This is a genomic window from Pseudomonas sp. DF11, from assembly GCF_058148565.1.
The window spans coordinates 335,319-448,813 of sequence record NZ_JBYVYN010000003.1 but is presented as its reverse complement, the minus strand read 5'-3'; the positions used below and the strand labels follow the sequence as shown (position 1 = coordinate 448,813).

The window sequence follows — 113,495 nt, the reverse complement described above, 5'->3', positions numbered from 1 at the left end:
GGCAGAGCCTCTGGCTGGGGCTCAGCGCCCGGGACAACGACCCGGGGCGGTTCCTGGAACGGCTACTTGAAGGGCTCCAGGCGTTTTTCCCGCAACTGGGCGGTCGGGCACTGGGGCTGCTGAAAATGCGCCAGCGCCATCAACCGTTTGCCTTCGAAGAATGGCTCGACGGCCTGCTGGACGAACTGTCCACGCATTTATCGCCCCGCGAACCCTTGCTGCTGGTCCTCGACGACTACCACCTGGCGCAAAGCCAGGTGCTGGATCGCTGTCTGCAGTTTTTCCTCAATCACCTGCCCGACGGCCTGCTGGTGCTCGTCACCAGCCGCCAGCGCCCGGACTGGCATTTGGCGCGTTTGCGCCTGTCCCGGCAACTGCTCGAACTCAACGAGCAGGACCTGCGCCTGACCCATGAAGAAGCCCTGACCCTGCTCCAGCATCACAGCAGTTCGTTGCGCGGTGAGGCGCTGGAAAATCTCATCCAGCGTAGCGAAGGTTGGGTGGCCGGTTTGCGTTTCTGGTTGCTGGCCGCCTCCGAGGCCGGAACCGAAGGCCTGCTACCCCAGGCCTTGCACGGTGGGGAAGGGCTGATTCGCGATTACCTGCTCGAAGAAGTTATCGACTGCCTGCCCGCCGAGGTCCAGGCGTTTCTCTACGACACGGCCCCCCAGGAACGCTTTTGCAGCGAACTGTGCGATGCGGTGCGCGAGGCCCATGACAGCGCCGAAATCCTGCGTTACCTGGCGGCCCACCAGGTGTTCCTGGTACCGCTGGACGAGCACGGCCATTGGTACCGTTACCACCACCTGTTTTCCGACCTGCTGCGCAGTCGTCCCAGCGCGCCGGCCATGGTCCCGGCCGCGACCCTGCACCTGCGGGCCTGTCGCTGGTTCAACGCCCAGGGCCTGATCGACGAAGCCGTGGAACAGGCCTTGCGGGCCGGGCATCTGGATGTGGCGGCGAACCTAGTGCAGAACCTCTCGGAGGAGCAATTGCTGGCCGAACAGAACGTCGGCATGTTGCTGCGCTGGAAAATGGACTTGCCCGACAGCCTGCTCATCAGCACCCCGCGGCTGATCGTGCTCTATAGCTGGGCGTTGGGCCTGGCCTGCCAGCTGGATGCGGCCGAAGAGCTGGCGGCGCACTTGAGTCGTTTCCTGCCGGCCCCCTCGGCCACCGCGCAAAAATCCATGCTCGCCCAGTGGCTGGCTCTGAGCGGGATCGTCGCCCGTGGCCGCGGGGATCGTGAGGCCACCGTACGTTATTGCAGCGAAGCCCTGGAGAGCCTGCCCCATAAACGCTACGGCCAGCGCCTGATGTGCCTGTCCACGCTGTCGAACCTGGCGATTGCCGACGGCGACCTGTGGCGCGCGCGGAACTTGAACCGTGACTCCCTGGAGCTGGCGCAGCGGGTCGGCAACCCACTGTTCGAGGCCCTGGCCCATTACGATCGTGCCCGGGTCTTGCAGGCGCGAGGAGAGATCCTGCGGGCGCTGGATGAGGTGCACCAGGGCCTGCAACGTTTGCACAAACTGTCGCCCCAGCGGCTCTATGCGGTGCGGGCGCGATTGATCATGTACGAAGGTTTCCTGCTGACCTTGCGCATGCAACCCCAGGCCGGCCTTGCGCGGTTGCAGGCGGGCCTCACCGAAGCCCGCGCCTGCCGCGACATCAGCGTGCTGATCGGTCATTGCGTGATCGCGCGTATCGAAGGCTACAGTGGCGAGTTCGCCCGGGCCTTCGCCGAACTGGCTGAAGCCGAGCGCCTGATGCACATCTGGGACGTTCCGCCGATCTACTATTTGGCAATGATCACCCTGGTCAAATGCGAACTGTGGCTGGCCCAGGGGCGCACTGACCTGGCGGAGGCCTGGCTGACCCGTCTGGGCCAGACCTACACGGGCGAGCGAGCCGCCGCGCCACCGGAATTCCACCCGCAACTGCCTTTGCATGTCGAACTGCAGCAGGCGGTGCTGGAGTCCATCCGGGGTCAACCGATGCTCGCCCAAGGGCGGCTCGATGCCTTGCTTGAACACGGTCAGCAAACCGGCCGGCAGATGCTCAGCGTGATGGCGCTCAACCAGAAAGTCGCCTTGCTGCTGAGTGTCGGGCGCGAGCCCGAAGCCCGACGGACCCTGGCCCAGGCTTTCGAAGCCGCCAGCGGCGGCGTGTTGCAGCCTTTCGAATGGTTGTTCGGCGAGCACCGTGAATGGTTGCGCGAACAACTGCTGCACGCACCAATCAGTTCCTTGCGCGATCATCTGCTCGAACGCCTGCCTTCGACAGTGGCCCAGCCTGCCGACCCAACGGCCCCCGTGGAAACCCTCAGCAGTCGCGAGCGGGCGGTGTTGCAACTGATTGCCCAAGGCTGCTCGAACCAGGAGATCAGCGAGCAATTGTTCATCTCGCTGCACACCGTCAAGACTCACGCCAGCCACATCAACAGCAAGCTCGGCGTCGAGCGCCGTACCCAAGCGGTGGCGCGGGCGAAGGCGTTGGGGTTGTTGAGCTGAGCAAGGTTTACTTGTATCGAAGAGCTTTTGTGGCGAGGGGATTTATCCCCGCTGGGGGCGAAGCCCCCTCCTCGGTGTTTCAGGCATAAATCATGTCCGAAGCAATCGGGGACTGCTTCGCAGCCCAGCGGGGATAAATCCCCTCTCCACAAAAAACAGTCAGCGCCAGTAAAGGAATGTTTGATGTTGCCCGTCTACAAAGCCATCCCATCCCCCGTCGGGCAACTGATCCTCGTCGCCCGCCAGACGCGACTGGCGGCCATCCTGTGGGAAAACGAGCGGCTCAATCGGGTGCGCCTCGGGCCGTTGGAGGAGGACACTCAGCATCCGGTCCTCAAGGAAACCGAACGTCAGTTGCTCGAATACTTCGCCGGCCAGCGCCGTCGTTTCGAGCTGGAGCTGGACTTCGCGGGCACTGATTTCCAGATCCGGGTCTGGCAGGCCCTGTTGTCCATTCCCTTCGGAGAAACCCGCAGCTACCGCGACATCGCCATCCGGATCGGCCAACCGACAGCGGTCCGGGCCGTTGGCGCCGCCAATGGCCGCAACCCCATTTCGATCATCGCCCCGTGCCACCGGGTTATCGGCAGCTCCGGCAGCCTCACCGGCTTCGCTGGTGGCCTGGCGGCCAAACAGTTCCTCCTGAGCCTTGAAGGCCAGCAGTCCCTGCAATTGGCGTTCTGAGTTTGGGACGCTCTACCAATCCACTGTGGGAGCGAGCCTGCTCGCGATAGCGGTGGGTCAGTTGCTGATGATGTCGACTGTGCCGCCGTCATCGCGAGCAGGCTCGCTCCCACAGTTGTCCGAGTGTTCTTCAGGGTTGCGGTGGTTTCGGTGGCAACATCCGCGTCGGCGGCTGGCCGTTGGCATTGTGCTGATAGATCTGCGCGGGTTGGCCCTGGTCATTGAAAAACACTTGGCCAATGCCGGCGCTGTTCCACAACCGTTCGCCCGCTTCGGCGTGTTCCGGGGTGTGGGGGACGATGCGCATGCTCCGGCGCTTGGTGAACCAGTTCAGGGGCGAACGAGGCGAGTAGAGCCAGCGGTTCAGGCGATCGAACCATTCCAGCAGCACCGGCGGGAATTCATTCTTGATGCCGCTGCTGGTGATCTGCCAGATGCGCGGGCCACCCTTGCGGTGTGGGATCAGCACTTCGTAGACGAAGGAATAATGCACGTCCCCTGACAGCACCACGTAATTACCGGGTGTGCGCGAGTGGCGGAAAATATTCAGGATCACCTGGGCCGCGCCGCGATGGGCCATCCAGTTTTCCGCATCCACCAGCAGCGGATAACCGCACCAACTGAACACCCGCTGCACGGTTTCGATCAGCTTTACGCCGAAGATCGGTGCCGGTGAGACGATGATCGCTGATGGATGGTCCAACAACTCCTGCTGCAACTCGCTCAAGGCCTCCCAATCCAACAGGCCGGAAGGCTGCTTGAGATTGTTCTCGCTGCGCCAGCGGCGGGTGCGAGTGTCGAGCACCACCAGGGCCGGGGTGCTTGGCAACACGTAGTGCCAGCGCTGGAACCCCAGCAGGGTGTCGATCAACTTGTCCTGTGGTTCGCTGTCGAGGTAGCGGTCCCGGGCAGTCTCGCTCAGGGCCTGGGTTTGCGGGAGCACGTCAGCAAAGGCGTCCGGGTTGTTACCCCAGCCCTGGCAGAGCATGTAGGCGATCAACGCATTGCCGATGATGCGCTTGGAGAACGGATGGCCATAGGCCGTTTCCTCCCACTGTGCGGACAGGTTCCAGTCATCGGTAATGTCGTGGTCATCGAAAATCATCAGGCACGACAAGTGCGCAAACACTCGCGCCACACCACCCAGCCCGGTCTTGAACGCATCGATGCGCTGCTGTTCCAGGTCGTAGCGCTGGCGCCGTTCGACGGTCAACTCGGGCGGCTGCACGGCGATCAGCGTCCAGGGCACCGGCGACCACACCAGCAGGTACATCGCCATGACCTCGGCGAAGGTCACCAGGTGATTGTCGGCGCTGCTGCTGGTGAAAATCGGCTTGCGTGCCCCACCGAAAAATCGCTCGCGCAGGGTTTCGTTGCTTTCCAGTGCCGGTAACAGATCGGCGCGATGGTAATAGCTGGCCGGGTGTCGATAGAGCTTGGCGCTGTCTTGCACCACGGCACCCTCCAGGCGTTCCTCGAACAACCCCAAGCGTTCGATCAGCCCATGAATCGCCCGCAGCATGGGCCCGGCGACATCGTCGGCATAGACTTGGTCACCGCTCATCATCAGCAGGGCCGGGCGTTCTGCCAGGGCTTGCGCCAACAGCCGGTCGACGCAAAGCAGGCCGTCGTTGGCCGGGTAATGGGGTTTGCGGCAGGAGCCGTGGACTAATTGCTCGATGCGCGAGTGCAACATGAAGTTCGGGCATTGTGCGCCTTCATACAACAGATGCGGCGCCCATTCGGAGATGGGGGCGCCGTCCACCAGCAGGTCGTAGTCAATCGCCACGTCCTGGGGCAGGGGAGTGTCGAGCATCACATCGATCAAGTGCACAAACGCTCGCTGCCCCACCGGCACCACGGTGCAGCGCGACGCATCCAGTGCCAGGTCGCCGACACCGTCAATGCGCAGCGTCAACGCCAACGCTTGCGTCCCCACCAGCCACATCACCAGGCGCGCAGGTTCCAGCCGCCGTAACAGCGGGCCGACCAGGACGGGGGGCAGGGGGATAGTGTCGGGAGTGGACGGCAGCATTCGCGGGAAAAAGCTCTGTTCAGGGCGAGGCGGGGATCATAGCGCAATGTGCCGGGTTGCTGGGGACGGTAGGTTCAACGTGCGATGATCCCGCTTCTGTGGCGAGGGGATTTAGCGAAACGTCGCACCGCCCCGCTGGGCTGCGAAGAAGCCCCCCGGCACTTATGCAGGTACATCGCAGTGGCAGATTTTAGGGGCGCTGCGTACCCCAACGGGGATAAATGCCCTCGCCACAGGGGGCATCAAGTATCCCCGGCCTTGGTACGTCATTGGGCCTTGTTGGACGCCTGCGCCGCCTTGATCAAATCCGGCCCGATCTGATTTTCGAACTTGGCCCACACCGGCTTCATCTTGTCGCGCCAGGCATTACGCTCCTGCGGCGTGAGGGCAATGATCTCGGTGGTCTTGGCGTCTAGCACATGCTGTTTGTCCTGCTGGTTGAATCGTTCCGCTTCCTTGTTGGCATAGGCGGTGGATTCGACCACGATCTTGTCCAGTTCGCTGCGGATATCCGGCGGCAGGCCGTTCCAGAAGTCCGACGTGGTGATCAGCATGTAATCGAGGACGCCGTGGTTGGACTCGGTGACATATTTCTGTACTTCATTGAGCTTCTGGTTGTAGAAGTTCGAGTAGGTGTTTTCAGTGCCGTTGACCAAACCGGTGCGCAAACCCTGGTACACCACCGAAAAAATCATCGGTTTGGCGTTGGCGTCCACCGCCTTGAACTGTTCCTCCAGTACCGCGGAGGTCTGTATCCGGAACGTCAGGCCGCGGGCATCCTCGGGCTGGCGCAGGGGCTTGTTGGCCGACAGCTGTTTCATGCCGTTGTGCCAATAGGCCAGGCCGGTGATGTTCTTGCTTTCCATGGATTTGAGCAGCTTCTGGCCTTCGGGGCTCTGTTGAAAACGGTCCACTGCGTTGATGTCGTCAAACAGGAACGGCAAGTCGAACAATTGCACAGTCTTGGTGTACTGATCGAACTTGGCCAGCGACCGCGCAATGATCTGCACCTCTCCAAGGAGCAAGGCTTCCAACTCCTTGTCATCGCCATACAGCGTGGAGTTGGGATACACCTCGACCTTCACCTTACCTGCCAGCCGTTCATCCACCAGCTTCTTGAACATCAACGCGCCCTGGCCCTTGGGCGTTTGTTCGGCCACCACGTGGGAGAATTTGATGACGATCGGCTCAGCGGCCATGGCCGTGCCCCACGCCCCGAAAGCCAGGGTGCAGGCGAGCGCTTTCCACACAGGTTTGAGCATTGCGAAATTCCCTTTGCATTTGTATTTATCGTACGGGCCTCTTCGAAACCCGGCGTACAGCAAACATCGACAAGTCTAGGGGAAAAGCCAGCCGTCGAAGGGGTGACAGATTTTGTGCCCTGCAGTTCCTGCCCAGTTGAAGCTCAAGGCTCCAGCGCCGGCCCCTTCAACTCAATCTGATTACCATCCGGATCGAAACAATAGATCGACCAACCATTTCCCTCCGCGCCATAGCGCATCTGCGCTTTCTCAACGGCCAGGCCGGCTGCGGACAGATGAGCGAGGAGGGCTTGTTCATCGAACGGCTCGATGCGCAGGCAGAAGTGGTCGACATTGTGTCCTTGCTTGCCCGCCGCTGGCCCACCTTCGCGACCAAGCGGCCCGTCGACAGCCACCAGATCGATCATCGAAACACCGGTGCCAAGGTGGACCATTCCAAGATCGTCCCGGCGCTTCTTGAGCTCGCAACCGAGCACCGAGGTATAGAAAGCCAGGCTGCGCTCGATGTCTTTTACGCGCAGGACGATATGGTCGATGCGCTGGATCGTGAAGTTCCTCATACAGGCCTCATGTTCAGTGATGCCGCCAATGGGTTACTTCACCATAGCTGCCCATGCCGGAATGTCATCGCAGAACTTCGTCCCGTGCAAAGCAACCGCCGATCAGGCGATCGTGACGACGGGACATCCAGCATCCGGGGGCAGTGGTCTTGCTAGTTGCGCTTCCAGCACTCGGCAAACCGCGCGCATACCCCGTAACGCTCATCCATCTGCGCCATCCGCTCCAGGTGATGACCTACCGCTTCGCCCGTCACCCCATTCCCGATCCGGAAGTACTCCACCATCATTGCGATGTCCAGATCGATCTCGGCCTTTTCCGGCTTGGCATTGGTGCTTTTCGGCAATGCCCACTGTTCCAGTTGCTCGTCCTTCACCTGCCGCAGGCGCGTCTGGTATTCGTCCTTGAAGCGTTCCAGCGAGCGCGCCTTGTTCTGTGCCATGTCATCGCCAAACGTCTTCAGGTTTTCCCGGTACAGCGCCCAGTAGTCAGGCGGCAGGTCGAAGCCGAGCTTGGCCTTGCGTTCGCTGATCAGCGTGTCCAGTTTCTCTGGCGAATAACTCTCGATTTTTTCCTTGGTCGGATCCGTCTTCACGGTGACGACCAGGCTTTTATCGATGACCCGGTTCATCAGTTCCAGGCGATGGGGCGTGTCCGGGTAAGTCTGGGGGAACAGGGCATTGCGGCCGGCGCAGGCGGGGAAGTCTTTTTTCAGGATCGGGATCGGTGTGCGCACGTCCTTGCCGTCGACTCGTTGCAAGCGTTGCAACTGAGTCAGGCAGAAATTTTTCTCGGACTTGAACGTCACCTCGTATTCGGCATTGGCCTCGGGGGTAAAGTTGAAGCCCTTGCCGCACACGGCATAACCGCTGTTCATGTTGGTGCGCAGGTAAATCTGCTCACCGGGCTTGAGCTTGACCTCCAGGTAGCCCTTGGCATCCTTGGGCGCCGGAACGCTCATCCCCACCCGCCGCGCGGTATCGCTTAGCAGCAGATTGTTGAGGATGCCCGTGGTTTGCCCGTCGCAATGGGCGGCATCGAAATAATCCAGCGTGGCGTTGCTGGTATTGGCGACGAACCGCAACTTGGCGGCGTCCGGCTCGATGGCATCGGGATAACTGCCATTGACGCTGCAACCGCCGAGCAATACAAACAACGCGGACAATGCTAGCAACGGGGCAGGAAAGCGAGGCAGGGCGAGCATGGGTCATCCTTGAAGGATCGATAAGTTGGCGAATGCTACTGAAGTGCCACTATTGCGTCCATCACCGACCTCCTGTGAGAGCGAGCCTGCTCGCGACGTCTCCATTTTTAGCCACCACTAACGCCTGGACTCACCACCCCATGATGAAATGGTTCAAAACCCTCACCCGGACCGATGCCATTGCAACCCTGGCCCTGATCGTCTCCATCGCCTCTGCCTACTTCAGCTACCAGCAATACCAGGACAGCGTCGCCAGCCGCAGAACGCCAATCATCATCCGGGTCGGCGCCGAACACGGCAAAGTGTCGTTCTACAAACCCTTTGCCGATTTCCCATTCGTACTCTTCAAGCAGCGCTACAAAATCATCCTCACCAACAACAGTTTCAACCCGGAAAGTGTCATCGACTGGCGAATATGGGAGCGTAGGGAAGATGGCGGTGGCGAGTATGCCGGTATGAAATCCAAGCTCCTCGACTCGACGGGAACACCGATAACCTTGCCCTTCCTGATCGCCGCGAAAGAAAGCAAAGTGGTCTTCCTGGACGTCGGCCAGAAAGTCACGCCAGAGGCGTGGGCGGCGGTGGGCTCAAGTGTGAGGTTCGATAACGAGATGGACTGGTTCGAGGCCGACCGGATTTTTGCCGATGCAGGCTTCCCGCTGTTCGGGCAACTCACACCCGGGGAGAGCTCCAGGTACCAGGACCTGCAAGTCAACCGCTGGCTGGCCGGGCCGGCCTATCAGGAGTTCCAGTTGAACTTCAGCAAGGCCGATGGCTACGAAGTGGCGGCGCAGTTGTCGTTGAATGTCAGTGATGCTTATCCACAGGGGGAGGCGCAGCGGTAGTTCTTGTATCGAGCTGAGGCCTCTAGATAGCCCTTAAAACAATATTTCCGCACGCTATCAATGTGGCTGATAGTGTGCGAAGAAAATGATGCAAGCGAGACCGAAAGCCTCATGAATAGCCTTGATCATACCCGCATGAGGCCAATCGCTTTTTCCATCAACCGCAAACGCAGTTCCGGCTTGTCTTTCCTGGGCCCGATATCAATCCAACCATGGTGCCTATAAAACCGCACTGCCCTTTGGTTCGTTTCGCTCACAGACAACCTCATCCGTTCACATCCCAGCCCTGCAAAAAAGTCGGTGGCGTAGGCCAGCAGCAACTTCCCGGCACCGCGTGATCGCCACTCTGGGGTGAGGTAGAAAAAGTGGATGTAGCCCACTGCAGGTTCTGCCTTCAGCCGTGACATTTCTATCTGGCCCACGATCTGTGTTTCATCCCAGGCATGGACGATGCTGCCGGGAGTCTCGGTCGCTTTTTCTTGGAGAGATTGAAGGTAGTGCGGCATTCCATCGGGACCGTGAAGCTGTTGTGCGGAGCCAAACGCGCAGAGCAGCATGTCCTCAAAGAAACGCACGCAAACGTCGCTGTCCCGGTCGAGATTGACTGGACGTAAGTGCAGGAAAAAATCGGGTTGAGCGTCGCCGCGCATCATGGTTCGTGACCTCATGCTTCAAGGGGTTGCTACGCTGGTACTGCCAGAATTTGGAACCGGACCAGCGCGGACCCAAAACCATGAAAAAACAAGACATCCTCCAGACCCTGAAAACCCGCTTCGAACAAAACCCCCAGCGCCACCCAGACATTCCATGGGCTTACGTTCAGGCCAGACTGGAAAGCAACCCTAACGCCCTGAAGTCGCTCCAGGCAATGGAAACCACCGGAGGCGAGCCAGACGTGATCGGCCACGACGAGGGAACTGGTGTTATCACCTTCTGCGATTGCGCCAAAGAAAGCCCGACCGGTCGCCGCAGCCTTTGCTACGACCGCGCCGCCCTGGACGCGCGCAAGGAGAACAAACCCAAGGGCAGTGCGGTAGAAATGGCCAAAGAAATGGGTATCGCCCTGCTGACGGAAGACCAGTATCGAGCCCTGCAGAAACTCGGCGAGTTCGATGCCAAGACGTCCAGTTGGTTGGCAACCCCTCCAGAACTTCGCGCGCTCGATGGAGCGATTTTTGGCGACTACCGCTATGGCCGGGTGTTCATCTACCACAACGGCGTGCAGTCGTATTATGCGGCGCGCGGATTTCGTGGCGTGCTGCGTATTTGAGCCAATGAATTGTGGCGAAGGGATTTATTCCCGTTGATCTGCGAAGCCGCCCCAAACCCATCAGCACGGACGCGCCAGGAAAAACAGTTGGCAGGTTTACGACCGCTGCGCAGCCGAGCGTGAGCAAGCTCTGGCCACAATGGTTCGGCATTAGCGAGTGATTCATCAGGTGGTTTACGTCATAGGTGGCTCTGTGTTTTTATACGTGCAGGCACAAGTAGCCTCCCTGCTGCGATGGGAAATACGAAAAATCTAAGTGAACTTACCCACTTATTTAGCCACTGCAAGCAGCATGCTAGTCGAAGCACGTCTTTGATTTGGCTAAAGGAGTGAGCTATGTCCCGTTCAAGTGCTGCTGAGTGTGTCGACGACCTTAAAGGATTGGCTCGAGTCTCGGTCATTGGCGAATACACGTATTGCCAGCGATTGACCCACATCTGCAAAGAGTTCGGTTTCAATAATTTCCATCACTTTCGCAAAGTCTTAGAACATCTCCCCGAAGACCTGATAGGCAATATCAGCACCACGCTGATGCGTCGGTATTGCGAGGTGGCTCAACCCAAGCCAAACGTCGCTTACTATGAATTCCTCTCGATCAACAACGACACTCGGCTAAGGTTTTATAGCCAATGGGCAGGCTGGGACAAATTTGGACAGGAAGTCAGGGTGCCCAGGTCGTTGCATGGCGAGTCGGCTCCCCGTCTACGCAAGTCGCTTAATAAAACCGTCTTTATCGTAGAAACCGATCGCCAGTTAATCGCATGGCGCCATCGCTGGCACGGACTGTGTTACATCTCCGCTGAGCTCTGCAAGGAGCATATGAAAGAAGCTTTTGAGCGAAAAAAAGCAGTCGTGGCAGGTGCCCGCAATGAGGAGTTTCCTCTGCTGGACGACTTTAGCGATAACTATGCGACGTGGTATCCGGTCATAGAGTAACGTCAGCTGGAAAGGGCTCTCAGGAGCCCTTTCTTGTTTTTTCGCACGCAGCAAAAATGCGTCACTCAAAAAACAGGATCTCACACCCCTTGGCTTCAACCATTTCATCAAACACCGGCAACCGCGCCACAAACTCCGTCTCAAACGCCAGGTACCGATCCTGTGCCGCCACATAACGAATATCCGGCTTGATCCGCGGCATGTCCTTGGAGGTCAGTTTCACCACCTCATTGCTGTCCTGATTCCAAAACCACGCCAGCGTCTGTGTGCCAAAGGTATTGGCGCGATAGCTCCATACCCACCAATCCCCATGCCCCCGGGCCACATGCAACTGCCCATGAAACGTGCGCAAGGTGATGACCTGCTTGGGCTGCGTGACGAGCAAGCGCGTGTCCTGGCGCAGTTCACTGCCGAAACCGTCCAGCGTCGCCTTGGTCTTGGCGCCGGTGATGAAGTTGAAGCGCCACGCCAACAGCACCGTCTCCTGATAACCCGAATGTTCAAGGTTCTGCCGCGCCCCTTCGCTGAACAGCAGGATCTCGTCACCCCCCAGGTACGCGGTTGACGCTCGCAGCTTGTAGGCGTCGGCGGGCATTGGTTGGGCGGCGATGGTTTGGTGAGGCAGGTCTTGATGCCAAATCCAGCACTTCGGGCCGTTGTGCTGCATGAACAGCAAGCGGCGAGGGCCGATGGGCAGGATGGTCAGGTCATCGGTGTCCTCGAAAATCATCTCGCTGCTGCCCGCCGTGATCCGCCAGATCCGCGTCAGATGCTCGGGTTCGTAAATGCGCTGACGCTCGAATACCTCGGCATCCACCACCACGCAGGGCTCTTCAAAGCCTGGCCATTGCACGTCGGCAGGTCCGAAATCGGCAATGTCATTGCCCTGACGAATTTCGTATTGGTACCGGTCATCTGCGCTGTGATCCCCATGCTTGACCCGGCGTCGCCACAGCGTTCGCTGGGCATTGGCATCGATGAGCGTCAGGTCAGCGCCATCAACCCCATCGGTTCGATGCTCGAGCATGTCCTGCTCGGCGGGCGGCCATGGGTTGTAATCGATCAGAAAGCACAACCACTGCTCTTCATCCTGCTCGGTAATCGCGGCCCAACCGTTACGGTAGTTGTATTCATGCACATAGGTGGCGCCGGGATAGTCATGGACTTCCTGCAGCCACTTCACCTTGCTGCGCTTGGGCTTGGCCGGTTTGCGTTCGACAGGGGCGGGCTTCTGCGGCTCGATCAAACTCGCGGTGAACCTCGGCTCGCCGCGCTGGCCCTGCCAGCGCTTGGCGAACGCCTCGCGCTGACCGACCGGGACAATCACCGGTCGGTAATCATCGCCACCGGCATCCAGGTTCCACAAGTCATAACCCTGGCCCGCCAACACGGGTGCCAACGCCTCGAAGCAGACCTCGGGCATCTCGTTGGACAGCTCATCCAACAACGCCTCGAACCCCGGGCCGGTAAACACGTCAATGTCGGGATAGTAATGCTGCAACAACCCGAGCAACTCGCCGCCCGGTGTTTTCCAATCGATATGAACCAGCGGGTCAAATGGCGATTGCATCACGGCGTCTTCCTATTGGTTTCTCTGCGCGTCATCTTAGCTGTGCACCATACCCAAAGGACAACCATCACCCTGTGGCTGGCCGGGCACAGACCATTTTGGGAGCGAGCTAGTCCAGTGACTCAAAGCTCTGGAAACTCGGACAAGTAGCAAACCGGCGAACTCCCCTGCGCCCGCGTCTCCACCTCATCCTCCAACCACTGCGCCAACACCACGGCATTATTCTCAACCGTCGACTTGGCCGCATACACCAGCGTCAGCGACCCATCCCGCGCAACATCCACCAGCTTCCACCAATGTTCCGGCCGCCCCGCCAACTCCTTGCGATAAGCCACCTTGAACTGCTCGAACGAAACCGTCCCCGCCTTGAACGCCTTGCGCAGCTCATGAGAAGGACCAACCTCCGGTAGCCACTCGGCAATCGCCAGCGCATCCTTGCGACAATTGCGCGGCCACAAGCGGTCCACCAGGACGCGTACGCCATCTTCGGCGCTCGCTGTTTCATAGGCGCGTTTGCACTGAATCATCAAAAACCTGCCTGTCGAAGGGGAAGCGTTTCAGCATGGGCCGCCAGCGGTGGGGCGGTCAGGGTCATCCAGCGTCTTCAAGTCTTTGCCGGACCTGCCGCTATCGGTATAACGATTCTCACCGATCCATCGATTGGCTTTGCAATCCCTTTGCTTTCCAGCAATTAATTGGCAAACGCACGACAAGAGAGCGTAGCGCATGGACGATGGACCATACGAAAGGCAAGCGGCTATGGCTGCAAGCGCGGCGGCGTCCGAGCCGCCGCATATCCTGCTGATCGACGATGTCCCGGAGGATATCCGTGCGACGCTCGTCCTGCTGAAGGCGCAACCCTGGCGCATTTCCCTGGCCAGCGATGCCCACCAGGGCTATCAGCGGGCATTGGCATTGCGTCCGGACCTGATCGTGCTGGACGTGCACATGCCGCAAATGAACGGTTTCAGCCTGTGCCGGCTTCTGCGCGAGGCACCCTCGACCCGCCACACGCCAATCCTGTTTTTGTCGTCGGCCAACAGCTCGATCGAGCGTCTGGAAGGGCTGACCGTCGGCGGGGTCGATTACATCCCCAAATCCTGCGCCCCCGAGGAAGTGCTGGCGCGCATCAAGATCCACCTGCAATTGACCTGGCGCGCGCTGCCAGCCAATCAGCACAACCCGGCTGACCCGGAGCCGCAAGGCGATGAGGTCGTGATGCGAGCCGCGATGCGCTTGATTGAAGAGCATCTCGATGACATGCCTTCGCTGGTGCAACTGGCGCAAAAAGTCGGCACCCATGAGAAACGCCTCTCGCGGATATTTCGCGAGCACCTGGGCCTGACCGTGTTCGCGTACATTCGCGATGCGCGATTGCGGCGCGGCCAGGCGTTGCTCTCCGAAAGCGCCATGAGCGTGCAGGACGTTGCCGATCTGGTGGGCTTTCGCAATGCCTGCAACTTCACCACCGCCTTCCGCCAGCGCATCGGTATGACCCCCAGCCAGTTTCGCCAGCAAACCCTGGGCGTTGCCGATGCAGAGTCGGCCGGACTCGCCTGATGCGATTTCTACAGGTCCTATTGCTGGCGATGACCCTGTTAACCGCAGGCCTGTTGCGCGCGGCACCCGTGGATATCTGCCGGGCTGAAATGGTGGACCTGATGCCCACCATAAAAATTTTCGAAGACACCCAGGCCAACTTGAGCCTGGAGCAAGTCGCTCAATTGCCCGAAGCGCAATTCAACACCGCAACCGCGAGCTGGCCGACGCAAGGCTATAGCCGCTCGGTCTTCTGGTTGAAAGTGCTGCTCACCAACTCAAGCCCCGTGGCCTGTTCGCGCTTGCTGGTGATCGGGGCGCCGCGCCTGGAGGACATCCGCGTCTACCAACCGGGGCATGATGCCCATGCCGGAGTTGCTCATCCCTTGGCCGAATGGCCGCAGCCGCCGGCGCGTCAGCCGGCATTTCCGGTCACGCTGGCGGCGGGGGAGAGTGCCACTGTGTACGTCCGGGTGGCGAGCAATTTCCAGATGCTGCTGGAGCCGCAGTTGTGGGCCGAACCGGCGTTGCTGCGCAGTCAGCAACGGACTTACCTGAGCGATGGGCTCACCTTGGGCATTGTCCTGCTGGTCGTCCCGTTTGGCCTCATTGTCGGCTGGATTCTCCGCTCTCGACTGCTCACCGTGAATGCGGGGGCGGTGCTGAGCTACATCCTGCTGACCTGCATCTTGAACGGCTACCTGATCTACTGGCCGGCGGCGCTGGGCTGGACACGCGAGCTGTTGGTCTGCACCAGCGCCATCGCATTCATTCTTTTCCTGGCCTACATGCGTGTGCTGCTACAGGTTTCCCGATTGCCCAAAGTCGTTGGCTGGAGCTATTGGATACCTTTGCTGGGCTGTGTCTTCGGCCGACTCTGGTGGCTGAAGGTCGATCCGGTCCAGGGGGCGCAGATAGTCCAGATATCCATGTTGAGTTTCTACGGTGCGCTGTTTGCCACGCTGTTCATGGCCTGGCGCGGGCGGCTCAGCTACAACTGGATGGCCTGGCTGGTACCCGGGTTGCTGCTTGCGCAATTGGCGATGCGGTATTTCTTCCCCCAGGAACAGTTGCTCTGGCAGTCGCCGCAAAGCAAATACAGCTTATCGTCCACCTTACCGGGCGTGGTGTTGCTGGTGTGCACGTTGATCATGGAAGTCGCCCGCAGCCGCAACCGTGAAAAAAACGCCCTGTCCACCCTCGAACAACAACGCCAGGCCGAGCACGAACGCCTGGAAAGCACCGTGGCACTGCGCACCGCGCAGTTGCGAGAATCCCTGGCCGCCCGCAGTGCGTTGATGGCCCGCATCAGCCATGACCTGCGCTCGCCGCTGGTGCGCATCATCGACTACGCGCGCCTGTTGCACGGCGGGCCCAACCGCGACTATCAGGCCACGATCGAGCGCAATGCCCGCCAGCAACTGGAGCTGATCGACGAGATGCTCGAATTCTCCCGTGGCGAGTTGGAGCAGATGCAACTGACCCTCGCCGCAGGCTATTTGTACGGTTTCCTGAAAGAGATCGCAGACGAGGCGGGCTTTCTTGCCGCGCGCCAGGGCAACACGTTCGAAGCGGTGCTGGCGGATGACCTGCCACCGCTGGTGGAAGCCGATTTCAAACGCCTTCGACAGGTCCTCATGAACCTCCTGGCGAACGCGGCAAAATTCACCCGCAACGGCCAGATCCGTTTCGAAGTGAGCGCCTGCCCCGGGGCGGCTCCTGACACCGTGGAACTTCGCTTCAGTGTGATCGACAGCGGAATCGGCATCGACCCGCAAGAGTTCGAACAACTGCTGCAACCGTTCCGTCGCGGTCGCAATGCGCAACGTTATGAAGGCAGCGGGCTGGGTTTGTCCATCGTCACCCAACTGCTGGAGCGCATGGACAGCCGTCTCGAACCCCAGGCCACCGTGCAGGGCAGCCACTTCAGTTTTCGCCTGCAACTGAAATACGCCCAAGAGCACGACCTGGAAAACGGCATCGTCGATAACTACGCCACGCCGTTCGATGGCCAGGGCAAGCATGTCCTGCTGGTGGACGACATCGAGCAGAACAGCGAATGGCTCTACGACTTGCTGGCCGGTTACGGTTTTGACGTGAGCATGGCGGCGAACGGCGAAGACGCCTTGGCCTGCCTGGCACAGCAGTCGGTCGACCTGTTGATCAGCGACCAGATGATGCCCGGCATGGACGGCTGGGAACTGCTGCGCCAGGTGCGCGACCGTTGGCATGATCTGCCGGTGATGCTTTATTCGGCGGTGCCGCCACGCAGGCCGCAGGGCTATCCCAACGATCTGGCCTTCGATGCGGTCGTGCTCAAGCCCGCTGACAGCCGCGAACTGCTGGCGTGCATCAAGGCGCTGGCCTGCCCGGACACGGTGCGTCGCGCATTGGCTCAGGAGCATTAGCATGCCGGGTATGGGTTACCGGCTGCTCTTGCTCGGCGGCCTTTCGATGCTGCCTTGGCTGTCGGCCCAGGCCGAGCAAGAGGCACCCAGCGCCCTCACTCTCGACGCGACCACGGTCACCGCTCGCCGCCGCGAAGAAGACCCGCAGCAGGTGCCGATCCCGATCAACGTCCTCTACGGCGAGCAACTGGACGAGGCCGGCCTGCATCGGCTGCAAGACATCCAACAGCGCGTCCCCGGCCTGGTGGTGTCCGGGCACGACTCTCGCTATGCCGGCTTCGGCCTGCGCGGGTTTGGCGCGACCGCCTACAACGATGGCCTGGAAGGCAGCGTCGGCACCTACGTCGATGGCGTCTACCAGGCGCGCCAGGGCATGGCCTTCACCGAGTTGATGGACATCGAGCGCATCGAAGTCCTGCGCGGGCCGCAAGGCACCTTGTTCGGCAAGAACACTACCGCGGGCGCGTTGAATATCATCACTCGGCAACCGACCTTCCAGCCCGAAGCCAACCTTGAGGCCAGCTACGGCGAGCACGGCTTGCGTGAGTTTCGCGGGACGATTTCCGGGCCGTTGCAGGACGATGTGCTGGCTGGGCGACTGAACATTTTCGACAGTTCCACCGATGGCGCAGTGGAAAACCTGCAAGACGGTACCCGCCTCGGCGACACCGACAGCCAAGGCCTGCGCGGCCAGTTGCTGTGGACGCCGAACACCGACTTCAGCGCCCGCCTGATCGCGGACTATGCCGAGCAAAACGAAGCCGGCAACGTGTTGCTGGTCAATCACTACAGCGAACAAACCCGCAAGCGCGCCAAGTTCCTCGGCTACCCGCTGACCGAGCCCGACCCCTACCAACGCGAAACGCGGATCGACGCGCCGGGTCATCCGCAAACCCTGCAGAACGGTGTCTCACTGGAGCTGAACTGGGATCTCGACGAGGCCATGCGCTTCACCAGCATCACCGCCTACCGCGACTGGGACTATCGCGCCACCCGCGATAGCGACAGCACCGCGCTGTCGGTGATCCAATCCGAAACCGAGCTGGGCCACCGCCAGTTCAGCCAGGAATGGCGCCTGTCCGGCACGGCTGGCACGTCCATCGACTATGTCGCTGGTCTCTACTACCTGCGCCAACAGCTCGACCGCCGGATCGACACCGAATTCGGCAAGGACGCCGCGCCCTGGTTCGTCGGCGATCAACTGGAGCAATTGAAAAAACTCTATGGCATTACCTTCACCGATCCGAGGCAGGTGCCAGCCCTGCTGCTCGACGGCGCCCGGCAACGGTATGACGGTGAACAGAAGGGCGACAGTCGGGCGATTTTCGGCCAGATCTCCTGGCGTCCGATTGAACCGCTGGAACTCACTGGCGGCCTGCGCTACAGCCAGGAGCGCAAGGATGGCTGGATCTCCCGTGACGTCAGCAACCTCGCCCCGCTGACCGGCTTACCACCGGTGTTCCAGGCGGGTGGGCAGTTGCTGCGCGACATCGCCTTGGGTGGCGGTTACTACCGCGAGGATTCGATCGAGGAAGACAATATCTCCAGCCTCGCCAGCGCCAGTTACCGCTTCAGCGATGCGGTGATGGGCTACGTGAGCTGGTCGCGGGGCTACAAGGCCGGCGGCATCAACTTCGACGTGGTCGGCCCGTTCACCGCGCCCACTTTCGAGCCGGAGCGCGCCACGTCGCTGGAACTGGGTATGAAAACGCGGTTCTGGGATGAACGCGCGTTGCTCGACCTCGCTGTCTACCAGACCGACGTCGACAACTACCAGGCGCTCACCTACAGCCCGCCGACATCGCTGTTCGCGCCACCGCTGCGGGACAACCTGATCAACGTCGGCAAAGTCCGCCTGCGCGGCGTCGAACTCGATTCCGCCTGGCAACTCCACCCGCAACTCACCTGGCGCCTGGGCCTGGCCTGGAGCGACGCCCGCTACCGTAGCTTTCCCAACGCACCGTGCCCACCAGAGTCGGGCCAATGGACCTGCGACCTCAGCGGCGACCGTCTCTACAACGCGCCGGAATGGAGCCTCAGCAGCGGCCTCGACCATACCCATCCGCTGCCCTACGGGCTGGAAGCCTACAGCGGCATCGACTACAGCTTTCGCACCGGCTACTCCGGCACCCTCGAAGGCGGCGAAGGCAGCTATCAACCCAGCTACGGCCTCACCAATTTGCGCCTGGGCCTGCGCAGCCAGGACCGTGCCTGGGAAGTGGAAGGCTGGGTACGCAACGTCTTTGACCGTCAGTACATCACCGCCGTGTATTCACTGCTCGGCTCCGGCGACTACGGCGTCATGACCGGCAGCGAACGAACCGTCGGCACCACCGTCAGGCTTCGCTATTGAGGGAAATAAACCGCGTCGGACAAAACGCCAAACGGTTACCGCCGGCCTTTTTCGACAGATACATCGCCTGATCCGCCTTGCTGATCAGCCCATCGACTTCATGGCCATGCTCAGGATAAAACGCCACCCCGATACTCGCGGCAATCTCCACCGTCTGCGCACCAATCAAAATCGGCGCATTCGCCGCCGCCAGCATCCGCTTGAGCAGCGGCTCGCTGTCCTCCACCGCCTGCAAACCCACCAGCCCCGCCACGAATTCATCGCCACCGAGCCGCGCCAACGTATCGCCCTCACGCAACGTCGCATTGATCCGCGCCGCGACAATCTGCAAGACCCGATCCCCCCAGTCATGGCCATAACTGTCGTTCAGCGCCTTGAACCCATCCAGGTCAATGAACGCGATGGCCACCTTCTGCTGATGGATACGCGCCTTGCCCAATGCCTGGCGCATCCGCTCGGCCAGCAGCAAGCGATTGGGCAGTTGCGTGAGCGCGTCATACCGAGCGTCGCGCTCCAGAAGCTGGAGACGCTGTTTCATCTGCGTCATGTCGCTGAACAGCGCCACATAGTGCTGGACGTTGCCGTGACGGTCATGCACGGCACTGATGCTGATCCGCGACGTCATCTCCCGGCCATCCTTGTGGCTGCTTTGAATCTCACCGGACCAATGCCCGTGGAAATCCAGCGCGTTTTTCATCGGCCCGTAAAACGCCGCGAGCCGACGGACCATGCGATGGGAATTCAACTCGCGGCCCTGTATCTCTTCCTGCCCGTAACCGGTGAGCCGGGTGAAGGCCTCGTTCACGGCGATGACCCGGCCGAACGGGTCGACCAGGATGACGCCTTCGCGGGCGTGGCTGAACACGGTGGCGGCCAGTTCTGGGCAGACGGTGTTGAGGCGACGGTCCAGCGTGGCTTCGTCGCGGGTGGTCGGCCAGATTGCGGAGTCGAAGCCTTGCCGCGCCAGATAGCCGGCCAGGGAGGACAGCGCCTTGTGCAGGCGGGTCAGGGCATTCGTGGCGAGCCTGGAGTTGAGGCAATAGCTCCGGATGAAGGTGTGTAGGTTCATGGGGGGGTACACGGTGCTCGGTTGCAGCGGTAGGGGGTGAGTGAAGGGGGCATTATCGAGTTGGGGATGGGTGGGGGTGTTTGCTGGAGCGGATGGGGGCTTTGCGGGAGGGGATGGATTGGAAATTTTTTTTGCGTGGGGATGTAGGAGCGTCAGTCTGGGTTGTCAGCCATTGGGCGAGGGACTCGCCAGCCGGCGAATCGGGCTTTGGATATTGTTGAAATGAGGTAGCAGTTCAGCTGCCACTACACAGGGAAAAGGTCTTGCCTAATAAGGCCTTTTTTAAAAATAAACCAATCCCCTTTGTTTGCTTGCGGGTTTGCTTGCGCTTGCCGGCATACTGGGCGTCGGCGAAGGTCATCTGTTTCATCATCGAAAAGCTCGGCGACGGGTGTCTGGAAATTTTTCCAGTTAGGAAGCCTTTTCAGAAATTCCTTAGGTGCGTTCGGGTTTGTTGAAGAAGTTTACAACGCTATCTGGCAAACAGCGCAATGCCCCCATTGTTAGAGGCATTGCTTATAGCAGATCCAAAATTGTTATATATATTTATGGTTGAACATCTACAGGGGCGTACTGACTGTAGCCACCGTCGAGTGGATCCCTTGCGGTCACATCGTGTCGCCCGCCGTTAGGCGTGGACAATGTCCCTTGAAAGTTACCGTATGGGTCTGCTGTGAGATGGCCATATCGATGATTGGAGTTTGCGTGCTCTATGGAAACTTGACTATTTGGAAGCGCGCCGATGCCGGTCAAAGTGAACTGAAGACTGGCGTTGCTAACGATGCTAGTGATTCGAATGTTGGACATACTATTTACCTTCCATGTCGGGATGAAGAAGCCAGTACTGCCAGTATCTTATAGCGTCTGTATTGTTTAGACCGTAACTGTAAGAGTTGACAGTGGCGACAAACGGTTAGGTGTTTAGAAAGTAAAGCGTGACAAGCGCAGAACGACGAAAAAGGACAGATTTATTTCACCGGTTGAAAATATCCGTCTCATTTGCTCCCGCCCAACGGAGCAGCCCTCGCCGTGGTGGTAACTGGATGTCCATTGATTTCCAGGCGCAACATCCTCTTGTGGGAGCGAGCTTGCTCGCGATAGCGGTGCGTCAGTCAGCGAGCGTTAAAGCGGCGCCGGCTTCCCAGGACAAACCCGCCCCGCGCAACTTAAATCCATTTCACTGGCCAACCTGGTCACCCATCGTCAACAAAACCCGGCCAAACCTGGCGTTGTTGTCCAGCGGCGTAATTGCCAATAACTGATCGAGGCGAATCTCATGGCGGCCGTCCGTAGTTTCGACTTCGAGAAACTCTTCCCGCGTGTGGGCGGTGCGCGTGGTGATGGCACGTGCGGTCAGGCGCTGGCCGTCGCTCAGCTCGATGGCCAGCGTGTAGCCGTACAGGCAGGCGATCTCCAGATAGTCATGCAGGTCGCAGTTCAACGGTTGATAGGTGTCCATCTCATCCCTCGCAACCTTGCAGCTTGAGAATGAAGAAGCCCTGCCTGGCGATAGCCTCGCCTATCTCTGGGTTGCCCGGCTCGACATGGCAGAAGCGGCAGTCGTTCAAGGTGATGTCCTGCTCTTTGATGCCTTGTTCGGCGAGGAAACGTCGCGCGCAGGCTTGGGCGAATTCCAGGTCGTTACGCTCGATCAGCACATCGAAATGCAGGTAGCGCCCGTCTTGGGTGCGTACGTGTGTGTCATAGACTTTGATGGTCATGGTGTTTTCTCGTGGTCAGGGCGGCCAGTGGAGCGACCGGACAGGTTGGCATCCGGTCGCCAGGGCGCCATTTGTGGATCAGAGCAATTGTTTCAGCAGGGTCTGCAGTTGGCTGTTGCGCGCCTCATCGAGCGGGCAAACCGGCAGACGCGGGTCGCCGACTTCCAGGCCGAGGCTGCGCAAACCGGCCTTGATGGTGGCGGGCAAGCCTCCCTTGAGGATGAAATCCAGCAGCGGCAATTGACGATAGAACAACGCCCGGGCCTGGCTCAGGTCGTTGGCCAACACGGCTGAGTACAGGTCGAGGTTGAGCTGCGGGATCAGGTTCGGTGCGGCGGTGCACCAGCCCTTGGCTCCAGCCGCGAAGGCTTCCAGCGCCAGTGGGTTACAGCCGTTGTAGAACGGTACCTGGCCTTCGCCGAGCAGTTGCAGCTTGTGCATGCGCTGAATGTCGCCGGTGCTTTCCTTGACCATGGTGACGTTATCCACGGCGTTGAAAATCCGCAGGATCAGCTCCACCGACATGTCGATGCCGCTGGTGGCAGGGTTGTTGTAAAGCATGATGGGCAGGTCGATGCTGGCGCCGATGGTCTGGTAGTGGGTGAGGATTTCCGCCTCGCTCAGCTTCCAGTAAGAGGCCGGCAACACCATCACCGCATCGGCGCCATGGGTCTGGGCAAAACGCGCGCGGCGTACCGCCTTGGCGGTGGTCAGGTCAGACACGCTGACCACCGTCGGCACGCGGCCGGCGACGCGGGCAATGCTGAACTCGCTGACCTGGTCCCACTCCGCATCGCTCAGGTAGGCACCTTCGCCGGTGCTGCCCAAGGGCGCGATGGCATGGACGCCGCTGTCGATCAGGCGGTCGATGGACTGGCCCAGGGCGTCCAGGTCCAAGCTTTGGCCGTCGGCGGAAAAGGGCGTGATGGTGTAACCGATGATGCCGTGGATGTTGGGGGTAGACATGGCTTCGCTCCTAATGGGTTCAGTTCAGGCAATCGGCGTGTTGGCGCAGGTTCTGCCGGGCGTAGTAGTTGAAGGCGGCGGCGTGACGCTTGGGGCGGGCGATCCAGTCGTGGGCTTCGCGGCCCAGGTGCGGCAGGATCGGTTTCACCTCGCCGGCGGCCATCGCCAGCAGTTGCAGCTTGGCGGCGCGTTCGATCAATTGGGCGATGTTGCAGGCTTCTTCCACGGTCTCGCCGGTCGACAACTGGCCGTGGTGGGAAAGCAGGATGGCGCGCTTGTCACCCAGGGCGCCGGCGATCAATTCGCCTTCCTCGTTGCCCACCGGCACGCCCGGCCAGCCCTCCAGGAACGCGCAGTCCTCGTAGAGCGGGCAGAGGTCCATGTGGGAAATCTGCAACGGCACTTCCAGCATCGACAGCGCGGCGATGTGGGTGGGATGGGTGTGGATGATGCAATTCACATCCGGCCGGGCGCGGTAGACCCAGGTGTGAAAGCGGTTGGCCGGGTTGGGGATGCCGTGGCCCTCCAGCACCTCCAGGTCCTCGTTGATCAACAACAGATTGCCGGCGGTGATCTCGTCGAAACCCAGACCCAGTTGCTGGGTGTAGTAAGTGCCGGGCTGCGGCCCGCGCGCGGTAATCTGCCCGGCCAGGCCGGAGTCGTGGCCGTTTTCGAACAGGATGCGACAGGTCAGGGCCAGCTTTTGTCGTACAGTCCACGTATTATCCGGCAGGGTTTTCTGCATCTGGTTAACGGCATGCTGGACCAACTGGTCCTTGGGTGTCGCCAGGGTCTTGCTCATATCAGCTCTCCCGATTCGTTCTTTGGTTGATCTTGATCCGCGTCATGGAAGCCCGAGAAAAGGTGTGCTCGTGACACAAAAAATACTATATGACACAAAGTGTCATTTGCAATCGAAGATTGTCCGTTTCTTTGGAAATGATGGTTCCCTATGTCCATTCGTTTGAAATTGCTCAGGAAAAAACTCGGCATGACACTGGACGTCCTGGCCGAGAAAACCGGGATGACCAAGAGCTACCTGTCCAAGGTGGAGCGGGGCTTGAGCACTCCCTCCATTGCCACGGCGCTCAAGCTCGCCAAGGCGTTGCACGTGAAAGTCGAGGAATTGTTTTCCGAAGAAAACGTCGCCCTCGACAGCTACAGCCTGGTGCGCAGCGAAGACCGTCAATCGCTGGCGGCGAGCAGTGGCAGCTCTGAATACGCGGTCCTCGCCCACCAGGTGTCCGAGCGCAGCCTGCTGCCCTTCATCCTCTATCCGGCGAGCGAATTCACCGCCCACCACGCGTTCAAGGAACACACCGGAGAGGAATTCCTGTTCGTGCACGAGGGCCAGGTGGAAGTGGACTTCATGAACGAGCGGGTGCTGCTGAACCGTGGCGACGCCTTGCACTTCAATGCGCAGAAGCCCCATCGCCTGCGTTCGGTGGGCGAGGTTCAGGCGCAGTTGTTGGTGGTGGTGCACAGTGATGAAGCGGCGGAGAAGGGCGAGAGTGCTTAGCGGCATCTGAGCACGATGCATTCGCGTAAAAACGACGAACCCGTGGCGAGGGAGCTTGCTCCCGCAGGGCTGTGCAGCAGTCCTTTCTGTGGGCGCCTCGCACTGGAGCGCCAGCCCGGTCAGCGGGATGCCTTCTCCGTGGACCTTCCGGTGGCTTCAAGTGAACACCATTGAGCATCTGCTTGGGCCAGTCGAATTGGCGACCTGTCAGTAACGACCGACAGACGCTGGCAACGAAGGCTCGCCCGCCCACAGCGCCTTGCGCCGTTGCCTACAACTACGCCAGAATCCGCCGGCTTGTTCGCCTGGGGTTGCGTCGGTAGTTTGGGGCCTGTCACTGCTCATCAGTGATCGGGTTTAGCAGCTCGCGGTGAAACAGTTGTGCAAGGCGTCATCCAGTCAGGATTCCCATCCTGTACTTGATGGTGGCTGTGCGCAGGGCGTCCTCGGACGCGCCGGTTTCTTGTTTCCCCGGTCTGCTAACCTGCGTACAGCTGCCTCCCATCGTTTAGCAGCGAGCGGGTGATGGCTCCAACTACAGGAAGCAAGACGATGGCAAAAGATTCGCCGAATCCCCCCAATACGAACGAACACGTCTCCCGGGCTCAGTCTGCCCGCAACAAGAAAATCGATGACGCTGCTACGCGAGCGTTGGATTACTACCTGAAGCCTAAGAGCGAAACGTCTGATAAGTCGGACTCCATTTTTCGGATTGATCCGGGTGTGGATTCTGAGTGTTTGCTTGCGAATCTCAGTGAGAATTTGGCTTCGGCGAATGCCATGATCAGTGATTTGGCGTTTGATCTGGATGGCTCGCGACGGCGTGTTGCGTTGGGGATTTTGCAGGTGATTGAGGTGAGTGAGCTGTTGGCGAATCGGGCGTTGGATATTGTTGAGGTGAGGTAGCGACTCAGTTACAGCGGTGTAAGAAAAAGGTCTTGTCTAACAAGGCCTTTTTCAAAAATGCCCGCGTTCGTCATTCGAGGCAGACGATTTGAATGATGCGGTTATCACCATGAATGGTTGTGTGAGTCCACTCTTCTATGGTCTTTATCTGCTGTGGTGACAGGTCGTAGACAAAGCAAAAATCTTCAGGCTTTGTCCAGCCCATAAGTGCGGCCAACGGGTCCATGTATACGCTTGGGACTTCCACGGTCTGTATTAGCTCTTCGGTAGTCTGGTCAAAAATTTCAACGACGGGCTTCATTTTTCTACTTTCCTTGTCGGATCGGCGGGTTTGGTTTGTTCGCCAGTTATTGGATCGAACTCGCCAAGGTGTTGGCCTTGTTTTGTGTATAGCTCTACAGCGCCATGCTGTGAGTCCCATTCATAAATCTTGCCTTTACGATCCTTCCATCTTCGACGTTTAACGCCACCGCCACGTACAAACGTTTTGGATGGAGCAATCTTGGCTTCTGGAAACGCTGGAAGCAGCGACGGGGGCTTGTAGTACTTATGATCCCCCGGAACATTCAAAACCACATAAACCGGCCGAACCCCCGAATCCGCCGGAAACACCAGAATGAAATCCCTGTACTCCGGCGGATAGATCGGGTCGACGATGATGCTGTCGGCCATCGGCGTCGGCGGATAGATCCAAATGGGTGGCGCCTGCGGCGCCGCTTCCAAGGAGGGGATGCCGAGGGTGTCGGACGGGTTGGTGGCCGGCGTCCAGATCAGTTCGATGCCCTCGCCCAGGTCAGCAATGAACTGGTCGGCTCGTGGGGTGAACTGGACAACGTCGACCATTTCCCAATCACGATTCTGGCCGGTGTAGAAGCCGTAGCCCTTGAGGCTGCCGTCGGCCTGTTGCTCGATGCTCAGGCGCACGCGACTGCGGGCCTGTTTGAGATTGCGTAACTGGTCTTCGCTGTAGAGCGCGCTGTCATCCAGGCTGCTGGGCCAGAGCAGGGCGACGATGCCGGTCAGTAGGGCTGCGCCGACCGTGCCGCCCGCAGCGGCAACCGTGGAAGTTGCCGAACCGCCCAGCGCGAGCCGGCCCAAGTTAACCGGAACCGCGCCCGCGCCAATCCGCTTGAGGGGGATCGTGCCGGATGGGTCGGCGCTCCTGCCGCCGAGCCACATGAGATCGCCGTATTGCTTGACCAGATCTGCCGGGACGTAGCCGTTGGGGTTGCTGTAATTGATGATGCCGTTGGGCAGCTTGCAGCTTTTGGCAAACACACTTCCGGTCACGATGGGCAAAGGCTTCTTATCCACCGTGGCCCAGCGTTCTTGCTCATAGGCCGCCTGCCGGGCAAGCATGGCTTCATAAGCCTGCTGTCGGGCTTCGCGCTCGGCCAGTTCGGTGGCCGTCATGTCCCGATAGGTGACGTAATGCCCGTCGCCGCCGGGTGGGTTTCGAACCTGGGGAATGTCCTTTTTGCGTGTCGCCACGTAGTGAGTCTCGTCCGGTAAAAGCAGGACAGACGCTAACGCGTGAAGAGAGGGGCGCGATGTAGGAGGTTTCTTGAAGTGGTTGTTCCGGTTTCCTCAAAACAGGTAAGGCTGACTATTGAGGGCCGGAACAATCTGAAGCGTCAGCCGGGGCTGTCAGTCATTGGGCGACCGCAACTCGGCAGCCGACGTCGCCTTGCGCCTTTGCCTACAACTACGCCAGAATCCGCCGGCTTGTTCGCCTTGGGTTGCGCCGGTAGCTTGGGACCTGTCACTGCTCATCAGTGATCGGGTTTAGTCGCCCGTCGTTGCTAAGTCGCTCAAGCGTCCATCAGTCAGGAATCCCCATCCCTGCACTCGATGGTGGCTGTGCGCAGGGCGCCCTTGGGCGCGCCGATTCCTTAGCTCGTCGGTCGACTAACCTGCGTACAGCTGCCTCCCAATCGTTTAGTCGCGAGCGGGAAGTAGCCTCAACCAAAGAGAGCTAAGGCTATGGTCAAAATTACACCGAATCCTCCAGTTACAGATGAGCCCACGTCTTGCGCCCAATCGGCTCGCAATAAAAAGCGCGACGACGCGGCCACCCGCGCGTTGGATTATTACCTGAAACCCAAGCCTAAGAGCGAAGCGTCTGACAAGTCCGACTCCATTTTACGGATTGATCCGGCAGTGGATTCTGAGTGTTTGCTTGCGAATCTCAGTGAGAATCTGGCTTCGGCGAATGCCATGATCAGTGATTTGGCGTTTGATCTGGATGGGTCGCGGCGGCGTGTTGCGATGGGGATTTTGCAGGTGATTGAGGTGAGTGAGTTGTTGGCAAATCGGGCTTTGGATATTGTTGAGGTGAGGTAGCCGAGGGGGGCCCTAGAACAAGAAAGGTCTAGCTGGCTGGGCTTTTCTTGTTCGAAGAAAGAAATGGCTACCCAAAAACCTAGTTTTCCTTCCGACGGAACCTCAAGAAATGAGGGGAAAAACGCTGGAGAAAATTCAAGTTGTTCGGTTGAACGCCGATAGGCTTGCGGAAGATTTCACGCGAAGGATCGAGTGTGTTTTACTCAAGAAAAGCTGAAAAAGATCATCTGTATAACCGAATCATCCTGCTTACCGTAGCTTGCTGTGTGCTGCTGTTCCTGGCCACTCTGGCGAAACACTCAGGGACCATTTAGGGGGCAATTCAATGGAGTGCTGTCGAGGCAAAAGGTACCGTGACGCAGCTTGAAAGCAACCCGATGAATGAAAACGGAATAATAATTCATTATCGATATACCGACAGTAATCAACAAGTCCATGAAGATGAGTACCCGGACCAGCGCTATAGCGAACACTAACAGTACGAGGTAGGTGAGGACGTTCCGTTGCTGTACTCACGTTGATTTCCCAGATCAACAGCATAGCCACCGAACTTCACACGTATCGCGCTGGTTTTTTCGTCATGGCGGGTGGGGTAGTGCTGACAGTGGTGTTCCTGTGGTTTTCTTTCAGGACGTTCGGTCGCATTTATCGGATGAAGGAAGAAGACCGCTTCTACTGAAACGGTTTTGATCATGGCGCCTAGAGCCTTATTCATCCCCTGGAATCGGTTTTCCCACCTATGAAAAGTTATTTCTCGCGGCGGGCAGTCCTGGGTGCCGGAGCAGGTGCCGCGACTGGCATGGCCGCTGAGCATCCAGCGTCGGCACGAGTGCATTAACTGGCGCCGGCTCGGTTGTAGGCAGCAAGGCGGCCTACGGCGCGACGGCAGATATATCCCAAGCGATTTTGAACAACATGTAAGTCCACGGTGCCGTTATGGGCAAACTGGTACGTGAAAGTTTTGGAGAGACACATTAAGCAAGGAGAGCTGAGCACATCGCGGCGGAAGGTGAGAGAGCGGACTCCGACGTTGAGTTCATGGAAATGCAATGGGGCTTAGCCTGAAAAACTAAAGCTCCGTGCTTTACCCGGTCATCGGCATCAACGGCTCCGTGAAACGCAATGGCACACCGGTTTGGCATAACTTCAATACCATTTCGGCATTCAACGAAGCACCATCATTGCTTACCCCCTGAGCAGTACGCAATCGATCAGAAACGGCTCAGGTCACGCTGAGGCGCGGCAGCATGCCCACCATAACCTTGCACCTTTCCGCAACGAACAGTAGCAGACTACCTAAGCCCCCTCCGATGCACGGTACTGTATTTATAGCCAGGGTAGACGAAAAGCTAGTAGCGATTTTGGATCCAGCTGTAGTAGCGTTATGCCTCCAGCTCCCTAGGTAGAATTGTTATGGCACTCGTTTCCGATGAGACGCTGAAATACATTTCTAAATCTCCCTCTACCATTCTCGGCAGTATCGAATGGACCACCTTGCATCAGATCGGAGGCACAGTCCCTGCTTTGGGGCATCTGGGACTAAATTTCGCCAATCTTGGCGTGCTTTATGGCCTGGAGGTCATCATGGGTAGCTTTGAAGGTGCATTGATTAAAGAACAAAGCCAGACATTCGCAGTTGTGATTGTCAAACACAACTACACTTCTTCATCCAGCGCGGCAAATCCAGTTCGGGAATCGTTTCAACCGTATTTCCCCGGGGTGCCTATTATTCTCGCATCACAAGATTCCCGGGGAGCGTTCCGGTATCATGGTCGACAAGATTTGGCTAAATTTCTTGCGCGACTTCATCCGTCTCAAATTCCATGGCGCAAATATAGCTACTAATTGCTTTTAAAAAGTAGTAAATGGGGTGAGCCGAATTTGTTCTGCCTTGGTCGAATTCAGTTCGTCTATTTATACTTCTCCCTTTGCACAAAAGATTGTTGTATGCGGTGTAATATAAAATCCAGATCAACTACATTCTAATACCGAGAAGGGATTTCTAGATGTCTAGAACTTTAGTTTACAAATCCTCAAAAAGCTATAATAGCGATGTTGGTAGTGTTGTGCCAATTGCTGTGGAAGAAGATGATGGGGTAGTAAGGCTTGTTTCTCCAGGCGAGTATCCAAACAATAATAGAATATTTATCTCTAAAGAGTACTCAAAGATAGATGAGAACTATGGTGATTACGAGCTTTTTCTTTTAACAACAGTAAATGAAAGTCATGATTCTGAAGGAGTCGATAGTCCTACGAGGTCGCGATTTTATTCAATGGGTTATTATGCAGCCCCATTAGACGCCAATACATATTTACCCATCGTCAATATGGAAATGCCAGATGTAGCCTCGGGTCGTGTCGAACAAGCGCCTCTCTCTGATATTGGGAATAGGTCTTTTTTTATTCTATCTAATTCTATAGTTACTGGCCCGTTTACGGCGCAAGCAGAAGAAGATGGTTGGCTGCTTACACCTTTGATGAGCTTAACTCCTCTAGGGTTAAGTAATTACCACGTCGCACAATTTGAGCTTGATAAGCTTGAGGCAAACAGTCTTGTTATTAGAAGCTCGATGGGAGGCAATGAAAGGATTTATCTTGCCTCATTAAAAAAGGCGAAAGAACTAATCGAGTTTGATAGTCAGGATTACATATCAGACTCTGCGCTTATTCGTTTTTATAGCAAAATGGACTATGGCAAAGGAATATCGACTCTCACAAAATCTGAAGCTGTGAAGTTAACCGGAATAATAGATCAATATAAAAAGAAAAATAAGCAATTAAGTAACGATGGTCGAACCAAACGATTGGAAAGTGTGCTTGATGAATATCTAAAATCCAATGGTGTGGGGGCTGATGTTGTACAGAATTATTTGCACAATACTAAAAATGGTAAGGTTTTCCTTGAGCAGTACGTTGATGATAATCGAGACCTTCTTTTAAAAGAAAAAATGGAGGCGATTGAGAGCGAATTTGCAGCTCGACGTGAAAAAATTGAACGTGAGATAGCTGAGGTTTCAGGTCGTCTGGAGCTGAGAAAGCAAGATTTCGCGAGTTTTGAAGTAGAATTTGAAAAGCGTAAAGCATTATCGCGTGCTCAAGAGCAATCTGAGCTTAGGGATAGAAACAATATTTTAATGGCTGAAATAGAAAGCCACGAAAAGACACTATTGCAACTAAAGGAAGAGGTTGGAGTAGCGAAAACTTTATCTCAGATGATAGAAGAGCAGAAATCGTTAAAGAATAAAAATGATTATCTTAACGAGGATTATTATAAGCTAAAAAATCAAGTTAGCCAGCAGCAGAATTTAATTCGTAGTCCGCAAATTGGTGACAAGCTATTAGAATTTAAGACTTTGCACATGTTGCTGAATGGGATTTCCCCTGACTCTGTCGAAAGCCACGTTAAACCTGTAAATATACCTGCTTTTGCCTTTAATGTTGTTGGGGAAGCTAGAAAAAGTTATATATCTCATTTAAAGTCATCTCTAGACTCTACAGAAGGTCGTCCATTCTCGTATGATGAAATGGCGAATCTTACTTTGTGCACAATTCAATCATTCCTAACAATATTTTCCGGGCCTCCAGGTACAGGTAAAACTTCTAGTGCGCACCGATTTGCTAATGCATTAGGTTTGGTAGCAGAGCAAAAAACATCTTTGGAGACGGATAACTTCCTCAACATACCGGTTGGAAGAGGATGGGTTTCAAGTAGAGATTTACTTGGTTTTTATAATTCGCTCAAAAATAGTTATCAGCCATCTAGAAGCGGGCTCTTTCAATTTCTCAAAGCGTTCAACGATTCATCTGCGGAGCAAAATAGTGAGGAATATCTGAAGTTGGTATTGCTGGATGAGGCTAATCTCTCAAGTGTTGAGCATTATTGGTCCGATTTTTTGGCAATGTGTGATACTTTTGAAATAGGTCAAAAAATAGATTTGGGAATGCCGGGGACTGAAGATCGGTATCTACACATTCCAAGTAGTTTAAGATTTATCGCAACTATTAATAATGACGCAACAGTTGAGTCGCTATCTGAACGGTTGATTAATAGAGCTCCGGTTATTATGTTGGGCCATGGGGCTGATGCGCCTATAGGTCAGATACAGGCTGATCTTTTAAGTGGAGCGGTGCCATTTACTGAACTTAAGGAAGCATTTTATCCTTCTCGTGAAGAGGAAGAGCTGAATTCTCGCGAAACAATTAGGCTTGAGCAGGTTCTTGATCTTTTGACTACGAATAATATCAAGGGCTCTCAGGTCTACGTCAGCAAGCGTAAAATCAACGCAATAACGCGATATTGCTTCGTAGCGAACCAGCTAGGATTCAAAGCAGAGCCACTTGATTTTGCTATCGCTCAACATGTCCTGCCGTCGATCAAAGGGCACGGGCAAGGGATGAGAGAGCGCATGAACAAGCTTGAAGGCAAACTTTCGGAGTTTGATTTCACTATTTCTAAAAAAATCGTACAAACCATAATTGAAACTGGTGATGAATTTTCCGATTCATACTCCTACTTTTAATGAGGCTCCCTAATGCTATCCATTGAAATAATATCAGGTGAGCGTAAGGGTGAAATACTTGAGCTGAGAGAACTCTCTGTCCCGTCTTTAAAAGTAAGCGCAATACGTGAAGATGAGGCACTACGCTTTTTTATAAGGCTTGACGAATTTTATGAAAATCTTAATTTGGTTCTTCATGAAATAGAAACGCCTCATACTCATCGCTATCAAAAGGATAATGGATGGGTCTATGAGTGGTTCCCTAGGGAAGTATATGGGCGAAAAGAAGCTTTTTTTCACAACTATTATGGCCTCGCGGAGCTACAGATTGTATCACGTGATCAGAGCGCCTCTAGTGATCTGGGCTATGCGCTATTCATCGAATTTCATCCAGTCGAGGTTTTTGCAAAGAAAATTAATGCAGATCGAGTTGAAAGAATGCTCGGATTTCTTGCACGTGAAGATGGTAAGGATCTAGCAAGTGCTATCAGAGTTACCCGGATAAGGGCGGGCCATAAAGCTGGTGGTAAAACAGAGGCGTTTTTATTAGAAAGGATTGAGCACAATGTTGCCTTTTTAAAAAGTGTACTGCCGGCAATTATTGCTGCTCCTTTGTCAAGACTACAGCAGTCAACTAGATTAGTTGTGCCAAACAATGAGACTCTTATTGATGAGTCTTCACTCCGATGGATATCGGAAAATCCCGATGGCCTTTACAAGACTTATTCAGTTGATGATGCGGTTTTGAGTTATCAGGGGGAATATTTTTCTGCCAGTAAACTCCTTGAAGCAAAGATAAATAACTCTACTGATATCTATGAGAATCAGATATTGCATGGTTTTTTATATGTGATTATTACTGCTATAGGGAAAATAAGAGAGCGGCTTCTGGTATCTAATCTTCAGGAGCGATCATCAGGTGGGAATTTCAATGGGTACGTATCTTTATTTGCACAAATAAACAAATTTTCGTCATCCATAAATAAAAATAAAGTTGATAAGTGCAATCGGCTTATGGGTGAGATGACTTCGATATATGCCAGGCTTAAAAGAAGTATTCCAGTTAGCAAGCCTTGTCTCGAACCTCCTAGATACACACAAAAATCAAAGTCCAACCTGCTGTATCGACAAGTTTTTGCCAGGTCTATTGCATGGCGTCGCTATGGTGCACCTGACTGGAGTTTTCAAGATGAGTTATTTTCAATTCAGAGCATTCCTAGGCTCTTTGAGTATTATCTTCTGTGTATAATTAAACGTCATCTTGAAGAGAGTGTTGGTGGTAATCAATCATTCAGTGATGCTTCAGCTGTTGATGATATTTTCGTGTATGGTGGAGCAGGTGTAAATATTAATTTAATGTATGAGCCTGATGTTTGGTCAGTTGGCCACGCCTCTGCGGTGGGGAAGGACTTAGTTAACACTGAAGGGTGGACAGTTTATTATGGTCGTGGCGACGCTAAAATTAGCAAGCGTGGCTCGTTTGGGGGGAGAGCTAATAGATGCCCGGATATAATTATTGAGTTAACTGGGCGGGGCGAGGAAAGTAAGTATATAGTTATTGATGCAAAGTATACGGATAATGGTCGGGCTTATCTGACGTACTTGCCCGAGCTAACGATGAAGTATATTCATGGTATACATCGGCAGGGGACGGGTGTTAATCCTACTGTTGCGTTGATTATTGTTAATCCCAGTGAAGATCCAGTTACACGTCACTTTCATCAGCATGATTACAGCATATATGGACAGTATTCGGTGACGCCAGCGCTTCTAGTATCTTCGATTGATGTCTCTGTCGCGCACGAACCTGGGTCAAATTTCAGGAAAGATTTAGCACGGGTTATAGAGATTAATTTTTAGTTCTTGGTGCTATTGTTAGGAATTGGGAAAAGGGACGGGTTTGAAGATTGGTTTATTGCATATGTTCTGTCGTTGGATATCGTTAAGATAACCTCCAGGGCGTAATGACCGGAGCATTAAGCTATTTCATTGTCTGCGCGATCTTTTTTCCTATTTTTTCTCTCAATGGAAAATTTCTACAGGCTAAGAGCCGATTCAAGGCTTCGTTGGAGCTTCACTAGACTCAGCAGAGCTCGGGAGGGGTGAGATCCAATTCTTATGCACGGGCGCACGGGTAGGGAGCTGTATAATCAGTCTCTCCAATTGCTCATTCAGTTGGAGGGCGGCAGCGGGCTCAATTTCATTTTTTTCTGATTCTGAATGATCGGGCTCTGGAATTACTTTAGGTTCACTGAGATAGCCAAATATCGATACACCAACAAACATTACAATTACGGCTCCCATTCCTATCATCGCTGAGTATTTGAAAACTTGCTCAGATTTTTCGGCCGGTGCTGCTACCATCTTGTTGTATTCATCCTGTGGTAGGAAACGGTAGAGTTTTGGTTGCCAGTCCCTTCGAAGTCCGCGCTGTAAACTTATGAAGCTCCACCCAGAGTAGACAATCATCCCGATATACCCAGTCGCTATCAGCATGACCATGCTGATTAACCAAGGATTGATGTCAGTACTCAGTCTCGCGGCCACTAGACCTACGCCTAGAGCCAAGGCCCCTGATACAGCTGTTATTGTTTGTCTTGTTGCGTCTGTGGCTTTCGCGGTTTCTTCGGTAATTGCTTTGCGTAGATCGCCTAAAGACTTAAGAGTGTCTTTAGCTAAATCTGATAGCGACATTTGATACACGATTTTTGCACTTTCCAGCGCTGTTGGTAGGTTGGCTTTTAAGTAATCAGCGGCAGGGCCGTTCTCGCGCCCTGAACGGGCAATTTCCACAGCTAACAGGTTATGTTTTACTTCCGCTTCGCGACTATTTTCATAAACCCAATGAGCTGCTGTTTGCAGGTTTAGAAAAGCATCTATGCCAAATTCTTGTAAAGTAGTTGCAGTAGATTGATGAGGTAGCAAAACTAGCTTCGGCGGTCCCTTGAAAATTAATGAGTGATTTTCTGGGTCGATCTCGTTTGCAAGAGTGTGCACTAATGCATCAAACGCTTTTATACTCCATATTTCATGAAGTGGCTCATCTAAATCAAACTGCGATAAATCTAGAAGAAGCCATGGTCTAATGTCTCCTGGGACGACCTTCGAAGAGCCTGATTCCCTTACCAAAGCCCTAGGAGATTTAGTAGCAGGAAAAATCGGAACTGCCGTAATCGTTTCGTAGGGTGCCCAACCGGTATATATACGAACCTGAGTGAACAGCGGTTTCGAGAGACCAGCGATCCGCCAGTGCTTCGCGTCGTGTCCTTTCTCTAGCCAATGTAAAAGACCAACTGAAGTCAGAATGTCTAGTGTCTCGTCGGGGCAATCTGGCTTCCGAATCGTTACTCGGAATGGCTCGAAATCCTCAACGATATTGCTTGGCTCAGTTGGTGTTTGCTCTTCATCAACTACGGAGTACCCCCAGCCGAGCTCCGAGCAAGTAGCTAATATTTTAAGGGTCGCGTCCACACGCAGATTCGAGACTGTGACAGTCTCATCACTCTCATTGATATGCGCGCTAGCCTGCACAGCGAGTACCTCAAGCTGTTCAGCGAGGATTGTCAGAGACAAGTTTGTCTTCCGTGATTGCCTGAGTATCAATCGTAATCAATTCTCCACCCCTAGCCTTAGGCTCGCGTGTGACTGTCATTCCAGCATCGTCTGGATACAGGACTGTGACACCCTCTGTGGTTCGAATTCGACGCATAGGAGGCCGCCCTAGAATTGTTTGGTCAGAAGGAAACACCACATTCTCAATTCTAGCGGAACGAATTTTTCGGCGAGTTGCATTCTGCAATCTTGTGATTGCCTTTTCATCGGTAGGGTTTCCCGCTGCCAGCAGGACAGCATCAATTATCGCATCTTCGTTGATTTCTTGACGTTGCGCTAAGGCATTTTTGGCCACGGCGAAGGCTCTAGGGACTGTGTCGGGTAAGTCGGCTTTGCAAGAAGTTAAAGTTTCGCGTAAAAGACTAACGACCTTAGTATTAAGTTCTTGATCAGACATGCTGCGGACTACGTCGAGAAAGTTGGCGAAATAATCAACAATCTCAGGCGCTTTTTTCATTCTATCTTTTGCGGATACCAAAGTTTCCGCTACACCATTTACAATCCTCACCAAGGAGGATTTTTGAATGGCTTTTTTATCCGCTACAAATGCGTGAACGATGCGTCGAAGCAGGCCCCCGTCTTCCGCAGAGGCCTGTTCTATAGCCTCGCTGTAGTCATATTTGATCATGCTGTAGAGTTTTGTTCGCTTATCACCACCGGATAACTCAAAGATAAATAACGCTCCGTCGCGGCTGCTATTAACGTGCCACCGAGAAAAGGTAGCAGAGAGACTCTGAGTTCCCCTCTCAAAATTTTCGACTCCTGTGGCAATTTTCTCAAGTTGAGCCTTGGTAGCTGACGTCTCCCTGAAGCTATAGACTGCGTCCGCATCGGTATCGAGTATCCGTGCGATGAAAAACTCTTCATGCTCAACTTGGCGGACGGACTCCGGGGTAAATTCTTCTCCACCGACTACGTGGAGGATCATATTTGTGATCCTCAGGCCAGCCGTCTCTTCATCTGTAAAGAAACCCACCGCTTTCTCCCTTACTCGCAAATATCCCGCTGAACGGACGCGGTCCCTGTCCTAAAACCTTTGCAATTGGGCTACTACTCAGCGCAAGGACAAAAATATTAGTACGTGAAGGGTCAGCATACGGTTGCTCCTTGGCTGTGGCAATTGGCCTTGTATGCATCAGCGTCAGAAAATTGAGATTTCGAAAATGAGAACAGATTTTTTCTGCGGATCCCCTTTCGCTGCTACCGGTCGAGAGCGAGTGGCTAGTGCTGCGTCTAATTAACACGGCACAGCACATAGTGGTAAAAAGGGGGTAGATTACTTATGTGTGTCGTGTCCTATTCAAAGACAATCCCGAAGATAGTCTCTCAGCATGATAGCCGGAGCGTAAAGATCATCCATTTTCTGCACTGCGTTGAAATCCGCAGCTAAACGATGCAGCTCCCGCCCCAACACCGTATCCACTCCACCAATCGGCCCCAACGCTAAATTCAGGCATCGACCGATTTCGCGCTGAATCCCAGCCACATCGCCCCGCCGTATCAACAACCCAAAAACCTCCCGATCACAACTCCCCATCAACGGATCATCCCGCAGAATCGGGCTGTGACCCTCTGTCTCATAAGCCAGCTTGAGGGAGTAAAGAGCGACCGTTTCCAGCAGCAATTCCATGGGGTGAAATCCTTCGTGACTGGGTGAGTAGGGTGGGGTGGAGTTGGGTTGATGGGTTACGTCTTGGCGGTGGCAACTCGGAGTATCGGTGAGGGTGGTGGCTTTTTTATGAGCGCTTTGCGCTCAAGCGGGAGCAAGCTCCCTCGCCACAGGTTCTTCTCCTACCACAGGATCTTCTCTACCACTGTTCTTCCTTTCCCCAGGTTCTTCCTTGCCACAGTTTTTTCCTCACCATGGGTTTGGATATTTGGGGCCGCTTCGCGGCCCAGCGAGGATAAATCCCCTAGCCACAAGAGGGGAATAAATCCCTTCACCACAAAGGGCAGTAGGGATAGACCCCCTCACCACAAAAGCGGGTAGGGGACTGGCTGAGCCCTGCATTACCCGCAGAAAACCACTTTCCTACAGACGAAAAAAAAGACCTTGAATTTCAAGGTCTTTCTTTAAGATGGTGCCCCGAGGGAGACTCGAACTCCCACTCCTTTCGAAAACGGATTTTGAATCCGCCGCGTCTACCAATTCCGCCATCAGGGCTCAATGGCGGCGAAGTATAGAGAGGTGACTACCGTTGGTCAATCACGTTTCATGGTGAATTTTTGATATTTCCGCTAGACTTTCCGGCCCTGCTAGACGAACCCCATCATGCGTGTTGCTGACTTTACCTTCGAACTCCCTGATTCGCTGATCGCTCGCCACCCTCTGGCCGAGCGTCGCGCCAGTCGACTGTTGACCCTGGATGGGGTCAGCGGTGCCATGGCTCACCGTCAATTCACTGATTTGCTTGAGCATTTGCGCCCGGGCGATTTGATGGTGTTCAACAATACCCGGGTGATTCCGGCGCGGTTGTTTGGCCAGAAGGCCTCCGGCGGCAAGCTGGAGATTCTGGTGGAGCGGGTGCTGGACAGTCACCGTGTGCTGGCCCATGTGCGCTCCAGCAAGTCGCCCAAGCCGGGTTCGTCGATCCTCATCGACGGTGGCGGCGAGGCGGTGATGGTGGCGCGGCATGACGCGTTGTTCGAGCTGGAATTTGCCGAAGAGGTGTTGCCGCTGCTCGACCGTGTCGGGCACATGCCGTTGCCTCCTTATATAGACCGCCCGGACGAAGGTTCGGACCGCGAGCGTTATCAGACCGTGTACGCCGAGCGCTTGGGGGCGGTGGCGGCGCCGACGGCGGGGCTGCATTTTGATCAGCCGTTGCTGGAGGCGATTGCCGCCAAGGGCGTGGAGACGGCGTTCGTGACGCTGCACGTCGGTGCCGGGACGTTTCAGCCGGTGCGTGTGGAGCGGATCGAAGACCATCACATGCACAACGAATGGCTGGAAGTGAGCCAGGAAGTGGTCGATGCCGTGGCGGCTTGTCGCGCCCGCGGTGGTCGGGTGGTGGCGGTGGGGACCACCAGCGTGCGCTCCCTGGAAAGCGCTGCCCGCGATGGCGTGCTCAAGCCGTTCAGTGGCGACACCGACATCTTTATCTACCCGGGCCGGCCGTTTCATGTGGTCGATGCCCTGGTCACCAATTTTCATTTGCCCGAATCCACGCTGTTGATGCTGGTTTCGGCGTTCGCCGGTTATCCCGAAGCCATGGCCGCCTACAAGGCCGCCGTCGAGCATGGATACCGCTTTTTCAGCTACGGTGATGCGATGTTCATCACCCGTAATCCCGCGCCACGCGGACCCGAGGAAACAGTATGAGTCGCACCTGTCGCATGTCCTTCGAGTTGCTCGCCACCGATGGCAAGGCTCGTCGCGGTCGTCTGACCTTCCCCCGCGGTACCGTGGAAACCCCCGCGTTCATGCCGGTGGGCACCTACGGCACGGTCAAGGGCATGCTGCCACGGGACATCGTTGCCACGGGTGCGGAGATCATCCTCGGCAACACGTTCCACCTGTGGCTGCGCCCGGGCATGGAAGTGATCAAGGCCCACGGTGACTTGCACGATTTCATGCAGTGGAAAGGCCCGATTCTGACCGACTCCGGCGGCTTCCAGGTGTTCAGCCTCGGCGCGATGCGCAAGATCAAGGAGGAGGGCGTGACCTTCGCTTCTCCGGTGGACGGCGCCAAGGTGTTCATGGGCCCGGAGGAGTCGATGCAGGTCCAGCGTGACCTGGGCTCGGACATCGTGATGATCTTCGACGAATGCACGCCGTACCCGGCCGATGAGGACGTGGCGCGGGTGTCCATGGAGCTGTCGTTGCGCTGGGCCCAGCGTTCGAAGAATGCCCATGCGGACAACACGGCGGCGCTGTTTGGCATCGTTCAGGGTGGCATGCATCAGGATTTGCGCATGCGCTCGCTGGAAGGCCTCGACAAGATCGGCTTCGACGGCCTAGCCATCGGCGGTCTGTCGGTGGGCGAGCCGAAGCACGAAATGATCAAGGTGCTCGATTACCTGCCGGGCCAGATGCCCGCTGACAAACCTCGTTACCTTATGGGCGTTGGCAAACCGGAAGATCTGGTTGAGGGTGTGCGCCGCGGGGTGGACATGTTCGATTGCGTGATGCCAACCCGTAATGCCCGCAATGGGCATCTGTTCATCGACACGGGCGTGCTGAAGATCCGTAACGCGTTCCATCGCCATGATGATTCGCCGCTGGATCCGACCTGCGACTGCTACACGTGCCAGAACTTCTCCCGCGCTTATCTGCATCATTTGGACAAGTGCGGCGAAATGCTGGGTAGCATGTTGAATACCATCCACAATTTGCGCCATTACCAGGTGCTTATGGCTGGTTTGCGCGAGGCTATTCAACAGGGTACATTGGCCGCCTTTGTCGAGGCCTTCTATGCCAAGCGCGGGTTGCCTGTACCGCCCTTGGACTGAGTTTTCCGATCCTAAGATTCAATACTTGCAACTGGAGTGCTAAATGAGCTTTTTTATCTCTAATGCCATGGCTGACGCGGCTGCACCTGCTGCTGCCGGCCCTATGGGCGGCGGTTTCGAGTGGATTTTCCTGGTCGGCTTCCTGGTGATCTTCTACCTGATGATCTGGCGTCCACAGGCCAAGCGTGCCAAAGAGCAGAAGAACCTGCTCAGCAGCCTGCAAAAGGGCGACGAAGTGGTCACCACCGGCGGCATCGCTGGCAAGATCACCAAAGTGGCCGATGACTTCGTGGTTCTGGAAGTGTCCGACACTGTTGAAATGAAGTTCCAGAAGGGCGCTATCGCGGCCACGCTGCCAAAAGGCACGCTGAAAGCGATCTAAGTAACAACTTCTATTCAATCGACGGGGCGCGCAAGGCGCCCCGCGTCATAAGCGGGCGGCGTGATGCTGAACAAATACCCTCTGTGGAAATATGTACTGATCCTGGCGGTGCTGGCGGTCGGTCTGATTTATTCCGCTCCCAATCTATACCCGGATGACCCGGCCATTCAGGTCAGTGGCGCAAGCACTGCGCTGCAGGTCACCCAGGCCGATCTGGACCGTGCGAGCGCTGCGCTCAAGGCGTCCAATATCGAGGTCAAGGCTGCGTCCATCGCCGAAAACGGCAAGGGCGGCCTGTTGCGCCTGGTCAAGGCGGAAGACCAACTGCCAGCCAAGGACGTGGTACGCAAGGCGTTGGGCGACGATTACGTTGTGGCCCTGAACCTGGCCCAGACCACTCCGCAATGGCTGCGCAAGCTTGGCGCCCATCCGATGAAGCTGGGCCTGGACTTGTCCGGCGGTGTGCACTTCCTGCTGGAAGTGGACATGGAAAAAGCCCTCGATGCGCGGATGAAAGTCTACGAAGGCGACGTCAAGAGCCTGTTGCGCAAAGAGCGCGTGCGTTATCGCAGCCTGCCGCAACTCGACGGTGCCATTCAACTGGGCTTCAGCGACACCGATACCCGCGAGCAGGCCCGTGCGCTGATTCGCAAGAACTTCAACGATTTCGACATTGTGCCGGCCGACCTCAATGGTCAGGCGGTGCTGCGTCTGGCGATGACCCCGGCCAAGCTGGCGGAAATCCGCGAATACTCCATCAAGCAGAACTTGACCACGGTGCGTAACCGCGTCAACGAGCTGGGTGTGGCCGAACCGATTGTGCAGCGCCAGGGCGCCAACCGCATCGTGGTCGAGCTGCCGGGCGTGCAGGACACCGCCGAAGCCAAGCGTATCCTCGGCAAGACCGCCAACCTGGAATTCCGCCTGGCCGCTGAGCCGGGTGCTTCCAAGGCCACTTCCGAGAGCTTCGAGTTCCGCGAGGGCAACCGCCCGGCAGCGCAGATCGAGCGTGGCCTGATCATCACCGGTGACCAGGTGACCGACGCCCAGGCGGGCTTCGACGAGCAGGGTCGCCCACAGGTGAACATTCGCCTGGACGGCCATGGCGGTGAGCTGATGAGCCGCGCCACGCGCAGCAACGTCGGGCGCAGCATGGCGGTGATCTTCATCGAGCAGAAGCCGATCACCACCTACACCAAGCAAGTGGTCGACGGTGTCGAGAAAGACGTCGCGGTGCAGGCCTTCAAGGAAGAGAAGAAGATCATCAGCCTGGCGACCATCCAGTCGCCGCTGGGCAGCCAGTTCCGCATCACTGGCCTGAACGGCCAGGGTGAATCCTCGGAGCTGGCCCTGCTGCTGCGTGCCGGTGGTCTGGCCGCGCCGATGTACTTCGCCGAAGAGCGCACCATTGGCCCGAGCCTGGGTGCCGACAACATCACCAAGGGTATCGATGCTTCGCTGTGGGGCATGCTGTTTGTCTCGCTGTTCATCATCGCCATCTACCGCTTCTTCGGCATCATCGCCACCGTCGCGCTGGCGGTGAACATGGTGATGCTGCTGGCGCTGATGTCGCTGCTGGGTGCCACGCTGACCCTGCCGGGTATCGCCGGTATCGTGTTGACCATGGGTATGGCGGTGGACGCCAACGTGCTGATCTTCTCGCGGATACGTGAAGAGATCGCCGCCGGCATGACGATTCAACGGGCAATCAACGAAGGCTTCGGCCGGGCATTCACCGCGATCCTCGACGCCAACCTGACCACGTTGCTGGTGGGCGGGATTCTCTTCGCCATGGGCACCGGCCCGGTCAAGGGCTTCGCAGTGACCATGTCCCTCGGGATCTTTACCTCGATGTTCACAGCCATCATGGTGACCCGCGCAATGGTCAACCTGATCTTTGGCGGTCGTGACTTCAAGAAGTTGTGGATTTAAGGGGCTGCCATGTTACGTACTATCAACTTCATGGGCGTTCGCAACGTTGCGTTCGGCGTCACATTGTTCCTTACCGTGCTGGCGTTGTTCAGCTGGGCCACCAAGGGGCTGAACTACGGCCTGGACTTCACCGGCGGTACGCTCATCGAGCTGACCTACGAGCGTCCGGCCGACGTCACCAAGGTGCGCGAGCAACTGGCGACCTCGGGCTACAGCGATGCCATCGTGCAGAGCTTTGGTGCGACTACCGACCTGCTGGTGCGCATGCCGGGTGAAGACCCGCAACTGGGCCATCAGGTGGCCGAGGCCTTGCAGAAGGCCGGCGGCGATAACCCGGCCCAGGTCAAGCGCGTCGAGTTTGTCGGCCCGCAGGTGGGTGAAGAGCTGCGCGACCAGGGCGGCCTCGGCATGCTGATGGCGCTGGGCGGGATCCTGATCTACCTGGCCTTCCGCTTTCAGTGGAAGTTCGCGGTGGGCGCGATTGTCTCGCTGATCCACGACGTGATCGTGACCGTGGGCATCCTGTCGTTCTTCCAGATCACCTTCGACCTGACGGTGCTGGCGGCGGTTCTGGCGATCATCGGCTACTCGCTCAACGACACCATCGTGGTGTTCGACCGGGTGCGTGAGAACTTCCGTGTGCTGCGCAAGGCCTCGCTGATCGAGAACATAAACATCTCGACCACACAGACCCTGTTGCGGACCATGGCGACGTCGATCTCCACCTTGCTGGCGATTGCCGCGCTGCTGTTCTTTGGTGGTGACAACCTGTTCGGTTTCTCCATCGCACTGTTCATTGGTGTGTTGGCGGGTACTTACTCGTCGATCTACATCGCCAACGTGGTGCTGATCTGGCTGAACCTGAGCTCTGAGGATCTGATTCCTCCTGCGGCCACCGAAACGGAAGTGGACGACCGCCCGTAAGGCTTGTCGCTCCATCCGTCACTGCTGAAAAGGCGCGAGTTGAACTCGCGCCTTTTTTTATGCTCCAAGGCTGGGAGAAGCGCGGATTAATCCGCTTGTGATGGTCAGGAGGTTCAAGTGAACAAATCGATGCTGGTTGGTGCGGTATTGGGTGCTGTCGGTGTAACTGCCGGTGGTGCGGTCGCGACCTACAGCTTGGTAAAAAGTGGCCCTGAGTATGCGCAAGTATTGGCCGTGGAGCCGGTCAAGACCCAAATCAAGACCCCGCGTGAAGTGTGCAAGGACGTCACCGTGACTCGGCAGAAGCCAGTCCAGGACCAACACCAGATCGCCGGCACCGTGATCGGCGCCCTGGCCGGTGGACTGTTGGGTAACCAGGTCGGCGGCGGCACTGGCAAGAAAATCGCCACCGTGGCCGGTGCAGCTGGCGGCGGTTATGCCGGTAACAAGATTCAGGAAGGCATGCAGGAACGCGACACCTACACCACCACCCAGACTCGCTGCAACACGGTCAATGACATCAGCGACAAGGTTGTGGGCTACGACGTTCGCTACATGCTCGACGGCAAAGAAGGCAAAGTCCGCATGGACCGCGACCCGGGCAACCAGATCCCGGTGAACAAGGAAGGCCAACTGATCCTGGGGCAGAACGCACCGGCTCAGTGATCCAACTGCTAAAAAAAAAGCACCCCTCGGGGTGCTTTTTTTATGCCCGGATTTTATGCCGAGCACCCTCTGTCAGGTGTAGTTCATTGTGGCGAGGGGATTTATCCCCGCTGGGGCGCGAAGCGGCCCTAAATGCCAATGACCCGGTATGTCAGGCAGATTGGTTGACCGCTTATGAGAGGGGGGCTGCTACGCAGCCCAGCGGGGATAAATCCCCTCGCCACAAAGGGAGGCGCTTGCCTGGCATGGACAAGTTCTAGCAGGCATAAAAAAAGCACCCCGAAGGGTGCTTTTCTGTAGCCGGTTGCTTAGCGCTTCAGCGAAGCCGGCAAGTGCGGCTGGATAGCTGTCAGCACGGCCTTGAAGCATTTGGTGTTACCGGCAACGATGTGGCCTTTTTCAAGGAAGTCGTGACCGCCGGTGAAGTCGCTCACCAAACCACCAGCTTCCTGGATCAGCAGGGCGCCTGCGGCCATGTCCCACTCGGACAGGCCCGACTCCCAGAATGCATCGAAACGGCCAGCGGCGACATAGGCCAGGTCCAGGCTCGCAGCACCGGCGCGGCGGATGCCGGCGGTCTGGCCGACCAGGGCGCGGAACATGCCCAGGTAGTTGTCCAGGTTGTCCATCTGGTCGTCACGGAACGGGAAGCCGGTGCCCAGCAGGGCGCCGTCCAGGCTGGTGCGGCCGCTGACGCGCAGGCGACGACCATTCAGCTGGGCGCCACGGCCACGGCTGGCGGTGAATTCTTCCTGGCGAACCGGGTCCAGCACAACGGCGTGTTCCAGGCGGCCACGGTATTTGCAGGCGATGCTGACAGCGAAGTGAGGAATGCCGCGCAGGAAGTTGGTGGTGCCGTCCAGCGGATCGATGATCCACAGGTACTCTTCGCCTTCGATGCCAGTACCGGCGTGCATGCCGGTCTCTTCACCGAGGATCGAGTGGTTCGGGTAAGCCTTGCGCAGGGCGTCGACGATTTTTTGCTCGGCGGCGCGATCAACCTCGGACACGTAGTCCTTGGCGTCTTTTTCATCGACCTTGATGGTATCCAGGCGCTCGATGGAGCGGAAGATCAGTTCACTGGCGCTGCGGGCGGCGCGCAGCGCGATATTCAGCATGGGCTGCATGGATGTGTCACCTAAGGTTGTTAAAGAAAGCCGCGCATTCTATCAGAAAGTTTTCCGAGGAGAAGGTTGGTGTTCGCTTTCATAGCTTAACGGTAGGTGCTTATGTAAGATTTGCTCCCTTTATCGTGTTCGTGAGCGCCTCCCTTGTTGCAGAACATTCGTGTCGTCCTGGTCAATACCAGCCATCCGGGTAACATCGGCGGAGCTGCGCGGGCCATGAAGAACATGGGCTTGTCGCGGCTGGTGCTGGTCGAACCACGCCTGTTTCCCCATCACGAGGCCGATGCCCGTGCCTCCGGTGCCGGCGACATCCTCGCCAATGCCCAGGTCGTCGCCACCCTGGAAGACGCCCTGGTGGGGTGCAACCTGGTGCTCGGCACCAGCGCCCGCGATCGCCGCATTCCCTGGCCGCTGCTCGATCCCCGCGAATGCGGGACCAAAGTGGTCGAGGAGGCCGCGCAAGGCTTTGAAATCGCCCTGGTGTTCGGCCGTGAAGACTCCGGCTTGACCAATGACGAGCTGCAGCGATGTCACTTTCACGTGCATATCCCTTCCGACCCCGAGTTCAGTTCCTTGAACCTCGGGGCGGCGGTGCAGGTGTTGAGCTATGAAGTGCGCATGGCCTGGCTGGCGGCTGAAGGGCAGCCCAGCAAGGTCGAAAAAACCGAGGTCACGTCGCCGCGCAGTGAGACACTGGCGACTATGGACGAACTGGAGCGATTCTATGAGCACCTGGAGCAGACCCTGGTGGACATCGAGTTCCTCGACCCGGAAAAGCCGCGACACTTGATGGCGCGCCTGCGTCGGTTGTACGGACGAAGCTCGGTGAGCCGGGCGGAGATGAATATATTGCGCGGCATCCTCACGGAAACCCAGAAGGCGGCCCGTGGCGAGCTGATTAAGCGGAAGAAATAAAATGTTCGAACGTTTGCGTGAAGATATCCAAAGTGTTTTCCATCGTGACCCGGCGGCGCGCAATGCCTTTGAAGTGCTGACCTGCTATCCCGGGATGCACGCGATCTGGATCCATCGCCTTTCCGGCGCCTTGTGGAACATGGGCTGGAAGTGGCTGGCGCGGCTGGTGTCGAACTTCGGTCGCTGGCTGACCGGGATCGAGATCCATCCCGGGGCCAAGGTTGGTCGCCGGTTCTTCATCGACCACGGCATGGGCATCGTCATCGGCGAAACCGCCGAGATCGGCGATGACGTGACCCTGTACCAGGGCGTGACCCTCGGCGGCACCAGCTGGAACAAAGGCAAGCGTCACCCAACGCTGGAAGATGGCGTGGTGGTAGGCGCCGGCGCCAAGGTGCTCGGGCCGTTCACGGTAGGGGCGGGGGCGAAAGTCGGCTCCAACGCCGTGGTCACCAAGGCTGTGCCGCCCGGCGCGACCGTGGTGGGTATTCCGGGGCGGATCATCGTCAAGTCCGATGACGAACAGGATGCCCGGCGCAAGGCCATGGCCGAGAAGATCGGCTTCGACGCCTACGGTGTCGGCGAAGACATGCCTGACCCGGTCGCCCGCGCCATCAACCAGTTGCTCGATCACCTGCAGGCCGTCGATGGACGTCTGGAGGGGATGTGCGGGGCCCTGAAGGAGCTGGGCAGTAATTATTGCGCCAAGGACCTGCCTGAACTGCGCGAGGAAGATTTTGCGTGTGTGAAGGACAAGGATGAGACTCAGGCCAACTGAACCGATGCGCCTGCCTCGCGGGCAAGCCTTGCTCCCACAAAAAATTTGCCCCATAGGAGTCCTGTTTCGCAGGCTTCCTGTGGGAGCAAAGCTTGCTCGCGATGAACGATAACGCGGTATAGCTGGTCGTTAGTCGCCTACCTTTGCTATCATGCGCGCGCTCTTTCGCGGGTAAACCCGAGTAACCCACTAGGTCTTATACTTGACTTAAATACTCGGGAATTGCATACTCGCCCCCATTCCGAACTCCGTGGTAATTGTCCATGCGACTGACTACAAAAGGCCGATACGCCGTGACCGCGATGCTGGATCTGGCATTGCACGCGCAGCACGGGCCGGTGTCCCTGGCCGATATCTCCGAGCGCCAGGGCATTTCCCTGTCTTATCTTGAGCAGCTGTTCGCCAAGCTGCGCCGTAGCAACCTGGTTTCCAGTGTTCGCGGCCCGGGCGGCGGCTACCAGCTGTCGCGCGACATGCAGGGCATTCAGGTCGCCCAGGTGATCGATGCGGTGAACGAATCGGTCGATGCGACCAAATGCCAGGGCCTTGGCGACTGCCATGGCGGCGATACTTGCCTGACCCACCACTTGTGGTGCGATCTCAGCCTGCAGATCCACGAATTTCTGAGCGGTATCAGCTTGGCTGACCTTGTAACTCGCCGTGAGGTGCAAGAAGTAGCCCAGCGTCAGGACCAGCGCCGTTGCAATAGCAAGGCGCCGCACCTGGACAAGATTGAAGCGTCCGCCGTCGAATGACCGCCGCAGAGCAAGCGGAACGCCAGCCAGCCTGATTTAGGAGAGAGTCCATGAAATTGCCGATTTACCTTGATTACTCCGCGACCACCCCGGTTGATCCGCGTGTCGCGCAAAAAATGAGTGAATGCCTGCTGGTCGACGGAAACTTCGGTAACCCGGCGTCCCGTTCCCACGTGTTTGGCTGGAAAGCCGAAGAGTCGGTCGAAAACGCCCGTCGCCAGGTCGCTGACCTGGTCAATGCCGACCCGCGTGAAATCGTCTGGACCTCCGGTGCTACCGAGTCCGACAACCTGGCAATCAAGGGTGTCGCGCACTTCTATCACACCAAGGGCAAGCACCTGATCACCTCCAAGATCGAGCACAAGGCTGTCCTGGACACCATGCGCCAACTGGAGCGTGAAGGTTTCGAAGTCACCTACATCGAACCGGGTGAAGACGGCATCATCACTCCGGCCATGGTGGAAGCCGCGCTGCGCGACGACACCATCCTGGTTTCGATCATGCACGTGAACAACGAAATCGGCACCATCAACGACATCGCGGCCATCGGCGAACTGACCCGCTCCAAGGGCGTTCTGTTCCACGTCGATGCGGCTCAGTCCACCGGCAAGGTCGCGATCGACCTGTCGCAGTTGAAAGTCGACCTGATGTCGTTCTCTGCCCACAAAACCTACGGCCCTAAAGGCATCGGCGCGCTGTACGTCAGCCGCAAGCCGCGTGTTCGCCTCGAAGCGACCATGCACGGCGGCGGTCACGAGCGTGGCATGCGTTCCGGCACCCTGGCGACCCACCAGATCGTCGGCATGGGCGAAGCCTTCCGCGTGGCCAAGGAAGACATGGCTGCCGAGAACGTGCGCATCAAGGCCCTGAGCGACCGCTTCTTCAAGCAGGTCGAGCACCTGGAAGAGCTTTACGTCAACGGCAGCATGATCGCCCGCGTACCGCACAACCTGAACCTGAGCTTCAACTATGTTGAAGGCGAGTCGCTGATCATGGCGCTCAAGGATCTGGCCGTGTCGTCCGGTTCGGCGTGCACCTCGGCATCGCTTGAGCCTTCGTACGTACTGCGCGCCCTGGGCCGTAACGACGAACTGGCCCACAGCTCGATCCGCTTCACCTTCGGCCGTTTCACCACCGAAGAAGAAATCGATTACGCCGCGCAGAAAGTCTGCGAGGCCGTCACCAAGCTGCGCGCTCTGTCGCCGCTGTGGGACATGTACAAAGACGGCGTCGACATTTCGAAAATCGAGTGGGCGGCGCACTGAAGAAGTCGCCACCAGAGCGACTCACTGATGAGGATTGAAGCAAATGGCATATAGCGAAAAGGTCATCGACCACTACGAGAACCCGCGCAACGTCGGCAAGATGGACGCGCAGGACCCTGATGTCGGCACCGGCATGGTCGGCGCCCCGGCGTGCGGCGACGTGATGCGCCTGCAGATCAAGGTCAACGAGCAAGGCATCATCGAAGATGCCAAGTTCAAGACCTATGGCTGCGGTTCTGCCATCGCGTCCAGCTCCCTGGCCACCGAGTGGATGAAGGGCAAGACCCTTGATGAAGCCGAAACCATCAAGAACACCCAGCTGGCTGAAGAACTGGCCCTGCCGCCCGTGAAGATCCACTGCTCGGTACTCGCCGAAGACGCCATCAAGGCCGCCGTTCGCGATTACAAGCAGAAGAAAGGCTTGATCTGATCTGTGCACAGGTAAGGAGTTTCCATGGCTATCCAGATGACAGAAGCGGCAGCTAAGCATGTGCAGCGTTCCCTCGCGGGACGCGGCAAGGGCGAGGGTATCCGCCTGGGTGTTCGCACCACAGGCTGCTCTGGCCTTGCCTATGTGCTGGAATTCGTCGACGAAGTGGGCGAAGACGACCAGGTGTTCGAGAGTCATGGTCAGAAAGTGATCATCGACCCGAAAAGCCTGACGTACCTGGACGGCACCGAGCTGGATTTCGTCAAGGAAGGGTTGAACGAAGGCTTCAAGTTCAACAACCCCAACGTGCGCGGTGAATGTGGCTGCGGCGAAAGCTTCAATATCTGAGGCGGCTTGTGGGTACTCCTTGTCATTTTGCTTTGTTCCAGATGCAGCCTGCGTTCCAGTTGGATCTCGACCAATTGTCCGCGCGTTATCTGGAGTTGGCCCGTGGTGTCCACCCGGACCGCTTTGCTGACGCCTCCGAAGCTGAACAGCGGCGGGCGCTCGAGCAGTCTGCGAACCTCAACGAGGCCTACCAGACGCTCAAGAGCCCTGCCAAGCGCGCGCGTTACCTGCTCGCCATCAGCGGCCATGAGTTGCCCCTGGAAGTCACGGTCCACGATCCCGAGTTTCTTTTGCAGCAGATGCAATGGCGCGAAGAGCTCGAAGACCTGCAGGACAGCGCCGACCTGGCCGGTGTCGCGGTATTCAAGCGCCGCTTGAAAGACGCCCAGCACACATTGAACGAAAGCTTCGCAGCCTGCTGGAACGATGCCGCGCAACGCGAACAGGCCGAACGCCTGATGCGGCGCATGCAGTTCCTCGACAAGCTCACCTATGAAGTGCGCCAGCTCGAAGAGCGCCTCGACGATTAACCCAGTGCCGCTCCGGTCGCACGCCTGATTACAGATAAGTCCTGATTACGATGGCCCTACTGCAGATCGCCGAACCCGGCCAAAGTCCACAACCGCACCAGCGTCGCCTGGCTGTCGGGATCGACTTGGGTACCACCAATTCCCTGGTCGCTGCCTTGCGCAGCGGTCTTTCCGAACCGCTGGCCGATGAGCAGGGGCAGGTAATCCTGCCGTCCGCCGTGCGTTATCACGCCGATCGCGTCGAAGTGGGTGAGTCGGCCAAGCTGGCCGCTGCCACCGATCCGCTGAACACCATTGTCTCGGTCAAGCGCTTGATGGGTCGTGGTCTGTCCGACGTCAAGCAATTGGGCGATCAACTGCCGTACCGCTTCGTTGGCGGCGAATCCCACATGCCGTTCATCGAAACCGTGCAGGGCCCGAAAAGCCCGGTAGAGGTTTCCGCCGATATCCTCAAGGTGTTGCGCCAGCGCGCCGAAGCGGCGTTGGGCGGTGAGCTGGTGGGCGCGGTCATTACCGTCCCGGCCTATTTCGATGACGCCCAGCGCCAAGCCACCAAGGACGCCGCCAAGTTGGCCGGCCTGAACGTGCTGCGCCTGCTCAACGAGCCGACCGCCGCTGCGGTGGCGTACGGCCTCGACCAGCACGCCGAAGGCCTCGTAGCTATCTACGACCTGGGCGGCGGTACCTTCGATATCTCTATTCTGCGCCTGACCGGCGGCGTCTTCGAAGTGCTGGCTACCGGTGGCGACAGCGCCCTGGGCGGCGATGACTTCGACCACGCCATCGCTGGCTGGATCATCGAGCAGGCGGGCCTGTCCGCCGACCTCGATCCGGGCGCCCAGCGTCACTTGCTGCAAACCGCCTGCGCCGCCAAGGAAGCCTTGACCAACGCCGCGACGGTTGAAGTCGTCTACGGCGACTGGAAAGCCACCCTGAGCCGTGAAGCCTTCAATGCCCTGATCGAGCCCATGGTCGCCCGCAGCCTCAAGGCCTGCCGCCGTGCCGTGCGCGATTCCGGCGTGGAGCTGGAAGACGTCAAGGCTGTGGTCATGGTTGGTGGTTCGACCCGCGTGCCTCGGGTTCGCGAAGCCGTTGCCGAGGCCTTTGGACGCCAGCCGCTGACCGAAATCGACCCGGACCAGGTGGTCGCCATCGGCGCCGCGATCCAGGCCGATACTCTCGCCGGTAACAAGCGCGATGGTGGCGAGCTGCTGTTGCTCGACGTGATTCCATTGTCCCTGGGCCTGGAAACCATGGGCGGGCTGATGGAGAAGGTGATTCCACGCAACACCACCATCCCCGTTGCCCGCGCCCAGGACTTCACTACTTATAAAGACGGCCAGTCGGCGATGATGGTCCACGTGCTGCAAGGCGAGCGTGAACTGATCAGCGACTGCCGTTCCCTGGCTCGCTTCGAATTGCGCGGCATTCCGCCGATGGTGGCGGGTGCGGCGAAGATCCGCGTGACCTTCCAGGTCGATGCCGATGGCTTGCTCAATGTCTCCGCTCGCGAACTGGGTTCGGGCGTCGAGGCGAGCATCCAGGTCAAGCCGTCCTACGGCCTGACCGACGGCGAAATCGCCAAGATGCTCAAGGATTCGTTCCAGCATGCCAGCGACGACAAGGTGGCCCGCGTGCTGCGTGAGCAGCAGGTCGACGCCCAGCGCCTGATCGAAGCCGTGCAAGGTGCTCTTGAAGCCGACGGCGAGCGCTTGCTCGACGCCGAAGAGCGCATGGTCATCGAGCTGCAGATGCAGGAACTGTCCGAATTGATCAAGGGCACCGATGGTTATGCCATCGAGCAGCAGACCAAGCGTCTGTCGCAAGTCACCGATGCCTTTGCTGCCCGCCGCCTGGACTCGACGGTCAAAGCCGCCCTGGCGGGGCGCAACCTGAATGAAATCGAGGAGTAACTGATGCCGCAGGTGATTTTTCTGCCCCACGAGAAGTTCTGCCCGGAGGGCATGGTCGTGGAGGCTGAGCCCGGGATTTCCATTCTCGAGCTGGCCCATGAGCATCACATCGAGATGGAAAGTGCCTGTGGTGGCGTCTGTGCATGCACCACCTGCCATTGCATTATTCGCGAGGGCTTCGATTCGCTGGAAGAAGCGGATGAGCTGGAGGAAGATTTCCTCGATAAGGCCTGGGGCCTGGAAGCCCAATCGCGGCTGGGCTGCCAAGCCATCGTCGGTACCGAAGACCTGACCGTCGAAATCCCGAAATATTCGCTTAACCATGCGGCTGAAGCGCCGCACTGATGGTGACACTGTCATGAGCTATGGTTGGAATGATGTACAACGCATCGCAGAAGAACTGGCCGAAGCCAAGCCGGACGTGAATCCGCTGACTGTGAATTTTGTCGATTTGCAGCGCTGGATCATGGAGCTGCCCGATTTCGACAATACCTCTGGCCGTTGTGGCGAGAAGGTCTTGGAAGCGGTCCAGACGCTCTGGATCGAAGAAATCGACTGATCTACCCGGCAGGTTAGGCAATACCCCTGAACCCGCGTATAATTCGCGGGTTTAATTTTTCGCAAATTACCGTTTCTGGAGTTACACCATGGCTGTTCAACGTACTTTCTCCATCATCAAGCCTGACGCCGTTGCTAAAAACGTGATCGGCAAGATCGTTACCCGTTTCGAAGACGCTGGCCTGCGCGTTGTAGCTTCGAAAATGAAGCAACTGTCCAAGGCCGAAGCCGAAGGCTTCTACGCTGAGCACAGCGAGCGCGGTTTCTTCGGTGAGCTGGTTGCCTTCATGACTTCCGGTCCGGTTGTCGTTCAGGTGCTGGAAGGCGAAAACGCCATTGCTCGCAACCGTGAGCTGATGGGCGCTACCAACCCTAAGGAAGCGGCTCCAGGCACCATCCGTGCTGACTTCGCCGAGTCCATCGACGCCAACGCCGTCCACGGTTCGGACTCCGAAGCCGCTGCCGCTCGCGAAATCGCTTACTTTTTCTCCGCTACTGAAGTAACCACTCGCTAAGCCCAGGCTTTTGAGTGAAGGTGAATCCATGACTACATCGAACGGCAAAACCAACCTGTTGGGCCTGACCCAGCCGGAAATGGAGAAATTCTTCGACTCGATCGGGGAGAAGCGTTTCCGTGCCGGCCAAGTGATGAAATGGATTCACCACTTTGGCGTCGACGATTTCGACGCCATGACGAATGTCGGCAAGGCCCTGCGCGAAAAGCTCAAGGCTGTTGCCGAGATTCGTGGCCCCGAAGTGGTCAGCGAGGACATCTCCAGCGACGGCACCCGTAAGTGGGTGGTGCGCGTGGCGTCCGGCAGCTGCGTCGAGACCGTCTACATTCCCCAGGGCAAACGCGGCACCTTGTGCGTTTCGTCCCAGGCAGGCTGTGCCCTGGATTGCAGTTTCTGCTCCACCGGCAAGCAAGGCTTCAACAGCAACCTCACCGCCGCCGAAGTGATCGGCCAGGTGTGGATTGCCAACAAATCCTTTGGCAGCGTCCCGGCGACCGTCGACCGTGCCATCACCAACGTGGTGATGATGGGCATGGGTGAGCCGCTGCTGAATTTCGACAACGTCATCGCCGCCATGCACCTGATGATGGATGACCTGGGCTATGGCATCTCCAAGCGCCGGGTGACCCTGTCCACCTCGGGCGTGGTGCCGATGATCGATGAGCTGGCCAAGCATATCGACGTCTCCCTGGCGTTGTCGCTGCACGCACCCAACGACGCATTGCGTAACCAATTGGTGCCGATCAACAAGAAGTATCCGCTTAAGATGCTGCTGGAGTCGTGCCAGCGCTACATGTCGTCCCTGGGCGAAAAGCGTGTGCTGACCATCGAGTACACCTTGCTCAAGGACGTGAACGACAAGGTTGAACACGCGGTCGAGATGATCGAGTTGCTCAAGAACATCCCGTGCAAGATCAACCTGATCCCGTTCAACCCGTTCCCGCATTCCGGTTACGAGCGTCCGAGCAACAACGCGATTCGTCGCTTCCAGGATCAGCTTCACCACGCTGGCTTCAACGTCACCGTGCGCACCACCCGCGGCGAAGACATCGATGCCGCTTGTGGCCAATTGGTAGGACAGGTGCTGGATCGCACCCGTCGCAGCGAGCGCTACATTGCCGTGCGTGAGTTGAACGCCGCGGACGATGCGGTGCAAAACGCTGCGAACAGTCACTAAGAGAGGAACTCTATGTCCCTGCGCTTCGCGCTCGTTTTGCTGTTGGCCGGCCTTTGTTCCGGTTGTGTCCTGTCGGGTGACTACAACCCGATGAAGACCAGCAAAGGGCGCGACGAGGCGCGTGTGGCTTATGTGCAACTGGGCATTGGTTACTTGCAGCAAGGCATGACCGAACGGGCCAAGGTCCCGCTCAAGAAGGCCCTGGAGCTGGACAGTTCCGACGCCGATGCCAATGCGGCCCTGGCCCTGGTGTTCCAGGCCGAGATGGAGCCGGAACTGGCTGACGAACATTTTCGCAAGGCGCTGTCGGCCCGGCCTCAGGATGCACGGATCCTGAACAACTACGGCAGTTTTCTTTACGAGCAGAAACGCTACAAGGAAGCCTACGAGCGTTTCGAGCAGGCTGCCGCCGACACCCTTTACCCTGAGCGCTCGCGGGTTTTCGAAAACCTCGGCATGACGGCCGCGCAGCTCGGCCAACGCGACCTGGCCCGCCAGCAGTTGGAAAAGGCGTTGCGGCTCAACCGCCAGCAACCGCGGGCGCTGCTGGAAATGGCTGAGTTGTCTTACGAAGACAGGCATTATGTGCCCGCGCGTGACTACTACGAGCGTTTTAGCCTGCTGAGCGAGCAAAATGCACGTAGTCTATTGCTCGGCGTTCGGCTGGCACATGTGTTTGAAGATCGCGACAAGGCTGCAAGTTACGGCCTGCAACTCAAAAGACTCTATCCCGGTACGCCGGAATATCAGCAATACCTGTCGGAGCAATGATGAAAGCGGCGCATCCCGAAGTTGTAGCAGCGACTCGCGTAAATCCCGGTGAGACCCTGCGTCAAGCCCGCGAAAGCAATGGTTGGTCGCTGGCCGAAGTGGCCCTCAAGCTCAATCTCACCGCGGCTTCCCTGGGCAATCTGGAAGCGGGCGCGTTCGACAAGCTGCCGGGGCATACCTTCGCCCGGGGCTATATCCGCGCCTATGCCAAATTGCTCGGCATGGACCAGACCGTGCTGGTCCAGCAATTCGATCAATACACCGGTTCCGATGCCCAGGGCAGCAACGTGCACAGCCTGGGCCGTATCGAGGAGCCGGTTCGCGTATCCCACACCATTTTGCGAATCGTCAGCCTGTTGCTGCTGATCGCGGTGATCGGTGGCGGTTTTGTCTGGTGGCAGGAGCAGACTTCCTTGCGCAACAAGGAGCCGGTCGCCATGAACCCTGAGCACGTCGAGGTCGAGGGTGCCGACGGCACCACTCAGATCCATCCGCTGGACGAGCCGGAAGACCAGGCTGTCGTCGAAGGCCAGACCGAAGGCGAAACCGCCCTGGCGTTGCCGCAGAGCCCGGATGCCGCCGATGCCGAGGCGGGCGCCGAGCCAGCTGTCCCAGCCCCTGCGCCGACGGCACCCACAGCGCCAGCTGCACCGGGCACCGGCAGCGCGCCGATTGCCACGGCACCTGCCGCACCGACCGCGCCAGCGCCAACGACCCACGCCGCTCCAGCCGCGCCAGTCGTCCCGGCAGCGCCAGTGGCTCCGGTGGCACCTGCGGCCGGTGAAGGCCAGGTACAGATTCAGTTTGTCGCCGACTGCTGGACGCAGATCACCGACGGCAACGGCAAGGTGTTGTTCAGTGGCCTCAAGCGCAAGGGCGACAGCACTTCCATCAACGGCAAGCCACCCTTTGCCGTACGCCTGGGTTATGCCCGTGGCGCGCAGGTCAGCTACAACGGCCAGCCGGTCGATGTGGCTCCGTTCACCAGTGGCGAGACCGCTCGCCTGAAGTTGGGTCAATAAGTCATGCACGGCGAATCTCCAATCAAGCGTCGCGAATCCCGAAAGATCTGGGTCGGTAACGTGCCCGTGGGCGGCGATGCGCCTATCGCTGTGCAGAGCATGACCAACAGCGACACCAATGACGTGGCCGCCACGGTCGCGCAGATCAACCGCCTGGAAGCCGCCGGTGTCGACATCGTGCGGGTTTCGGTGCCGGACATGGACGCCGCCGAGGCGTTCGGCAAGATCAAGCAATTGGTCAAGGTCCCCCTGGTGGCCGACATCCACTTCGACTACCGCATCGCCCTGCGCGTGGCCGAGTTGGGCGTCGATTGCCTGCGTATCAACCCGGGCAACATCGGTCGCGAAGACCGTGTCCGTGCCGTGGTGGATGCCGCCCGCGACCGGGGCATTCCGATCCGCATCGGCGTGAACGCCGGTTCCCTGGAAAAAGACCTGCAAAAGAAATACGGCGAACCGACCCCGGCGGCATTGGTAGAGTCGGCCTTGCGTCATGTCGAGCACCTGGAACGCCTGAATTTCCAGGACTTCAAGGTCAGCGTGAAGGCGTCCGACGTGTTCATGGCCGTCGAAGCCTACCGCCTGCTGGCCAAGGAAATCGTCCAGCCGCTGCACCTGGGCATCACCGAAGCCGGTGGGTTGCGTTCGGGCACGGTGAAATCCGCCGTCGGCCTCGGTATGCTGCTCGCCGAAGGGATTGGCGATACCATCCGCATCTCGTTGGCGGCCGACCCGGTCGAGGAAGTGAAAGTCGGCTACGACATTCTCAAGTCCCTGCACCTGCGTTCCCGTGGGATCAACTTCATCGCCTGCCCGAGCTGCTCGCGGCAGAACTTCGATGTGGTCAAGACCATGAACGAGCTGGAAGGGCGCCTCGAAGACCTGCTGGTGCCGCTGGATGTCGCGGTGATCGGTTGCGTGGTCAACGGGCCGGGCGAAGCCAAGGAGGCCCATATCGGCCTGACTGGCGGCACACCGAACCTGATTTACATCGACGGCAAGCCGTCGCAGAAACTGACGAATGACAATCTGGTGGATGAGCTGGAACGGCTGATTCGCCAGAAAGCGGCCGAAAAGGTCGAAGCCGACGCCGCAGTGATTGCGCGTGGTTGAGTCGAACGAATTTAAGGATTACCTGTGAGCAAGTCCCTGCAAGCCATTCGTGGCATGAACGACATCCTGCCCGAGCAGACGCCCCTGTGGCGCTATTTCGAGGGCACCGTGGCGCGTTTGCTGGATAACTACGGTTACCGGCAGATCCGCATGCCGATCGTCGAGTTCACCGAGCTGTTCAAGCGCTCCATCGGCGAAGTGACCGACATCGTCGAAAAAGAGATGTACACCTTCGACGACCGCAACGGCGATTCCCTGACCCTGCGCCCCGAAGGCACGGCGGCTTGCGTGCGTGCGGTGCTCGAACACGGCATCACCGGCGGTGGCCAGGTGCAGAAACTCTGGTACATCGGCCCGATGTTCCGTCACGAGCGTCCGCAGAAAGGCCGTTATCGCCAGTTCCACCAGATTGGTCTCGAGGTGTTCAACCTCGAGGGGCCGGACATCGACGCCGAGCTGATCGTCATGACCTGGCGCCTGTGGGGCGAGCTGGGGCTGCGTGACGCGGTCAAGCTCGAGCTCAACAGCCTGGGCACCAGCGAGTCCCGTGGCCGCTACCGTGAGGCATTGGTGGAGTTTCTTTCCGCCCACCTGGACAAGCTCGACGAAGACAGCCAGCGCCGTCTGAAGACCAATCCGCTGCGCGTGCTCGACACCAAGAATGCCGAGACCCAGGCGGTCCTGGTCGACGCGCCGAAAATGGCCGACTACCTCGACGACGAATCCCGCGCGCACTTCGAGGGGCTGAAGGCACGCCTGGACGCCGTTGGCATTCCGTACGTGATCAACCCCAAGTTGGTTCGCGGCCTGGATTACTACAGCAAGACCGTCTTCGAATGGGTCACCGACAAGCTCGGCGCCCAGGGCACCGTGTGTGCCGGTGGCCGCTACGACGGGCTGGTGGAGCAGATGGGCGGCAAGCCGACCCCGGGCGTGGGTTTTGCCATGGGGATCGAGCGTCTGGTGTTGATGCTCGAAGCCCTGGACAAGGTGCCGCAAGAGCTGTCCCGCCAGGTCGACGTCTACCTGTGCGCCTTTGGCGAGGCCGCCGAACTGGCAGCCCTGGCCTTGAGCGAGCGGATCCGCGACCAGTTGCCCAACCTGCGCCTGCAGATCAACGCTGGCGCCGGCAGCTTCAAGAGCCAATTCAAGAAGGCCGACAAGAGCGGGGCGTTGTACGCACTGATCCTCGGTGACGACGAACTGGCCCAACAAGTGGTAGGTTTCAAACCCCTGCGTGGCCAGGGCGAACAACAAAGCATTGCCTGGGATGCGCTTGCTGCACACCTGGCCACCTGCGTCGTGCAGGGTTGAAGCTGTACAAACAGCCGATTTAGCGATTAAGGAGTATTGGGGTGTCGAGTACCGAAGATGAACAGCTGGCGGATTTGAAGGACTGGTGGACGCGCAACGGCAAGCCGCTGGTCACTGGCGGCCTGTTGGCGCTGGTCATCGTGTTCGGCTGGCAGGCCTACCAGAAATACCAGAGCAGCCAGTCGCAAGGCGCCTCGGTGCTCTACCAGCAATTGCTGGAAACCACCCTGACCCCGGACGGCAAGCCTGACGCGGCCCGCGTGGCCGACCTGGCCGGCAAGCTCAACAACGAATTCGGCGGCACCGCCTACGCGCAATACGGTCGCCTGTTCGTGGCCAAGGTTGCGGTGGACAGCGGCAAGCTGGACGATGCGGCCACCGAGCTCAAAGCTATCGTCGACAAACCGGCCAACCCGACCCTGGGCGAAGTGGCGCGTCAGCGCCTGGCGCAGGTGCTGGCGGCACAGAACAAGGCCGAAGATGCGTTGAAGCTGCTCGACGGCGATGCCGACAAGGCGTTCCTGGCGACCCGCGAAGAACTCAAGGGCGACCTGCTGGTACAGCTGGGGCGTGCCGATGAGGCCTATGCGGCCTACCAAAAAGCCAAGGCTGCGCTGTCGGATGAAGCCGCAGTCGGTGGCCTGCAAATCAAGCTGGACGACCTGGCCAAAGGGGATGCGTGACGTGATCCGTTGGAAACATGCAGCATTGCTGGCCCTGGCCATTCTGGCCGCGGGTTGCAGCAGCAACAGCAAGAAAGAACTGCCTCCGGCCGAACTGACCGACTTCAAAGAAGAAGTTGTGCTGCAGAAGCAGTGGAGCCGTTCCATCGGCGAAGGCCAGGGTGAAACCTACAACATGCTGGTGCCGGCCATCGACGGCGACACCATCTATGCAGGCGACGTCACCGGCGTGGTCATGGCGATGGATCGCAGCAACGGCGACGTCAAATGGAAGAAAGATCTTGAACTGCCCGTTTCCGGCGCCGTTGGCGTGGGTTATGGCCTGGTCATGATCGGCACGCTCAAGGGCGAGATCGTCGCCCTGGACGCGAGCAGCGGTGAAGAGAAATGGCGCGCCCGCGTGACCAGTGAAGTGCTCGCACCGCCGGCCACCAACGGTGACGTGGTCGTGGTCCAGACCCAGGACGACCGCCTGATCGGCCTGGATGCCGCTACCGGTAACCAGCGCTGGTTGTATGACAGCACCCCGGCGGTCCTGACCCTGCGCGGCACCAGTGCGCCAGTCGTCACCAACCGCCTCGCGGTGGCTGGCTTGTCGACCGGTAAAGTGGTCGCCCTGGATATTTCCAACGGCGTGCCGGTCTGGGAACAGCGCGTGGCGATCCCTCAAGGTCGTTCGGAGCTGGAGCGCGTGGTCGACATCGACGGCGGCTTGCTGCTGTCCGGCGGTACGCTGTACGTCGCCAGCTACCAGGGCCGTGTTGCGGCACTGGACCTGGAAAGCGGTCGTCCGCTGTGGCAGCGCGATGCGTCCAGCTACGCGGGTGTCGCCCAAGGCTTTGGCAGCGTCTACGTGAGCCTGTCTTCGGGCACGGTTGAAAGCGTCGATGAGCGTTCCACCACCGCGTTGTGGAGCAATGACTCTCTGGCCCGTCGTCAACTGTCGGCTCCGGAAGTGTTCTCCAGCTACGTCGCTGTGGGTGACCTGGAAGGTTACCTGCACCTGCTCAGCCAGGTAGACGGCCGTTTTGTCGGCCGTGAGCGCATCGACAGCGACGGCCTGCGTGCCCGTCCGCTGGTGGTGGGCAACATGATCTATGTGTATGGCAACAGCGGCAAACTGGAAGCCCTGACCATCAAGTAAGACTATGCTTGGGGCTAATCCCCCAAGCGGCCTTGGTTACAAGGTTTGCAGTGCTTGCACAGACTGCCCCGAGCACCAGCCGCTGCCTCGCAGCGGCTTTTGTATTTTCTGAAATAACGAAGTGGAGAGCCGCATGGTTCCCGTAATCGCCCTGGTGGGCCGACCGAACGTCGGCAAGTCCACCTTGTTCAATCGCCTGACCAGGACTCGCGACGCCATCGTCGGCGACTTGTCCGGTCTGACCCGTGATCGCCAATACGGTGAGGCCAAGTGGCAAGGGCGTACCTATATTCTGGTCGACACCGGCGGCATCTCCGGTGATGAACACGGCATGGACGAAAAAATGGCCGAGCAGTCGCTGCTCGCCATCGAAGAAGCCGATGTGGTGCTGTTCCTGGTAGACGCCAAGGCCGGTTTTACCGCCGCCGACCAGATGATCGCCGAGCATTTGCGCAAGCGTAACAAGCGTTCCTACGTGGTCGCCAACAAGGTCGATAACATCGACCCGGACATGGCCCGCGCCGAGTTCGCCCCGTTGGGCATGGGCCAGGCGATCCCGATCGCCGGCGCCCACGGTCGTGGCATCACCCAGATGCTGGAAATCGCTCTGGAGAGCTTCCCGAAAGACGACGTGGAAGAACCGGAAGAGGGCGAGGAAGAGATCGTTGCCGAAGGCGAGGAAGCCAAGCGCATTCCGGGCCCGAGCGAAAAAGACGGGATCAAGATCGCTATCATCGGCCGCCCGAACGTGGGCAAGTCGACGCTGGTCAACCGCATGCTCGGTGAAGACCGGGTTATCGTCTATGACCAGCCCGGCACCACCCGTGACAGCATCTACATTCCCTTCGAGCGTAACGAAGAGAAGTACACGCTGATCGATACCGCCGGTGTGCGCAAGCGCGGCAAGATCCACGAAGAAGTCGAAAAGTTCTCCGTGGTCAAGACCCTGCAGGCGATCAAAGACGCCAACGTGGTGATCTTCGTGATGGACGCCCGCGAGGGCGTGGTCGATCACGACCTCAACCTGCTGGGCTTTGCCCTGGAGGCCGGTCGTGCGCTGGTCATCGCGATCAACAAGTGGGACGGCATGACGCCGAGCGAGCGGGATTTCGTCAAGGTCGAATTGCAGCGTCGGCTGTTCTTCGTCGACTTCGCCGATATCCACTTCATCTCGGCCCTGCACGGTACCGGCGTGGGCAACCTCTACGCCTCTGTGCAGAACTCGTTCAAGTCGGCGGTCACCCGCTGGCCGACCAACCGCCTGACCCAGATCCTCGAAGACGCCGTTGGCGAGCACGCGCCACCGATGGTCAACAACCGCCGGATCAAGCTGCGCTACGCCCACTTGGGCGGTGCCAACCCGCCGATTATCGTGATTCACGGTAACCAGATCGAGAAGGTGCCCAAGTCGTACGTCCGTTACCTGGAAAATACCTATCGCCGCGTCCTGAAGCTGGTCGGCACGCCGATCCGCATCGAGTTCAAGGGCGGCGAGAACCCGTACGAAGGCAACAAGAACACGCTCACCGACCGCCAGGTCAACAAGAAGCGCCGCTTGATGTCGCACCACAAGAAGGCTGACAAGAAGCGTCGCGACAAGCGCTGATCTGCTGGTCACTATGGGTGCCTTGCCCACAGTGACTGACAACACACAGAATCCTGTGGCGAGGGGATTTATCCCCGCTGGGCTGCGAAGCAGCCCTAAACCGGTAACTCGGGTGGGTCAGGCAGGTTGAATTCACTGCTTTGGGGGTTGCTGCGCAACCCAACGGGGATAAATCCCCTCGCCACAAGGTTTGTGTCTGGCTGGGTATGTAATCGAGTGGGTGCCTGGGGCACCCTTTTTCATGCCCGGCGATTGGGCTATCCTCGAGCTCTCCCGCGCCGCACCTGAGCCGGGTGCAGACCCAGGGAACCCTCGATGATCACCAGCAAGTTGCCGAATGTCGGCATCACGATTTTCACCCAGATGTCCCAGCTCGCGGCGCAGACCGGCGCGCTCAATCTGTCCCAGGGGTTCCCCGATTTCGATGGTCCGCAGGCCCTGCGCGATGCAGTTGGCCGGCATATTGCCCAAGGTCATAACCAATACTCGCCCATGACCGGTTTGCCGGCGCTGCGCCAGCAGATCGCGGCGAAGATCGCCCGCAGTTATGGCGTCAGCGTCGATGCCGATCAGGAAGTGACCGTGACCCCCGGCGCGACCCAGGCGATTTTCTGTGCCATTGCGGCGGTGGTCCACAGCGGCGATGAAGTGATCGTCTTCGACCCTAGTTATGACAGTTACGAGCCTTCCGTACTATTGGCTGGTGGCCGTTGCGTGCACGTGCCATTGGGCCTGGATGACTTCGCCATCGACTTCGAGAAGCTCGGCGCAGCCCTGAGCCCGCGCACGCGCATGATCATTCTCAACTCGCCGCACAACCCCAGCGGCGCCCTGATCAGCCGCGCCGAACTGGACCAATTGGCGGCGCTGATTCGTGATCGCGATATCTACCTGGTCAGCGACGAGGTCTACGAACACCTGGTGTTCGACGACGTCGCCCACGCCAGCGTGCTGGCCCATGAGGAGCTGTACCGCCGCGCCTTCGTGGTCAGTTCGTTCGGCAAGACCTACCACGTCACCGGCTGGAAAACCGGCTACGTGGTGGCGCCAGCGGCCCTGACGGCGGAGCTGCGCAAGGTGCATCAGTACGTCAGCTTCTGCGGCGTGACGCCGTTGCAATACGCCCTGGCCGACTACATGGCCGAACATCCGGAACATGTCGATGAGTTGCCGGATTTCTACCAGGCCAAGCGCGACCTGTTCTGCGATCTGCTGGCGCCGTCGCGGTTCAGCTTCCAGCGGGTGGCCGGCACTTATTTCCAGTTGGTGGATTATTCGCAAATCCGTCCGGACCTGAACGACGTCGACATGGCGGTGTGGATGACCCGCGAGCACGGCGTGGCGACGATTCCAATCTCGGTGTTCTACCAGAACCCACCACAAGGCCAGCGCCTGGTGCGCCTGTGCTTTGCCAAGCGCGAGGAGACGATGCGTGAAGCGGCGGAAAAACTATGCGTGATCTGAGCACATTGCCCGACCTCAATATCGCCTTGGTCCAGACCACCCTGGCCTGGCACGACCGTCGGGCCAACCTGGAGCATTTCGAAGGTCTGCTGGAGCAGGCGCGTGGCGCGGACCTGATCATTCTGCCGGAAATGTTCACCACGGGCTTTTCCATGGAGTCCGAGACCCTGGCGGAAGCGGAGAACGGCCCGACGCGCCAATGGCTCAAGGCCCAGGCGGCGAAGCTGGATGCGGTGATCACCGGCAGTGTGATCATCCAGGCCGCTGACGGCAGCCATCGCAATCGCCTGCTCTGGGCGCGGCCGGACGGTGAGGTGCTGCATTACGACAAGCGCCATCTGTTTCGCATGGCCGGGGAGCACAACCATTACACGCCGGGCGAGCGCCAGGTGCTGTTCGAACTCAAGGGCTGGCGCATTCGTCCGCTGATCTGCTACGACTTGCGTTTCCCGGTCTGGAGCCGCGACGCCGAGGACACCGATCTGCTGCTGTACACCGCCAACTGGCCGGGCGCGCGGCGTCAGCACTGGAATCGACTGCTGCCGGCCAGGGCGATCGAGAACCTGTGCTACGTGGCGGCGGTGAACCGCATCGGCATCGACGGCAAGGGCTTCGCCTACACCGGTGACAGTCAGGTGCTGGACTTTCAGGGCGAGACCCTGCTCAGCGCCGGCGAGGCAGACGGGGTGTTCACGGTGTGCTTGAGCGCGACGGACCTGGCGGCCTATCGCACGCGGTTTCCGGCGAACCTCGATGCCGATACGTTCGAATTCATCTGATTGAAACGTTTCAGTCCTTTAGAAACGCTAGCGTGTGCCGATAACCGGTCAGCCAAGGAGGAGTCCCTATGACCAGTATCAGCGCATCCACCCTCAACCCTTATCTGCAATCGTCCCCTAAGATCTCGATCAAGGGGGCTGCCGAAGAGACAGCAACCACTCCCGCGGTAGTATCGATTGGTGACAGCGACGATAAAGCACCTGCCACCGGCGGCGCACAAAGTGCTGGCGGCAGCGGCAGTGCTGGCGGCCCTAACCAACAGGTCATCGAACAGTTGAAGAAGCAGATCGAGCAGACCGAAAAGCTGTTGGCCCAACAGCAAGCCCAGTTGGCCCGGGTCGAGAACAGTAAGACCAATGAAGAGCAAAAGGCCCAGCAGGCCATGGCCCTCCAGGCCCAGATCATGGGCACCCAGGCGACGTTGATGAGCCTGCGCGGGTCGCTGTTGCAGGCCATGACTGTTTCTGTTGATACCCATGCCTGACATTTTGGTTGTCTGACAGGGCCCTTTCGCGAGCAAGCCCGCTCCCACACAGCATCGATCCAGTGTGGGAGCGGGCTTGCTCGCGAAGAGGCCAGGGCAGTCGGCACAAAATCCCAAGCCAAACAAAAAGGCCCCAGGGTTCACACCCCAGGGCCTTTTGCATTTCAGTTGAACGATCGATCAGGCCGCCTTGGCCTCCGGCTGGCTCAGCGAACGGTTCAGCGCGCTGAACAGGGCCTTGAAGCTGGCGGTGGTGATGTTTTCATCGATCCCCACGCCGTGCACCGCACGCTCGCCGTTGACCCGCAGTTCGATGTACGCCGCCGCCTTGGCATGGGTGCCGGCGCCGATGGCGTGTTCGTTGTAGTCCATGATCTCCACCGGAACCGGCAGGCCGGCCACCAGCGCTTCCAGCGCGCCGTTGCCCTTGCCGCGCCAGTGCAGGTTGGTCTCGCCCTGGCCTTTGCTCGCCACTTCCACTTCCACGGCGCTGTGGCCGTTTTCTTCCTGCAGACGATGGCTGACCAGCGCATACGGGGTGTTGGCTTGCAGGTACTCGCTGTGGAGCAGGGCATGGATCTGCTGGGCGGTCATTTCCAGGCCCAGGCGATCGGTTTCGCGCTGCACCACCTGGCTGAATTCGATCTGCATGCGACGTGGCAGGCTGATGCCGTATTCCTGTTCCAGCAGGTAGGCGATACCGCCCTTGCCGGACTGGCTGTTGACGCGAATCACCGCCTCGTAGCTGCGGCCGATGTCGGCCGGGTCGATCGGCAGGTACGGCACTTCCCACAGGGTGTCCGGTTTCTGCTGGGCAAAACCTTTGCGAATGGCGTCCTGGTGCGAGCCGGAGAACGCGGTGTGAACCAGGTCGCCCACGTACGGATGACGTGGGTGTACCGGGATCTGGTTGCACTCTTCGACGACTTTGCGCACGCCGTCGATGTCGGAGAAGTCCAGCTCAGGGTCGATGCCCTGGGTGTAGAGGTTCAGCGCCACGGTCACCAGGTCGACGTTACCGGTACGTTCGCCGTTACCGAACAGGCAGCCTTCGACACGGTCGGCGCCGGCCATCAGGCCCAGCTCGGTGGCGGCCACGCCGGTGCCACGGTCGTTGTGGGTGTGCAGGCTGATGAGCACGCTGTCACGACGAGAGATGTTGCGGTGGAACCACTCGATCTGGTCGGCGTAGATGTTCGGGGTGGCGACTTCCACGGTGGCGGGCAGGTTGAGGATCACCTTGCGCTCAGGCGTCGGGTTCCACACTTCGATCACCGCGTCGCAGACTTCCTTGGCGAACTCCAGCTCGGTGGCACTGAAGGTTTCTGGCGAATATTCGAACTGCCACTGGGTTTCCGGCTGCTGGGCGGCGTATTTGACGAACAGCTTGGCCGCGTTCACCGCGATTTCCTTCACGCCTTCCTTGTCCTGGTTGAACACGATGCGGCGGAACGACGGGCAGGTGGCGTTATACAAGTGGACGATGGCTTTTTTCGCGCCGCGCAGGGACTCGAAGGTACGGGCGATCAGGTCTTCACGGGCCTGGGTCAGCACCTGGATGGTGGTGTCGTCCGGGATGTGGCCTTCTTCGATGAGAGTGCGCACGAAGTCGAAGTCGGTCTGCGAAGCGGCTGGGAACGACGCTTCGATTTCCTTTACGCCAACGGCCACCAGGGTTTTCCAGAAGCGCAGCTTCTTCACCGCGTCCATCGGCTCGATCAGCGACTGGTTACCGTCGCGCAGGTCGGAGCTGCACCAGATCGGCGCGGCGGTGATGGTCTTCGACGGCCAGGTGCGATCCGGCAGGTTGATGGTCGGGAAGGCGCGGTATTTGGAAGACGGGTCTTTGAGCATGCTCATGGGAAAATCCTTATTGTCGTGGCCGGAAAAAGGCGGCCTGCCGGTGGTTCGAATGGGGTGGCTTCGCAGCCGGGACGAGGTGCCGCGATTCAGCCCGGCAGTCGTGCGCTGACGAGGCACAGGCTGCGGTGCTGGCGAAGCTGGATGAGGGTGTGAGAGGTTTTCATGCCCTCAACCCTAACCGCGTGAGGGGCGGATCGCAAGCAGTCGGAAAAAATTGAGAGAAGTTCTGTTTTTGGAAGGGTTTGCGAGATTTAATCGCTCATATCTCGAATATTTGTCCTGGGAATTGCGTTGATGTTTAGAGCTTGGCAATTCCTGGAGTCGCGGTGATATGGCTGCCGTCATCGCGAGCAGGCTCGCTCCCACAGGGATTTCTGCTGCTCACAAATGTTGTATCCGCAGAGATCTAAATGTGGGAGCGGGCTTGCTCGCGAAGAGGCCAGTAGCCTCACAGCAAAAACTCAGGGCTGAAACGCCCCGATGAAAATCGCCGGATCCACCCGCGCATCGTTCAGGCTGATGTTCCAGTGCATGTGCGGCCCGGTCGCCCGACCGGTGGAACCCACCTTGCCCACCACCGTGCCGCGGGCCAGTTGCTGGCCGACCTTCACGTCGATCTTCGACATGTGGCAGAACATGCTGATGAAGCCTTGGCCATGGTCGACGAATACCGTGTTGCCATTGAAAAAGTAATTGCCGGTGAGGATCACCTTGCCGGCGGCCGGGGTCTTGATCGGCGTGCCAGCGGGCACGGCGAAGTCCAGGCCGGCGTGGGGGTTGCGCTCTTCGCCGTTGAAGAACCGGCGCACGCCGAACTTGCTCGACAGCGGGCCGTTGACCGGTTTGTCCAGCAGCAGGTTGCTGGGGATGTTCGGGCTGAAGCTGCGGTAGGCCTTCAGTTGCACGGCCAGTTCGGCGTCGATGCGCTTGAGATCCGCCGGGTTCGGATTGACCTGGCGTTTGTTCTTCAGGGTGATGTGTTGCTCAGGGTACTTTTTATAGCCGACCACGAACGGTTGGGTGCTGCCGCCACTGCTGATCTGCTGGGTGCCAGGCTGGACCGTCAGCGGGATGCCGACAATCGCCAGCCAGTTGTCCTGTTCCTTGACCACCAGCACCGGTTTGCCTTGGTAACTGGCCTTCGGCGGCGTGGCCGCGCTGCCCAGGTCCACCACGGCCACTCCGCCGGGCACCGGTTTGTTCAACAAGCGGGAGATGTAACTGTCGGCGTGGGCGTTGAAGGTCAGGCACAGCAAGAGCAATGGGGCGAGATATCGCGGCATGAATCAATCCAGTAAAGAAAGGGTGACCGGCGTCAGGTGATTGTCTTCGACCCGCACCAACAGTTCGCCTTCGCCGAGCTTGGCGGTCAGGCGTTGGCCGGTCTGGGTCTGCCCGGCGCTGCGGATCGCATGGCCGCGCTCGTCGAGCAAAATGCTGTAGCCCCGGCCGAGGGTCGCCAGGGGGCTGACGATGTGCAACGTCTGCATCTGGTTGTGCAACTGCACCCGGCGCGTTTTCAGGCCTTCGCGCATGGCCCGGGGCAAGCGCTCGGCCAGGCTGTCGAGGCGCTGGCGCAGCAATGCCAGTTGTCGGCCCGGGTGTTGCCCGGCCAGGCGGGTTTCCAGGCGGATCAGGCGTTCGCGGCGGGTATTGAGGCTGCGCTCGAAGGCTCGGCGCATGCGCATGTCCAGGTCGTCGAGGCGTTGGGCTTGCTGGCGCAGGCGTTCACCGGGATGACGCAGGCGCCGGGTGAGGCCTTCGAGGCGCAGTTGATCGCGCATCAGCCGGTCGCGCATGCGCATCACCAGCCGGCGGTGCAGGCTTTCGACTCGACGCACCAGGTCGCCGGCATCCGGCGCCAGCAGTTCGGCGGCGGCGGATGGGGTCGGGGCGCGCACGTCGGCGACGAAATCGCTGATGGACACGTCGGTTTCATGGCCGACGGCGCTGACGATCGGCGTGACGCAGGCATCCACCGCCCGGGCCACGGCCTCTTCGTTGAAGCACCACAAGTCTTCCAGCGAACCGCCGCCCCGGGCCAGGATCAGCGCATCGAAGCCACGGGCATCGGCCAGTTTCAACGCGCGGACGATTTGCGCGGTGGCTTCGCGGCCTTGCACGGCGGTGGGAATCAAAGTCAGGGAAATTTGCGGCGCGCGGCGGCGGAACACGCTGATGATGTCGCGGATCACCGCGCCGGTGGGCGAACTGATGATGCCGATGCGTTGCGGATGGGCCGGCAGCGGCACCTTGCGCTCGGCACTGAACAGGCCTTCGGCGCTGAGCTTTTCCTTCAGGGCCTCGAAGGCCAGGCGCAGGGCGCCATCGCCGGCCGGCTCCACGGTGTCGAGGATCAGTTGGTAGTCGCCACGGCCCTCGAACAGCGAGACCTTGCCGCGCACCTTCACCGCCAGCCCGTCTTTCAAGGCCTGGCGCACCCGCGCGGCGTTCTGTCGGAACAGCGCGCAACGCACCTGGGCGCCGCTGTCCTTGAGGGTGAAATACACGTGGCCAGAGGCCGGGCGGGCGAGGTTGGAGATCTCGCCTTCGACCCAGATGTTGCTGAACACGTCTTCGAGCAACACCCGCGCGCGGCCGTTGAGCTGGCTGACAGTCAGGACCTCGCGGTCCAGGCCCAGTCGGGCAAAGGGATCTTTAATCATGGGCGGCATGATAAGGGCATTCGCCGATGAATCTCCATGTGTGCAGACAATTAGACCGAGTCGTCTGCATCGCGAGCAGGCTCGCTCCCACACTGGATCTTCGCTGCGACACAGATCCCCTATGGGAGCGAGCCTGCTCGCGATTGCAATGGGTCAGTCACCACAAATGCTGGATGTGTCGCCCTGGATCTGGCTAAAGTCGCCCCCTTCGTCATCAAGGAAGTCGACAATGGATCTTCTGTCATGGTTAGGCCAATGGGCATTCGCGCCAGCGCAATGGCTGGTGATCGGCCTGGCCATCACCCTGGCCTACATCGTGTTCGGCATCGCCGGGTTCGGCACGGCGTTGGTGGCCGCCCCCGTCCTGCTGTTGTTCATGCCACTGTCGAAAATCATCCCATTGCTGGTCTTGCTCGATTTTGTCGCGGCCTTCGGCAACCTGTTGCCATCGCGCCGGGACGTGTCTCGGCCTGAACTGTTACGGTTGCTGCCGTGCATGGCGGTGGGCTGCACCCTAGGGGTGATTTTCCTGCTCAACCTCAAGTCCGATCTGTTGTTACTGTTGATGGGGCTGTTCATCAGCAGTTATGCGATCTATAGCCTGTCGATAAAAACCCGGCCGGCGCAGTTGTCATCGCTGTGGGCGTTCCCGATGGGTACCGTGGGCGGGATGTTCGGCGCATTGTTTGGCAGTGGCGGCTTTTTATATGCCATCTACCTGAACAGCCGCCTGCCGAAGGACGCGGCCCGCGCCACGCAAAGTGCCTTGATCAGTTGCAGCACGGTGGTGCGCTTGAGCCTGTTTATCGTGGCCGGGGTGTATGCCGAGCTACCCTTGTTGGTACTGGCGCTGTGTTTGTTGCCGGCCATGGCGCTGGGGTTGTGGGTAGGGCGCCGCTTGACCATGAAGATGTCGCGAGAGGCGTTCGTGCGGTTGGTCACCTGGCTGGTGCTTGCCAGCGGCCTGGCGTTGATCGTGCGCTACCTGAGTGCTTGACCTGGCCCCGCCAGGGATTAAGCTGCCGGCCTTTGATCAGACCCTGCCAGGGAAACAGCCAGGCCTCGCCATGAACTCGCAAAGCATCATCGTTCCGAAAATTTCCACCCTGCCGGTCCACGAGCCTCGGGCCCGGGCGATCGTGCGCTGGCTGGTGCGCAAGAATATCGTCGAAGAACAGCTGACCACCTGCGGGCGCAGCGGCAATCGCATGGCCCACGCCATCGCCCCTGGTGCCCGCGAAGTGGTCATGCACCCCGAAGCCTTGCCGTTCGGTGAGTCGATCAACGGCCTGGAGATCATCACCAAGCGGTGCATCTATACGCCGGCCAAGGGCTTTCTCGAAGAGGCAGGCTGCGCTGAGTGTCGCAAGGAAATCGGCGAAGCGCTGTTCGAAAGCCTGGAAGACTGGATGCCGGCCCGTACCGACAACTTCACTTGTCCCGAATGTGGCCACGAAGATGACATCAACGGTTTCCTGTTCCTGCAGCCCTGTGGCTTCTCGAACCTGGGGTTCATCTTCAACAACTGGTTGGAGGCGGGGTTCAAGCAGGACTTTCTCGACGAGTTCGCCGATTGGCTCGATCAGCCGGTGAGTTGGGTGAAGGTGGAGTTGTAGATAGGCACACCACAGTGTGCTTTTGTGGCGAGGGGATTTATCCCCGTTGGACTGCGCAGCAGTCCCAAGGCAGTCGACTCAATCTCGCATGCTCTGGGTTTAGGGCCGCTTCGCGCCCCAGCGGGGATAAATCCCCTCGCCACAGGGTTTGGTGTACAACAAGGATTGCTGGTTTTAGCCCGTCAATCACCCCGCCAATAATAGACAGAGTTTTACATTGAGCCAGACGGGGTGCATGAGTATAATGGCGCGCTTCCATTTTCCCGCTCGGGAGCCCCCGCGATGCTGCGTATCAGCCAAGAAGCTCTGACCTTCGACGACATTCTCCTAGTGCCCGGTTATTCCGAAGTACTGCCTAACGAAGTCAGTCTCAAAACCCGTCTCACCCGTGGCATCGAACTGAATATCCCCCTGGTTTCCGCCGCCATGGACACCGTGACCGAAGCCCGTCTGGCCATTGCCATGGCCCAGGAAGGCGGTATCGGTATCATCCACAAGAACATGACCATCGAACAGCAGGCCGCCGAAGTGCGCAAGGTCAAGCGGTTCGAGGCTGGCGTGGTCAAGGATCCGATCACCATCGAGGCTGACGCCACGGTCCGGGATCTGTTCGAACTGACCCGCATGCACAACATCTCCGGCGTGCCGGTGCTGCACGATGGCGACCTGGTCGGCATCGTCACCTCCCGCGACGTGCGTTTCGAGAACCGCCTGGATGCCACCGTCCGCCAAGTGATGACGCCTAAAGAGCGCCTGGTCACGGTCAAGGAAGGCACCAGCAAGGACGAAGTTCGTGAATTGCTGCACAAGCACCGCATCGAGCGCGTGCTGATCGTCGACGACAAATTCGCCCTCAAGGGCATGATGACCGTCAACGACATCGAAAAAGCCAAGGCTTACCCGCTGGCCAGCAAGGACGACCAGGGTCGTCTGCGCGTAGGCGCTGCGGTCGGTACCGGCAAGGACACCGGTGATCGTGTCGCCGCTTTGGTCAACGCCGGCGTCGACGTGGTGGTGGTCGACACCGCCCACGGTCACTCCAAAGGCGTGATCGACCGCGTTCGCTGGGTCAAGCAGAACTTCCCTGACGTGCAGGTGATCGGCGGCAACATCGCCACCGGCGAAGCCGCCAAGGCCCTGGCCGAAGCCGGCGCCGACGCGGTCAAGGTCGGTATCGGCCCAGGCTCGATCTGCACCACCCGCATCGTCGCCGGTGTCGGCGTGCCGCAGATCAGCGCCATCGCCAACGTCGCCGCCGCCCTTGAAGGCACTGGCGTGCCGTTGATCGCCGACGGCGGCATCCGCTTCTCCGGTGACCTGTCCAAGGCCATCGTCGCCGGTGCCTACTGCGTGATGATGGGTTCGATGTTCGCCGGTACCGAAGAAGCGCCGGGCGAGATCGAACTGTTCCAGGGCCGTAGCTACAAGGCTTATCGCGGCATGGGTTCGCTGGGCGCCATGTCCCAGGCCCAGGGTTCTTCCGACCGTTACTTCCAGGACTCCTCCGCGGGTGCCGAGAAGCTGGTGCCGGAAGGCATCGAAGGTCGTGTGCCGTACAAAGGCACCCTGAGCGCCATCATCCATCAACTGATGGGCGGCCTGCGTTCTTCCATGGGCTACACCGGCAGCGCGGACATCGAAGAGATGCGCACCAAGCCGGAATTCGTGCGCATCACCGGCGCCGGTATGGCCGAGTCCCATGTCCACGACGTGCAGATCACCAAGGAAGCGCCGAACTACCGCGTAGGTTAAGGCTTCCAGCAAAACGTTAATCACCGGGGCTGTTCATTCAGCCCCGAGTTGTTTCTGATTCACTACATGAGAATGAGTCATGGCCCTCGACATTCACGCTCACCGCATCCTGATCCTCGACTTCGGTTCCCAATACACCCAGCTGATCGCCCGCCGCGTGCGTGAAATCGGCGTGTACTGCGAATTGCATCCGTTCGACATGGATGACGAAGCGATTCGCGAATTCGCGCCTAAAGGCGTCATCCTCGCTGGCGGCCCCGAGTCCGTGCACGAAGCCGACAGCCCGCGCTGCCCGCAAGCGGTGTTCGACCTGGGCGTGCCGGTCTTCGGTATCTGCTATGGCATGCAAACCATGGCTGAACAACTGGGCGGCAAGGTCGAAGGTTCCGACCTGCGTGAGTTCGGTTATGCCCGCGTTGACGTGGTCGGCAAGAGCCGCCTGCTGGACGGCATCGAGGACCACATCGACGCCGACGGCCTGTTCGGTCTCGATGTATGGATGAGCCACGGTGACAAGGTCACCAAGATGCCGGAAGACTTCCACATCCTGGCCAGCACCCCGAGCTGCCCGATCGCCGGCATGTTCAACGATGATCGCCGTTACTACGGTGTACAGTTCCACCCGGAAGTGACCCACACCAAGCAGGGCGGCCGCATCCTGTCGCGCTTCATCCTCGACATCTGTGGGTGCGAAGCCCTGTGGACTCCGTCGAAGATCGCTGAAGACGCCATCGCCCAGGTGCGCGCCCAGGTTGGTACCGACAACGTGCTGCTGGGCCTGTCCGGCGGTGTGGACTCTTCGGTGGTTGCCGCATTGCTGCACAAGGCCATTGGCGACCAACTGACCTGCGTCTTCGTCGACAACGGCCTGCTGCGCCTGCACGAAGGCGAGCAAGTGATGGCCATGTTCGCCGAGAACATGGGCGTCAAGGTGATCCGCGCCAACGCCGAAGAGCAGTTCCTGAACAACCTGGCCGGCGAGTCCGACCCGGAGAAGAAGCGCAAGATCATCGGCCGCACCTTCATCGACGTATTCGATGCTGAATCCTGCAAGCTGGACAACATCAAGTACCTGGCCCAGGGCACCATCTACCCCGACGTGATCGAGTCGGCCGGTGCCAAGAGCGGCAAGGCCCACGTGATCAAGTCCCACCACAACGTCGGTGGCCTGCCGGAAGAGATGAACCTCAAGCTGGTCGAGCCGCTGCGCGAACTGTTCAAGGACGAAGTACGTCGCCTCGGCCTGGAGCTGGGCCTGCCCTACGACATGGTCTACCGCCACCCATTCCCAGGCCCGGGCCTGGGCGTGCGGATCCTCGGTGAAGTGAAGAAGGAATACGCCGACCTGCTGCGTCGCGCCGACCACATCTTCATCGAAGAACTGCGCAAGGCCGACTGGTACCACAAGGTTAGCCAGGCGTTTGTGGTGTTCCAACCGGTGAAATCGGTGGGCGTGGTCGGCGATGGCCGTCGCTATGCCTGGGTCGTGGCTCTGCGTGCCGTGGAAACCATCGACTTCATGACCGCTCGCTGGGCGCACCTGCCGTACGAACTGCTGGAAACCGTTTCCGGACGCATCATCAACGAAATCGAAGGCATCTCCCGCGTCACGTATGACGTGTCGAGCAAGCCGCCGGCGACGATTGAATGGGAATGATGGGGCGCCCGGCATTGTCCGGCACCCATTAGCAGAAAATGCCCTGAAGCCCGCGTAATTGCGGGCTTTTGGCTTTTTTGGGCTGGCCAGTTCTGGCCGCTTTGTGCATCGCCGAGGCCGTGTTTTCCATAGCCCACTCCATGCTGTTTGCCGACGCTACGGTGACCCTTCCTGGGGCCTAGAGCTGATCGAACGGTTTTCGATCCAGGAGACAGTCGATGAACGCCCCTAGGAGGGCTGGTCGATGCTGGCGGCTTGGATAGTAGAGGAACAGCCCCGGGCGCGAAATCGACCAGTCCGGCAGGACCTGTACCAGCCGCCCCTGGGTCAAGAGCTCGCCCACGCCATCTCGCTCAAAGTGATAGGCAATGCCGAGCCCGTTCAGCGCAGCAGCAATGCCGATGTCAGCATGATTGGTGACGACGGGGCCGTCCACCGCCACTTCGAGTCGCTGCCCTCGTTTCTTGAACTCCCAACGATATTGCCTGCCGTCCATCTGGAGCCGCCAGTTGATGCATGTATGGTTATGCAAATCGGCGGGTGACTTGGGGGTTCCTCTACGGGCGATATAGTCCGGGGAGGCCACGGCCACCATGTTCAGGTCCGGCGTGAGGCGGACGGCAACCATGTCTTTCTCGAGCTGCCCACCCACGCGGATGCCCGCATCAAAGCGGCCAGCGACGATATCGGCGAGCGCGTCGTCGACCACGATGTCGAGAACCACGTCAGGGTGTGCTTGATGGAAGCGTGAAAGCCGGGGCGCGATGATGGTCCGCGCTGCGATCCCCAAGGTGTTGATGCGAAGCGTGCCGCTCATCTGTCCTGTCGCCTCACTGGCTTGAGCGACTGCAGCAGCCATCTCCCGAAACAATGGCGCTATGCGCCTGTAGAGCAGTTCGCCACTGGCCGATGGCGCGACGCTTCGAGTTGTGCGATTCAGAAGGCGAGCGCCGATGCGGCCTTCGAGCTGTCGGATGGTCTGGCTGAGTGCCGACGGCGATAGGCCCAAATGCTCTGCAGCTCGGGCAAAGCTCTGGCGCTCCACGACGGCTACGAAGGCCTTCAGTTCAGCGAAGTCGGATCCACGCATTATGTATCGTTTCCTAAGCAACCTATAAAGATTCTAGCGTATTCACTGAATTCACGTAGACGCGCATCCTGAGGCCTTCGCTGACCCCAAGGAGCCAAAACTTGAACACCTTGACCCTTCCTGAGCCTATTGCCGCGTACTTCGCGGCCGAACACGACCCCGACGCGTTGGCGCGTTGTTTCATCGCGCAAGCCGTCATGAAGGACGACGGCCATACCTACACGGGCATCAACGCCATCAAGGCCTTTATGGCCGAGGCATCGGCCAAGTACAGCGCGACGAGTGTGCCGTTCGCCATTGAGAGAGAGGACGGCTTTCAACTTGTCCGCGCCAACGTCACCGGCAACTTCCCTGGCAGCCCGATCGTCCTGTCCTACCGCTTTCGCCTTGAACGCGGCCTGATCGCATCGCTGGAGATCACGGCATGAGCTTCGACCTTCATCTGAATGGCCTGCGGGCATTGGTCACCGGCGGCACGCTGGGCCTTGGCGCTGCAGTCGTGAAAACCCTTGTGGAGGCCGGCGCTCGGGTGGCGACATCCGCGCGCACCGTGCCAGCGGAGCCGGTGGAGGGCGTCACCTATGTGGCTGCCGATCTGTCGACGGCGCAAGGTACGCATCACCTTGCTCAGACCGTCCTGCAGGACTGGGGCGGCGTCGATATCCTGATCAACGTGCTCGGCGGTTCGAAGACGCCCGGCGGTGGTTTCGCCGCGATCAGTGATGAGCACTGGTTCGCCGAGCTGAACCTGAACTTGATGCCTGCCGTACGCCTGGACCGTGCGTTGCTGCCTGCGATGCTGGCTCAGGGCTCCGGCGTCATCATCCACGTCAGTTCCATCCAGCGCGTGCTGCCTTTGCCCGAGTCCACCACCGCCTATGCCGCAGCCAAGGGGGCCCTCACGACCTACAGCAAGTCTCTGGCGAGAGAGGTGACGCCGAAGGGCGTTCGTGTGCTGAGCGTTGCGCCGGGCTGGATTGAGACTGAGGCTTCCGTAGCGTTTGCGCAGCGGATGGCGGCAGACGCCGGAACGGATTACGAGGGCGGCAAGAAAATCATCATGGATTGGCTGGGAGGAATTCCAGTGGGCCGACCGGCCACACCACAAGAGGTGGCCGATTTGATCGTTTTCCTGGCGTCCCCTCGGTCCGCTTCGATCGCAGGATCCGAGTATCGGATCGACGGCGGCACCGTTCCAACTCTTTAGCCAACAGACGCGACTGGCTGAACACTGGCCGCGTGACCTCGCAGCATGGCCCCGGCGGGCGCCGAGGCTTTTCCCGAACCGGACGTGGCAGCTCTGCCGCGTCCGGTATCAATGTCCACCCGCAAGCGCCCCGTCGCTACAGTCAAAGCTCTGTTCTCAAACTGTCAAAGGCGTCCTCCAGGAATTTGGCCACCGGCTTTCGCTGGCCGGTCTGATCCCGCCACGCCTGAAGGGCGAGTCTCATCGCACCGACGGACACCACAGCCACCATCCGAAGGGCCAACCGCCGCTCGGGCTGCCGCCAGACCTCACACAGCGCGTTGAACAGCGCCTGCTCCTGTTCCGCGTAGTACGCCTGCTTGCGCGCAAGAAGCGACTCGCTCGAACGCATGAGATTGTCCACGGCTGTCATCTGCTCGGTCGTATAACGCGCGATGTGCTTGACCATCACATCGCGAACAGCATCGAGTGGCGGTACGTCGGGCGATGTCTTCAGCAGATCGGCAATCAGCCTGGCCGAATCGGCGTCCTGCCAGAACAAGATGATGTCGTCCTTCGATTTGAAGTACGAGAAAAACGTGCGGCGTGAGATGCCAGCCGCTGCCGCGATGGTGTCCAGCGTTGTGCCTTCGTACCCGTTGGCGAGGAACAGGCGCTGGCCGGCTTCGGCGATGCGCTGGCGTGTTTCGCGGCGCTTGCTTTCCCGCAAGCCTTCTGTGGGTGCTGCATCTGCGGAAGGGAAGGATTCTGACATTCCGATGGCCTATTGCATTTCTGCACTAAGTGCAGCAAAGTTAGCACTGAGTGCATATTTATATGCACCTAGTGTATATTTCAACTTCTCGGCAGGCAAGGATCATGACCCACTGGACAGTTTCCGATATCCCTTCCCAACGCGGCCGTACGGCGGTCGTCACCGGTACTGGCGGCCTTGGATTCCAAGACGCGCTGGCACTGGCCCGTGCCGGTGCGAATGTCATCATCGCAGGTCGAAATCCGTCGAAGGGGGCGGCGGCAGTCGATCAGATTCGCCAAAGTGTTCCCGGCGCGAATGTGACTTTCGGGGCACTGGACCTCGCCAGCCTCGAATCCATCGAGTCGTTCGGTGAACGTCTGCGGAGTTCGCGCGACAGCCTGGACTTGCTGATCAACAACGCGGCAGTGATGGCGCCGCCGAAGCGTCAGGTGACTTGCGACGGATTCGAGTTGCAGTTCGGCACGAACTACCTGGGTCACTTCGCCTTGACGGCCCAATTGCTGCCGCTGTTGCGCAAGGGCAACAAGCCGCGCGTGGTCAGCCTTTCAAGCGTCGCCGCTCGAAGCGGCACGATCAACTTCGATGATCTGCAAGCCCAGCGCAGCTACAAGCCGATGCCGGTTTACAGCCAATCGAAGCTCGCTTGCCTGATATTCGCCCTTGAATTGCAACGCCGCAGCGATGCTGCGGGCTGGGGCATCCAGAGCATCGCTGCCCATCCTGGCATTTCGCGCACCGATCTGTTGCCCAATGGCGCCGGCGCCTGGAGCGTTCCGGGTATGGCTCGTCGTTACATGTGGTTCCTGTTCCAGCCGGCAGCGCAGGGGGCGTTGCCGACCATCTTCGCCGCGACTTCATCGCAGGCTCAAGGCGGTGTCTATTACGGCCCGGACAGGCTCGGCGAAACACGCGGCTATCCGGGTATTGCCAAGATTCCTGCGCAAGCACTGGTTACGAGCGTCGCTACGAGGCTGTGGATTGAGTCGCAAGGGCTTACGGAGGCGGTCTTTCGGTAAACCAGCCATGTACAAATACGTTGTCTATGCTTCGCGACTGCCAATCGCACCTTCCGGCAGTACCCGACGGCCAGAATGAGCATGATGTGCTGCTCGGCGGCGAATTTTTGCGCTGCATTTCGTCGAGCGCTGGGCGAACGCCCTGTACTGGGTCGGTGAAGCTCGTCGCGAGGCTTCGGACTTCATCGCAGTGCTGGGACGGTGGCCCCGTCACCTTTCGCTACGATTACCGCCTTGGAGCGCCGGGAAGCGCTTATCATCGGGCTGCACCCCCCTGGGTATTTCACGGGCATGGTTCACGGAGACTTGTCACATGCCAATCAATTTTGCCTTTTTGAGACGCTGCTGAGTGCGGCTGTTTGAAAGAAGAATAGGTTGTCATTTGACAACTATGCGGGGCATGCGAATACTGGAGATCACGGATGATTCGTCCAACGCACCCGAAGAAAGAGATCGAAGACGCGCTCAGGCATGCCGAAGGGCGCGGCTGGCGCATAGACGTCGGCGGCGGTCACGCCTGGGGACGGGTTTATTGCCCCTACAAGGACGTGGAGTGTCGTTGTGGCGAGTTCTGCATCACATCGATATGGAGCACGCCGAAGAACCCAGGCAACCATGCGCGAGCGTTGCGACGCGTCGTGGACAATTGCTCGACGCATCGCAATCGGCGTGATGCGGATTACGATGCTAAGGAATAGACCAATGGAATTTACCTTTACCTTGAAATATCAGCTTGCTGACGATGGCTGCGCTCCGGATGAACTGGTCGAGCGGCTGGGTGAGGCGGGCTGCGATGATGCCTTGGTAGGCATCGGGCAGCCGGGGCGCCTGGCGCTTGAGTTCACTCGTGATGCGCCTGACGCGGTTGAAGCTGTGCTTAGTGCGTTGGGCGACGTTCGCCGCGCAGTGCCATCGGCCAGACTGATCGAGGTTGCGCCTGATTTAGTCGGGCTGACCGACGTAGCCGAGATTGTCGGTGTATCTCGGCAAAACATGCGCAAGCTGATGTTGGCTCATCCGGGCAGCTTCCCAGCGCCCGTGCACGAGGGGAGTACATCCATCTGGCACTTGGCGGACGTCCTGGCCTGGCTGCAGGCCAAGGGTAGCTATTCGCTGACCAAGAGTGTGTTGGATGTGGCCCAGGTGGCCTTGCAGGTCAACGTAGTGAAAGAAGGTCAACGATTACCGAGCCTGCCTTTCAAAGGGCTGGAAGCTTTGGTTGGATGACGCTCGCTGAACTGGGATTCCGACAATATGGTCGTGTCCAGGCCATGAACGAGCCTGGGCAAGGAAACTTGAGCTCTTTCGCAGGGGCGCAGCTGGGGGGATAGCAAGGTATGCGTCCCAGATGAGTTCTATACTCTCGGCACCCATTGCGGCGACAAACACGCCGCAACAAGGAGCCTGCCATGAATGACACTCAAAAACTCGCCGCCTTGCGCATCGTCTTGATCGTTGTAGGTCTGATCGCCGTCTTCGCGTTCTGGCCGTTGATGGTTCTGTGGCCGTCCGGCTGGGCGTGGCACAGCGGCCATTCCGATTATCCGCTGATGATGGTCGGCATCTATGCAACGCTCGGTGTGTTCCTGCTGCTGGCGTCCCGCGATCCGCTGAAACACCTGAGCTTGATCTGGTTCACGGTGTGGTCGAGCGTCGTGCATGGCGCGATCATGGCTGTGCAGTCGTTTGGCGTCGGGATGGACGGGTCGAGCCAGTACGGCCATCTATTGGGCGATGTGCCTGCGTTGCTCATTGTCGCGGTGGTGCTGGCATTCTTGACACCGCGGGGCGAGAAAGCGCATTTGCTGCCTGATTGACCCTCAGTGCGGCGGTAATCCAAGGCCTTGTGGATAACTTCCATGAGGCTTTTTTCATTTTCGCCACCCTTACTGTTTCTCATCTGCGGGTGTATCGTATTCGCCTTTTGCGGGCCCAACGGTTCGCCGCGGATTCAATAGGTGGTTGCGTTCATGTCCTTTACCCGTCGCCAAATACTCGGTGGCCTGGCCGGTCTTGTTGTCGTTGGTGTGGGTGCAGGAGGCGCGTCACGGTATTGGTTGGGCAAGATGGCAGATGCCGAGGCCGGCCACGACTATGAATTGATCGCGGCGCCGTTGGACGTCGAGCTGGTGGCCGGGCACAAGACCCAGGCCTGGGCCTTCGGTCCGTCGGCACCGGGCACCGAGCTGCGGGTGCGCCAGGGCGAATGGTTGCGGGTGCGCTTCATCAATCACCTGCCGGTTGCCACCACCATTCATTGGCACGGGATCCGTTTGCCGTTGGAGATGGACGGCGTGCCGTATGTCTCGCAACTGCCGGTGCTGCCGGGTGAGTACTTCGATTACAAATTCCGCGTGCCGGATGCCGGCAGCTATTGGTATCACCCCCACGTCAACAGCAGCGAAGAGCTTGGGCGGGGGCTGGTGGGGCCGCTGATCGTCGAAGAGCGCGAGCCTACCGGCTTCAAGTACGAACAGACCCTGAGCCTCAAGAGCTGGCATGTGGATGAGCAGGGCGAGTTCGTCGCGTTCAGCATTCCCCGCGAGGCGGCGCGAGGCGGTACGGCTGGGCGGCTGGCCACCATCAACGGTGTGCCGGAGGCGGTGATCGAGCTGCCGGCCGGGCAGATCACCCGGGTGCGTTTGCTCAACCTGGACAACACCCTGACTTATCGCATCAACATCCCCGGCGTCGAAGCGCAGATCTATGCGCTGGACGGCAATCCCATCGAACCGCGCCCGTTGGGCAAGGAATACTGGCTTGGCCCGGGCATGCGCATTTGCCTGGCGATCAAGGCGCCGCCGGCTGGGGAAGAGTTGTCGTTGCGCAATGGCCCGGTGCGCCTGGGGACTTTGCGTTCGGTGCCCAACAGTGACGCGCCGACCCAGTGGCCGCCGGCGCTGCCCGCCAACCCGGTGTCCGAGCCGGACCTGGCCAATGCCGAGAAACTCAACTTCAATTTCGAATGGGTCGGCTCGGTGTCGGTCAATGTCGACAACGGCAAGCCGCCGAGCCTCTGGCAGATCAACGGCAAGGCCTGGGACATCACCGACAAGACCTGCGCCGACCGGCCAATCGCCACGCTGAAAAAAGGCCAGAGCTACATTTTCGAATTGAAGAACATGACCCAGTACCAGCACCCGATCCATTTACACGGCATGAGCTTCAAGGTGATTGCGTCCAACCGGCACAAGGTCATCCCGTATTTCACCGACACCTACCTGCTGGGCAAGAACGAGCGGGCGCAGGTGGCGCTGGTGGCGGATAATCCAGGGGTGTGGATGTTCCACTGCCATGTGATCGACCACATGGAAACCGGCCTGATGGCCGCCATCGAGGTGGCTTGATGCGCCAGATTCGTCCCGCCAAAATCATCGACCGCAGCCGTGACCAGGACTTCATGCGCGAAGCCCTGGCCCTCGCCGCCCAAGGCGCGGCCCTGGGCGAAGTGCCGGTGGGCGCGGTGCTGGTGCAGGACGGCGAGATCATCGGCCGCGGCTTCAACTGCCCGATCAGCGGCCACGACCCCAGCGCCCACGCGGAAATGGTCGCCATCCGCGCCGCCGCCCAGGCGGTGAGCAACTATCGCCTGCCCGGCAGCACCCTCTACGTGACCCTGGAGCCGTGCAGCATGTGCGCCGGCCTCATCGTCCACTCACGCATCGCCCGGGTCGTCTACGGCGCCCTGGAGCCCAAGGCCGGGATAGTGCAGAGCCAGGGGCAGTTCTTTAGCCAGGGGTTCCTGAACCATCGGGTGATGTTCGAAGGCGGGGTGCTGGCTGAAGAGTGCAGCACGGTGTTGAGTGAGTTCTTCAAGGCCCGCAGAGCCAAACCTCAAGATTGACGCCATCCCCCCTGTGGGAGCGGGCTTGCTCGCGAAAGCGGTATAACATTCAACGTCTATGTTGGCTGACATTCCGCCTTCGCGAGCAAGCCCGCTCCCACAGGGGGTTTTGTGGTGTTTGGGCTACTTACTTACGCGCCACAATCACCGCTCGCATCGGCGCCGGCAGCCCTTCGATGGTCTTGCTGTGGTCGGCGGGGTCGAGGAAGTCGCTCAGCGACTGATACTTCATCCATTCGGTGCTGCGCTGTTCTTGCACGGTGGTCAGGCTCACGTCCACGCAACGCACGTCGCTGAACCCGGCGCGGCGCAGCCAGCGTTCCAGGGCCGGGACCGAGGGCAGGAACCACACATTGCGCATCTGCGCGTAGCGGTCCTCGGGCACCAGTACCTGATGTTCGTCGCCTTCGATCACCAAGGTTTCCAGCACCAGTTCGCCGCCCTTGACCAGGCAATCCTTGAGGGCCAGCAGATGCTCGATCGGCGAGCGGCGATGGTAGAACACGCCCATGGAGAACACCGTGTCGAAGCCTTCCAGCTCCGGCGGCAGGGCCTCGAACGGAAACGGCAGGTGCCAGGCGTTGGGCTGCGCGAGGTAACGCTGCACGGCCTGGAACTGGCAGAAGAACAGCCAGTTGGGGTCGACGCCGATCACCGTGTCGGCCCCGGCACCCAGCATGCGCCACATGTAGTAACCATTGCCGCAGCCCACGTCGAGGATGCGCTTGCCTTTGAGATCCAGGTGCGGTGCGACCCGCGACCACTTCCAGTCCGAGCGCCATTCGGTGTCCACGTGCACGCCAAACAGGTCGAACGGCCCTTTGCGCCATGGCGACAGGCCCATCAACGCCGTGCGCATTTGTGCCCGGGTTTCGTCGGAGCAATCGGTGTCGAGGGTCAGCCCGTTCAGCAGGTCGATTTCAGTCGGTTGCAGCATTGGCAAGGCGTCGAGAGCGTTCTGCCAGCGCTCCAGGTCGCCATGGCCTTTTTCCATTTTGCTGTCGAGTTGCGTCTGCAGGGTCGCGGCCCAATCGGCCAAGGGGGTGCCGGCCAGGTGGCGGGCGAGGGGGGACAGATCGATCATGGCAGGGCAATCAACGAGGCGAAGTTAAGACACTGGAACCACGGCACGACTTTCGAGAACCCGGCCGCCAGCAGGCGTTCGCGGTGTTCTTCGAGGCTGTCGGGCTTCATGACGTTTTCGATGGCGCTGCGTTTCTGGGCAATCTCCAGCTCGCTATAGCCGTTGGCGCGCTTGAACGCCACGTGCAGCTCGGTGAGCAGGGCATGTTCCTCGGCGTCGTTGAAGCGCAGTTTTTCCGAAAGGATCAGGGCACCGCCGGGCAGCAGCGACTGGCGGATGCGGCTCAATAGCGCGGTGCGCTGGTCCGGTGCGATGAATTGCAGGGTGAAGTTCAGCGCCACCACCGAGGCCGGCTGGAATGTCAGGGCGAGAATGTCACCTTCGATCACCTCAACGGGCAGCAGCTCCTGGAACATCGAGTCCTGGCCGTTGAGGTATTCGCGGCAACGCTCGACCATGGCCGCCGAGTTATCCACAGCGATGACACGGCAGCCGTCGGTGCGCACATGGCGACGCAGCGCCTGGGTCACCGCGCCCAGGGACGAACCCAGGTCATAGAGCACGCTGCCCGGCTGGGCGAATTGCGCGGCGAGCACGCCGAGGTTTTCGACGATGGTCGGGTAACCGGGCACCGAACGCTTGATCATGTCCGGAAACACCCGCACCACGTCCTCGTTGAAGGCGAAGTCCGGCACTTGGGCCAGGGGTTGGGCGAATAGGCGATCGGGTTCTTTGCTCACGGCGATTCCAGCGGCATGGGTGGTGAAAAGGCCGGCATTTTAACCAAAAAACCAGTGGGAGCGAGCTTGCTCCCACATTGCTCTTCGTTCAGCGCTGCTTTTGCGGGAACGCCGACGCTGTGATGCCCCATTGGCCCAGCCAATAGCTGACAATGATCAGGTAGGGTGCGGCATGGAAGGGCGCCACGAACCGGTTGATGCCGATCAGGCTGTCGGAAAACACAAAGGCCAGCGCCCCGGCGGCGGCCAGCCAGGCCGAGCGTTTCGGCGCCTCGGTACCCAACCGTGCCAGGGCTCGCCAGAGCATGGCGCTGATGACCAGGCCATAGACAATCACCGGCACCAGCAACGGCCCGAGGCCGCTCGACACCAGTATCCCCAACAGCACTGCACCGATGCCCAAGGCCAGGGTCAATGGCAGCAGTGCCGGGCGGCGGCAATCGCTGAGGTAAGCTTTCAGGTAGGCCAGGTGCGCCAGCAGAAACGCACCAAGGCCGAACACGAACAGATCTCCCGGCCAGGCCAGCAGCACATCGCCCACCAGCGAAAAAATCAGCCCGAGGCTGATCCAACGCCGATATTCGCTGGGCGGCGCGTCGTGTAGCCAGCCGAGCAGGGCCAGTACCGGCATAGGCTTGACCAGCAGACACAGCAGCGTGGCATGCATGGCCAAGCCGTACAGGTAGGTGGCTGCGCCCATCAGTGCAAGGATCAGCCAACCCACGGTCAATTCACCGAAATGGCGCAGTCGAAGGTTTCCACGGGGGGTACTTCCGGAGCCCAGGGCTGTTGATAAGTCAGACGCAAGCGACCGGTGCCGGCGTTGAACGCCTGGAAGCGCCAGGTCGAGACCCCGGCGGCGCCGACGATGCCGGCGTCTTCCGGATTGCGATAAACCTCAGGGCCCAGGCCTTTGAGCACGCCGCCGGCCGAATCCTGGATCGCCCAGCGATAACCGGTGGTGGGGTTGCTCGGCAAGCTCAAAATCAGGTTCTGCCCGTTATTGAGTCGCACCGGGCACTGGCTCAGTTTTTCCACGGTCACGTTGTGCTTGGTTTGCGTGGCACAGGCGCTCAGCAGGGCGAGGCTGACGGGGACGAGTAGGCGGGTGAGGGACATAAGGGCTCCGGCATTCACGACGAACGGCGAGCATAACCGAAGATGCTACTAGGTGTGTCAGGTGGGAAGGTGTTGGGTCTCATGGCCTCATCGCGAGCAGGCTCGCTCCCACAGGGTTTGGCGTGGATCACAAATGTTGTGAACGACACAAATCCACTGTGGGAGCGAGCCTGCTCGCGATGAGGCCCGCACAGGCGCTACAGGACTCTCAGAACAGCACCTTGGCCACATCCGCAAACCGCTTGGCAAAGTGCACCGTGACGCCTTCCTTGAGGTAGTCCGGCAGCTCTTCGAAATTGCCCCGGTTGGCTTCCGGCAGGATCAGTTCATTGATTTTCTGCCGCCGCGCCGCGATCACTTTCTCGCGCACGCCGCCGATCGGCAGGACGTGCCCAGTGAGGGTCAGCTCGCCAGTCATGGCCACGCCTTTTTTCGGCGGCTGGTTACGGGCCAGGGACAGCAGGGCGCTGGCCATGGTGACGCCGGCGCTCGGGCCGTCCTTGGGCGTGGCACCTTCCGGTACGTGCAGGTGAACGAAGGCCTCGTCGAAGAATTTCGGGTCGCCGCCGAATTGCTTCAGGTGCGAACTGACGTAGCTGTGGGCGATTTCCGCCGACTCTTTCATCACGTCCCCCAGTTGCCCGGTCAGCTTGAAACCGCGATTGAGGGTGTGGATGCGCGTTGCCTCGATGGGTAAGGTCGCGCCGCCCATGCTGGTCCAGGCCAGGCCGGTAATCACTCCGACGCCGGACAACACCTGCTCGTTGCGGAACACCGGTTTGCCCAGGGAGGCCTCCAGGTCTTTCGGCCCGAGCTTGATCACCGCCTTCGGCTCGTCGATCAGCTTCATCACCGCCTTGCGCACCAGCTTGCCCAGTTGTTTCTCCAACTGACGCACCCCGGCTTCACGGGCGTAGCCGTCGATCAGGGCTTTGAGGGCGCTGTCGTTGATGCTCAGGCTGCCCTTGGACACGCCGGCCTTGGCCAACTGTTTCGGCCACAAGTGGCGCTTGGCGATGGCGACTTTTTCTTCGGTGATGTACCCCGACAGGCGGATCACTTCCATCCGGTCCAGCAAGGGGCCGGGGATCGAGTCCAGGGTGTTGGCGGTGCAGATGAAGAGCACTTTCGACAGGTCCAGGCGCAGGTCCAGGTAGTGATCGAGAAATTCGACGTTCTGTTCCGGGTCGAGGGTCTCCAGCAAGGCCGACGCGGGGTCGCCCTGGTAGCTCTGGCCCATCTTGTCGATCTCGTCGAGCATGATCACCGGGTTCATCACCTCGACGTCTTTTAGCGCCTGTACCAGCTTGCCCGGCTGGGCACCGATGTAGGTGCGCCGATGGCCCTTGATCTCGGCTTCGTCGCGCATGCCGCCAACGCTGAAACGGTAGAACGGCCGCCCCAGGGACTCGGCGATGGACTTGCCAACGCTGGTCTTGCCCACGCCCGGCGGGCCCACCAGCAGCACGATAGAGCCGCTGATCTCGCCTTTGTAGGCACCGACGGCGAGGAACTCCAGGATACGGTCCTTGATGTCGTCCAGGCCGGCGTGGTGCTGGTCGAGCACCTTGCGCGCATGCTTGAGATCAAGCTTGTCCTGGCCATACACGCCCCACGGCACCGAGGTCGCCCAATCCAGGTAATTGCGGGTAACGGCGTATTCCGGCGAGCCGGTTTCCAGGATGGAGAGCTTGTTCATCTCCTCCTCGATGCGCTTCTGCGCCTGGGCCGACAGTACCTTGCCTTCCAGTCGTTGCTCGAACTGTTCGATATCGGCGCTGCGGTCGTCCTTGGTCAGGCCCAGTTCCTGCTGGATGACCTTGAGCTGTTCCTTGAGGAAGAACTCGCGCTGATGCTCGCCGATCTTGTTGTTGACCTCGGCGGAAATTTCTTTCTGCAACCGCGCCACTTCGACTTCCTTGCGCAGCATCGGCAGCACTTTTTCCATGCGCTTGAGCATGGGCACGCAGTCGAGCACTTCCTGCAGTTCGCTGCCGGTGGCGGAGGTGAGCGCGGCGGCAAAGTCGGTCAGTGGCGACGGGTCGTTGGGGCTGAAGCGGTTGAGGTAGTTCTTCAGCTCTTCGCTGTACAGCGGATTGAGCGGCAGCAGTTCCTTGATCGCGTTGATCAGCGCCATGCCGTAGGCCTTGACCTCGTCGGTCGGCTCGCTCGGCTGGTGCGGGTATTCGACTTCCACCAGATACGGCGGGCGATGGTGCTTGAGCCAGGTGCGGATGCGCACGCGAGTCAGGCCTTGGGCGACGAACTGCAGCTTGCCGCCTTCGCGACTGGCGTGATGCACCTTCACCAGCGTGCCGTACAGCGGCAGTTTCGAGGTGTCGAAATGGCGCGGGTCTTCCTGGGGCGTGTCCATGAAGAACAGTGCCAGGGAGTGGTGTTCGGACTTGGCCACCAGCTCCAGGGTCTCGGCCCACGGTTCTTCGTTGACGATGACCGGCAACACCTGGGCCGGGAAGAAGGGGCGATTGTGGATGGGGATGATATAGACCTTGTCCGGCAGGTTCTGGCCAGGCAGGGCCAGGCCGGTACCGGACGAGGTGTGTTCGATGTGTTCGGAATCCGCGTAATCGTGAGTGGCTTCAGTAGAGTGCTGGTCGCTCATGGGGCACCTGCGCAATGGGGTATGGATCTTAGATGGGGCAGGTGAGGGGCGGTTTCAATGGTAAGCGACTGTTAGCGGTTATTTCATTGGCGGGTGTTCAGGCTTGCGACAGCTTCCCGTGGCGAGGCATGCAGCGCTCGCCACGGGCCTCAACCTAGGCGACTCGGTTCAAGTCGTTGTGGCGCGTCTCCTTCAGGCACAGCACGGCGATCACGCTGAGCAGCGCGGCCGCTGAAACATAGCCTCCGACATAGCTCAAGCCGCCCATCGCCACCAGTTTCTGGGCGAAGAACGGTGCGGCCGAGGCGCCAACGATGCCGCCCAGGTTGTAGGCCGCCGACGCGCCGGTATAGCGCACATGGGTCGGAAACAGCTCCGGCAGCAAGGCGCCCATGGGGGCGAAGGTCACACCCATCAGGAACAACTCGATGCACAGGAACAGTGCCACGCCCCCGGTCGACCCGTGGGTCAGCAAGGGTTCCATGAGGAAACCCGAGGCAATTGCCAGCACACCGCCGAGGATCAATATCGGTTTGCGGCCGTAGCGGTCGCTGGCCCAGGCCGACAGGGGGGTAGCGGCGGCCATGAACAGTACGGCAAAGCACAACAGGCCCAGGAAGGTCTCGCGACTGTAGCCGAGGGTGGACACGCCGTAGCTCAGGGAAAACACCGTCGAGATATAGAACAGTGCGTAGCACACCACCATCGCCGCCGCGCCCAGCAGCGTCGGCGCCCAGTATTGGCTGAACAGCTCGACCAACGGCACCTTCACCCGTTCCTGGCGGGCCATGGCATTGGCGAAGACCGGGGTTTCATGGAGCTTGAGCCGTACATAGAGGCCGACGATCACCAGCACGGCGCTGAGCAGGAACGGAATCCGCCAGCCCCAGGAGCGGAATTGCTCATCGTCCAGGCTCATGGCCAGGGTCAGGAACAGCCCGTTGGCCGCCAGGAAGCCGATGGACGGCCCCAGCTGGGGGAACATGCCGAACCAGGCGCGCTTGCCTTTGGGCGCGTTCTCGGTGGCAAGCAGCGCCGCCCCGCCCCATTCACCGCCCAACCCCAGGCCCTGGCCGAAGCGCAACAGGCACAGCAGGATCGGCGCCCAGGCGCCAATGCTGGCGTAGCCGGGCAGCACGCCGATGAGCGTGGTGCACACCCCCATCAGCAACAGGGACGCCACCAGCGTCGACTTGCGTCCGATCCGGTCGCCGAAGTGGCCGAACAGCGCCGAGCCCAGCGGCCGGGCGAGGAAGGCGATGCCGAACGTCAGGAAGGACGACAGCATCTGTGCCGTGCCTGAAGTTTGTGGGAAGAACACCGGTCCGATCACCAGGGCAGCCGCCGTGGCGTAGACGTAGAAATCGTAGAACTCGATGGCGGTGCCGATGAAGCTGGCGGTCGCCACGCGGGTGGCGGAATTTGTCGGCTGGGCAGCCACAGCCTCGTTGCAGGTAGCGGTCGTCATGCGGTTATCCCTGACAGTCATGTGCTCCGTTGGAGCGAATTATTATGGTCGAACACCCAGGGATGTGGGCGGGTACCCTTTCGCTGTTTCGGGTAGGAACAGTCGCAGGGCTGATGCGGATTTTGCCGATGGTCGGGCCTGAACCGACTGAGTGCAGGGTAGACACAGGGTTCGGTAAGCGGCTTGAGTATAGGAAGGGGGCTAACGAATGAACAAGAGAGCCCGCACACAATATTGAAGCGTGCGCTGAGTTTTTGTGGCGAGGGGATTTATCCCCGCTGGGCTGCGCAGCAGCCCTAAAACCCGACAACTCGGTGCGCCAGGCAAAATTGAGTTGACTGTATTTGGGGCTGCTTTGCAGCCCAGCGGGGATAAATCCCCTCGCCACAACGGTGTTTCACTTGGGATTCAGGAAGCTGTCGGCACCGAGCTGTTATGCCACGCCAGCACCTGGCTCACACGGTTGTCCACGGTCTCGACGATTTCCAGTCGATACCGCCCGATCTTCAGGCATACCGGGCTTTCGGGGATGGTTTCCAGGGCTTCGGTCACCAGCCCGTTGAGGGTCTTGGGGCCATCGCAAGGCAGGTGCCAGCCCAGCGTCCTGTTCAACTCACGAATCGACGCCGCGCCATCGATCATCAGGCGACCGTCGGGCTGTGGGTGGACATGGGGGTTGTCGAAGCTGTGTTCGCTTTCGAATTCGCCGACGATTTCTTCGAGGATGTCTTCCAGGGTAACGATGCCCAGCACTTCGCCGTATTCGTCCACCACCATGCCCAGGCGCCGCTGCTGCTTGTGGAAATTCAGCAATTGCAGCTGCAGTGGTGTGCTCTCGGGCACGAAGTAGGGCTCGTGGGAGGCGGCCAGCAGCGCTTCCTTGGTCAGGCTCGCGTCCGCCAGCAGGTGGCGGATCTGGCGGGTGTTGAGCACCGCTTCGACCTGGTTGATATCGCTGTGGAACACCGGCAGGCGGGTACGGCGGTTCAGGCGTAGCTGTTCGATGATCTCGCCGATGGGGTCGTCGAGGTTGATGCCATCGACCTCGCTGCGGGGCACGAGGATATCGTTGACAGTGATGTTGTCCAGGGCGTGGATGCCGGAAATCGGGTGCAGCCGGCCGCTGTTGTGCTCCGTTTCATGCTCGCTGCGCGGTGGCGCGGGCATTTCATCGTCGCTCTGTTGCACCATGCTGGCCTTGCGCGCAAATGGGCGCAGCAACAATTGGCTGGCACCATTCAACAGCCAGGCAAACGGATAGAGGATCTTCAACGGTATGCCCAGCAAGGTGTTGCCCAGTGCCAGCACCGCTTCGGGCTGACGGGTGGCCAAGGTGCGCGGCAGGTAGTCGGCAAACACCAGCAGGGCGGCGCTGGTGCCGAGCCAGGCCACCCAGGGGCCGTTTTCCAGCCAGGTAAAAATCGCCAGCAAGGTGCCGATGACCACGGCCAGGGAGCGGCAGAGGGTGTTGCACAGGATCAGGCTGGCCAGCGGGAATGTCAGCGTTGCCAGGGGTTTGTCAGTGGCGCGCGACGCCGTGCGCTGGGCCAATAGATGTTGCTGGGCGGCTTCGATGGCGGTGAACAGGGCCGACCAGAGGATCAGCACCACCAGCACGGCAAACAGCGGCGCCACGGGCAACGTATCCATCAGGGCCGTCCGTCACACATGCAGGATGTATTCGCGGACCAGCTTGCTGCCGAAGTACGCGAGCATCAGCAGGCAGAAACCGGCCAGGGTCCAGCGAATCGCCTTGTGCCCGCGCCAGCCGAGGCGGTTGCGGCCCCACAGCAGCACGCTGAAGACTATCCATGCCAGGCAGGCGAGCAGGGTCTTGTGCACCAGGTGCTGGGCGAACAGGTTCTCGACGAACAACCAGCCGGAGATCAGCGACAGTGACAGCAGGCCCCAACCGGCCCAGAGGAAGCCGAATAGCAGGCTCTCCATGGTTTGCAACGGCGGGAAGTTGCGGATCAGCCCGGACGGGTGCTTGTTCTTGAGCTGATGGTCCTGCACCAATAGCAACAAGGCCTGGAACACCGCGATGGTGAACAGGCCATAGGCGAGGATCGACAGCAGGATGTGGGCAAGGATGCCCGGCTCTTCGTCGATGATCTGCACCGTGCCCGACGGCGCGAACTGCGCCAGCAACACCGTGGCCAGCCCTAGCGGGAACAGCAGTACCAGCAGGTTTTCCACCGGGATGCGCGAGCAGGCCACTAGTGTCAGGGCGATCACGGCGACGGCGATCAGGCTGGCGGCGTTGAAAAAGTCCAGGCCCAGGCCGATCGGCGTCATCAAATGGGTATAAAGGCTGGCCGCATGGCCGAGCACCGCCAGCACGCCAAGCGTGACCAGCAGGCGTTTGTTCGCCTTGGCGCCAGAGGCCAGGCGGGTGCCTTGATAGAAAGTCGCAGCGGCGTAGAGACAAGCGGCGGCGAGCGTGGCAAGCAAGCTGGGTGACAAGGGGAGCATAAATCCTGTTAGGCAAGCCCGAAAGGCGCTGAGTTTGGCATAGAACCCCCTTCGCACGAAAGACCACCGCAGCTGACAGTAAGGTGTACGTCGACCGCTTCTTCGCTATAATCCGCGACCTGCCCACGCCGCAGGCTCGCCGAGCACATTTTTCACGGTCTGGGCCGCCATTATCCCGGTCTCATCTGGGCCTGAAAGGATCGCGCATGTTTGAAAACCTAACCGACCGTCTCTCGCAGACGCTGCGCCATGTCACCGGCAAGGCGAAACTGACCGAGGACAACATCAAAGACACCCTGCGCGAAGTGCGCATGGCGTTGCTCGAAGCCGACGTCGCCCTGCCGGTGGTCAAGGACTTCGTCAATTCGGTCAAGGAACGCGCCGTCGGTACCGAGGTGTCGCGCAGCCTGACGCCGGGCCAGGCGTTCGTGAAGATCGTCCAGGCCGAACTCGAAAGCCTGATGGGCGCCGCCAACGAAGACCTGAACCTCGCCGCCGTACCGCCAGCGGTGGTGCTGATGGCTGGTCTGCAGGGCGCGGGCAAGACCACGACGGCCGGCAAGCTGGCGCGCTTCCTTAAAGAGCGCAAGAAGAAGTCGGTGATGGTGGTGTCCGCGGACATCTATCGTCCGGCGGCCATCAAGCAACTGGAAACCCTGGCCAACGATATCGGCGTGACGTTCTTCCCGTCCGACCTGAGCCAGAAGCCGGTGGACATCGCCCAGGCGGCTATTAAAGAAGCAAAGCTGAAGTTCATCGACGTGGTTATCGTCGATACCGCCGGTCGCCTGCACATCGATGAAGAGATGATGGGCGAGATCAAGGCGCTGCATGCCGCGATCAACCCGGTGGAGACCCTGTTCGTGGTCGACGCCATGACCGGCCAGGACGCGGCCAACACCGCCAAGGCGTTCGGTGACGCGCTGCCGCTGACCGGCGTGATCCTGACCAAGGTCGACGGCGATGCCCGTGGCGGTGCCGCGCTGTCGGTGCGCGCCATCACCGGCAAGCCGATCAAGTTCATCGGTATGGGCGAGAAGAGCGAAGCGCTCGAGCCGTTCCACCCCGAACGTATCGCTTCGCGCATCCTCGGCATGGGCGACGTGCTCAGCCTGATCGAGCAGGCCGAGCAGACCCTCGACAAGGACAAGGCCGACAAACTGGCCAAGAAGCTGAAGAAGGGCAAGGGCTTCGACCTCGAGGACTTCCGCGACCAGCTGCAACAAATGAAGAACATGGGCGGCCTCGGCGGGCTCATGGACAAACTGCCGAACATCGGTGGCGTGAACCTGGCGCAGATGGGCAACGCCCAGGGCGCGGCTGAAAAGCAGTTCAAGCAGATGGAAGCCATCATCAACTCCATGACCCCGGCCGAGCGCCGCGACCCTGACCTGATCAGCGGTTCGCGCAAGCGTCGTATCGCCATGGGTTCCGGCACCCAGGTGCAGGACATCGGTCGCTTGATCAAGCAGCACAAGCAGATGCAGAAGATGATGAAGAAATTCTCCGCCAAGGGCGGGATGGCCAAGATGATGCGCGGCATGGGCGGTATGTTGCCCGGCGGCGGCATGCCGAAAATGTAAAGAATCTGCGCCGGCTGTCATGTCGGCGTTGCCTCGCACGGATGCGGGGATCTCCAGCAAACCCGTGCTGCACGGGAGCTGACCTGCCGTTTTTCATGACGGCTCCATGGCAAATCTTGATCGCACGGCACCAGGCGCCGGAAAAAGTCATTTGCAAAAGTCCGGATATTCCTTAGAATATGCGGCCTTTCGGGCACCTATGCCCGCTGTGCATTTAGATTTGCAGCACCGACTACAGGAACGATGTTCACATGCTAACAATCCGTCTTGCCCTTGGCGGCTCCAAAAAGCGCCCGTTTTACCACCTGACCGTAACCGACAGCCGCAACCCGCGTGACGGTTCCCACAAGGAGCAGGTTGGTTTCTTCAACCCTGTTGCCCGTGGTCAGGAAGTTCGTCTGTCCGTGAACCAAGAGCGCGTAGCCTACTGGCTGAGCGTTGGTGCACAACCTTCTGAGCGCGTTGCTCAGTTGTTGAAGGAATCGGCTAAGGCTGCGGCCTGAGCAATATGAACGCGACGCCAAAAGATGCCGGTGATTTGATCGTTGTCGGCAAGATCTATTCTGTACATGGCGTTCGCGGCGAAGTGAAGGTGTATTCCTTTACTGATCCGATCAAGAACCTGTTGGACTACAAAACCTGGACGCTCAAGCGCGAAGGTAGCGTGAAACAGGTGGAGCTGGTCAGCGGACGTGGGAACGACAAGTTCCTGGTCGCAAAGCTCAAGGGTCTCGATGATCGTGAAGAAGCGCGTCTTCTGGCCGGTTATGAGATCTGCGTGCCGCGCAACCTGTTCCCTGAACTGACCGACGGCGAGTACTACTGGTACCAGCTAGTGGGTCTGAAGGTCATCGACCACCTCGGGCAATTGCTCGGGAAAATCGATCACCTGCTCGAGACCGGTTCGAACGATGTCATGGTGGTCAAGCCTTGCGTCGGCAGCCTGGATGATCGCGAACGCCTGTTGCCCTATACCGAGCAATGCGTGTTGGCCGTCGACCTTGCCGCAGGCGAGATGAAGGTGGAATGGGATGCGGATTTCTAAACGTGGCTAATTTGCGCGTTGAAGTCATCACATTGTTTCCCGAGATGTTTTCCGCTATCAGCGAGTACGGCATAACCAGCCGCGCGGTGAAACAGGAGCTGTTGCAGCTCACTTGTTGGAATCCGCGGGACTACACCACGGATCGACATCACACTGTGGACGATCGCCCGTTTGGCGGTGGTCCGGGCATGGTGATGAAGATCAAGCCCCTGGAAGATGCGCTGGTTCAGGCCAGGACGGCAGCCGGGGAGGGTGCGAAGGTGATCTACCTGTCGCCCCAAGGCCGCCAACTGACTCAGTCGGCGGTACGCGAGCTGGCGAAATCGGATGCATTGATCCTGATTGCCGGCCGTTATGAAGGCATTGACGAGCGTTTCATTGAAGCTCATGTCGATGAAGAGTGGTCGATTGGCGACTATGTACTGTCTGGCGGCGAGCTGCCGGCGATGGTCCTGATCGATGCGGTTACACGACTGCTGCCTGGAGCTTTAGGGCATGCGGATTCCGCTGAGGAAGATTCCTTTACGGATGGTCTGCTGGATTGCCCGCACTACACCCGACCGGAGGTGTATGCGGATCAGCGTGTTCCCGACGTGTTGCTAAGTGGCAACCACGCGCACATCCGGCGTTGGCGTTTACAGCAGTCCCTTGGTCGGACCTATGAACGACGCGCCGATCTTCTGGAAAGCCGCTCGCTTTCTGGAGAAGAGAAGAAGCTGCTCGAGGAATACATCCGCGAGCGGGACGATAGTTAACAACGTATCGATGGTGAGTCCGACGACTCGCCTTAGGAGCACAGCATGACTAACAAAATCATCCTTGCACTCGAAGCAGAGCAGATGACCAAAGAAATCCCTACCTTTGCCCCGGGCGACACCATTGTCGTTCAGGTGAAAGTGAAGGAAGGCGACCGTTCCCGTCTGCAAGCGTTCGAAGGCGTCGTTATCGCCAAGCGTAACCGTGGCGTGAACAGTGCATTCACCGTTCGTAAAATCTCCAACGGTGTCGGCGTAGAGCGTACTTTCCAGACCTACAGCCCGCAAATCGACAGCATGGCTGTGAAACGTCGCGGTGACGTGCGTAAAGCCAAGCTGTACTACCTGCGTGACCTGTCCGGTAAAGCAGCTCGCATCAAGGAAAAACTGGCTTAAGTCCAGCTTCCGATGCAAAAAAAAGCAGCCTGCGGGCTGCTTTTTTGTTGCCTGCGATTTGCTCTTTGAGCACCCTGCATGGCTTCATTTGCCCTTTCGATGCCGTGTGTGCCCGCATCCTTCAAGAGTTTTTATGCCAGCCATCGATCATCCGCTGATAGACCAGTTTCTCGACGCCCTGTGGCTTGAGAAGGGGCTGTCCGATAACACCCGCGATGCCTATCGCAGCGACTTGGCGCTGTTCAACGGTTGGTTGCAGGAAAACCACCTGGAGCTGGTCAATGCCGGCCGGGAGTTGATCCTCGATCATTTGGCCTGGCGCCTGGAGCAGAACTACAAACCACGCTCGACCGCGCGGTTTCTCTCCGGTTTGCGTGGGTTTTATCGCTACTTGCTGCGGGAAAAGCTGATTGCGGTGGACCCGACCTTGCGCGTGGAAATGCCGCAATTGGGGCGTCCGTTGCCCAAGTCCCTGTCGGAAGCCGATGTGGAAGCGTTGCTGGCGGCGCCCGACCTCAGCGAAGCCATCGGTCAGCGTGACCGAGCCATGTTGGAAGTCCTGTATGCCTGCGGCCTGCGTGTCACCGAGTTGATCAGCTTGACGCTGGAGCAGGTCAACCTGCGCCAGGGCGTGCTGCGGGTGATGGGCAAAGGCAGCAAGGAGCGCCTGGTGCCGATGGGGGAAGAGGCGATTGTCTGGGTCGAGCGCTACATGCGCGATGCCCGTCATGAACTGCTGGGCGGGCGTCCCAGCGACGTGCTGTTTCCCAGCCTGCGCGGCGAGCAGATGACCCGCCAGACCTTCTGGCACCGTATCAAGCACCAGGCCAAGGTGGCCGGGATCAACAAATCCCTCTCGCCCCACACCTTGCGCCATGCCTTCGCCACGCACCTGCTCAACCACGGCGCCGACTTGCGGGTGGTGCAGATGCTGCTGGGCCACAGCGACCTGTCCACCACTCAGATCTACACTCACGTTGCCCGGGCGCGGTTGCAGGACCTGCATGCCAAGCATCACCCGCGCGGCTGAATAAAATCCCCTGTGGGAGCAAGGCTTGTCCGCGATGAACGATAACGCGGCTCCGTTGTTACACCGCGGCGCGGCCATCGCGGGCAAGCCTTGCTTCCACAAGCCCGCCCCCACGGAAAAGCCGCCACCAACGTCGTGCGTCAGCGGCATTCGGTCACGCAGCCCTTATGTGGTAGGCTTTGCCGGTTTGCACAGTGGGCGGTTGGAACCCGAATCTGCGGGTCGGTGTTTCCCGTCTCATTTGTTCGCCTCAGGAGTCCCCATGCGTTTGATCCAGATGTTCACCGCCGCCGCCATTGCGTTGGCCAGTACCTTTGCCATCGCCGACGACGCGGCCGACAAGGCTATCCGCAAGAGCCTGGAAAACCTTCAGCTCGAAGTGCCGATCGAAACCATTTCGGCCAGCCCCATGGCCGGCCTGTATGAGGTCAAGCTCAAGGGCAGCCGCGTGCTTTACGCCAGCGCCGACGGTCAGTACATCGTCCAGGGCAACCTGTTCGAGCTCAAGGACGGCAAGCCGGTCAATCTCACCGAAATGACCGAGCGCCAGGGCATTTCCAAGTTGATCAACGGCATTCCAGTCGCTGAAACCGTGGTTTACCCGGCGATTGGCGAAACCAAATCCCACATCACGGTGTTCACTGACACCACCTGCCCGTATTGCCACAAGCTGCACGCCGAAGTGCCGGAGCTGAACAAGCGCGGCATCGAAGTGCGCTATGTTGCGTTCCCGCGCCAGGGCCTGGGCTCGCCAGGCGATGAGCAGTTGCAGGCGGTCTGGTGCTCCAAGGACAAGAAAGCGGCCATGGACAAGATGGTCGATGGCAAGGAAATCAAGGCCGCCAAGTGCGAGAACCCGGTTTCCAAGCAGTTCGCCTTGGGCCAGTCCATTGGCGTGAACGGTACGCCGGCCATCGTTTTGGCCGACGGCCAGGTGATTCCAGGCTACCAGCCGGCGCCACAAGTCGCCAAACTGGCACTGGGCGCGAAATGATCATGGGCGATTCGCTTCTGAAGATCACGGCTCGGCGAAAACCTTCGTCGGGCCGTTAAACACAAAGTCGCGTTGCTGCGCGGCTGTATTTCACGGCCGACCTTGCGTCGGCCGTTTCATGGGGAGTCAAGAGTGAATCCGGTCAAAGTAGGCATCTGTGGGTTAGGTACCGTCGGTGGCGGCACCTTCAACGTACTTCAGCGCAACGCCGAGGAAATTGCTCGTCGTGCCGGGCGTGGGATCGAAGTGGCACAAATTGCCATGCGCACGCCAAAGCCTCAGTTCCAGACGACCGGTATTGCGATTACCAACGATGTCTTCGAAGTGGCCACGAACCCTGAGATCGACATCGTCATAGAGCTGGTGGGCGGCTATACCGTTGCCCGCGAGTTGGTACTCAAGGCCATCGAGAATGGCAAGCATGTGGTCACCGCGAACAAGGCGCTTATCGCTGTTCACGGTAATGAAATTTTCGCCAAGGCCCGCGAGAAGGGCGTGATCGTGGCTTTCGAAGCCGCCGTGGCCGGTGGTATCCCGGTGATCAAGGCGATCCGCGAAGGCCTGTCGGCCAACCGTATCAACTGGGTCGCGGGGATCATCAACGGCACCGGCAACTTCATCCTCACCGAGATGCGCGAGAAGGGTCGCACCTTCGAGGACGTGCTCGCCGAAGCCCAGGCCCTGGGTTACGCCGAGGCGGATCCGACATTCGACGTGGAAGGCATCGACGCAGCGCACAAACTGACGATCCTGGCCTCCATTGCGTTCGGCATTCCATTGCAGTTCGACAAGGCCTACACCGAAGGCATCACCAAGCTGACCACCGCTGACGTGAACTACGCCGAAGCCCTGGGCTATCGCATCAAGCACCTGGGCGTGGCGCGCAGCACCGCCAACGGCATCGAGCTGCGTGTGCACCCGACCTTGATCCCGGCCGATCGCCTGATCGCCAACGTCAACGGCGTGATGAACGCGGTAATGGTCAACGGCGATGCCTCCGGCTCGACGTTGTTCTATGGCGCTGGCGCGGGCATGGAACCGACGGCCTCTTCGGTGATTGCCGACCTGGTGGACGTGGTTCGCGCCATGACCTCGGACCCGGAAAACCGTGTGCCACACCTGGCCTTCCAGCCGGATTCGCTGTCGGCTCACCCGATTCTTCCGATCGAAGCGTGCGAAAGCTCCTACTACCTGCGCATCCAGGCCAAGGACCATCCGGGCGTGCTGGCCCAAGTGGCGAGTATCCTTTCGGAACGCGGCATCAACATCGAGTCGATCATGCAGAAGGAAGTCGAGGAACACGACGGCCTGGTGCCGATGATCCTGCTGACCCACCGTGTGGTCGAGCAGCGCATCAACGATGCGATTGCGGCGCTGGAAGCGCTCCAGGGGGTCGTTGGCCCGGTGGTCCGTATCCGCGTTGAACATTTGAATTAATTTAGCGGCAAGCGCTAAGTTGCAGGCTGCGAACGAAGGCAAACGTGCCTTTGATGTGTAGCTTGCAGCTTCAACGCTTGAAGCCCAAACCGAAGGTTTGCCCCATGCGCTATATCAGCACCCGCGGCCAGGCACCGGCCCTGAATTTCGAAGATGTCCTCCTGGCCGGCCTGGCCACGGACGGCGGTCTCTATGTGCCGGAAAACCTGCCGCGCTTCACCCAGGAAGAAATCGCTTCCTGGGCCGGCCTGCCGTATCACGAACTGGCCTTCCGGGTCATGCGTCCGTTCGTCACCGGCAGCATCCCGGACGCCGATTTCAAAAAGATCCTGGAAGAGACCTATGGCGTCTTTTCCCACAACGCCATCGCCCCATTGCGTCAGCTCAACGGTAACGAGTGGGTGATGGAGCTGTTCCACGGCCCGACCCTGGCCTTCAAGGACTTCGCCCTGCAATTGCTCGGTCGCCTGCTGGACTACGTGCTGCAAAAGCGTGGCGAGCGTGTGGTGATCGTCGGTGCCACCTCTGGCGACACCGGCTCGGCGGCCATCGAAGGCTGCAAGCATTGCGAGAACGTCGACATTTTCATCCTGCACCCGCACAACCGGGTCTCGGAAGTGCAGCGTCGGCAGATGACGACGATTTTCGGCGATAACATCCACAACATCGCCATCGAAGGCAACTTCGATGACTGCCAGGAAATGGTCAAGGCCAGTTTCGCCGACCAGAGCTTCCTCAAGGGCACGCGGCTGGTGGCGGTAAACTCGATCAACTGGGCGCGGATCATGGCCCAGATCGTTTATTACTTCCATGCGGCCCTGCAACTGGGCGGCCCGGCTCGCTCGGTGTCGTTCTCGGTGCCGACCGGCAACTTCGGCGATATCTTCGCCGGCTACCTGGCGCGCAACATGGGCCTGCCGATCAACCAAATGATCGTCGCCACCAACCGCAACGACATCCTGCACCGCTTCATGAGTGGCAACCAGTACGTCAAGGAAACCCTGCACGCCACGCTCTCGCCGTCCATGGACATCATGGTGTCGTCGAACTTCGAGCGCCTGCTGTTCGATCTGCATGGTCGCAATGGGGCGGCGATTGCCGGCCTGATGGACAGCTTCCGCCAGGGTGGTGGTTTCAGCGTCGAGCCTGAGCGCTGGACCGAAGCCCGCAAGCTGTTTGATTCGCTGGCCGTAGACGATGAGCAGACCTGCGAAACCATCGCCGAGGTGTTCGGGCAGAGCGGTGAACTGCTCGATCCGCACACGGCCATCGGCGTCAGGGCCGCCCGTGAGTGCCGTCGCAGCCTGGACATCCCGATGGTGATCCTGGGCACGGCTCACCCGGTCAAGTTCCCGGAAGCGGTGGAGAAAGCAGGTGTAGGAAAAGCGCTCGAACTACCTGCGCATCTTTCTGATTTGTTTGAACGAGATGAGCGTTGCACCGTGTTGCCCAATGACTTGAAGGCCGTGCAGGCCTTTGTCAGCCAGCATGGCAACCGCGGCAAGCCGCTCTGACCGCGTAAACCTGTCACATTTTGAAGCCCGTCTCCTGACGGGCTTTCTTGTTTCTGCATGCCAAACTGGTCGGGTTTCGCCCTTGGAGGAACGGGCGAGTCATCTCGAAGGAAATGCAGATGTCGTTTTTTATCAAAGGCAAGCCCGCCTTGGGCTGGGTAATGGGCCTGGCGCTGATGTACTCGGCGCAGGGGGGTAACGCGGCGCAGTTGGCGGCTTTTGAAACGCCGCCGTTCAATCCTGGCGAGCGCCTGGTGCTGGATGCGCAGGAATTGAAGTGGATCAAGGAGAACCCCAGGGTCATCGTGGCGACGATGCAGTTTCCGTTGTACCTGTTCAAGAATGAACAGGGGCAGTGGAACGGACTGAACCACGACATTCTCCAGCGCATCGCGCAAATGACCGGCCTTGAGTTCGTGCATCGGGAGTCGTTCTCCCCCGGCGAGTTGCTGACGATGCTGGAGAATGGCGAGGCCGACATGACGACCCTGCTGGCGATGAATGAAGAACGTAGGGATTTTCTGAGTTTCAGTCATGCATTCGGCGGTTCCGGCTGGGTATTCGTCGGCCGTGACGGGGAATCGTCCCTTCATTCGCTGGAGCAGCTTGAGGGGAAGGTCCTGGCATTGCCGGCACGGCATGCGTTGGAAGCGGAAATCAGGCGCGATTACCCGGCGATCAAATTGCGCACGACCAAGACCTATGGCGAGGCGCGGGCGTTGGTAGAGAGCCGAGAGGCCTATGCCACCATCGAAAATGAAACCGGGGTGCATCTCTATCCAGCCGGGCAATTGCAGGTAGGCAGCGGCCTCGAGGGCAAGTGGGAGCCTGACTACCTGGCGGTACGCCAGGACCTGACCGCGCTGTTGAGCATCTTGAATAAAGCCTTGGAAGCTTTTCCGGCCGAAGACATGCGCGCGCTGCGTACCAAGTGGATGGCCGGCATTACGCCGGTCCAGGCGCCATCGATCTGGGAGCGGCTGTCTCGCTGGGGTTACTGGTGTGTGGCCGTGGTCGTGGTCTTTGGCCTCTTGTCCCTGCTATGGAACCGCCGCCTGCAGATTCAGATCGATCAACGCCTCAAGGCCGAAGCAGTCCTCAAGGATCAGTTGATGCTTCAGCGATCATTGATGGATGCCATTCCCGACCCGATTTTCATCCGTGACCTGGAGGGGCGCCTGATCATGTGCAACAAAAGCTATGAGGACCAGTTTGCGACCCGCTTCGAAAAGCTTCGGGGCACGCGGCTGACGGATTCGGTGGCGTTCCCGCCAGCCACCGCCGAGCTGCTGCATGGGGAGGTGATGGAGCAATTGCGCACTGGCCAGTCTCGGTTCGTCGACCGGCAGCTGATGTTCAGCGGTCAATTGCGGGAAATCTATCACTGGTCGGTGCCTTTCTATGGGGCCGACGGGCAATTGCGCGGCATTCTGGGGGGCTGGTCCGATGTCGGGCGGCGTTTGCGCCGTTGCGAAAGGTTCATGGCTTGATGCCGACCGTCACCACGCAAAGGCTGCTAGAGAAAGCTGTTGTTTGCCTGTCATATTGGACGCGCATGCTCGGTGGAACAGATTGAAGGCGTGCCGGTTCGGTGCGCTGACGAACTTTCTGCTGCGGCCCACGGTCACTTACTGTGAACATGCAGTTGTTTTCGGACTATTGAAGGGTGAGCGAATGGAAAGTATCAGCCTATTGCTGGGTGAGGCTTTGAGCCCGTATCAGGTCACGCTGACTCCCTCCGGCGCCAAGGGCGAATGCCTGGTGACGCTGAAGAATGCCTCCGGGGCCATTATGGTCGAGCGAGTGTTCAATCAGGCCCAATTGACCGATAAGCGTCAGTTGACGGATGTGGTCGATGGCCTGCATCGCGATGTGCTGATTGCCGAGGGCCGCCTGGAGCCTTGTGTGATTGCGGCGCTGCGTAATCTGGCGCGTGACAAGGTCATGGGCGCGGCGAATTGACCGGGATTTTGTGGGAACCTTCCTACTGCCTAATGAGTCAGACTCTTTACCAACAAGAGCGAGCATTGTGCTCCGGTGCTTGTCGCTTGTTGTACGGACCTTGAAATGGTCACGTTTAACCCCGAGTTGTCTCCCCACTTCTCGGGGTTTCTTTTTGCCTGGCGTTTACGTTTTTGCGTGTTGGGGCAGGTGCTGGAGTCTTTGTGGGAGCGAGCCTGCTCGCGATTGCGGTGTGCCAGTCGACATCAAGTCGGCTGAACCGACGCTATCGCGAGCAAGCTTGCTCCCACAGTCGATTTTCAGTGGGCCGCCGGTTTTCGCTCGCAGCATGGTGCATCAAATGGCGCCGTCGCTGCGCAGCTTGGCGATCTGCTGCGCGTCGTAGCCCAGCTCGCCGAGCACCTGGGCGTTGTGCTCCCCCAGCGCTGGCCCGACCCATTCGGAGGTGCCCGGGGTGTCGGAAAGCTTCGGTACGATTCCCGGCATCTTGAACGCCTTGCCGTCCGGCAGCTTGGCCTGCAGGAACATTTCACGGGCCAGGAATTGCGGGTCGCTGAACATATCCTCGGCACTGAAGATCCGGCTGGCCGGGACCTCGGCCTGGTTCAATCGGTCGATGACGGTATCGAGCGGCAGCGAGTTGACCCAGCGATCGATGACCCCGTACAGCTCGTCACGACGCTCGTCACGGCCATCATTGCTGGCCAGTTGCGGGTCGTTGGCCAGGTCGTCGCGGCCGATGATTTGCATGAAGCGCTTGAAGATCGCGTCGCCGTTGGCACCAATCTGCACGTGCTTGCCATCGGCGCTGGTGTGGATGGACGAGGGGGTGATGCCGGGCATGATGTTGCCGGTGCGTTCGCGGATGAAGCCGAACACGTCGAATTCCGGCACCATGCTTTCCATCATGGCGAAAATTGCCTCGTACAAGGCCACGTCCACCACTTGCCCGGTCCCGCCGTTGATCTCGCGGTGACGCAGGGCCATCAATGCGCCAATCACGCCCCAGAGGGCGGCGATGGAGTCGCCGATGGAAATCCCGGTGCGCACGGGCGGGCGGTCCTCGAAGCCGGTGATGTAGCGCAGGCCGCCCATGGATTCGCCCACCGCGCCAAACCCTGGCTGATCTTTCATCGGCCCGGTCTGGCCGAAGCCTGACAGCCGCACCATCACCAGTTTCGGGTTCAGTGCATGCAGCACGTCCCAGCCCAGGCCGAGCTTCTCCAGCACGCCGGGGCGGAAGTTCTCGATCAGGATGTCGGCTTCGCCGAGCAGTTTTTTCAGGATCGCCAGGCCTTCGGGGTGCTTGAGGTTCAGGGTCAGGGATTTTTTGTTGCGCGCCTGGACGAACCACCACAGCGAGGTGCCTTCGTACAGCTTGCGCCACTTGCGCAGCGGATCACCGCCGTCGGGCGATTCGACCTTGATGATCTCGGCACCGAACTCGCCGCAGATTCGCGAGGCGAAGGGGCCGGCGATCAAGGTGCCGAGTTCGACGACTTTGACGCCAGCAAGGGGTTTGGCAGTAAGCGACATGACAGATCCTGTAGGACAAAGGCAGAACGAATAGAGCGTTTTATCATAGGCCAAGGCCGGTCGCCGCAGGTTGATGGTCGGCAATTCGTGGATTGCCCGCGTCATCGGTTAGACTTGCCGCCTTTCCTCGTATCAAGAAGCCCGTTCATGGCCCAGCCGTCCACGACTTATAAGTTTGAACTGAACCTCACCGACCTCGACCGCAATGTGTATGAGAATGTGAAGCAGACCATTGCCCGCCATCCTTCGGAAACCGAAGAGCGCATGACCGTGCGCCTGTTGGCCTACGCATTCTGGTACAACGAGCTGCTAGCGTTTGGTCGTGGTCTGTCAGACGTCGATGAACCTGCGCTGTGGGAAAAAAGCCTGGATGACCGTGTTTTGCACTGGATCGAAGTCGGCCAGCCTGACGCAGACCGCCTGACCTGGTGCTCGCGCCGCACCGAGCGCACCAGCCTGCTGGCCTACGGCAGCCTGCGGGTGTGGGAAGGCAAGGTGATCCCGGCGGTCAAGAGCCTGAAAAACGTCAATATCGCCGCCGTGCCCCAGGAAGTGCTGGAAACCCTGGCCCAGGATATGCCTCGGGTAATCAAGTGGGACGTGATGATCAGTGAGGGCACGATTTTCGTGACCGACGACCGTGGCCAGCATGAAGTCCAGCTGCAATGGTTGCTGGGCGAGCGCGGCTGATCCATTGACGCGGTATTGAGTGGACCATTGTGGGAGCGGGCTTGCTCGCGAAGACGGTAGATCAGTTTGCATCTATGTTGATATGCCGCCGCCTTCGCGAGCAAGTCCGCTCCCACACAAGCTCCCTCGTAACAATTCCCATGACTTATAGAGAAATGTCCGTCACCCCATGCGCATAGAACCCCGCCAACTGCCCGACACCCTGCCATTTCTCGGTGACCTGCCGCCGCTGTTGACCCGCCTGTACGCAGCGCGTGGCGTGCAGTCCGAGGCTGAACTGGACAAGAGCCTGGCGCGCTTGATTCCTTATCAGCAGCTCAAGGGGATCGACGCCGCGGTGGATCTGCTGGTGACGGCGCTGGAACAACGCCAGCGCATCCTGATCGTCGGTGACTTCGATGCCGATGGCGCGACCGCCAGCACCGTCGGCATGCTGGGGCTGCGGCTGCTCGGCGCGGCCCATGTCGACTATCTGGTGCCCAACCGCTTCGAATATGGCTATGGGCTGACCCCGGAAATCGTCGAAGTCGCGCTGACTCGCGAACCGCAGTTGCTGATCACCGTGGACAACGGCATTTCCAGCGTGGAAGGCGTGGCGGCGGCGAAAGCGGCGGGGCTCAAGGTGCTGGTCACCGACCACCACTTGCCGGGCCTCGAACTGCCGCTGGCCGATGCGATCGTCAATCCGAACCAGCCGGGCTGCGAATTCCCGAGCAAGGCGCTGGCGGGTGTCGGGGTTATTTTTTACGTGCTGATGGCGTTGCGGGCCCGTCTGCGCAGCCTGGGTTGGTACACCAGTAACCCCCAGCCGAACATTGGCGAACTGTTGGACCTGGTGGCCCTGGGCAGCGTGGCCGACGTGGTGCCCCTGGATGCCAATAATCGCATTCTGGTGCACCAGGGCCTGGAGCGGATTCGTGCTGGGCGTGCTCGTCCCGGGATCAAGGCCATTCTCGAAGTGGCCAAGCGTGACCATTCACGTATTACCTCCACGGACCTCGGGTTTATCCTCGGTCCGCGTCTGAATGCGGCGGGGCGCCTGGATGACATGAGCCTGGGTATCGAGTGCCTGCTCACCGACGACGCGGCCCTGGCGCGGGAGATGGCGGCGCAACTCGACGGCATGAACCAGGACCGCAAATCCATCGAGCAGGGCATGCAGCGCGAAGCATTGGCCCAGCTCAAGGACCTGCCGGTGGAATCGATGCCATTCGGTTTGTGCCTGTTCGATCCGCAGTGGCACCAGGGCGTGATCGGCATCCTCGCCTCGCGGATGAAAGAGCGCTATTTCCGCCCGACCATCGCCTTTGCCGACGCCGGCGACGGTTTGCTCAAGGGCTCGGGTCGTTCGGTGCCGGGCTTCCACATTCGCGATGCGCTGAGCGTGGTGGCGGCGCAGCATCCGACCCTGATCAGCAAGTACGGCGGTCACGCCATGGCGGCGGGCCTGACCTTGCCGGAAGCGAATTTCCCATTGTTCGCCGAGGCGTTCGACGCTGAAGTGCGCCGGCAATTGCGCGAAGAAGACCTGACCGGTCGGCTGTTGTCGGACGGCACCCTGGCGGTGGAGGAGTTCCACTTGGAACTGGCCCGGGCGCTGCGTCATGCCGGCCCCTGGGGTCAGCATTTCCCGGAGCCGATGTTCCACGGCGTGTTCCAGTTGGTCGAACAGCGGGTGGTGGGCGAACGGCACCTGAAGGTGGTGCTCAAGAGCGAATGCGGCTCGGTGAAGCTCGATGGCATCGCCTTTGGCATCGACCGCGAGATCTGGCCCAACCCCACCGTGCGCTGGGTGGAACTGGCCTACAAGCTCGACCTCAACGAATTCCGCGGCCAGGAAACGGTGCAGTTGATGATTGCCCATATCGAGCCGCGGTAGATACAAGTGTTATCTATCAGGTGATAGCACTTGTGGCGAGGGGATTTATCCCCGCTCGGCTGCGAAGCAGTCGTGGAACCGGCCAGCGCCGTTTGGCTGAGGAAATGCGGTGCAGGAATATTTAGGGGCTGCTGCGCAGCCCAGCGGGGATAAATCCCCTCGCCACACAGTGACCGACCCAAGGGGGAGCAAGCCCTCTCGTCACACCGTCGGTTTTTAAGTTCTGAACCCTCCCGCCTCCCGGGTTGTCGACTAGGCTCTAAGCACTGCTTGATAGCCGTTGTGACGTCTTGTCGATTTTCGTTGCCCGCGGGGGCGGGTGTTGCACCTTTTGTCACTCGTCGACTTTTCAAACAGAACCCTGGAGCCTGCCCACTGATTCGAGAGGTGCCCCATGAGTCTGCTGTTGGAACCCTATACTCTTCGTCAATTGACCCTGCCCAATCGCATCGCGGTATCGCCGATGTGCCAGTATTCAAGCACCGATGGCCTGGCCAATGATTGGCACCTGGTGCACTTGGGCAGCCGCGCCGTGGGCGGTGCCGGCCTGGTGTTCACCGAAGCCACCGCCGTGACCGCCGACGGCCGCATCACCGCCCAGGACCTGGGGCTGTGGAACGATGAACAGATCGAACCCCTGCAACGCATCACCCGTTTCATCACCGCCCAAGGGGCTGTGCCGGGTATACAACTGGCCCATGCCGGGCGTAAGGCCAGCACCTGGCGCCCCTGGTTGGGCAAGCATGGCAGCGTTAAACCAGCGGACGGCGGCTGGGTTCCGGTCGGTCCTTCGCCGATTGCCTTTGACCCGCAGCACACCCAGCCGGTGCAACTGGACGAAGGGCAGATCGCCGGTGTCATCCAGGCCTTCGTGGATTCGGCCAAGCGCGCTCTTACGGCCGGCTTCAAGGTGGTCGAGGTCCACGCGGCCCATGGTTATCTGCTGCATCAGTTCCTGTCACCCTTGAGCAATCAGCGCCGCGATCAATACGGCGGTTCGTTCGAGAACCGCATCCGCCTGGTGCTGCAAGTCACCGAGGCGGTGAGGGCCGTATGGCCTGAAGAGCTGCCTGTGTTCGTTCGTGTCTCCGCCACCGACTGGGTCGAGGACGGTTGGAACCCGGATGAAACCGTGGAGCTGGCGCGACGCTTCAGGGCCCTGGGGGTGGACTTGATCGATGTGTCATCCGGTGGCACCGCCGCGAATGCGGAAATTCCCACCGGCCCGGGCTACCAGACACGCTTTGCCGAGCGGGTACGCAAGGAGTCGGAAATCGCCACCGGCACCGTCGGCATGATCACCGAACCGGCCCAGGCCGAACACATCCTGCGCACCTGCCAGGCCGACATCATTTTCCTCGCCCGGGAGCTGTTGCGCGATCCGTACTGGGCCCTGCATGCCGATGATGACTTGGGTGGACGCAAGGCTACATGGCCGGCGCAGTACCAGCGGGCCACGCATCGGGACCAGCCGATTCATGAGTCGGATTTGCGGGATTGAGTGCTTGGTAAAACCAAAAGCCCCGGTCGTCATTGGCCGGGGCTTTTTGTTTGTTTGAAAAAAATTGGTGCTTGTACCGGCCTCATCGCGAGCAGGCTCGCTCCCACAGTGGATCTGTTGTGTGGCGCGGATAGCGTTCACAACAAGGCTCAATGTGGGAGCGAGCCTGCTCGCGAAGGCGTCATTCCTGACACAGCAGGGCTCAGGGATACTTGCGCTTATCCGGCGCCGGCGGGAAGTACTGGTACAACCAGGTCTCGCTCAAGGTCCGGTCCTTGGTGCGAATGAACAGGCGCATCTGTACCGGGTCCACGCGGTCGTCGGTCGGGTACCAGTCGAAGGTGATGCGGTAGCCCTTGATCGCATCCAGCACCAGCACGTTGAAGTCCTTCACCTCGCCGTGGGAACAGGTCACCACCGGTTCGATACCAGTGCCCGGCGGCAATTGGTCGAGGCCGCCGCCGCTGAAGTCCACAGCGAAACGCCGGGCCCAGACGGTCGGGTAATGTTCGCCCGGTGCCCAGCCCTCGATGAAGCCACCCATGCCCGAACGGGTCGCATCGACGTGAGCCAGGTCCGTGCTCACGGGTGGCAGCGCGCTCCAGTAGAGCTTGTAGCCATAGTTCAGCGAGTCGCCGGCAGCCACCGGTTTTTTCGGTGTCCAGAACGCAACGATGTTATCCAGGGTTTCGCCGGTGGTAGGAATTTCCAGCAGATCAACCGAGCCTTCGCCCCAGGCCGTCGTAGGCTCGACCCACAGGCTCGGGCGCTTGCTGTACCAGTCCACGGTGTCCTGGTAGCTGGCAAAGTCATGGTCGGTCTGCACCAGGCCGAAACCTTTCGGGTCCTTGTCGGCGTAAGCATTGAACTGCAGGCTGGCGGGGTTGTTCAGCGGGCGACAGACCCACTCGCCGTTGCCGCGCCACATGGCCAGCCGGTCGGAATCGTGGATTTGCGGGTGGATGGTGTCGCACATGCGCCGCTCGACGGTGCCGCAGCTGAACATGCTGGTCATGGGCGCAATGCCCAGTTGCTCGATGGCGGTACGGGCATTGATGTGCGCGTCGATCTCCATCACCACCCGGGTCGGCTGGCAATCGATATCAAACCGATAGGCGCCGGTGGCGCTGGGGGAATCGAGCAGGGCGTAGACCACGAAACGGGTGCTGTTCTTGTCCGGGGTTTCGAACCAGAACTTGGTGAAGTCCGGGAATTCCTCACGCTTCTTGGCATAGGTGTCGATGGCCAGGCCGCGGGCCGACAGCCCGTACTGGCCGCTGGCGTCCACGGCGCGGAAGTAGCTGGCTCCCAGGAACGAAACGATGTCGTGCCGGTCCAGCTCCGGCGCCTTGAAGACGCGGAAGCCGGCGAAGCCCAGGTCACCCGTCAACTGCGAGGTGTTGACCGTGGTTTTCTCATAGTTGAACAGTTCCGGACGGAAGTGCACTTCGCGGGCCATACGCGTCTTCGGGTCGACGCTGTACATGCGCACCGGCTGCTTGAAACCCATGCCGACGTGGAAGAACTGTGCGTCCAGTTGCCCGTCCAACGCATTCCACAGTGAGTGATTGGCGTCGTACCGGATGGCGTTGAACTGCAGCGGCGACATTTGGGCCAGGGTCGGTGGCAGGACTTGCTTGGTGTCGACGTAGCGGCTCTCGGCCAGCCGCCGGGCCTGATCCTTCAAACCGTTGAAATCGAAGGGACGGGCTTCGCCGTCGGCAGTCTGATCGGCGGCCCAGGCGCGGGCGGCCATGAGCCCGGAGGCCGATAGCCCGGTGTAGGCGGCGAAAGCCATGGAGGCCTTGAGCAGATTCCTGCGGTGCATAAATACAACCTTTCTCGAAACAATCCCGAGCCGATCCTGGCAACAGAGATTGGTAAAGGAGTTCGGACATGCCTTTGGCCAAACGCGACGAACGTTAGAACAGATGCCTGAGAGCTGGATCGGTTCACCGAGGCGCAAAATCATAGGGGAAATGCAGGCCTGGAGAGAAAGGGAAAGCGTGGCTTGGTCAAATTTTCTTACAGTTATTTCTTTTTTTATGTCGATTCCAACTTTTTTTGACTAATTACTCTAAAACTCCCTTTTCACGCTTTGAATCCTCCCTATTCTTTAGCGTGATAGACGATTCAATCCGGATTCAGACGGCGCTATCAGGTCAACTCGACGTAAAGAAGGACAGTTCATGACAAAAATACAGGGCATTACTGAAATGCTGGGGATCTTTCCAGGCCTGACCAACCCGCGCAGGCCACGCCGGCTCAGCCTGGAAGAGTTACGGCTGGTGGAGCGTTATCGGGAGTTGTCGGAAAACGACCGGATCGCCATGCGCTACCTGGTGGATGCGATGCGCAGTGTTTCCAGATTCTGATCAAGCGCGGTGATGAATGGCCGGTCCAGGGGAGCACCGGCCGATATCATTCAATCGACCAATCCTGAGGACGTTCGCTGCGCTGCTGCAATACCCGCAGGATTTGCAATTGCCCCTGTACGAGTCGGTACGGCGCAACGGATGGATAGCGTGTCAGCACCAGCTCTCGAATATCGGGAACGACTGAAGGACGGCCTGAGCCGGGAAAGCGCTGCAATTGTCGCAGCGTTTCCAGGATGGCGATGATGACATCGTCAGCGCCTTGCGTGCCGATAGCGCTTTGGTAATGTTCATGAATCGAGTCGAGGTCACTCTGTGCTTTATCGGTCAGTACGATGCTCGGCACGCTTTGCCCACTTAGCCTTCACGGCATCCAGATCGGTCAGATTTCCAGCATCGGCGTCTGCTATGCCTTCGCTGATGGCTTGTAGATGCCAGGACTCGGCCTCTACATATCGAACTAGTGCACGCTTGAGGTGATATTGACGGTCGCGGTCGGTGGCAGCAGCCAACAGGTCCAGCTGTTGGGCCAGACCTTCTTCCACACGAAAGGACAAAACGGGCGAGGCCATGGCTGATCTCCAGGGTGTATACGTTGTAGACGCCCTAGGTCCTGCCAGGATTTCCGTCAACCGATGAGCGTGCACCGATCGACGAAAACCTTAGCAGCGCGCAGGCAGGGCAGCCGCGAGCATGTGTTGCCAACGTTGTCTTGGCTTCAATGCTTGAACATCACATGCCGCACCACCGTGTAGTCCTCCAGCCCATACATGGACATGTCTTTGCCATAGCCGGAACGTTTCTGACCGCCATGGGGCATTTCGCTGACGAGCATGAAATGCGTGTTGACCCAGGTGCAGCCGTATTGCAGGCGTGCCGACAGGCGATGGGCGCGGCCGATGTCGGCGGTCCACACCGATGAAGCCAGGCCGTAGTCCGAATCGTTGGCCCAGGCCAGCACTTGCGCTTCGTCGAGGAACGGCGTGACGGACACCACCGGGCCGAAGACTTCGCGGCGGACGATTTCGTCATCCTGCTGGGCGTCGGCCAGCACCGTCGGTTCGAAGAAAAACCCGTTGCCGTCCACGGCCTTGCCGCCGGTGACCAGGCGGATATGCGGCTGGGCGATGGCGCGTTCGACGAATCCGGCGACGCGATCACGGTGCTGGGCAGTGATCAGCGGGCCCATCTCGGTGTCTGGCGCGGTTTGCAGGCCGTACTTGATACTGCCCACCGCGGCGCCGAGCTTCTCGACGAAGCGGTCGTAGATGCCTTGCTGGGCATAGATGCGGCATGCGGCAGTGCAATCCTGGCCGGCGTTGTAGAACCCGAAGGTGCGGATGCCTTCCACCGCTGCGTCGATGTCGGCGTCGTCGAAAATGATCACCGGGGCCTTGCCGCCCAGTTCCATGTGCGTGCGCTTGACGCTGTCGGCGGTGCTGGAAATGATGTTCGAACCGGTGGCGATGGAGCCGGTCAGCGACACCATGCGCACTTTCGGATGAGTCACCAGCGGCTGGCCGACGGTCTGCCCACGACCGAACACCACGTTGAGCACACCGGCCGGGAAAATCTCCGACGCCAGTTCCGCCAGGCGCAACGCGGTCAGCGGGGTCTGTTCCGATGGTTTGAGCACCACGGTGTTACCAGCGGCCAGGGCCGGGGCGATTTTCCAGGCAACCATCATCAACGGGTAGTTCCATGGCGCGATGGAGGCGATGACCCCCACCGGGTCGCGGCGGATCATCGAGGTGTGCCCCGGCAGGTATTCGCCGCCCGCCGAGCCGTTCATGCAGCGACTGGCGCCGGCAAAGAAACGGAACACGTCGGCGATCGCCGGGATCTCGTCGTTCAGCGCGGCGCTCAAGGGTTTACCGCAATTGTCCGATTCGAGCTTGGCCAGTTCTTCGCCGTGGGCTTCGATGGCGTCGGCCAGTTTGAGCAGGAGCAGGGAGCGGTCCTTGGGCGAGACTTGGGACCAGCTTTCGAAGGCACTGTCGGCCGCACGCACGGCGGCATCGACCTGGGCCTCGCTGGCTTCGTTGATTTCCACCAGAACCCGCCCCAGTGCCGGGTTGAACACGGCCTGGCCGGGGCCTTCGCCGTTCACCAGGTGGCCGTTGATCAGCAGTTTGGTTTGCATGTGCATGTCCTCGTCTGTCGCCGTTTTTCTGTGGGAGCGAGCCTGCTCGCGAAGCTTTTGGCGCCTTCAGAAACGCCATCGCGAGCAGGCTCGCTCCCACATTGGGTGGTCATCGTTAGTATCAGATTCATTTCCCGCCACTCCCCGCCACGCTCTCACCACCCCGGGTCAGGTAATAAGCGCCCAATATCGGCAGCATCGTCACGATCATCACCAGCATCGCCACCACGTTGGTCACCGGCACGTCGCGAGGGCGGCTGAGCTGGTTGAGCAGCCATAGCGGCAGCGTGCGTTCGTGGCCGGCGGTGAAGGTGGTGACGATGATTTCGTCGAACGACAGCGCAAACGCCAGCATCCCCCCGGCCAGCAGCGCCGAACCGAGGTTGGGCAGGATGATGTAGCGAAAGGTCTGCCAGCCGTCGGCGCCCAGGTCCATCGAGGCCTCGATCAGGCTGTGGGAGGTGCGGCGCAGGCGGGCGATGACGTTGTTGTAGACGATCACCACGCAGAAGGTCGCGTGGCCGACGATGATGGTGAACATGCCCGGCTCGATGCCCAGGGTCTTGAAGGTCGCCAGCAGGGCAATGCCGGTGATGATCCCTGGCAGGGCAATCGGCAGGATCAGCATCAGCGAAATGCCCTGCTTGCCGAAGAAGTCCCGGCGGTACAGCGCCGCCGAAGCCAGTGTGCCGAGCACCATGGCGATCAGCGTGGCGATGGCCGCGATCTGCAACGACAGCTTGATCGCCTCCAGCACATCCGGGCGCGCGAAGGCGACGCTGAACCACTTCAGGGTCAGGCCCTTGGGCGGAAAGCTG

At 59.5% G+C, this 113,495-nt stretch carries 108 protein-coding genes and 1 tRNA gene (2 of these 109 cut by a window edge); 69 read left to right on the top strand and 40 right to left on the bottom strand.

Annotation, left to right across the window (positions count from 1 at the left end; translation table 11 throughout):
- Positions 1 to 2,513, top strand: partial view of a winged helix-turn-helix domain-containing protein gene (locus tag AC30D9_RS12500; protein WP_490144129.1) — the 3' portion only. 223 nt of this gene lie to the left of the window's left edge; the window shows 2,513 of its 2,736 coding nt (coding positions 224-2,736); its start codon lies beyond the left edge, outside the window; it ends in the stop codon at positions 2,511 to 2,513.
- A 183-nt stretch (positions 2,514 to 2,696) separates the two neighbouring features.
- Complete coding sequence (locus AC30D9_RS12495) at positions 2,697 to 3,197, top strand: methylated-DNA--[protein]-cysteine S-methyltransferase (RefSeq protein ID WP_307576146.1); 501 nt, start codon at positions 2,697 to 2,699, stop codon at positions 3,195 to 3,197.
- A 130-nt stretch (positions 3,198 to 3,327) separates the two neighbouring features.
- Here the strand turns inward: AC30D9_RS12495 and AC30D9_RS12490 are convergent, their stop codons facing one another.
- The 4 genes from AC30D9_RS12490 to AC30D9_RS12475 all read right to left on the bottom strand — a co-directional run bounded on the left by AC30D9_RS12490 (position 3,328) and on the right by AC30D9_RS12475 (position 8,256).
- Entirely contained in the window at positions 3,328 to 5,232 is a 1,905-nt protein-coding gene (locus AC30D9_RS12490) for an alkaline phosphatase D family protein (RefSeq protein ID WP_490144128.1), read from the bottom strand.
- A 266-nt stretch (positions 5,233 to 5,498) separates the two neighbouring features.
- Positions 5,499 to 6,494, bottom strand: coding sequence for a TRAP transporter substrate-binding protein (locus AC30D9_RS12485; protein ID WP_490144127.1), 996 nt, complete (start codon positions 6,492 to 6,494; stop codon positions 5,499 to 5,501).
- Positions 6,495 to 6,637: 143 nt separating this feature from the next.
- Positions 6,638 to 7,054, bottom strand: coding sequence for a VOC family protein (locus AC30D9_RS12480; RefSeq protein ID WP_490144126.1), 417 nt, complete (start codon positions 7,052 to 7,054; stop codon positions 6,638 to 6,640).
- Positions 7,055 to 7,206: 152 nt separating this feature from the next.
- The gene (locus tag AC30D9_RS12475) at positions 7,207 to 8,256 is read right to left on the bottom strand and encodes a hypothetical protein (RefSeq protein ID WP_490144125.1); all 1,050 of its coding nucleotides are present in this window, start codon (positions 8,254 to 8,256) and stop codon (positions 7,207 to 7,209) included.
- A 140-nt stretch (positions 8,257 to 8,396) separates the two neighbouring features.
- On the opposite strand from AC30D9_RS12475, the gene AC30D9_RS12470 reads away from it, so the two are divergent.
- Positions 8,397 to 9,101 (top strand): hypothetical protein, encoded by a 705-nt coding sequence (locus AC30D9_RS12470; protein WP_490144124.1) that lies wholly within the window; start codon positions 8,397 to 8,399, stop codon positions 9,099 to 9,101.
- A gap of 125 nt (positions 9,102 to 9,226) precedes the next feature.
- On the opposite strand, the gene AC30D9_RS12465 is transcribed toward AC30D9_RS12470, so the two are convergent.
- On the bottom strand, positions 9,227 to 9,754 hold the full coding sequence (locus AC30D9_RS12465; RefSeq protein WP_209022180.1) for a GNAT family N-acetyltransferase: 528 nt from the start codon (positions 9,752 to 9,754) through the stop codon (positions 9,227 to 9,229).
- An 80-nt stretch (positions 9,755 to 9,834) separates the two neighbouring features.
- On the opposite strand from AC30D9_RS12465, the gene AC30D9_RS12460 reads away from it, so the two are divergent.
- Entirely contained in the window at positions 9,835 to 10,371 is a 537-nt protein-coding gene (locus AC30D9_RS12460; RefSeq protein WP_490144123.1) for a DUF4256 domain-containing protein, read from the top strand.
- A 336-nt stretch (positions 10,372 to 10,707) separates the two neighbouring features.
- The gene (locus AC30D9_RS12455; RefSeq protein WP_232200640.1) at positions 10,708 to 11,307 is read left to right on the top strand and encodes a hypothetical protein; all 600 of its coding nucleotides are present in this window, start codon (positions 10,708 to 10,710) and stop codon (positions 11,305 to 11,307) included.
- Positions 11,308 to 11,368: 61 nt separating this feature from the next.
- Here the strand turns inward: AC30D9_RS12455 and AC30D9_RS12450 are convergent, their stop codons facing one another.
- Both AC30D9_RS12450 and AC30D9_RS12445 read right to left on the bottom strand, forming a co-directional pair.
- Positions 11,369 to 12,877: a hypothetical protein gene (locus AC30D9_RS12450; RefSeq protein WP_490144122.1), complete on the bottom strand. Its 1,509-nt coding sequence runs from the start codon at positions 12,875 to 12,877 to the stop codon at positions 11,369 to 11,371.
- 122 nt (positions 12,878 to 12,999) lie between these two features.
- On the bottom strand, positions 13,000 to 13,404 hold the full coding sequence (locus AC30D9_RS12445; protein ID WP_490144121.1) for a DUF488 domain-containing protein: 405 nt from the start codon (positions 13,402 to 13,404) through the stop codon (positions 13,000 to 13,002).
- Positions 13,405 to 13,636: 232 nt separating this feature from the next.
- Between AC30D9_RS12445 and AC30D9_RS12440 the strand changes: the two genes are divergently transcribed.
- From AC30D9_RS12440 to AC30D9_RS12430, 3 genes are read left to right on the top strand one after another with little or no spacing between them, the layout of a single operon-like run.
- Positions 13,637 to 14,437, top strand: coding sequence for a response regulator transcription factor (locus tag AC30D9_RS12440; protein WP_490144120.1), 801 nt, complete (start codon positions 13,637 to 13,639; stop codon positions 14,435 to 14,437).
- On the top strand, positions 14,437 to 16,824 hold the full coding sequence (locus AC30D9_RS12435) for a hybrid sensor histidine kinase/response regulator (protein ID WP_490144119.1): 2,388 nt from the start codon (positions 14,437 to 14,439) through the stop codon (positions 16,822 to 16,824). The genes AC30D9_RS12440 and AC30D9_RS12435 overlap by 1 nt, the downstream gene beginning before the upstream one ends.
- A gap of 1 nt (position 16,825) precedes the next feature.
- Positions 16,826 to 19,177, top strand: a complete 2,352-nt coding sequence (locus AC30D9_RS12430) for a TonB-dependent receptor (RefSeq protein WP_490144118.1) — start codon at positions 16,826 to 16,828, stop codon at positions 19,175 to 19,177.
- On the opposite strand, the gene AC30D9_RS12425 is transcribed toward AC30D9_RS12430, so the two are convergent.
- From AC30D9_RS12425 to AC30D9_RS12400, 6 genes are all read right to left on the bottom strand, one after another.
- On the bottom strand, positions 19,161 to 20,246 hold the full coding sequence (locus AC30D9_RS12425; RefSeq protein ID WP_490144117.1) for a diguanylate cyclase domain-containing protein: 1,086 nt from the start codon (positions 20,244 to 20,246) through the stop codon (positions 19,161 to 19,163). The two genes, AC30D9_RS12430 and AC30D9_RS12425, sit on opposite strands and share 17 nt — an antisense overlap.
- A gap of 235 nt (positions 20,247 to 20,481) precedes the next feature.
- Positions 20,482 to 20,607 carry a hypothetical protein gene (locus AC30D9_RS12420; protein WP_490144202.1) on the bottom strand — a complete coding sequence of 42 codons (126 nt, stop codon included), beginning with the start codon at positions 20,605 to 20,607 and terminating at the stop codon, positions 20,482 to 20,484.
- Between the two features lie 816 nt (positions 20,608 to 21,423).
- Positions 21,424 to 21,705 (bottom strand): Rho-binding antiterminator, encoded by a 282-nt coding sequence (locus AC30D9_RS12415; protein WP_490144116.1) that lies wholly within the window; start codon positions 21,703 to 21,705, stop codon positions 21,424 to 21,426.
- Position 21,706: 1 nt separating this feature from the next.
- Positions 21,707 to 21,967, bottom strand: coding sequence for a DUF2024 family protein (locus tag AC30D9_RS12410; protein WP_490144115.1), 261 nt, complete (start codon positions 21,965 to 21,967; stop codon positions 21,707 to 21,709).
- A gap of 78 nt (positions 21,968 to 22,045) precedes the next feature.
- On the bottom strand, positions 22,046 to 22,933 hold the full coding sequence (locus AC30D9_RS12405) for a dihydrodipicolinate synthase family protein (protein WP_490144114.1): 888 nt from the start codon (positions 22,931 to 22,933) through the stop codon (positions 22,046 to 22,048).
- Between the two features lie 19 nt (positions 22,934 to 22,952).
- The gene (locus AC30D9_RS12400) at positions 22,953 to 23,735 is read right to left on the bottom strand and encodes an aldolase (RefSeq protein ID WP_122568828.1); all 783 of its coding nucleotides are present in this window, start codon (positions 23,733 to 23,735) and stop codon (positions 22,953 to 22,955) included.
- 150 nt (positions 23,736 to 23,885) lie between these two features.
- Here AC30D9_RS12400 and AC30D9_RS12395 point away from each other — a divergent pair, with 150 nt between their 5' ends.
- The gene (locus tag AC30D9_RS12395; protein ID WP_490144113.1) at positions 23,886 to 24,452 is read left to right on the top strand and encodes a helix-turn-helix domain-containing protein; all 567 of its coding nucleotides are present in this window, start codon (positions 23,886 to 23,888) and stop codon (positions 24,450 to 24,452) included.
- A 552-nt stretch (positions 24,453 to 25,004) separates the two neighbouring features.
- Positions 25,005 to 25,358: a DUF6124 family protein gene (locus AC30D9_RS12390; RefSeq protein WP_490144112.1), complete on the top strand. Its 354-nt coding sequence runs from the start codon at positions 25,005 to 25,007 to the stop codon at positions 25,356 to 25,358.
- Positions 25,359 to 25,428: 70 nt separating this feature from the next.
- Here the strand turns inward: AC30D9_RS12390 and AC30D9_RS12385 are convergent, their stop codons facing one another.
- The gene (locus tag AC30D9_RS12385) at positions 25,429 to 25,659 is read right to left on the bottom strand and encodes a DUF7683 domain-containing protein (RefSeq protein ID WP_116831504.1); all 231 of its coding nucleotides are present in this window, start codon (positions 25,657 to 25,659) and stop codon (positions 25,429 to 25,431) included.
- Entirely contained in the window at positions 25,656 to 26,849 is a 1,194-nt protein-coding gene (locus tag AC30D9_RS12380) for a colicin E3/pyocin S6 family cytotoxin (protein WP_490144111.1), read from the bottom strand. The genes AC30D9_RS12385 and AC30D9_RS12380 overlap by 4 nt, the downstream gene beginning before the upstream one ends.
- Before the next feature lie 492 nt (positions 26,850 to 27,341).
- Between AC30D9_RS12380 and AC30D9_RS12375 the strand changes: the two genes are divergently transcribed.
- The gene (locus tag AC30D9_RS12375) at positions 27,342 to 27,701 is read left to right on the top strand and encodes a DUF6124 family protein (protein WP_490144110.1); all 360 of its coding nucleotides are present in this window, start codon (positions 27,342 to 27,344) and stop codon (positions 27,699 to 27,701) included.
- Positions 27,702 to 28,173: 472 nt separating this feature from the next.
- Here the strand turns inward: AC30D9_RS12375 and AC30D9_RS12370 are convergent, their stop codons facing one another.
- Complete coding sequence (locus AC30D9_RS12370) at positions 28,174 to 28,395, bottom strand: hypothetical protein (protein ID WP_490144109.1); 222 nt, start codon at positions 28,393 to 28,395, stop codon at positions 28,174 to 28,176.
- Positions 28,396 to 29,114: 719 nt separating this feature from the next.
- Between AC30D9_RS12370 and AC30D9_RS12365 the strand changes: the two genes are divergently transcribed.
- From AC30D9_RS12365 to AC30D9_RS12355, 3 genes are all read left to right on the top strand, one after another.
- Positions 29,115 to 29,546 carry a hypothetical protein gene (locus AC30D9_RS12365; RefSeq protein ID WP_490144108.1) on the top strand — a complete coding sequence of 144 codons (432 nt, stop codon included), beginning with the start codon at positions 29,115 to 29,117 and terminating at the stop codon, positions 29,544 to 29,546.
- Between the two features lie 161 nt (positions 29,547 to 29,707).
- Complete coding sequence (locus AC30D9_RS12360) at positions 29,708 to 32,221, top strand: DUF8727 domain-containing protein (protein ID WP_490144107.1); 2,514 nt, start codon at positions 29,708 to 29,710, stop codon at positions 32,219 to 32,221.
- A gap of 12 nt (positions 32,222 to 32,233) precedes the next feature.
- Positions 32,234 to 34,060, top strand: a complete 1,827-nt coding sequence (locus AC30D9_RS12355) for a DUF2357 domain-containing protein (protein ID WP_490144106.1) — start codon at positions 32,234 to 32,236, stop codon at positions 34,058 to 34,060.
- Positions 34,061 to 34,255: 195 nt separating this feature from the next.
- Here AC30D9_RS12355 and AC30D9_RS12350 read toward each other — a convergent pair whose 3' ends face one another.
- From AC30D9_RS12350 to AC30D9_RS12335, 4 genes are all read right to left on the bottom strand, one after another.
- Positions 34,256 to 35,773 carry a hypothetical protein gene (locus tag AC30D9_RS12350; RefSeq protein WP_490144105.1) on the bottom strand — a complete coding sequence of 506 codons (1,518 nt, stop codon included), beginning with the start codon at positions 35,771 to 35,773 and terminating at the stop codon, positions 34,256 to 34,258.
- Positions 35,751 to 36,788, bottom strand: a complete 1,038-nt coding sequence (locus AC30D9_RS12345; RefSeq protein ID WP_489112931.1) for a hypothetical protein — start codon at positions 36,786 to 36,788, stop codon at positions 35,751 to 35,753. Before AC30D9_RS12345 ends, AC30D9_RS12350 begins: the two co-directional genes overlap by 23 nt.
- Positions 36,789 to 37,112: 324 nt before the next feature.
- A complete protein-coding gene (locus tag AC30D9_RS12340; RefSeq protein ID WP_490144104.1) occupies positions 37,113 to 37,442 on the bottom strand; it encodes a hypothetical protein in 330 nt (109 codons plus the stop codon).
- 449 nt (positions 37,443 to 37,891) lie between these two features.
- Positions 37,892 to 37,976 (bottom strand) — tRNA-Leu (locus AC30D9_RS12335).
- Positions 37,977 to 38,084: 108 nt separating this feature from the next.
- Here AC30D9_RS12335 and queA point away from each other — a divergent pair.
- The 6 genes from queA to AC30D9_RS12305 all read left to right on the top strand — a co-directional run bounded on the left by queA (position 38,085) and on the right by AC30D9_RS12305 (position 44,168).
- Complete coding sequence (gene queA, locus AC30D9_RS12330) at positions 38,085 to 39,134, top strand: tRNA preQ1(34) S-adenosylmethionine ribosyltransferase-isomerase QueA (protein ID WP_025211994.1); 1,050 nt, start codon at positions 38,085 to 38,087, stop codon at positions 39,132 to 39,134.
- Positions 39,135 to 39,148: 14 nt separating this feature from the next.
- The gene (gene tgt, locus AC30D9_RS12325; protein ID WP_167659374.1) at positions 39,149 to 40,264 is read left to right on the top strand and encodes a tRNA guanosine(34) transglycosylase Tgt; all 1,116 of its coding nucleotides are present in this window, start codon (positions 39,149 to 39,151) and stop codon (positions 40,262 to 40,264) included.
- Positions 40,265 to 40,307: 43 nt separating this feature from the next.
- Positions 40,308 to 40,646 carry a preprotein translocase subunit YajC gene (gene yajC, locus AC30D9_RS12320; RefSeq protein ID WP_007916913.1) on the top strand — a complete coding sequence of 113 codons (339 nt, stop codon included), beginning with the start codon at positions 40,308 to 40,310 and terminating at the stop codon, positions 40,644 to 40,646.
- Positions 40,647 to 40,709: 63 nt separating this feature from the next.
- Positions 40,710 to 42,578 (top strand): protein translocase subunit SecD, encoded by a 1,869-nt coding sequence (secD, locus tag AC30D9_RS12315; protein WP_307576098.1) that lies wholly within the window; start codon positions 40,710 to 40,712, stop codon positions 42,576 to 42,578.
- Positions 42,579 to 42,587: 9 nt separating this feature from the next.
- Entirely contained in the window at positions 42,588 to 43,502 is a 915-nt protein-coding gene (gene secF / locus AC30D9_RS12310) for a protein translocase subunit SecF (RefSeq protein ID WP_134922893.1), read from the top strand.
- Positions 43,503 to 43,619: 117 nt separating this feature from the next.
- On the top strand, positions 43,620 to 44,168 hold the full coding sequence (locus AC30D9_RS12305) for a glycine zipper 2TM domain-containing protein (protein WP_134922894.1): 549 nt from the start codon (positions 43,620 to 43,622) through the stop codon (positions 44,166 to 44,168).
- Positions 44,169 to 44,476: 308 nt separating this feature from the next.
- Here AC30D9_RS12305 and suhB read toward each other — a convergent pair whose 3' ends face one another.
- Positions 44,477 to 45,295 carry a type III secretion system regulator SuhB gene (gene suhB, locus AC30D9_RS12300; RefSeq protein ID WP_003185165.1) on the bottom strand — a complete coding sequence of 273 codons (819 nt, stop codon included), beginning with the start codon at positions 45,293 to 45,295 and terminating at the stop codon, positions 44,477 to 44,479.
- Between the two features lie 144 nt (positions 45,296 to 45,439).
- Between suhB and trmJ the strand changes: the two genes are divergently transcribed.
- The 22 genes from trmJ to AC30D9_RS12190 all read left to right on the top strand — a co-directional run bounded on the left by trmJ (position 45,440) and on the right by AC30D9_RS12190 (position 64,860).
- Positions 45,440 to 46,210, top strand: a complete 771-nt coding sequence (gene trmJ / locus AC30D9_RS12295; protein WP_134922895.1) for a tRNA (cytosine(32)/uridine(32)-2'-O)-methyltransferase TrmJ — start codon at positions 45,440 to 45,442, stop codon at positions 46,208 to 46,210.
- 1 nt (position 46,211) lies between these two features.
- Positions 46,212 to 46,988, top strand: a complete 777-nt coding sequence (gene cysE, locus AC30D9_RS12290) for a serine O-acetyltransferase (protein WP_490144103.1) — start codon at positions 46,212 to 46,214, stop codon at positions 46,986 to 46,988.
- Between the two features lie 263 nt (positions 46,989 to 47,251).
- Complete coding sequence (gene iscR / locus AC30D9_RS12285) at positions 47,252 to 47,743, top strand: Fe-S cluster assembly transcriptional regulator IscR (RefSeq protein WP_003185160.1); 492 nt, start codon at positions 47,252 to 47,254, stop codon at positions 47,741 to 47,743.
- Between the two features lie 50 nt (positions 47,744 to 47,793).
- On the top strand, positions 47,794 to 49,008 hold the full coding sequence (locus AC30D9_RS12280; protein ID WP_134922896.1) for an IscS subfamily cysteine desulfurase: 1,215 nt from the start codon (positions 47,794 to 47,796) through the stop codon (positions 49,006 to 49,008).
- Between the two features lie 43 nt (positions 49,009 to 49,051).
- Positions 49,052 to 49,438, top strand: a complete 387-nt coding sequence (gene iscU, locus AC30D9_RS12275) for a Fe-S cluster assembly scaffold IscU (RefSeq protein ID WP_003185157.1) — start codon at positions 49,052 to 49,054, stop codon at positions 49,436 to 49,438.
- 24 nt (positions 49,439 to 49,462) lie between these two features.
- The gene (iscA, locus tag AC30D9_RS12270; protein WP_030139597.1) at positions 49,463 to 49,786 is read left to right on the top strand and encodes an iron-sulfur cluster assembly protein IscA; all 324 of its coding nucleotides are present in this window, start codon (positions 49,463 to 49,465) and stop codon (positions 49,784 to 49,786) included.
- An 8-nt stretch (positions 49,787 to 49,794) separates the two neighbouring features.
- Positions 49,795 to 50,316 carry a co-chaperone HscB gene (gene hscB / locus AC30D9_RS12265; protein WP_003197997.1) on the top strand — a complete coding sequence of 174 codons (522 nt, stop codon included), beginning with the start codon at positions 49,795 to 49,797 and terminating at the stop codon, positions 50,314 to 50,316.
- 50 nt (positions 50,317 to 50,366) lie between these two features.
- The gene (gene hscA / locus AC30D9_RS12260; protein ID WP_490144102.1) at positions 50,367 to 52,229 is read left to right on the top strand and encodes a Fe-S protein assembly chaperone HscA; all 1,863 of its coding nucleotides are present in this window, start codon (positions 50,367 to 50,369) and stop codon (positions 52,227 to 52,229) included.
- A 3-nt stretch (positions 52,230 to 52,232) separates the two neighbouring features.
- On the top strand, positions 52,233 to 52,574 hold the full coding sequence (gene fdx, locus AC30D9_RS12255; protein WP_092402602.1) for an ISC system 2Fe-2S type ferredoxin: 342 nt from the start codon (positions 52,233 to 52,235) through the stop codon (positions 52,572 to 52,574).
- A gap of 13 nt (positions 52,575 to 52,587) precedes the next feature.
- Entirely contained in the window at positions 52,588 to 52,788 is a 201-nt protein-coding gene (iscX, locus tag AC30D9_RS12250) for a Fe-S cluster assembly protein IscX (protein ID WP_109753617.1), read from the top strand.
- A gap of 88 nt (positions 52,789 to 52,876) precedes the next feature.
- Positions 52,877 to 53,302 (top strand): nucleoside-diphosphate kinase, encoded by a 426-nt coding sequence (gene ndk, locus AC30D9_RS12245; protein WP_030139592.1) that lies wholly within the window; start codon positions 52,877 to 52,879, stop codon positions 53,300 to 53,302.
- A 28-nt stretch (positions 53,303 to 53,330) separates the two neighbouring features.
- Positions 53,331 to 54,479, top strand: a complete 1,149-nt coding sequence (gene rlmN, locus AC30D9_RS12240; protein WP_109753618.1) for a dual-specificity RNA methyltransferase RlmN — start codon at positions 53,331 to 53,333, stop codon at positions 54,477 to 54,479.
- A gap of 12 nt (positions 54,480 to 54,491) precedes the next feature.
- On the top strand, positions 54,492 to 55,250 hold the full coding sequence (gene pilW / locus AC30D9_RS12235; RefSeq protein WP_109753619.1) for a type IV pilus biogenesis/stability protein PilW: 759 nt from the start codon (positions 54,492 to 54,494) through the stop codon (positions 55,248 to 55,250).
- Entirely contained in the window at positions 55,250 to 56,272 is a 1,023-nt protein-coding gene (locus AC30D9_RS12230; protein WP_307576083.1) for a RodZ domain-containing protein, read from the top strand. The genes pilW and AC30D9_RS12230 overlap by 1 nt, the downstream gene beginning before the upstream one ends.
- A gap of 3 nt (positions 56,273 to 56,275) precedes the next feature.
- Positions 56,276 to 57,385 (top strand): flavodoxin-dependent (E)-4-hydroxy-3-methylbut-2-enyl-diphosphate synthase, encoded by a 1,110-nt coding sequence (ispG, locus tag AC30D9_RS12225; RefSeq protein WP_003185136.1) that lies wholly within the window; start codon positions 56,276 to 56,278, stop codon positions 57,383 to 57,385.
- 24 nt (positions 57,386 to 57,409) lie between these two features.
- On the top strand, positions 57,410 to 58,699 hold the full coding sequence (gene hisS, locus AC30D9_RS12220) for a histidine--tRNA ligase (protein ID WP_490144101.1): 1,290 nt from the start codon (positions 57,410 to 57,412) through the stop codon (positions 58,697 to 58,699).
- A 41-nt stretch (positions 58,700 to 58,740) separates the two neighbouring features.
- A complete protein-coding gene (locus tag AC30D9_RS12215; protein WP_490144100.1) occupies positions 58,741 to 59,382 on the top strand; it encodes a YfgM family protein in 642 nt (213 codons plus the stop codon).
- A complete protein-coding gene (gene bamB, locus AC30D9_RS12210) occupies positions 59,375 to 60,526 on the top strand; it encodes an outer membrane protein assembly factor BamB (protein ID WP_134922903.1) in 1,152 nt (383 codons plus the stop codon). Before AC30D9_RS12215 ends, bamB begins: the two co-directional genes overlap by 8 nt.
- A 133-nt stretch (positions 60,527 to 60,659) precedes the next feature.
- The gene (gene der, locus AC30D9_RS12205; RefSeq protein ID WP_063322847.1) at positions 60,660 to 62,132 is read left to right on the top strand and encodes a ribosome biogenesis GTPase Der; all 1,473 of its coding nucleotides are present in this window, start codon (positions 60,660 to 60,662) and stop codon (positions 62,130 to 62,132) included.
- Between the two features lie 315 nt (positions 62,133 to 62,447).
- Positions 62,448 to 63,596 carry a pyridoxal phosphate-dependent aminotransferase gene (locus tag AC30D9_RS12200; RefSeq protein ID WP_490144099.1) on the top strand — a complete coding sequence of 383 codons (1,149 nt, stop codon included), beginning with the start codon at positions 62,448 to 62,450 and terminating at the stop codon, positions 63,594 to 63,596.
- Entirely contained in the window at positions 63,584 to 64,375 is a 792-nt protein-coding gene (locus AC30D9_RS12195) for an amidohydrolase (protein WP_490144098.1), read from the top strand. Before AC30D9_RS12200 ends, AC30D9_RS12195 begins: the two co-directional genes overlap by 13 nt.
- Before the next feature lie 68 nt (positions 64,376 to 64,443).
- Entirely contained in the window at positions 64,444 to 64,860 is a 417-nt protein-coding gene (locus AC30D9_RS12190; protein ID WP_490144097.1) for a hypothetical protein, read from the top strand.
- A gap of 180 nt (positions 64,861 to 65,040) precedes the next feature.
- Here the strand turns inward: AC30D9_RS12190 and leuA are convergent, their stop codons facing one another.
- The 3 genes from leuA to xseA form a co-directional block, all read right to left on the bottom strand.
- Positions 65,041 to 66,720, bottom strand: a complete 1,680-nt coding sequence (gene leuA / locus AC30D9_RS12185; RefSeq protein WP_134922907.1) for a 2-isopropylmalate synthase — start codon at positions 66,718 to 66,720, stop codon at positions 65,041 to 65,043.
- Between the two features lie 464 nt (positions 66,721 to 67,184).
- Positions 67,185 to 68,006, bottom strand: coding sequence for a peptidoglycan DD-metalloendopeptidase family protein (locus tag AC30D9_RS12180; protein ID WP_490144096.1), 822 nt, complete (start codon positions 68,004 to 68,006; stop codon positions 67,185 to 67,187).
- A 3-nt stretch (positions 68,007 to 68,009) separates the two neighbouring features.
- Positions 68,010 to 69,389, bottom strand: a complete 1,380-nt coding sequence (xseA, locus tag AC30D9_RS12175; protein WP_134922909.1) for an exodeoxyribonuclease VII large subunit — start codon at positions 69,387 to 69,389, stop codon at positions 68,010 to 68,012.
- 229 nt (positions 69,390 to 69,618) lie between these two features.
- On the opposite strand from xseA, the gene AC30D9_RS12170 reads away from it, so the two are divergent.
- The 4 genes from AC30D9_RS12170 (at position 69,619) to guaA (ending at position 74,414) form a co-directional block, all read left to right on the top strand.
- Positions 69,619 to 70,386 (top strand): sulfite exporter TauE/SafE family protein, encoded by a 768-nt coding sequence (locus tag AC30D9_RS12170; protein WP_134922910.1) that lies wholly within the window; start codon positions 69,619 to 69,621, stop codon positions 70,384 to 70,386.
- Between the two features lie 70 nt (positions 70,387 to 70,456).
- Positions 70,457 to 71,005: a sugar ABC transporter ATPase gene (locus tag AC30D9_RS12165; protein WP_134922911.1), complete on the top strand. Its 549-nt coding sequence runs from the start codon at positions 70,457 to 70,459 to the stop codon at positions 71,003 to 71,005.
- A gap of 282 nt (positions 71,006 to 71,287) precedes the next feature.
- Complete coding sequence (gene guaB, locus AC30D9_RS12160; protein ID WP_307576065.1) at positions 71,288 to 72,757, top strand: IMP dehydrogenase; 1,470 nt, start codon at positions 71,288 to 71,290, stop codon at positions 72,755 to 72,757.
- A 79-nt stretch (positions 72,758 to 72,836) separates the two neighbouring features.
- A complete protein-coding gene (gene guaA, locus AC30D9_RS12155) occupies positions 72,837 to 74,414 on the top strand; it encodes a glutamine-hydrolyzing GMP synthase (protein ID WP_072408106.1) in 1,578 nt (525 codons plus the stop codon).
- A 178-nt stretch (positions 74,415 to 74,592) separates the two neighbouring features.
- Here guaA and AC30D9_RS12150 read toward each other — a convergent pair whose 3' ends face one another.
- Positions 74,593 to 75,504 carry a LysR family transcriptional regulator gene (locus AC30D9_RS12150; RefSeq protein ID WP_109753632.1) on the bottom strand — a complete coding sequence of 304 codons (912 nt, stop codon included), beginning with the start codon at positions 75,502 to 75,504 and terminating at the stop codon, positions 74,593 to 74,595.
- A 101-nt stretch (positions 75,505 to 75,605) separates the two neighbouring features.
- Here AC30D9_RS12150 and AC30D9_RS12145 point away from each other — a divergent pair, with 101 nt between their 5' ends.
- Positions 75,606 to 75,932, top strand: coding sequence for a nuclear transport factor 2 family protein (locus tag AC30D9_RS12145; protein ID WP_307576061.1), 327 nt, complete (start codon positions 75,606 to 75,608; stop codon positions 75,930 to 75,932).
- A complete protein-coding gene (locus AC30D9_RS12140; protein WP_134922915.1) occupies positions 75,929 to 76,711 on the top strand; it encodes an SDR family oxidoreductase in 783 nt (260 codons plus the stop codon). Before AC30D9_RS12145 ends, AC30D9_RS12140 begins: the two co-directional genes overlap by 4 nt.
- A 142-nt stretch (positions 76,712 to 76,853) precedes the next feature.
- On the opposite strand, the gene AC30D9_RS12135 is transcribed toward AC30D9_RS12140, so the two are convergent.
- Complete coding sequence (locus AC30D9_RS12135; protein ID WP_134922916.1) at positions 76,854 to 77,465, bottom strand: TetR/AcrR family transcriptional regulator; 612 nt, start codon at positions 77,463 to 77,465, stop codon at positions 76,854 to 76,856.
- Between the two features lie 104 nt (positions 77,466 to 77,569).
- Between AC30D9_RS12135 and AC30D9_RS12130 the strand changes: the two genes are divergently transcribed.
- From AC30D9_RS12130 to tadA, 6 genes are all read left to right on the top strand, one after another.
- A complete protein-coding gene (locus AC30D9_RS12130) occupies positions 77,570 to 78,484 on the top strand; it encodes an SDR family oxidoreductase (RefSeq protein ID WP_307576059.1) in 915 nt (304 codons plus the stop codon).
- A 422-nt stretch (positions 78,485 to 78,906) separates the two neighbouring features.
- Positions 78,907 to 79,182 (top strand): hypothetical protein, encoded by a 276-nt coding sequence (locus AC30D9_RS12125; RefSeq protein ID WP_490144095.1) that lies wholly within the window; start codon positions 78,907 to 78,909, stop codon positions 79,180 to 79,182.
- A gap of 4 nt (positions 79,183 to 79,186) precedes the next feature.
- On the top strand, positions 79,187 to 79,711 hold the full coding sequence (locus tag AC30D9_RS12120) for a helix-turn-helix transcriptional regulator (protein ID WP_134922919.1): 525 nt from the start codon (positions 79,187 to 79,189) through the stop codon (positions 79,709 to 79,711).
- 182 nt (positions 79,712 to 79,893) lie between these two features.
- Positions 79,894 to 80,301: a DUF6632 domain-containing protein gene (locus tag AC30D9_RS12115; protein ID WP_490144094.1), complete on the top strand. Its 408-nt coding sequence runs from the start codon at positions 79,894 to 79,896 to the stop codon at positions 80,299 to 80,301.
- A 153-nt stretch (positions 80,302 to 80,454) separates the two neighbouring features.
- Positions 80,455 to 81,831 (top strand): multicopper oxidase family protein, encoded by a 1,377-nt coding sequence (locus tag AC30D9_RS12110; RefSeq protein WP_134922921.1) that lies wholly within the window; start codon positions 80,455 to 80,457, stop codon positions 81,829 to 81,831.
- Positions 81,831 to 82,328: a tRNA adenosine(34) deaminase TadA gene (gene tadA / locus AC30D9_RS12105; protein ID WP_134922922.1), complete on the top strand. Its 498-nt coding sequence runs from the start codon at positions 81,831 to 81,833 to the stop codon at positions 82,326 to 82,328. Before AC30D9_RS12110 ends, tadA begins: the two co-directional genes overlap by 1 nt.
- Before the next feature lie 127 nt (positions 82,329 to 82,455).
- Here the strand turns inward: tadA and cmoB are convergent, their stop codons facing one another.
- The 8 genes from cmoB to AC30D9_RS12065 form a co-directional block, all read right to left on the bottom strand.
- A complete protein-coding gene (gene cmoB, locus AC30D9_RS12100) occupies positions 82,456 to 83,412 on the bottom strand; it encodes a tRNA 5-methoxyuridine(34)/uridine 5-oxyacetic acid(34) synthase CmoB (protein WP_490144093.1) in 957 nt (318 codons plus the stop codon).
- The gene (gene cmoA / locus AC30D9_RS12095; RefSeq protein ID WP_134922925.1) at positions 83,409 to 84,152 is read right to left on the bottom strand and encodes a carboxy-S-adenosyl-L-methionine synthase CmoA; all 744 of its coding nucleotides are present in this window, start codon (positions 84,150 to 84,152) and stop codon (positions 83,409 to 83,411) included. Before cmoA ends, cmoB begins: the two co-directional genes overlap by 4 nt.
- A gap of 88 nt (positions 84,153 to 84,240) precedes the next feature.
- A complete protein-coding gene (locus AC30D9_RS12090; protein ID WP_490144092.1) occupies positions 84,241 to 84,876 on the bottom strand; it encodes a lysoplasmalogenase in 636 nt (211 codons plus the stop codon).
- Between the two features lie 2 nt (positions 84,877 to 84,878).
- Entirely contained in the window at positions 84,879 to 85,271 is a 393-nt protein-coding gene (locus AC30D9_RS12085) for a protease inhibitor I42 family protein (RefSeq protein WP_134922927.1), read from the bottom strand.
- A gap of 208 nt (positions 85,272 to 85,479) precedes the next feature.
- Complete coding sequence (gene lon / locus AC30D9_RS12080; protein WP_490144091.1) at positions 85,480 to 87,894, bottom strand: endopeptidase La; 2,415 nt, start codon at positions 87,892 to 87,894, stop codon at positions 85,480 to 85,482.
- A gap of 154 nt (positions 87,895 to 88,048) precedes the next feature.
- Complete coding sequence (locus tag AC30D9_RS12075; protein ID WP_134922929.1) at positions 88,049 to 89,362, bottom strand: MFS transporter; 1,314 nt, start codon at positions 89,360 to 89,362, stop codon at positions 88,049 to 88,051.
- A gap of 408 nt (positions 89,363 to 89,770) precedes the next feature.
- Complete coding sequence (locus AC30D9_RS12070; RefSeq protein WP_134922930.1) at positions 89,771 to 91,012, bottom strand: HlyC/CorC family transporter; 1,242 nt, start codon at positions 91,010 to 91,012, stop codon at positions 89,771 to 89,773.
- Between the two features lie 12 nt (positions 91,013 to 91,024).
- Positions 91,025 to 91,837: a cytochrome C assembly family protein gene (locus AC30D9_RS12065; RefSeq protein ID WP_134922931.1), complete on the bottom strand. Its 813-nt coding sequence runs from the start codon at positions 91,835 to 91,837 to the stop codon at positions 91,025 to 91,027.
- 206 nt (positions 91,838 to 92,043) lie between these two features.
- Here AC30D9_RS12065 and ffh point away from each other — a divergent pair, with 206 nt between their 5' ends.
- From ffh to AC30D9_RS12010, 11 genes are all read left to right on the top strand, one after another.
- Positions 92,044 to 93,420 carry a signal recognition particle protein gene (gene ffh / locus AC30D9_RS12060; protein ID WP_134922932.1) on the top strand — a complete coding sequence of 459 codons (1,377 nt, stop codon included), beginning with the start codon at positions 92,044 to 92,046 and terminating at the stop codon, positions 93,418 to 93,420.
- A 251-nt stretch (positions 93,421 to 93,671) separates the two neighbouring features.
- The gene (gene rpsP / locus AC30D9_RS12055) at positions 93,672 to 93,923 is read left to right on the top strand and encodes a 30S ribosomal protein S16 (protein WP_003198088.1); all 252 of its coding nucleotides are present in this window, start codon (positions 93,672 to 93,674) and stop codon (positions 93,921 to 93,923) included.
- Between the two features lie 5 nt (positions 93,924 to 93,928).
- Positions 93,929 to 94,465 (top strand): ribosome maturation factor RimM, encoded by a 537-nt coding sequence (gene rimM / locus AC30D9_RS12050; RefSeq protein ID WP_053182269.1) that lies wholly within the window; start codon positions 93,929 to 93,931, stop codon positions 94,463 to 94,465.
- On the top strand, positions 94,447 to 95,220 hold the full coding sequence (gene trmD / locus AC30D9_RS12045) for a tRNA (guanosine(37)-N1)-methyltransferase TrmD (protein WP_170842268.1): 774 nt from the start codon (positions 94,447 to 94,449) through the stop codon (positions 95,218 to 95,220). Before rimM ends, trmD begins: the two co-directional genes overlap by 19 nt.
- Before the next feature lie 45 nt (positions 95,221 to 95,265).
- Positions 95,266 to 95,616 (top strand): 50S ribosomal protein L19, encoded by a 351-nt coding sequence (rplS, locus tag AC30D9_RS12040; RefSeq protein WP_003175895.1) that lies wholly within the window; start codon positions 95,266 to 95,268, stop codon positions 95,614 to 95,616.
- A 133-nt stretch (positions 95,617 to 95,749) separates the two neighbouring features.
- Positions 95,750 to 96,646: a site-specific tyrosine recombinase XerD gene (xerD, locus tag AC30D9_RS12035; RefSeq protein ID WP_092202311.1), complete on the top strand. Its 897-nt coding sequence runs from the start codon at positions 95,750 to 95,752 to the stop codon at positions 96,644 to 96,646.
- A 262-nt stretch (positions 96,647 to 96,908) separates the two neighbouring features.
- The gene (locus tag AC30D9_RS12030) at positions 96,909 to 97,640 is read left to right on the top strand and encodes a DsbC family protein (protein WP_063322825.1); all 732 of its coding nucleotides are present in this window, start codon (positions 96,909 to 96,911) and stop codon (positions 97,638 to 97,640) included.
- 132 nt (positions 97,641 to 97,772) lie between these two features.
- A complete protein-coding gene (locus AC30D9_RS12025; protein ID WP_003198098.1) occupies positions 97,773 to 99,077 on the top strand; it encodes a homoserine dehydrogenase in 1,305 nt (434 codons plus the stop codon).
- A 104-nt stretch (positions 99,078 to 99,181) separates the two neighbouring features.
- Positions 99,182 to 100,591, top strand: a complete 1,410-nt coding sequence (gene thrC / locus AC30D9_RS12020) for a threonine synthase (RefSeq protein WP_490144090.1) — start codon at positions 99,182 to 99,184, stop codon at positions 100,589 to 100,591.
- Between the two features lie 119 nt (positions 100,592 to 100,710).
- Complete coding sequence (locus AC30D9_RS12015) at positions 100,711 to 102,081, top strand: transporter substrate-binding domain-containing protein (protein ID WP_134922933.1); 1,371 nt, start codon at positions 100,711 to 100,713, stop codon at positions 102,079 to 102,081.
- Positions 102,082 to 102,265: 184 nt separating this feature from the next.
- Positions 102,266 to 102,553, top strand: a complete 288-nt coding sequence (locus AC30D9_RS12010; protein ID WP_109753651.1) for a DUF3509 domain-containing protein — start codon at positions 102,266 to 102,268, stop codon at positions 102,551 to 102,553.
- 336 nt (positions 102,554 to 102,889) lie between these two features.
- On the opposite strand, the gene AC30D9_RS12005 is transcribed toward AC30D9_RS12010, so the two are convergent.
- The gene (locus tag AC30D9_RS12005; protein ID WP_490144089.1) at positions 102,890 to 104,089 is read right to left on the bottom strand and encodes a CaiB/BaiF CoA transferase family protein; all 1,200 of its coding nucleotides are present in this window, start codon (positions 104,087 to 104,089) and stop codon (positions 102,890 to 102,892) included.
- A 147-nt stretch (positions 104,090 to 104,236) separates the two neighbouring features.
- Here AC30D9_RS12005 and AC30D9_RS12000 point away from each other — a divergent pair, with 147 nt between their 5' ends.
- From AC30D9_RS12000 to AC30D9_RS11990, 3 genes are all read left to right on the top strand, one after another.
- A complete protein-coding gene (locus tag AC30D9_RS12000; RefSeq protein WP_134922935.1) occupies positions 104,237 to 104,779 on the top strand; it encodes a YaeQ family protein in 543 nt (180 codons plus the stop codon).
- A 169-nt stretch (positions 104,780 to 104,948) separates the two neighbouring features.
- The gene (gene recJ / locus AC30D9_RS11995; RefSeq protein ID WP_490144088.1) at positions 104,949 to 106,658 is read left to right on the top strand and encodes a single-stranded-DNA-specific exonuclease RecJ; all 1,710 of its coding nucleotides are present in this window, start codon (positions 104,949 to 104,951) and stop codon (positions 106,656 to 106,658) included.
- 394 nt (positions 106,659 to 107,052) lie between these two features.
- Positions 107,053 to 108,159, top strand: coding sequence for an NADH:flavin oxidoreductase/NADH oxidase (locus AC30D9_RS11990; RefSeq protein ID WP_063322819.1), 1,107 nt, complete (start codon positions 107,053 to 107,055; stop codon positions 108,157 to 108,159).
- A gap of 202 nt (positions 108,160 to 108,361) precedes the next feature.
- Here the strand turns inward: AC30D9_RS11990 and AC30D9_RS11985 are convergent, their stop codons facing one another.
- Complete coding sequence (locus tag AC30D9_RS11985) at positions 108,362 to 109,987, bottom strand: glucan biosynthesis protein D (RefSeq protein WP_490144087.1); 1,626 nt, start codon at positions 109,985 to 109,987, stop codon at positions 108,362 to 108,364.
- A 361-nt stretch (positions 109,988 to 110,348) separates the two neighbouring features.
- Here AC30D9_RS11985 and AC30D9_RS11980 point away from each other — a divergent pair, with 361 nt between their 5' ends.
- Entirely contained in the window at positions 110,349 to 110,534 is a 186-nt protein-coding gene (locus AC30D9_RS11980) for a hypothetical protein (protein WP_092143945.1), read from the top strand.
- 46 nt (positions 110,535 to 110,580) lie between these two features.
- Here the strand turns inward: AC30D9_RS11980 and AC30D9_RS11975 are convergent, their stop codons facing one another.
- From AC30D9_RS11975 to AC30D9_RS11960, 4 genes are all read right to left on the bottom strand, one after another.
- The gene (locus tag AC30D9_RS11975; protein ID WP_307575092.1) at positions 110,581 to 110,880 is read right to left on the bottom strand and encodes a type II toxin-antitoxin system RelE/ParE family toxin; all 300 of its coding nucleotides are present in this window, start codon (positions 110,878 to 110,880) and stop codon (positions 110,581 to 110,583) included.
- Positions 110,855 to 111,106 (bottom strand): CopG family ribbon-helix-helix protein, encoded by a 252-nt coding sequence (locus AC30D9_RS11970; RefSeq protein WP_109753659.1) that lies wholly within the window; start codon positions 111,104 to 111,106, stop codon positions 110,855 to 110,857. The genes AC30D9_RS11975 and AC30D9_RS11970 overlap by 26 nt, the downstream gene beginning before the upstream one ends.
- Before the next feature lie 146 nt (positions 111,107 to 111,252).
- Positions 111,253 to 112,677, bottom strand: coding sequence for a gamma-aminobutyraldehyde dehydrogenase (locus AC30D9_RS11965; RefSeq protein WP_307575091.1), 1,425 nt, complete (start codon positions 112,675 to 112,677; stop codon positions 111,253 to 111,255).
- A 127-nt stretch (positions 112,678 to 112,804) separates the two neighbouring features.
- Positions 112,805 to 113,495, bottom strand: partial view of an ABC transporter permease gene (locus AC30D9_RS11960; RefSeq protein ID WP_116831540.1) — the 3' portion only. It continues 119 nt past the right edge of the window; 691 of the gene's 810 nt are visible here — the last part of the coding sequence; the start codon falls outside the window, past its right edge; it ends in the stop codon at positions 112,805 to 112,807.

Bases quoted from the DNA above. Each gene is read 5' to 3' on its own strand.
- AC30D9_RS12135 (WP_134922916.1), bottom strand. From the start codon at position 77,465: ATGTCAGAATCCTTCCCTTCCGCAGATGCAGCACCCACAGAAGGCTTG.
- AC30D9_RS12440 (WP_490144120.1), top strand. From the start codon at position 13,637: ATGGCTGCAAGCGCGGCGGCGTCCGAGCCGCCGCATATCCTGCTGATC.
- AC30D9_RS12460 (WP_490144123.1), top strand. From the start codon at position 9,835: ATGAAAAAACAAGACATCCTCCAGACCCTGAAAACCCGCTTCGAACAA.
- AC30D9_RS11980 (WP_092143945.1), top strand. From the start codon at position 110,349: ATGACAAAAATACAGGGCATTACTGAAATGCTGGGGATCTTTCCAGGC.
- tadA (WP_134922922.1), top strand. From the start codon at position 81,831: ATGCGCCAGATTCGTCCCGCCAAAATCATCGACCGCAGCCGTGACCAG.
- AC30D9_RS11970 (WP_109753659.1), bottom strand. From the start codon at position 111,106: ATGGCCTCGCCCGTTTTGTCCTTTCGTGTGGAAGAAGGTCTGGCCCAA.
- AC30D9_RS12430 (WP_490144118.1), top strand. From the start codon at position 16,826: ATGCCGGGTATGGGTTACCGGCTGCTCTTGCTCGGCGGCCTTTCGATG.
- ffh (WP_134922932.1), top strand. From the start codon at position 92,044: ATGTTTGAAAACCTAACCGACCGTCTCTCGCAGACGCTGCGCCATGTC.
- rimM (WP_053182269.1), top strand. From the start codon at position 93,929: ATGAACGCGACGCCAAAAGATGCCGGTGATTTGATCGTTGTCGGCAAG.
- AC30D9_RS12085 (WP_134922927.1), bottom strand. From the start codon at position 85,271: ATGTCCCTCACCCGCCTACTCGTCCCCGTCAGCCTCGCCCTGCTGAGC.
- AC30D9_RS11990 (WP_063322819.1), top strand. From the start codon at position 107,053: ATGAGTCTGCTGTTGGAACCCTATACTCTTCGTCAATTGACCCTGCCC.
- secF (WP_134922893.1), top strand. From the start codon at position 42,588: ATGTTACGTACTATCAACTTCATGGGCGTTCGCAACGTTGCGTTCGGC.
- AC30D9_RS12010 (WP_109753651.1), top strand. From the start codon at position 102,266: ATGGAAAGTATCAGCCTATTGCTGGGTGAGGCTTTGAGCCCGTATCAG.
- leuA (WP_134922907.1), bottom strand. From the start codon at position 66,720: ATGAGCATGCTCAAAGACCCGTCTTCCAAATACCGCGCCTTCCCGACC.
- AC30D9_RS12120 (WP_134922919.1), top strand. From the start codon at position 79,187: ATGGAATTTACCTTTACCTTGAAATATCAGCTTGCTGACGATGGCTGC.
- AC30D9_RS12370 (WP_490144109.1), bottom strand. From the start codon at position 28,395: ATGATCAAAACCGTTTCAGTAGAAGCGGTCTTCTTCCTTCATCCGATA.
- AC30D9_RS12130 (WP_307576059.1), top strand. From the start codon at position 77,570: ATGACCCACTGGACAGTTTCCGATATCCCTTCCCAACGCGGCCGTACG.
- AC30D9_RS12420 (WP_490144202.1), bottom strand. From the start codon at position 20,607: ATGACCTTCGCCGACGCCCAGTATGCCGGCAAGCGCAAGCAAACCCGC.
- guaA (WP_072408106.1), top strand. From the start codon at position 72,837: ATGGCCCTCGACATTCACGCTCACCGCATCCTGATCCTCGACTTCGGT.
- AC30D9_RS12170 (WP_134922910.1), top strand. From the start codon at position 69,619: ATGGATCTTCTGTCATGGTTAGGCCAATGGGCATTCGCGCCAGCGCAA.
- AC30D9_RS11965 (WP_307575091.1), bottom strand. From the start codon at position 112,677: ATGCAAACCAAACTGCTGATCAACGGCCACCTGGTGAACGGCGAAGGC.
- cysE (WP_490144103.1), top strand. From the start codon at position 46,212: ATGTTCGAACGTTTGCGTGAAGATATCCAAAGTGTTTTCCATCGTGAC.
- AC30D9_RS12385 (WP_116831504.1), bottom strand. From the start codon at position 25,659: ATGAAGCCCGTCGTTGAAATTTTTGACCAGACTACCGAAGAGCTAATA.
- iscU (WP_003185157.1), top strand. From the start codon at position 49,052: ATGGCATATAGCGAAAAGGTCATCGACCACTACGAGAACCCGCGCAAC.
- AC30D9_RS12495 (WP_307576146.1), top strand. From the start codon at position 2,697: ATGTTGCCCGTCTACAAAGCCATCCCATCCCCCGTCGGGCAACTGATC.
- AC30D9_RS12195 (WP_490144098.1), top strand. From the start codon at position 63,584: ATGCGTGATCTGAGCACATTGCCCGACCTCAATATCGCCTTGGTCCAG.
- AC30D9_RS12485 (WP_490144127.1), bottom strand. From the start codon at position 6,494: ATGCTCAAACCTGTGTGGAAAGCGCTCGCCTGCACCCTGGCTTTCGGG.
- AC30D9_RS12355 (WP_490144106.1), top strand. From the start codon at position 32,234: ATGCTATCCATTGAAATAATATCAGGTGAGCGTAAGGGTGAAATACTT.
- hscA (WP_490144102.1), top strand. From the start codon at position 50,367: ATGGCCCTACTGCAGATCGCCGAACCCGGCCAAAGTCCACAACCGCAC.
- AC30D9_RS12480 (WP_490144126.1), bottom strand. From the start codon at position 7,054: ATGAGGAACTTCACGATCCAGCGCATCGACCATATCGTCCTGCGCGTA.
- AC30D9_RS12190 (WP_490144097.1), top strand. From the start codon at position 64,444: ATGACCAGTATCAGCGCATCCACCCTCAACCCTTATCTGCAATCGTCC.
- AC30D9_RS12450 (WP_490144122.1), bottom strand. From the start codon at position 12,877: ATGCAATCGCCATTTGACCCGCTGGTTCATATCGATTGGAAAACACCG.
- thrC (WP_490144090.1), top strand. From the start codon at position 99,182: ATGCGCTATATCAGCACCCGCGGCCAGGCACCGGCCCTGAATTTCGAA.
- AC30D9_RS12110 (WP_134922921.1), top strand. From the start codon at position 80,455: ATGTCCTTTACCCGTCGCCAAATACTCGGTGGCCTGGCCGGTCTTGTT.
- queA (WP_025211994.1), top strand. From the start codon at position 38,085: ATGCGTGTTGCTGACTTTACCTTCGAACTCCCTGATTCGCTGATCGCT.
- fdx (WP_092402602.1), top strand. From the start codon at position 52,233: ATGCCGCAGGTGATTTTTCTGCCCCACGAGAAGTTCTGCCCGGAGGGC.
- secD (WP_307576098.1), top strand. From the start codon at position 40,710: ATGCTGAACAAATACCCTCTGTGGAAATATGTACTGATCCTGGCGGTG.
- AC30D9_RS12150 (WP_109753632.1), bottom strand. From the start codon at position 75,504: ATGCGTGGATCCGACTTCGCTGAACTGAAGGCCTTCGTAGCCGTCGTG.
- AC30D9_RS12470 (WP_490144124.1), top strand. From the start codon at position 8,397: ATGATGAAATGGTTCAAAACCCTCACCCGGACCGATGCCATTGCAACC.
- rlmN (WP_109753618.1), top strand. From the start codon at position 53,331: ATGACTACATCGAACGGCAAAACCAACCTGTTGGGCCTGACCCAGCCG.
- AC30D9_RS12200 (WP_490144099.1), top strand. From the start codon at position 62,448: ATGATCACCAGCAAGTTGCCGAATGTCGGCATCACGATTTTCACCCAG.
- AC30D9_RS12000 (WP_134922935.1), top strand. From the start codon at position 104,237: ATGGCCCAGCCGTCCACGACTTATAAGTTTGAACTGAACCTCACCGAC.
- AC30D9_RS12180 (WP_490144096.1), bottom strand. From the start codon at position 68,006: ATGCCGCGATATCTCGCCCCATTGCTCTTGCTGTGCCTGACCTTCAAC.
- AC30D9_RS12230 (WP_307576083.1), top strand. From the start codon at position 55,250: ATGAAAGCGGCGCATCCCGAAGTTGTAGCAGCGACTCGCGTAAATCCC.
- yajC (WP_007916913.1), top strand. From the start codon at position 40,308: ATGAGCTTTTTTATCTCTAATGCCATGGCTGACGCGGCTGCACCTGCT.
- tgt (WP_167659374.1), top strand. From the start codon at position 39,149: ATGTCCTTCGAGTTGCTCGCCACCGATGGCAAGGCTCGTCGCGGTCGT.
- rpsP (WP_003198088.1), top strand. From the start codon at position 93,672: ATGCTAACAATCCGTCTTGCCCTTGGCGGCTCCAAAAAGCGCCCGTTT.
- AC30D9_RS12390 (WP_490144112.1), top strand. From the start codon at position 25,005: ATGGCAAAAGATTCGCCGAATCCCCCCAATACGAACGAACACGTCTCC.
- AC30D9_RS12435 (WP_490144119.1), top strand. From the start codon at position 14,437: ATGCGATTTCTACAGGTCCTATTGCTGGCGATGACCCTGTTAACCGCA.
- lon (WP_490144091.1), bottom strand. From the start codon at position 87,894: ATGAGCGACCAGCACTCTACTGAAGCCACTCACGATTACGCGGATTCC.
- AC30D9_RS12400 (WP_122568828.1), bottom strand. From the start codon at position 23,735: ATGAGCAAGACCCTGGCGACACCCAAGGACCAGTTGGTCCAGCATGCC.
- AC30D9_RS12015 (WP_134922933.1), top strand. From the start codon at position 100,711: ATGTCGTTTTTTATCAAAGGCAAGCCCGCCTTGGGCTGGGTAATGGGC.
- AC30D9_RS12070 (WP_134922930.1), bottom strand. From the start codon at position 91,012: ATGGATACGTTGCCCGTGGCGCCGCTGTTTGCCGTGCTGGTGGTGCTG.
- pilW (WP_109753619.1), top strand. From the start codon at position 54,492: ATGTCCCTGCGCTTCGCGCTCGTTTTGCTGTTGGCCGGCCTTTGTTCC.
- AC30D9_RS12415 (WP_490144116.1), bottom strand. From the start codon at position 21,705: ATGGACACCTATCAACCGTTGAACTGCGACCTGCATGACTATCTGGAG.
- bamB (WP_134922903.1), top strand. From the start codon at position 59,375: ATGCGTGACGTGATCCGTTGGAAACATGCAGCATTGCTGGCCCTGGCC.
- AC30D9_RS12365 (WP_490144108.1), top strand. From the start codon at position 29,115: ATGGCACTCGTTTCCGATGAGACGCTGAAATACATTTCTAAATCTCCC.
- AC30D9_RS12140 (WP_134922915.1), top strand. From the start codon at position 75,929: ATGAGCTTCGACCTTCATCTGAATGGCCTGCGGGCATTGGTCACCGGC.
- iscX (WP_109753617.1), top strand. From the start codon at position 52,588: ATGAGCTATGGTTGGAATGATGTACAACGCATCGCAGAAGAACTGGCC.
- cmoB (WP_490144093.1), bottom strand. From the start codon at position 83,412: ATGATCGATCTGTCCCCCCTCGCCCGCCACCTGGCCGGCACCCCCTTG.
- AC30D9_RS12065 (WP_134922931.1), bottom strand. From the start codon at position 91,837: ATGCTCCCCTTGTCACCCAGCTTGCTTGCCACGCTCGCCGCCGCTTGT.
- ispG (WP_003185136.1), top strand. From the start codon at position 56,276: ATGCACGGCGAATCTCCAATCAAGCGTCGCGAATCCCGAAAGATCTGG.
- rplS (WP_003175895.1), top strand. From the start codon at position 95,266: ATGACTAACAAAATCATCCTTGCACTCGAAGCAGAGCAGATGACCAAA.
- AC30D9_RS12075 (WP_134922929.1), bottom strand. From the start codon at position 89,362: ATGACGACCGCTACCTGCAACGAGGCTGTGGCTGCCCAGCCGACAAAT.
- AC30D9_RS12395 (WP_490144113.1), top strand. From the start codon at position 23,886: ATGTCCATTCGTTTGAAATTGCTCAGGAAAAAACTCGGCATGACACTG.
- AC30D9_RS12375 (WP_490144110.1), top strand. From the start codon at position 27,342: ATGGTCAAAATTACACCGAATCCTCCAGTTACAGATGAGCCCACGTCT.
- suhB (WP_003185165.1), bottom strand. From the start codon at position 45,295: ATGCAGCCCATGCTGAATATCGCGCTGCGCGCCGCCCGCAGCGCCAGT.
- AC30D9_RS12115 (WP_490144094.1), top strand. From the start codon at position 79,894: ATGAATGACACTCAAAAACTCGCCGCCTTGCGCATCGTCTTGATCGTT.
- AC30D9_RS12030 (WP_063322825.1), top strand. From the start codon at position 96,909: ATGCGTTTGATCCAGATGTTCACCGCCGCCGCCATTGCGTTGGCCAGT.
- AC30D9_RS12165 (WP_134922911.1), top strand. From the start codon at position 70,457: ATGAACTCGCAAAGCATCATCGTTCCGAAAATTTCCACCCTGCCGGTC.
- AC30D9_RS12410 (WP_490144115.1), bottom strand. From the start codon at position 21,967: ATGACCATCAAAGTCTATGACACACACGTACGCACCCAAGACGGGCGC.
- AC30D9_RS12280 (WP_134922896.1), top strand. From the start codon at position 47,794: ATGAAATTGCCGATTTACCTTGATTACTCCGCGACCACCCCGGTTGAT.
- ndk (WP_030139592.1), top strand. From the start codon at position 52,877: ATGGCTGTTCAACGTACTTTCTCCATCATCAAGCCTGACGCCGTTGCT.
- xerD (WP_092202311.1), top strand. From the start codon at position 95,750: ATGCCAGCCATCGATCATCCGCTGATAGACCAGTTTCTCGACGCCCTG.
- AC30D9_RS12490 (WP_490144128.1), bottom strand. From the start codon at position 5,232: ATGCTGCCGTCCACTCCCGACACTATCCCCCTGCCCCCCGTCCTGGTC.
- trmD (WP_170842268.1), top strand. From the start codon at position 94,447: ATGGGATGCGGATTTCTAAACGTGGCTAATTTGCGCGTTGAAGTCATC.
- recJ (WP_490144088.1), top strand. From the start codon at position 104,949: ATGCGCATAGAACCCCGCCAACTGCCCGACACCCTGCCATTTCTCGGT.
- AC30D9_RS12005 (WP_490144089.1), bottom strand. From the start codon at position 104,089: ATGTCGCTTACTGCCAAACCCCTTGCTGGCGTCAAAGTCGTCGAACTC.
- AC30D9_RS12125 (WP_490144095.1), top strand. From the start codon at position 78,907: ATGATTCGTCCAACGCACCCGAAGAAAGAGATCGAAGACGCGCTCAGG.
- AC30D9_RS12405 (WP_490144114.1), bottom strand. From the start codon at position 22,933: ATGTCTACCCCCAACATCCACGGCATCATCGGTTACACCATCACGCCC.
- AC30D9_RS12455 (WP_232200640.1), top strand. From the start codon at position 10,708: ATGTCCCGTTCAAGTGCTGCTGAGTGTGTCGACGACCTTAAAGGATTG.
- der (WP_063322847.1), top strand. From the start codon at position 60,660: ATGGTTCCCGTAATCGCCCTGGTGGGCCGACCGAACGTCGGCAAGTCC.
- AC30D9_RS12445 (WP_490144121.1), bottom strand. From the start codon at position 13,404: ATGATTCAGTGCAAACGCGCCTATGAAACAGCGAGCGCCGAAGATGGC.
- AC30D9_RS12360 (WP_490144107.1), top strand. From the start codon at position 29,708: ATGTCTAGAACTTTAGTTTACAAATCCTCAAAAAGCTATAATAGCGAT.
- AC30D9_RS12425 (WP_490144117.1), bottom strand. From the start codon at position 20,246: ATGAACCTACACACCTTCATCCGGAGCTATTGCCTCAACTCCAGGCTC.
- AC30D9_RS12465 (WP_209022180.1), bottom strand. From the start codon at position 9,754: ATGATGCGCGGCGACGCTCAACCCGATTTTTTCCTGCACTTACGTCCA.
- AC30D9_RS12475 (WP_490144125.1), bottom strand. From the start codon at position 8,256: ATGCTCGCCCTGCCTCGCTTTCCTGCCCCGTTGCTAGCATTGTCCGCG.
- iscR (WP_003185160.1), top strand. From the start codon at position 47,252: ATGCGACTGACTACAAAAGGCCGATACGCCGTGACCGCGATGCTGGAT.
- xseA (WP_134922909.1), bottom strand. From the start codon at position 69,389: ATGATTAAAGATCCCTTTGCCCGACTGGGCCTGGACCGCGAGGTCCTG.
- guaB (WP_307576065.1), top strand. From the start codon at position 71,288: ATGCTGCGTATCAGCCAAGAAGCTCTGACCTTCGACGACATTCTCCTA.
- AC30D9_RS12340 (WP_490144104.1), bottom strand. From the start codon at position 37,442: ATGGAATTGCTGCTGGAAACGGTCGCTCTTTACTCCCTCAAGCTGGCT.
- iscA (WP_030139597.1), top strand. From the start codon at position 49,463: ATGGCTATCCAGATGACAGAAGCGGCAGCTAAGCATGTGCAGCGTTCC.
- AC30D9_RS11985 (WP_490144087.1), bottom strand. From the start codon at position 109,987: ATGCACCGCAGGAATCTGCTCAAGGCCTCCATGGCTTTCGCCGCCTAC.